Origin of the sequence: Cryobacterium sp. TMT2-17-1, from assembly GCF_004402765.1 — a bacterium.
Lineage (GTDB): Bacteria > Actinomycetota > Actinomycetes > Actinomycetales > Microbacteriaceae > Cryobacterium > Cryobacterium sandaracinum.
The window spans coordinates 170806-267020 of sequence record NZ_SOGC01000027.1 but is presented as its reverse complement, the minus strand read 5'-3'; the positions used below and the strand labels follow the sequence as shown (position 1 = coordinate 267020).

Annotated in this window: 98 protein-coding genes, 1 tRNA gene and 2 pseudogenes (1 of these 101 running past the window's edge); 37 read left to right on the top strand and 64 right to left on the bottom strand. The window is 66.6% G+C overall.

Features of this window, described 5'->3' with window-relative positions:
* Positions 1–167 precede the first annotated feature (167 nt).
* The 9 genes from E3O47_RS07465 to E3O47_RS07425 all read right to left on the bottom strand — a co-directional run bounded on the left by E3O47_RS07465 (position 168) and on the right by E3O47_RS07425 (position 10749).
* Entirely contained in the window at positions 168–581 is a 414-nt protein-coding gene (locus E3O47_RS07465; RefSeq protein WP_134419999.1) for a hypothetical protein, read from the bottom strand.
* Positions 578–2716 (bottom strand): hypothetical protein, encoded by a 2139-nt coding sequence (locus E3O47_RS07460; RefSeq protein WP_134419997.1) that lies wholly within the window; start codon positions 2714–2716, stop codon positions 578–580. The genes E3O47_RS07465 and E3O47_RS07460 overlap by 4 nt, the downstream gene beginning before the upstream one ends.
* Positions 2713–4566: a hypothetical protein gene (locus E3O47_RS07455; RefSeq protein WP_134419995.1), complete on the bottom strand. Its 1854-nt coding sequence runs from the start codon at positions 4564–4566 to the stop codon at positions 2713–2715. Before E3O47_RS07455 ends, E3O47_RS07460 begins: the two co-directional genes overlap by 4 nt.
* On the bottom strand, positions 4563–6068 hold the full coding sequence (locus E3O47_RS07450; RefSeq protein ID WP_134419993.1) for a hypothetical protein: 1506 nt from the start codon (positions 6066–6068) through the stop codon (positions 4563–4565). Before E3O47_RS07450 ends, E3O47_RS07455 begins: the two co-directional genes overlap by 4 nt.
* A gap of 33 nt (positions 6069–6101) precedes the next feature.
* On the bottom strand, positions 6102–6734 hold the full coding sequence (locus tag E3O47_RS07445; protein ID WP_134419991.1) for a DNA-processing protein DprA: 633 nt from the start codon (positions 6732–6734) through the stop codon (positions 6102–6104).
* Positions 6731–8266, bottom strand: a complete 1536-nt coding sequence (locus E3O47_RS07440) for a YifB family Mg chelatase-like AAA ATPase (RefSeq protein WP_134343034.1) — start codon at positions 8264–8266, stop codon at positions 6731–6733. Before E3O47_RS07440 ends, E3O47_RS07445 begins: the two co-directional genes overlap by 4 nt.
* Positions 8266–8622, bottom strand: coding sequence for a YraN family protein (locus tag E3O47_RS07435; protein ID WP_104103537.1), 357 nt, complete (start codon positions 8620–8622; stop codon positions 8266–8268). Before E3O47_RS07435 ends, E3O47_RS07440 begins: the two co-directional genes overlap by 1 nt.
* 242 nt (positions 8623–8864) lie before the next feature.
* Positions 8865–9575 carry an SGNH/GDSL hydrolase family protein gene (locus tag E3O47_RS07430; protein ID WP_104103143.1) on the bottom strand — a complete coding sequence of 237 codons (711 nt, stop codon included), beginning with the start codon at positions 9573–9575 and terminating at the stop codon, positions 8865–8867.
* Positions 9576–9633: 58 nt separating this feature from the next.
* A complete protein-coding gene (locus tag E3O47_RS07425) occupies positions 9634–10749 on the bottom strand; it encodes a dipeptidase (RefSeq protein ID WP_104103141.1) in 1116 nt (371 codons plus the stop codon).
* Between the two features lie 141 nt (positions 10750–10890).
* Between E3O47_RS07425 and E3O47_RS07420 the strand changes: the two genes are divergently transcribed.
* Together E3O47_RS07420 and E3O47_RS07415 are read left to right on the top strand one after the other, a co-directional pair.
* Positions 10891–11703: a metal-dependent hydrolase gene (locus E3O47_RS07420; protein WP_104103138.1), complete on the top strand. Its 813-nt coding sequence runs from the start codon at positions 10891–10893 to the stop codon at positions 11701–11703.
* A 60-nt stretch (positions 11704–11763) separates the two neighbouring features.
* A complete protein-coding gene (locus E3O47_RS07415; RefSeq protein WP_104103135.1) occupies positions 11764–12210 on the top strand; it encodes a nitroreductase family deazaflavin-dependent oxidoreductase in 447 nt (148 codons plus the stop codon).
* A 30-nt stretch (positions 12211–12240) separates the two neighbouring features.
* Here E3O47_RS07415 and E3O47_RS07410 read toward each other — a convergent pair whose 3' ends face one another.
* The 11 genes from E3O47_RS07410 to rpsP all read right to left on the bottom strand — a co-directional run bounded on the left by E3O47_RS07410 (position 12241) and on the right by rpsP (position 19838).
* A complete protein-coding gene (locus E3O47_RS07410; protein WP_134374264.1) occupies positions 12241–13710 on the bottom strand; it encodes a glyceraldehyde-3-phosphate dehydrogenase in 1470 nt (489 codons plus the stop codon).
* 73 nt (positions 13711–13783) lie between these two features.
* Positions 13784–14107 carry a DUF2469 family protein gene (locus tag E3O47_RS07405; protein WP_066596196.1) on the bottom strand — a complete coding sequence of 108 codons (324 nt, stop codon included), beginning with the start codon at positions 14105–14107 and terminating at the stop codon, positions 13784–13786.
* 12 nt (positions 14108–14119) lie between these two features.
* On the bottom strand, positions 14120–14761 hold the full coding sequence (locus tag E3O47_RS07400) for a ribonuclease HII (protein ID WP_134374266.1): 642 nt from the start codon (positions 14759–14761) through the stop codon (positions 14120–14122).
* 3 nt (positions 14762–14764) lie between these two features.
* A complete protein-coding gene (lepB, locus tag E3O47_RS07395; protein ID WP_104103128.1) occupies positions 14765–15511 on the bottom strand; it encodes a signal peptidase I in 747 nt (248 codons plus the stop codon).
* Between the two features lie 85 nt (positions 15512–15596).
* On the bottom strand, positions 15597–15941 hold the full coding sequence (gene rplS / locus E3O47_RS07390) for a 50S ribosomal protein L19 (RefSeq protein WP_104195167.1): 345 nt from the start codon (positions 15939–15941) through the stop codon (positions 15597–15599).
* 192 nt (positions 15942–16133) lie between these two features.
* Positions 16134–16712: an MFS transporter gene (locus E3O47_RS07385; protein ID WP_134419989.1), complete on the bottom strand. Its 579-nt coding sequence runs from the start codon at positions 16710–16712 to the stop codon at positions 16134–16136.
* A gap of 36 nt (positions 16713–16748) precedes the next feature.
* Complete coding sequence (trmD, locus tag E3O47_RS07380) at positions 16749–17498, bottom strand: tRNA (guanosine(37)-N1)-methyltransferase TrmD (RefSeq protein ID WP_104103117.1); 750 nt, start codon at positions 17496–17498, stop codon at positions 16749–16751.
* A 9-nt stretch (positions 17499–17507) separates the two neighbouring features.
* Complete coding sequence (locus tag E3O47_RS07375) at positions 17508–18389, bottom strand: formate/nitrite transporter family protein (RefSeq protein WP_134343031.1); 882 nt, start codon at positions 18387–18389, stop codon at positions 17508–17510.
* Between the two features lie 87 nt (positions 18390–18476).
* Complete coding sequence (rimM, locus tag E3O47_RS07370; protein WP_241973146.1) at positions 18477–19142, bottom strand: ribosome maturation factor RimM; 666 nt, start codon at positions 19140–19142, stop codon at positions 18477–18479.
* Positions 19143–19173: 31 nt separating this feature from the next.
* On the bottom strand, positions 19174–19410 hold the full coding sequence (locus E3O47_RS07365; protein WP_104103108.1) for an RNA-binding protein: 237 nt from the start codon (positions 19408–19410) through the stop codon (positions 19174–19176).
* Positions 19411–19412: 2 nt separating this feature from the next.
* A complete protein-coding gene (gene rpsP, locus E3O47_RS07360; protein ID WP_104103105.1) occupies positions 19413–19838 on the bottom strand; it encodes a 30S ribosomal protein S16 in 426 nt (141 codons plus the stop codon).
* A gap of 285 nt (positions 19839–20123) precedes the next feature.
* Between rpsP and E3O47_RS07355 the strand changes: the two genes are divergently transcribed.
* Positions 20124–21260: a glutamate--cysteine ligase gene (locus E3O47_RS07355; protein WP_134343029.1), complete on the top strand. Its 1137-nt coding sequence runs from the start codon at positions 20124–20126 to the stop codon at positions 21258–21260.
* Positions 21261–21608: 348 nt separating this feature from the next.
* Here E3O47_RS07355 and E3O47_RS07350 read toward each other — a convergent pair whose 3' ends face one another.
* Both E3O47_RS07350 and ffh read right to left on the bottom strand, forming a co-directional pair.
* Positions 21609–22436, bottom strand: a complete 828-nt coding sequence (locus tag E3O47_RS07350) for an LLM class F420-dependent oxidoreductase (RefSeq protein WP_134419987.1) — start codon at positions 22434–22436, stop codon at positions 21609–21611.
* A gap of 70 nt (positions 22437–22506) precedes the next feature.
* On the bottom strand, positions 22507–24081 hold the full coding sequence (ffh, locus tag E3O47_RS07345; protein ID WP_104103097.1) for a signal recognition particle protein: 1575 nt from the start codon (positions 24079–24081) through the stop codon (positions 22507–22509).
* 76 nt (positions 24082–24157) lie between these two features.
* Here ffh and E3O47_RS07340 point away from each other — a divergent pair, with 76 nt between their 5' ends.
* Positions 24158–24469: a putative quinol monooxygenase gene (locus E3O47_RS07340; RefSeq protein ID WP_134419985.1), complete on the top strand. Its 312-nt coding sequence runs from the start codon at positions 24158–24160 to the stop codon at positions 24467–24469.
* A gap of 30 nt (positions 24470–24499) precedes the next feature.
* Here E3O47_RS07340 and E3O47_RS07335 read toward each other — a convergent pair whose 3' ends face one another.
* Together E3O47_RS07335 and ftsY are read right to left on the bottom strand one after the other, a co-directional pair.
* Positions 24500–25003, bottom strand: coding sequence for a DUF2004 domain-containing protein (locus E3O47_RS07335; protein ID WP_134416567.1), 504 nt, complete (start codon positions 25001–25003; stop codon positions 24500–24502).
* A 7-nt stretch (positions 25004–25010) separates the two neighbouring features.
* Complete coding sequence (ftsY, locus tag E3O47_RS07330) at positions 25011–25886, bottom strand: signal recognition particle-docking protein FtsY (protein ID WP_104103088.1); 876 nt, start codon at positions 25884–25886, stop codon at positions 25011–25013.
* Between the two features lie 497 nt (positions 25887–26383).
* Here ftsY and E3O47_RS07325 point away from each other — a divergent pair, with 497 nt between their 5' ends.
* On the top strand, positions 26384–26764 hold the full coding sequence (locus E3O47_RS07325; protein WP_134342632.1) for a four-helix bundle copper-binding protein: 381 nt from the start codon (positions 26384–26386) through the stop codon (positions 26762–26764).
* Between the two features lie 47 nt (positions 26765–26811).
* Here the strand turns inward: E3O47_RS07325 and E3O47_RS07320 are convergent, their stop codons facing one another.
* Positions 26812–30573, bottom strand: a complete 3762-nt coding sequence (locus tag E3O47_RS07320) for an AAA family ATPase (protein ID WP_134419983.1) — start codon at positions 30571–30573, stop codon at positions 26812–26814.
* Positions 30574–30850: 277 nt separating this feature from the next.
* Between E3O47_RS07320 and E3O47_RS07315 the strand changes: the two genes are divergently transcribed.
* Both E3O47_RS07315 and E3O47_RS07310 read left to right on the top strand, forming a co-directional pair.
* Complete coding sequence (locus E3O47_RS07315) at positions 30851–31570, top strand: GNAT family N-acetyltransferase (RefSeq protein WP_134419981.1); 720 nt, start codon at positions 30851–30853, stop codon at positions 31568–31570.
* A gap of 15 nt (positions 31571–31585) precedes the next feature.
* Complete coding sequence (locus E3O47_RS07310) at positions 31586–31933, top strand: hypothetical protein (protein WP_134341759.1); 348 nt, start codon at positions 31586–31588, stop codon at positions 31931–31933.
* Here the strand turns inward: E3O47_RS07310 and E3O47_RS07305 are convergent.
* Complete coding sequence (locus E3O47_RS07305; protein WP_241976701.1) at positions 31869–32441, bottom strand: hypothetical protein; 573 nt, start codon at positions 32439–32441, stop codon at positions 31869–31871. The two genes, E3O47_RS07310 and E3O47_RS07305, sit on opposite strands and share 65 nt — an antisense overlap.
* A 28-nt stretch (positions 32442–32469) precedes the next feature.
* Between E3O47_RS07305 and E3O47_RS07300 the strand changes: the two genes are divergently transcribed.
* A complete protein-coding gene (locus E3O47_RS07300) occupies positions 32470–32838 on the top strand; it encodes a hypothetical protein (RefSeq protein ID WP_134419980.1) in 369 nt (122 codons plus the stop codon).
* 312 nt (positions 32839–33150) lie between these two features.
* Here E3O47_RS07300 and E3O47_RS07295 read toward each other — a convergent pair whose 3' ends face one another.
* From E3O47_RS07295 to E3O47_RS07255, 9 genes are all read right to left on the bottom strand, one after another.
* Entirely contained in the window at positions 33151–34092 is a 942-nt protein-coding gene (locus tag E3O47_RS07295) for an Fpg/Nei family DNA glycosylase (protein ID WP_134419978.1), read from the bottom strand.
* Between the two features lie 33 nt (positions 34093–34125).
* A complete protein-coding gene (gene rnc, locus E3O47_RS07290) occupies positions 34126–34785 on the bottom strand; it encodes a ribonuclease III (RefSeq protein ID WP_241976707.1) in 660 nt (219 codons plus the stop codon).
* A 162-nt stretch (positions 34786–34947) separates the two neighbouring features.
* A complete protein-coding gene (gene rpmF, locus E3O47_RS07285) occupies positions 34948–35151 on the bottom strand; it encodes a 50S ribosomal protein L32 (RefSeq protein WP_066596228.1) in 204 nt (67 codons plus the stop codon).
* Between the two features lie 2 nt (positions 35152–35153).
* Positions 35154–35726, bottom strand: coding sequence for a DUF177 domain-containing protein (locus E3O47_RS07280; RefSeq protein ID WP_104171681.1), 573 nt, complete (start codon positions 35724–35726; stop codon positions 35154–35156).
* 11 nt (positions 35727–35737) lie between these two features.
* Positions 35738–38179, bottom strand: coding sequence for a DUF3488 and transglutaminase-like domain-containing protein (locus E3O47_RS07275; protein ID WP_134419976.1), 2442 nt, complete (start codon positions 38177–38179; stop codon positions 35738–35740).
* Positions 38166–39677, bottom strand: a complete 1512-nt coding sequence (locus tag E3O47_RS07270) for a DUF58 domain-containing protein (protein WP_134419974.1) — start codon at positions 39675–39677, stop codon at positions 38166–38168. The genes E3O47_RS07275 and E3O47_RS07270 overlap by 14 nt, the downstream gene beginning before the upstream one ends.
* A gap of 58 nt (positions 39678–39735) precedes the next feature.
* Positions 39736–40707, bottom strand: coding sequence for a MoxR family ATPase (locus E3O47_RS07265; RefSeq protein ID WP_134420021.1), 972 nt, complete (start codon positions 40705–40707; stop codon positions 39736–39738).
* A gap of 86 nt (positions 40708–40793) precedes the next feature.
* Positions 40794–41282, bottom strand: coding sequence for a pantetheine-phosphate adenylyltransferase (gene coaD / locus E3O47_RS07260; RefSeq protein WP_104103054.1), 489 nt, complete (start codon positions 41280–41282; stop codon positions 40794–40796).
* Between the two features lie 57 nt (positions 41283–41339).
* Positions 41340–43535 (bottom strand): ATP-dependent DNA helicase RecG, encoded by a 2196-nt coding sequence (locus E3O47_RS07255; protein WP_104103051.1) that lies wholly within the window; start codon positions 43533–43535, stop codon positions 41340–41342.
* 95 nt (positions 43536–43630) lie between these two features.
* Here E3O47_RS07255 and rsmD point away from each other — a divergent pair, with 95 nt between their 5' ends.
* A complete protein-coding gene (rsmD, locus tag E3O47_RS07250) occupies positions 43631–44209 on the top strand; it encodes a 16S rRNA (guanine(966)-N(2))-methyltransferase RsmD (RefSeq protein WP_134341767.1) in 579 nt (192 codons plus the stop codon).
* A 7-nt stretch (positions 44210–44216) separates the two neighbouring features.
* On the opposite strand, the gene thiL is transcribed toward rsmD, so the two are convergent.
* Positions 44217–45224 (bottom strand): thiamine-phosphate kinase, encoded by a 1008-nt coding sequence (thiL, locus tag E3O47_RS07245; RefSeq protein WP_241986114.1) that lies wholly within the window; start codon positions 45222–45224, stop codon positions 44217–44219.
* A gap of 24 nt (positions 45225–45248) precedes the next feature.
* Here thiL and E3O47_RS07240 point away from each other — a divergent pair, with 24 nt between their 5' ends.
* The 3 genes from E3O47_RS07240 to E3O47_RS07230 all read left to right on the top strand — a co-directional run bounded on the left by E3O47_RS07240 (position 45249) and on the right by E3O47_RS07230 (position 47299).
* The gene (locus E3O47_RS07240) at positions 45249–45764 is read left to right on the top strand and encodes a DUF3515 family protein (RefSeq protein ID WP_104171675.1); all 516 of its coding nucleotides are present in this window, start codon (positions 45249–45251) and stop codon (positions 45762–45764) included.
* Between the two features lie 213 nt (positions 45765–45977).
* Complete coding sequence (locus tag E3O47_RS07235) at positions 45978–47036, top strand: YeeE/YedE family protein (RefSeq protein WP_104103039.1); 1059 nt, start codon at positions 45978–45980, stop codon at positions 47034–47036.
* Between the two features lie 35 nt (positions 47037–47071).
* The gene (locus E3O47_RS07230) at positions 47072–47299 is read left to right on the top strand and encodes a sulfurtransferase TusA family protein (protein ID WP_104171673.1); all 228 of its coding nucleotides are present in this window, start codon (positions 47072–47074) and stop codon (positions 47297–47299) included.
* 28 nt (positions 47300–47327) lie between these two features.
* Here the strand turns inward: E3O47_RS07230 and E3O47_RS07225 are convergent, their stop codons facing one another.
* From E3O47_RS07225 to E3O47_RS07180, 10 genes are all read right to left on the bottom strand, one after another.
* Positions 47328–48446, bottom strand: coding sequence for a D-alanine--D-alanine ligase family protein (locus tag E3O47_RS07225; RefSeq protein WP_134341768.1), 1119 nt, complete (start codon positions 48444–48446; stop codon positions 47328–47330).
* The gene (locus E3O47_RS07220) at positions 48349–49446 is read right to left on the bottom strand and encodes an NAD(P)H-dependent glycerol-3-phosphate dehydrogenase (RefSeq protein WP_104103030.1); all 1098 of its coding nucleotides are present in this window, start codon (positions 49444–49446) and stop codon (positions 48349–48351) included. Before E3O47_RS07220 ends, E3O47_RS07225 begins: the two co-directional genes overlap by 98 nt.
* 19 nt (positions 49447–49465) lie before the next feature.
* Positions 49466–50161: a lysophospholipid acyltransferase family protein gene (locus E3O47_RS07215; RefSeq protein ID WP_241973097.1), complete on the bottom strand. Its 696-nt coding sequence runs from the start codon at positions 50159–50161 to the stop codon at positions 49466–49468.
* A gap of 133 nt (positions 50162–50294) precedes the next feature.
* On the bottom strand, positions 50295–51617 hold the full coding sequence (gene murA / locus E3O47_RS07210) for a UDP-N-acetylglucosamine 1-carboxyvinyltransferase (protein ID WP_233191550.1): 1323 nt from the start codon (positions 51615–51617) through the stop codon (positions 50295–50297).
* A gap of 98 nt (positions 51618–51715) precedes the next feature.
* Positions 51716–52324 (bottom strand): 3-isopropylmalate dehydratase small subunit, encoded by a 609-nt coding sequence (leuD, locus tag E3O47_RS07205; protein WP_104103024.1) that lies wholly within the window; start codon positions 52322–52324, stop codon positions 51716–51718.
* Between the two features lie 3 nt (positions 52325–52327).
* Positions 52328–53773: a 3-isopropylmalate dehydratase large subunit gene (gene leuC / locus E3O47_RS07200; protein WP_104103021.1), complete on the bottom strand. Its 1446-nt coding sequence runs from the start codon at positions 53771–53773 to the stop codon at positions 52328–52330.
* A 199-nt stretch (positions 53774–53972) separates the two neighbouring features.
* On the bottom strand, positions 53973–54815 hold the full coding sequence (locus E3O47_RS07195; RefSeq protein WP_241986112.1) for a protein phosphatase 2C domain-containing protein: 843 nt from the start codon (positions 54813–54815) through the stop codon (positions 53973–53975).
* A gap of 44 nt (positions 54816–54859) precedes the next feature.
* A complete protein-coding gene (locus tag E3O47_RS07190) occupies positions 54860–55885 on the bottom strand; it encodes a TerC family protein (RefSeq protein WP_134341769.1) in 1026 nt (341 codons plus the stop codon).
* A gap of 238 nt (positions 55886–56123) precedes the next feature.
* Positions 56124–56196 (bottom strand) — tRNA-Glu (locus E3O47_RS07185).
* Positions 56197–56252: 56 nt separating this feature from the next.
* On the bottom strand, positions 56253–57152 hold the full coding sequence (locus E3O47_RS07180) for a diacylglycerol kinase family protein (protein ID WP_134419972.1): 900 nt from the start codon (positions 57150–57152) through the stop codon (positions 56253–56255).
* A gap of 55 nt (positions 57153–57207) precedes the next feature.
* On the opposite strand from E3O47_RS07180, the gene E3O47_RS07175 reads away from it, so the two are divergent.
* The 5 genes from E3O47_RS07175 to E3O47_RS07155 all read left to right on the top strand — a co-directional run bounded on the left by E3O47_RS07175 (position 57208) and on the right by E3O47_RS07155 (position 62685).
* Positions 57208–57846: an MBL fold metallo-hydrolase gene (locus E3O47_RS07175; RefSeq protein ID WP_134341771.1), complete on the top strand. Its 639-nt coding sequence runs from the start codon at positions 57208–57210 to the stop codon at positions 57844–57846.
* Between the two features lie 270 nt (positions 57847–58116).
* Positions 58117–59787 (top strand): hypothetical protein, encoded by a 1671-nt coding sequence (locus E3O47_RS07170; protein ID WP_134419970.1) that lies wholly within the window; start codon positions 58117–58119, stop codon positions 59785–59787.
* 195 nt (positions 59788–59982) lie between these two features.
* Complete coding sequence (locus E3O47_RS07165; protein ID WP_104103010.1) at positions 59983–60705, top strand: ABC transporter ATP-binding protein; 723 nt, start codon at positions 59983–59985, stop codon at positions 60703–60705.
* Positions 60702–62003, top strand: coding sequence for an ABC transporter permease (locus tag E3O47_RS07160; protein WP_134419968.1), 1302 nt, complete (start codon positions 60702–60704; stop codon positions 62001–62003). Before E3O47_RS07165 ends, E3O47_RS07160 begins: the two co-directional genes overlap by 4 nt.
* Entirely contained in the window at positions 61996–62685 is a 690-nt protein-coding gene (locus E3O47_RS07155) for a TetR/AcrR family transcriptional regulator (protein WP_104103004.1), read from the top strand. The genes E3O47_RS07160 and E3O47_RS07155 overlap by 8 nt, the downstream gene beginning before the upstream one ends.
* A 258-nt stretch (positions 62686–62943) precedes the next feature.
* Here the strand turns inward: E3O47_RS07155 and ald are convergent, their stop codons facing one another.
* Entirely contained in the window at positions 62944–64062 is a 1119-nt protein-coding gene (ald, locus tag E3O47_RS07150) for an alanine dehydrogenase (protein ID WP_134341774.1), read from the bottom strand.
* Between the two features lie 357 nt (positions 64063–64419).
* Between ald and E3O47_RS07145 the strand changes: the two genes are divergently transcribed.
* On the top strand, positions 64420–65646 hold the full coding sequence (locus tag E3O47_RS07145; RefSeq protein WP_134415893.1) for a PucR family transcriptional regulator: 1227 nt from the start codon (positions 64420–64422) through the stop codon (positions 65644–65646).
* Here the strand turns inward: E3O47_RS07145 and E3O47_RS07140 are convergent.
* From E3O47_RS07140 to E3O47_RS07120, 5 genes are all read right to left on the bottom strand, one after another.
* Positions 65643–67130, bottom strand: a complete 1488-nt coding sequence (locus E3O47_RS07140) for an amino acid permease (protein ID WP_134419966.1) — start codon at positions 67128–67130, stop codon at positions 65643–65645. The genes E3O47_RS07145 and E3O47_RS07140 overlap by 4 nt on opposite strands.
* Before the next feature lie 273 nt (positions 67131–67403).
* Positions 67404–68285: an ABC transporter permease subunit gene (locus tag E3O47_RS07135; protein ID WP_104102992.1), complete on the bottom strand. Its 882-nt coding sequence runs from the start codon at positions 68283–68285 to the stop codon at positions 67404–67406.
* Positions 68272–69255, bottom strand: coding sequence for an ATP-binding cassette domain-containing protein (locus E3O47_RS07130; RefSeq protein WP_233191527.1), 984 nt, complete (start codon positions 69253–69255; stop codon positions 68272–68274). Before E3O47_RS07130 ends, E3O47_RS07135 begins: the two co-directional genes overlap by 14 nt.
* A gap of 10 nt (positions 69256–69265) precedes the next feature.
* Positions 69266–70447 carry a DUF2092 domain-containing protein gene (locus E3O47_RS07125; RefSeq protein WP_134419964.1) on the bottom strand — a complete coding sequence of 394 codons (1182 nt, stop codon included), beginning with the start codon at positions 70445–70447 and terminating at the stop codon, positions 69266–69268.
* A gap of 132 nt (positions 70448–70579) precedes the next feature.
* Positions 70580–70903: a zf-TFIIB domain-containing protein gene (locus E3O47_RS07120; protein WP_104102983.1), complete on the bottom strand. Its 324-nt coding sequence runs from the start codon at positions 70901–70903 to the stop codon at positions 70580–70582.
* Between the two features lie 454 nt (positions 70904–71357).
* On the opposite strand from E3O47_RS07120, the gene E3O47_RS07115 reads away from it, so the two are divergent.
* Complete coding sequence (locus E3O47_RS07115; protein WP_134415885.1) at positions 71358–71558, top strand: hypothetical protein; 201 nt, start codon at positions 71358–71360, stop codon at positions 71556–71558.
* Between the two features lie 856 nt (positions 71559–72414).
* Here E3O47_RS07115 and E3O47_RS07105 read toward each other — a convergent pair.
* The 3 genes from E3O47_RS07105 to E3O47_RS07095 form a co-directional block, all read right to left on the bottom strand.
* Complete coding sequence (locus E3O47_RS07105) at positions 72415–72879, bottom strand: SRPBCC family protein (protein ID WP_174722138.1); 465 nt, start codon at positions 72877–72879, stop codon at positions 72415–72417.
* 8 nt (positions 72880–72887) lie between these two features.
* Positions 72888–74369, bottom strand: a complete 1482-nt coding sequence (locus tag E3O47_RS07100) for an NAD(P)/FAD-dependent oxidoreductase (RefSeq protein ID WP_134419962.1) — start codon at positions 74367–74369, stop codon at positions 72888–72890.
* A gap of 409 nt (positions 74370–74778) precedes the next feature.
* Positions 74779–75552, bottom strand: a complete 774-nt coding sequence (locus E3O47_RS07095; RefSeq protein WP_241986121.1) for an arsenic resistance protein — start codon at positions 75550–75552, stop codon at positions 74779–74781.
* Between the two features lie 122 nt (positions 75553–75674).
* Here E3O47_RS07095 and E3O47_RS07090 point away from each other — a divergent pair, with 122 nt between their 5' ends.
* The 4 genes and pseudogenes from E3O47_RS07090 (at position 75675) to E3O47_RS07075 (ending at position 79845) form a co-directional block, all read left to right on the top strand.
* A complete protein-coding gene (locus E3O47_RS07090; protein ID WP_134419958.1) occupies positions 75675–76061 on the top strand; it encodes a metalloregulator ArsR/SmtB family transcription factor in 387 nt (128 codons plus the stop codon).
* A complete protein-coding gene (locus tag E3O47_RS07085) occupies positions 76058–78010 on the top strand; it encodes a cation-translocating P-type ATPase (RefSeq protein ID WP_134419956.1) in 1953 nt (650 codons plus the stop codon). Before E3O47_RS07090 ends, E3O47_RS07085 begins: the two co-directional genes overlap by 4 nt.
* A 281-nt stretch (positions 78011–78291) precedes the next feature.
* Positions 78292–78608, top strand: a pseudogene (locus E3O47_RS07080) (metalloregulator ArsR/SmtB family transcription factor).
* Positions 78601–79845: an MFS transporter gene (locus E3O47_RS07075; protein WP_134419954.1), complete on the top strand. Its 1245-nt coding sequence runs from the start codon at positions 78601–78603 to the stop codon at positions 79843–79845. Before E3O47_RS07080 ends, E3O47_RS07075 begins: the two are co-directional and overlap by 8 nt.
* Positions 79846–79849: 4 nt before the next feature.
* Here E3O47_RS07075 and E3O47_RS16515 read toward each other — a convergent pair whose 3' ends face one another.
* The 3 genes from E3O47_RS16515 to E3O47_RS16505 all read right to left on the bottom strand — a co-directional run bounded on the left by E3O47_RS16515 (position 79850) and on the right by E3O47_RS16505 (position 80709).
* Complete coding sequence (locus E3O47_RS16515) at positions 79850–80131, bottom strand: hypothetical protein (protein ID WP_233191525.1); 282 nt, start codon at positions 80129–80131, stop codon at positions 79850–79852.
* A gap of 71 nt (positions 80132–80202) precedes the next feature.
* Complete coding sequence (locus tag E3O47_RS16510) at positions 80203–80391, bottom strand: hypothetical protein (protein ID WP_241986111.1); 189 nt, start codon at positions 80389–80391, stop codon at positions 80203–80205.
* A 6-nt stretch (positions 80392–80397) separates the two neighbouring features.
* A complete protein-coding gene (locus E3O47_RS16505; RefSeq protein ID WP_241986110.1) occupies positions 80398–80709 on the bottom strand; it encodes an FAD-dependent oxidoreductase in 312 nt (103 codons plus the stop codon).
* Between the two features lie 135 nt (positions 80710–80844).
* On the opposite strand from E3O47_RS16505, the pseudogene E3O47_RS16500 reads away from it, so the two are divergent.
* From E3O47_RS16500 to E3O47_RS16490, 3 genes and pseudogenes are all read left to right on the top strand, one after another.
* A pseudogene (locus E3O47_RS16500) lies at positions 80845–80937 on the top strand (MerR family DNA-binding transcriptional regulator); the annotation flags it as partial.
* 385 nt (positions 80938–81322) lie between these two features.
* A complete protein-coding gene (locus E3O47_RS16495; RefSeq protein WP_241986109.1) occupies positions 81323–81832 on the top strand; it encodes a hypothetical protein in 510 nt (169 codons plus the stop codon).
* A gap of 287 nt (positions 81833–82119) precedes the next feature.
* Positions 82120–82380, top strand: coding sequence for a hypothetical protein (locus tag E3O47_RS16490; protein WP_241986119.1), 261 nt, complete (start codon positions 82120–82122; stop codon positions 82378–82380).
* Here the strand turns inward: E3O47_RS16490 and E3O47_RS07055 are convergent.
* A complete protein-coding gene (locus tag E3O47_RS07055) occupies positions 82337–82663 on the bottom strand; it encodes a metal-sensitive transcriptional regulator (protein WP_166785345.1) in 327 nt (108 codons plus the stop codon). The two genes, E3O47_RS16490 and E3O47_RS07055, sit on opposite strands and share 44 nt — an antisense overlap.
* Before the next feature lie 343 nt (positions 82664–83006).
* Here E3O47_RS07055 and E3O47_RS07050 point away from each other — a divergent pair, with 343 nt between their 5' ends.
* The 4 genes from E3O47_RS07050 (at position 83007) to E3O47_RS07035 (ending at position 86778) form a co-directional block, all read left to right on the top strand.
* The gene (locus E3O47_RS07050; protein ID WP_134371658.1) at positions 83007–83228 is read left to right on the top strand and encodes a cation transporter; all 222 of its coding nucleotides are present in this window, start codon (positions 83007–83009) and stop codon (positions 83226–83228) included.
* The gene (locus tag E3O47_RS07045; RefSeq protein ID WP_134419952.1) at positions 83225–85516 is read left to right on the top strand and encodes a heavy metal translocating P-type ATPase; all 2292 of its coding nucleotides are present in this window, start codon (positions 83225–83227) and stop codon (positions 85514–85516) included. Before E3O47_RS07050 ends, E3O47_RS07045 begins: the two co-directional genes overlap by 4 nt.
* A 99-nt stretch (positions 85517–85615) precedes the next feature.
* Positions 85616–86077, top strand: coding sequence for a hypothetical protein (locus E3O47_RS07040; protein WP_134419950.1), 462 nt, complete (start codon positions 85616–85618; stop codon positions 86075–86077).
* Between the two features lie 80 nt (positions 86078–86157).
* Entirely contained in the window at positions 86158–86778 is a 621-nt protein-coding gene (locus tag E3O47_RS07035; protein ID WP_134419948.1) for a DUF305 domain-containing protein, read from the top strand.
* A gap of 420 nt (positions 86779–87198) precedes the next feature.
* Here the strand turns inward: E3O47_RS07035 and E3O47_RS07030 are convergent, their stop codons facing one another.
* On the bottom strand, positions 87199–87396 hold the full coding sequence (locus tag E3O47_RS07030) for a hypothetical protein (protein WP_134371662.1): 198 nt from the start codon (positions 87394–87396) through the stop codon (positions 87199–87201).
* 83 nt (positions 87397–87479) lie between these two features.
* Between E3O47_RS07030 and E3O47_RS07025 the strand changes: the two genes are divergently transcribed.
* The 6 genes from E3O47_RS07025 (at position 87480) to E3O47_RS07000 (ending at position 91181) form a co-directional block, all read left to right on the top strand.
* The gene (locus E3O47_RS07025) at positions 87480–87941 is read left to right on the top strand and encodes a hypothetical protein (protein WP_134419946.1); all 462 of its coding nucleotides are present in this window, start codon (positions 87480–87482) and stop codon (positions 87939–87941) included.
* Positions 87942–88084: 143 nt separating this feature from the next.
* Complete coding sequence (locus E3O47_RS07020; protein ID WP_134419944.1) at positions 88085–88759, top strand: redoxin domain-containing protein; 675 nt, start codon at positions 88085–88087, stop codon at positions 88757–88759.
* Positions 88759–89082, top strand: coding sequence for a thioredoxin family protein (locus E3O47_RS07015; RefSeq protein ID WP_134400726.1), 324 nt, complete (start codon positions 88759–88761; stop codon positions 89080–89082). The genes E3O47_RS07020 and E3O47_RS07015 overlap by 1 nt, the downstream gene beginning before the upstream one ends.
* Positions 89083–89096: 14 nt before the next feature.
* Positions 89097–89735, top strand: coding sequence for a DUF3105 domain-containing protein (locus E3O47_RS07010; protein WP_134419942.1), 639 nt, complete (start codon positions 89097–89099; stop codon positions 89733–89735).
* A gap of 100 nt (positions 89736–89835) precedes the next feature.
* Positions 89836–90216 carry a BlaI/MecI/CopY family transcriptional regulator gene (locus E3O47_RS07005; RefSeq protein ID WP_134419940.1) on the top strand — a complete coding sequence of 127 codons (381 nt, stop codon included), beginning with the start codon at positions 89836–89838 and terminating at the stop codon, positions 90214–90216.
* Positions 90213–91181 carry a M56 family metallopeptidase gene (locus E3O47_RS07000; protein ID WP_104102932.1) on the top strand — a complete coding sequence of 323 codons (969 nt, stop codon included), beginning with the start codon at positions 90213–90215 and terminating at the stop codon, positions 91179–91181. The genes E3O47_RS07005 and E3O47_RS07000 overlap by 4 nt, the downstream gene beginning before the upstream one ends.
* Positions 91182–91270: 89 nt before the next feature.
* On the opposite strand, the gene E3O47_RS06995 is transcribed toward E3O47_RS07000, so the two are convergent.
* The 4 genes from E3O47_RS06995 to E3O47_RS06980 all read right to left on the bottom strand — a co-directional run bounded on the left by E3O47_RS06995 (position 91271) and on the right by E3O47_RS06980 (position 93637).
* Positions 91271–91450, bottom strand: coding sequence for a hypothetical protein (locus E3O47_RS06995; protein ID WP_134341793.1), 180 nt, complete (start codon positions 91448–91450; stop codon positions 91271–91273).
* Entirely contained in the window at positions 91447–91776 is a 330-nt protein-coding gene (locus E3O47_RS06990) for a hypothetical protein (protein ID WP_104102926.1), read from the bottom strand. The genes E3O47_RS06995 and E3O47_RS06990 overlap by 4 nt, the downstream gene beginning before the upstream one ends.
* A 104-nt stretch (positions 91777–91880) precedes the next feature.
* Positions 91881–93389, bottom strand: a complete 1509-nt coding sequence (locus tag E3O47_RS06985; protein WP_134419938.1) for a multicopper oxidase family protein — start codon at positions 93387–93389, stop codon at positions 91881–91883.
* Entirely contained in the window at positions 93386–93637 is a 252-nt protein-coding gene (locus E3O47_RS06980; RefSeq protein WP_134341795.1) for an SHOCT domain-containing protein, read from the bottom strand. Before E3O47_RS06980 ends, E3O47_RS06985 begins: the two co-directional genes overlap by 4 nt.
* Positions 93638–94013: 376 nt before the next feature.
* Here E3O47_RS06980 and E3O47_RS06975 point away from each other — a divergent pair, with 376 nt between their 5' ends.
* Positions 94014–96215 carry the 5' portion of a heavy metal translocating P-type ATPase gene (locus E3O47_RS06975; RefSeq protein WP_134419936.1) on the top strand. It continues 186 nt past the right edge of the window, so only the first 2202 of its 2388 coding nucleotides appear in the window; its start codon is at positions 94014–94016; the stop codon falls past the right edge of the window.

The following is a 96215-nucleotide window of genomic DNA, read 5'->3' as shown; positions in this document are numbered from 1 at the left end:
TCTTGCGCCCACGTCTGGCCATCTTCACACTCCAAATCTTGGTGGAGTGTTGCGACGAGACCTAGAACTCGCCTGGCGTTTCTGGCCCTGTTTTCAGTTGGCGTTAACAAGGCATCTTCGACAGGCAAGTCGGCATTCACCGAAAGGTTCGGTGACTTTCTAAGGAGCTAACTTTCATCAAACTCAGACCACCTAGGAATACGCGGGATGTCCTGACGAATGGGTGTGGCCTTGCTTTGCTTCTCGGATTCGCTCAGTTCCGATGTCAGCTCTGAGATAACGACTGCGTATCGCTCCAGAATCGACTCCAAACGACGTACCTTGATTACCAGATTCCTCGAACGAACTCTTTCCGCTTCGAGCTTCGCGACGAGCGCTGCGGTCTCTGTCCTTGGAATCCGTTCAGCGCCAATTGCCTTTTGAAAATCGCGCATCAAATCGACGTGCTTGTGAGTCAGCTTCCATCGCTTCAGCCCGGCGACCTCAGCAAGACGGACTACCGTCAGCGGCCCGTCGATCTTGCCCTCGGTGAGCAAGGACGTCGCGTCTTTGATCGCGGCTCGCTCTTCGTCTTCGGTCACTGTTTGACCCCCTCATGGTCGGCGATGATGGCCCGGAGCCGCTGTGCCTGTGACCGTTCTCGTGAGGCACGGATCTCTGGGGCAAGAGGGTCGCTGGCGACTTCCTCCAGCCGGGCAGCGTCCGAGCGCAACTGTTCGATGTCGGAGTCGGTCCGAGCGATGTTCTGGCAGCGCGGCCGACAATCGTCGATGTCGGGCGTCATCGTCTCCGTTTTGCCCATCGGTGTGACCTGACACAGCGCCGTAGTGACGTCCATTACGCAGTGCATCCCCCGTCCAGAGAACACTTGAAGGGAGGGGTGCTGGAGTAACCTCTCCGCCTGCCTGACGGTCACGCTGACACGACCCGCGAACCGTCGGTCGCCATCGGCTATCCGCCTCTTGAATTCGGGTGCAGCCGGACCGCTGACGACTGTTCCATAGTCGAGCTGCGTCTGTTCATCAGCTATTGTTTCGATCTTCAACAGCCAGCTCTCAAAAGCAAGTTCGTCGGCGAATCCGCTGTCCGCGCTGCCGCCGTACCCCTGGGTGATGGACACATGAACGTGCCCATATTGAATGGCTGCCGCAACTAGACCTCGAGGCTGTCGCACAATGTGCCAAGCCAAGGTACGGCGAAAACGACGTCCGGTAACGGCACCGCGCGAGTCCGTTGGGATACTGTCCGGCCGGCTGTTCAACTCGCAATACTTGTTAACCCAGACGCTGAAAGCCTTGATGTCGGAGTTCAAGTTGGTGTCTACGCGGGCGCTCTGCGTTCGTCGAGGCTTGCCTTCGACCACCGCGAACTCGGCTCTGAACCTTGCAGGCATAAGGGACCGCGGGAAGAGAAACTCGCAGTCATGCAGTGCTTCCAGCGTGTGGATCGCTCGAACCACTGATTGATGAACAACCCACGGATCCCTGCGCATCTCGCCTTCGGGATTCGCCGAACCGTCTGGTAGCGTCACTGCCTTGAAATGCATGCCCCTGACTGTTGAGATCCCAGTCTTTTTGTTCGTGTAGGCGCACCCCCGTTTCAGGTTGAGCACCTCGCCGGGCCGCATGCCTGATAAGTATGAGATCACGATGAAGCATGCAGTGCTCAAATGGCGCGCAAGCGATGCGGCGTCTCTGTAGTCAAGCCCCGTCGGCAACCAGGATTGCCCGTCGAGCCGACCCGATACTTCACGTACCGCGAACGATCCGTCCTCCACGGGAAGGCCCGAGCTAAGCATCAGGTCACGGTATCGCCCCAATGATTCCGTTCGGCAACCAATTCGGATCGCCACATGCCCGAGGTCTATCACCGTCTCGCCTTCAACATTCTTGCCAGGAAGTGGCTCCTGCTTCTTTATTAGCGCGGACAGGTAGGTTTCGACCTTTGCGCGCAGGACGCCCGAATCTGTGCGATCCATTGGTCCGCGACGTAAATGTCGCCGGCTGTCGAAGTCAACCCACGCTCGCTGCCCAGCTGCAATGTCGCTCGCAAATCCATCGACGAACCGGAATGCCCAAACAAGCATCGGCTGCAGAGTCGCATCCGAGATTCGCGCTGTTAAGTTCTCGCTCGGCTTGGTGACCGATCCAATGAGGTCTTTCGTTCGTTGGCCGCCCCAGGGCCGGCCCGGCGGCATCTTCAGCGGGGCTTCGAGGACGTCACGATAGTGCCAGAGCCGTTGGAATTCTGAGACGAGGGATTGTTTCATTTTGTGCGTGCAGTTCATGTCGACGATGTGACGCAGGAAAAGTTCCTGTTGAACCGGACTGAATTTCGCAAGGTCGTCTATCCCAACAGCGTCCAACCACGCCACCAGCGTTTCGAGGCGCCCGCGCAAAAAAACGATGGACCGCAGACTGAGACGCTCCGAGTTGCTCGACGGCACACCGTTGAGTTCTTCCCCGTTAATCAGATGCCACAAGTACTTCTTGGCGGCCGGACGCCAGTGTTCTGGAAACGTGTGCCACGGGATCGACGAACCCTTGGCGTGCTCCTCGAATAGCCCGGGGGTAATATCCCACCTGTCGTCGTCGAAAGACGACTCCCAACATCGTGCGTCGGGCCGGACCCGCCGGTTAAGAAGGACCGGCGTGTTGCCGATCGGGAGGTCGGCCGTCAGCGGTGTGGGCTCTGATTCGGAACCATTAGTGATCAACTGATGTCCAGTTCTCGCCCTAGGAATCGCTCTACCAGGGCTTTGTCTCCTTCGGTCTCCTTGCCCCGTGCGGCTTCAACGGTGGCGGCGGGAAACTGTGCGAAAAGGTGAGTGAGGCGTGCATGGGGAAGGGCGAATCGAGTAGCCCATGCCAGCGACTGCATCTCTGCACGACGAGTTTCGATCACCGCGAAGACCAGTAGCTGAATAGGTAGGTGGCGCGGCTCTGCTCGGGCATTGGGACAGCCCAGGCACAGCATGAACGAAGCACCGCATGGCGACCCCGGAGGGCTGTAGGGGCTGTGCTCGTGGTCAATGCACGAGTTCATCACAGTATCGAGTTCGCCGGCCAGTGCCCGAGCGAGAGTCTCTGGGGTGGTGTTCGCAACAAGTGCAGCACTCAACGGATCGGTCTCCGCCAATAGCACGGTGGCGGACGACAGAATCTGAGTAACTGCACCTTCAGCGCGTGCGACCTCAGAGTCAAGAACATCGGACACGACGCGCTGGTACTCCGCGATGTCGCCACGGTTGCGCATCAAATATTGGTTGATGAACGTCGAAGGGCCCTGCGCAACCGGCTTCTGCTTGTGCTCGATGAACGTTAGGCGCAGTCGCCGCGTTTCCGGTTGTATTCGATTCCCTTTGCTGTCCAAGATGTCCGTTGAGGCGGCCCAAACTTGGAAGGCTCCAGGTTCGGCCTCCCTGAATCCATCTTGCGAACTGCGGCCCTCACTGGTTCGCCTCCATACGGAATGGAAAACTAACAGACGCTCCGAGTCGGCGAACTTCCGTGCATACGACCCGAGATCCATGGCTGCCATATAAACCCCGAATGGACTGTGCAGATCGATTCGGTCAGACTCGTCCGCGTGAGCTCGCGCCTCATTGGCGGAAACGATCCAAGTCGGGATGCCGGTGAGCGGGATAGTCATTTCCGATCTGGTCGGGCCCCGCCGAGGCTTGGATGCTCGTACCAGCGCCGTCGGAGTGGCTCCATCTGCCTGTTTGTCTGCACGATGATACGTGGCAGGGAGCGTTACGATCTGTGCCAGATTTTGACCGGTAAGTCCGACAAGGAGGGCAATCAGAGCCCCGACCTCTGCGTTAGTGAGATGCAGTGCCCGCATCAAGTCTGCTGGACGAGAACCGCCAGACAGTCCGCGATATGACACCTGGCCCCCCTTTGTTCTGGGGAAGCCACCTCTGTCCATCAGTGAAGACAGATATAGCGCGTCTTTCTGCCGCGCCAAATCGGGCAAGACTAGGCCGCGCCGATGATCGGCAATGATGCCCCGCGCGCGATAGATGCGTGCGTTAGCGAAACGGATCGTCTGGCGTGCGGCGTACATTACAAGCCGGAATTCCTCCCTACTGAAGCTGTATACCGGGTCGACCACGGGACGGTTTGGAACTGCTCTTAGGAGCCTTCTCATGAACTCATCTGGAGCCACGTCGATCTTTCGGAATAGGGCTCGAAGTGTTGTGACGATGATGCTTTGGCCGGAGCCTTTGCGCAGTTGCAAACTGTCGACGTGACTCGCCCGCAAGTCGGAAGGCTTGGTGGGCGCCGGGTTTATTTCCGCGAGCATGCGGGCAAATGCCCGAATATCGTAGAAAGCTGTCGATGCCGAGGGAATCGTTCGGCGGTTTCCGCCTGGACCAGTGATCGCGACGAAGCCCATGGCAAACATGGTTTGCAGCTCGACGGAAACTGGAAGGGTGCGAAAGTCAAATACGGACGTTGCAGCGCTTCCTTCGGCAATGACTTTAACCACCAAGGGGGTGTTTGGATCAACAGTTCGTGACGGTGCCGTGTAACCACTCATGGGTAAGGATGCTCTGCTCATGCGATTGTTCCTTCGGTTGAGATCACCGATGGGTTGTCCCGAAGTGCGGCATCAAGAAGCTGCCGAATGGTGACGTCATCAGCAGCGTGCTCGAACAGTAGGTTGATATCTAACGCCAAGAACGGCTCGAGATAGATTTGCTTGGTCGTCTCCGTATTACGGTGGCCCAACATAGTTTGGACCAAGTGCCAGGCCGAACCGAACTCTGCCCGAAAATCCTGCGATTCCTTCTCCGTCAGGTGAGCTACCCGCCGCTCTCTTATGAGCTTGCCCACTGTGTACCAGCGCAAAGCGAAGGAGTGGCGAAGCATGTGCTGGGTGCATCGGAGGTTGGCAAGTCCGGCGCGTTCGACGCGAGCGTTTATTCGGGAGAACGACTTGTACCAAGCTGATTTGGGGCGTGGCAGGCCGTTCTCATTCAACCAAAGCATCGCCGGTTCTAGGCCGGTGTCGGTTTCATAGAAAAGGTTCATGCGCTGAGCAGGGGTGAGATCGCCAAGAGCCCTCTCGGTGGTCAGTCCTGCAACGCGCAGAACCAGCTTCCGCCCACTGTATCGAGTGCCCACGATGATCGAGAGGTCTTTCCTTCGGCTGTAGGAGCCGTTGGCCTGGGCTTTCAGGACCGATGCCGCTCTGTCCCCGTCAACGTAATCTCGGACGAAGTTCAACGCGCCGCGGTCGATCCAGAACGGGTGACCGTATCCGCCCTTCGCACACATATTCGCCAACGTAAGCGTGTAGAACCATCGCTGTTCATCGGCAGCCGGCAACTCCGATATGAGCACCGAGGACCATTCCTGCATGCGAAGACCGGTGCGATAGAGACCCTCGACGTAAGCTAAGTCTCTTTGGTCGCATCTTGGTCTCCACGCTGCTTTCTCATCACCCTGAGCGGTCATCCCCAGGACACCAATGTCCCGCCATCGGGCATAGGCTCCGGGCGAGAGCCATTTGACGTCCGCCTGTCGGACGGAGTGCGACGAGACATTCGCCGACTCGATCTCTTTGCCCTCAAATACCGTGAAATGCGTCGCGATCGGGTTGCGCAATCCGTAACTGTGAGAGGCCCAGCGATAGAACACCAACAGGTGTGAGATGTCCCCCTGCCATGTGTTTCCTTGAACCAACTTGGGGTTCGAATGGTCGAATCGCCGCCACGCCATGAAAGCTTCGATGTCCAGCTCATCAGCCGCATCCCATTCGACCCTTCTCGCGATGAGGAAGTTCAACCATAAACAGATCGCGTAGGCAGCCCCCTTATCGGTTTCGCGAGAGAGCCTTCGACGCTGAGAAGTATTGAAGTATTCATTGACTCGATTGTCTGCCGTCCCGCCCGGTCCTATTAGAAACGGCTGACGGTCCTGCTTCCCTCGGGCCTTGGCCCAATCCTCAAAATCTGGCGCGATGGAATCGAGCAAATCGTCCCCTCGAAGAGGCTCCGGATCGGACAGGCGTCCCCAAAAAAACACCATCCATTGGTCGAGGTTCCATCTGCGAGACATGCTGTGCAGCATAAGGTCCGTCGCCGACAATTCTTACAACAACTTCAAACTGGGGAAGAGTCCGTAGCCCGCCCCGGAGACGATGAGGAAGCCGCGGTCGACGAGCCCGGCGGAGGCCTCCATCGTCACATGCTCGCCGTAGCCGGTGGCCGCGCGGGCACCCACCAGGGCGATCGAGTTGGACAGCGCCGTCAGAGCGGTCGGGATGCCCCGCCACCAGAGTGCGATCGGCGCGTGGACTGCCAGGTCGTCGACGCCTCTCGGCCAATGTGCATCAGTGGGCACCAGGAGCCCGGCGGACGCGCGCGCCGCCTGCTGCAGGGAACGGATCACCTCGGCCGAGGATAACCGCGGCCGCCAGCGTTGCAGGGCCTGCTCCAGTAGGGCCTGCAGGTCGTCGGTCAGTGGCAACCCCGTTGCGGCCAGCGCGCCCGCGAGCCGGGCCCCGGTCCACAGGTCGAGGACGGCACTGAGTGCCGGCCCGGCCCCCAGCCCCTGCACGAGCAGTCCGGCGGCGCCGTCGCCCGGCTCCGAGATGCCGGTCCACGCGGCGCGCGCGAACACATCGGCGGCGGCCGCGGCATCCGTCGGGCCAGACCCGGCGGATGCCCGCACGCCCCCGGTCAGCGCAACCACCGTGGATTCCTCCAGCCCAAACAGCATCATGACGTCATTCCCTTCCGCAGGTACAAGGCCTGCCCTACCTGTTCAATGCCGGGCCGGGACACGCCCTCGAGGTCGGCGATGGACCAGGCCACCCGCAGTACTCGGTCATATCCGCGCATGGTGATGCCTCCGCGTTCAAGCGCCCGGTCAAGGATGGCCGTGGCCGCTCTGCCCAGCCGGGCCTGGGGGCCGCGCAGCCAGGGGCCGGGCACATCGGAGTTCAGCGTCCACGGCGTGCCGGCGAGGCGCTGGGCCGCGGCGGCTCGGGCCTCGATCACCCGTCCGCGGGCGACGGCGCTCGCCAGTCGGGGCGTCTCGGTGGCCAGCCGCAGCTGGGCGGCAGTGATGCGCTGCACCCGCAGCTGAATGTCGATACGGTCCAGCAGCGGTCCCGAAATGCGCGCCAAGTACCGTCGCCGGGAGCTCGGCGGGCAGGTGCAGTCCAGGTCAGGGGCGCCGTACTGCCCGCAGGGGCACGGGTTGGCCGCCATCACCAGCTGGAAGCGGGCCGGGAAGTGAGCGACCGCGTTGGCGCGGTGAATGCTGATCACCCCGGATTCCAGCGGCTGCCGGAGCGCGTCGAGCACCGCCGAGGCGAATTCGGGAGCCTCATCGAGGAAGAGCACCCCGTGCGAGGCGCGCGCCGCCGCGCCAGGCCGGACCTGCCCGCTGCCTCCGCCGACCATGGCCGCCGCCGTCGCCGTGTGGTGCGGGGCCTCAAGCGGCGGGCGGGTGATCAGGGCGCGCCCGACGGCGCGGCCGCTGAGCGACCGCATGGAGCTGACCTCGAGGGAGGCCTCAGCGTCGAGGTCGGGCAGCAGTCCGGGCAGCCGGGCCGCCAGCATGGTCTTGCCGGCGCCGGGCGGCCCCACCATGAAGACGTGGTGACCGCCGGCCGCCGCGATCTGCAACGCCAGGATCGCATCGTCATTGCCGATGATGTCGACCAGGTCGGGTTCGGCCGTCTCCGCCGCGGCGTCGCCGGGAACGAGGATGGGGTCAACCGGGATCGGTTCGAGTTCGGCGCCATGCCAGATGGCGGCGTCCCGCAGGGAGGCGACACCGATCACCCGCACGCCCGGCACGAGGGACGCCTCATCGACGTTGCCGGCGGGCACCATCACCGTGCCGTGGCCAAGCCGGGAGGCCGCGATCACCGCCGGGAGCATGCCCGGCGTCGGCCGCAGCCGTCCGTCGAGGGCCAGCTCGCCGATGTGCACCACCCGGCCCACCGACGCGGCCGAGACCACCTGGTCGGCCCCGAGGCAGGCCAGCGCGATGGCCAGGTCGAAGCCCGACCCGTGCTTCGGCAACGACGCCGGGGAGAGGTTGATGGTGAGCTTGTTACGGGTGAGCGGACAGCCCGAGTTCTTCGCCGCAGCCCGCACCCGCTCGGTGGCCTCCGACAGGGCCGCATCGGGCAGCCCGATCAGGATGATACCCGGCAGCTGCCCGGAGATGTCGGCCTCCACCTCGACCAGTGCCCCGGTCATCCCGGCCAGGGCCACCGCGTGCGTGCGGGCGAGCCCCATCAGAACACGCCCGTCAGGTGCTCGATCACGGGCTCGGTGCCGGGACGGATGATCACGGCGATGGCGTCGACACGGATGCGGGCGGGCCGGGCATCCGCCTGTTCGCACCACGCCGCCGCGAGGCGACGCAGCCGGGCGAGCTTGGCGACAGTGATGGCCTCGAACGGATGCCCGAAGCGGGTTCCCGAACGCGTCTTCACCTCGACGAAGACGACCTCTCCCCCGAGCTCGGCGACCAGGTCGATCTCACCCTGCCCGCAGCGCCAGTTGCGCTCCACGACCCGGTAGCCGGCGGCGGCGAGGAAGAGGGCGGCGCACTCCTCGCCCTGCCTGCCCAGTTCGTCTTTGCGTGCCACGAGCACCTCCGCCCCCAGCGTGCCGGGTAGGCGCTCCCGGCACTCGCGGGGTCGAGAAGCTGTGCGGTCGGCGGCGCGGCCGCGTCTGGGGAGGACCACCCCCCGGCCCGGCCTTCAGCACCACCGTCCCGAACGAATTCGACGCCGGCACGGCGGTCCGTCTGTGCTGACCAGCGTCCACGCGGTGCAACCAGCTCTGCCGTTCCGGGAGCGACACAACCAATCGATCAGGACTCCCCCAGCTACAGCCCCAGCGCGGCAAGCGCCGCGTCCATCCGCTCGGCGAGGGCTGCGTAGCCGGCGTCATTGGGGTGCAGGCCGTCGTCGGCCATCCACTCGGGGTGCCCGTCGAGCCAGTAGGAGGCGCCGGAGATGTAGTCTGCGTCGGCGCCGAGCGCGGCCGCCTGAACCCAGCCGATGATCTGCTCCACGGAGTCCGGGCGCTCCTCGGTGTACCAGAACGGCTCCACGACGATGAGGCGCGCCTCTGGCAGGGCCGCCCGGATCGTCTCGAAGTCGCGGGTGATCGCCGCCTCGATCTCGTCGGCGCGGGACGGCATCGAGAAGTTGTCGTTGAGCCCCATGGTGCTGATCACGATGTCCGGCCTGGCAGCGATGACCTGGTCGATCAGATCATCCCCCCGCCGCTGGTTCACGAAGCCGAGGCCGTTGCGGCTCGGGTTGACCTCGGTCCAGTCGCGCTCTGCCGAGACGATGGTCGACCAACGTTTGTCCGCAGCCGAGCCGCCGGTGCCGCGCGTGTAGGAGTCGCCGTAGAAGGCGACCACGGTCTCGCCGGGGCCGCGGGCCGCGGGACCCGGGTCGGCCTCGCCCAGGCCGCGGCCCAGGACGCCGCTCTGGGCGAGCATTGCCAGGGCCACCGCCCCCGCGAGCAGCACGGCGGCGGCGATCCACACGGTGATCCAGAAGGCAGGGCGTCGTCGAGGGGTCATGACACTGATTCGGAGCCGGGCACCGGCAGGGTTGGCGGAACACGCCGGCCCGGCATGCTCAGCGCACCAACCGGGGCACCGAGGCGCCGGATGCCGCGTGTCCGGCGGCCGCGAACGCGGCATCCGTCTCGCGCAACACCCGCAGCACGTTGGCGCCGGCAAGAGCCGCGAGGTCGGCGGCCGACCAGTCGCGCCGGGCCAACTCGGACAGCAGCGCCGGGTAACCGTCGACGCCTTCGAGGCCGGCAGGGAACTCGTCGGTGCCGTCGAAGTCGCCTCCGAGGCCGATGTGGGCCATTCCGGCGACGCGGCGGGCGTGTTCGACGTGGTCGGCGACATCCGTCAGCGTCACGACCGGCGCCGGCCCGGCCCGGTCGCCCTCGAACCAGACCGAGTAGTCCTCGGACAGGAATTGGGGCACGAAGGTGAGCATGAGCACCCCGCCGTTGGCGGCCAGTCGGCACAGCACGTCGTCGGGCACATTGCGGGGGTGGTCACTGAGGGCCCGGCAGGAGCTGTGACTGAAGATGACGGGCGAGTCGGACGCGTCCAACGCCGCGTGCGCCGTGGCCGGGGAGACGTGCGAGAGGTCGACCAGCATGCCCAGCCGGTTGAGTTCGTGCACGTAGTCGACGCCGCGGGGTGTGAGGCCACCGTGCTCGGGTTCATCGGTGCCCGAGTCGGCCCAGGTCGTGTTGTGCACGTGGGTGAGGGTGAGGTAGCGCACGCCCAGCCGGGCGAACATGCGCAGCGCGGCTGGGGAGTCGTTGAGGCTGTGTCCGCCCTCGGCGCCGAGCAGGGAGGCGATGCGCCCGATCGCTCGGGCGGCCTCCACGTCGGCGGCACTGCGCGCGATGCCGAAGTCGTCGGGGTAGCGCGCGGCGAGGCGGTAGACCCAGTCGATCTGCTCAAGCGTGCCCTGCACGGCGTCGGCGCCTGTAAGGTCGTCGCTGACGTAGACCGACCAGAACTGCGCTCCGACCTGCCCTGCCCGCAGCCTGGCGATGTCGGTGTCGGTGGACAGACCGCCCCCGAGACCCTCCACGGAGTAGTCGCGGCTCTGCCGGCACTCCCACGCCCAGTCGTTGTGGCCGTCGATCAGCGGGGCCAGGGCCAGCGCCTGCTCCACGACGACGGATGCCGCGGCGGGCGCGGACGGAACCGGTGTGCTCATGCCCCCACGCTAGTGCCGGCCGGCACGGGCGGGGAGCGGAAGCCACCTACAGTTGAACGGGAACTGGTGAACCGGCTTAGTCGAGGCTCGGCATGCCCCCGACGGCCTGAATCAGACTTGGACCAGTTAGGACCCCCTCTCATGATGGGTGCACACCATGCCATGACCGGCGCCGCCGCCTGGATCGCCGTCACGGCGACCGCCGGGCACGGCCTCGGGCTCTTTCCTGTGACGCCCGTCGGCACGATCGCCGGCTCGCTGCTCTGCGCCGGGGCGGCCCTCCTCGCCGACGCCGACCACAACTCGGCCACCATCTCGCAATCCGTCCCCGTGCTCGGCCGGCTCGTCACCACGGGGATCTCCCGGGCCTCCGGCGGCCACCGGCACGGCCTGCACAGCCTGCTCGGCCTGTTCTCGGCGTGGCTGCTCGCCACCGTGATCGGTCTGGTGCTCTGGGAGCCCGTCTGGGCCACGGAACCGGTGCGCGTCGGCCCGGCCCTGATGAGCGCCGCGGCGATCGCGTTTGCGGCCAAGGTGCTCGGCCTCTCGAAGCAGTCGTGGGGGCTGGCCTGGGCAATCGGCTTCGCCGTGGCGGCTTTCATCGCCGTTTTCGCCCCGGAGCAGCACTCGTGGTTCGTGATCTGCTTCACACTGGGCTACGGCGTGCACCTTCTGGGCGACCTGCTCACCACCGGCGGGCTGCCCCTGTTCTGGCCGTGGATCCCGAAACCGCCCAGATGGTGGTGCCGGGTGCCGGTGCTCGAGAATCTGTGGTCATCGGGCGGCTACCTGTCCGTGCCGGTGCTGGGCAACGCCGGCTCCCTGCGGGAGTGGCTGCTGCTGATCCCGGTCACCGCCTATGCGGGCTACGGCGTGCTGTTCGCGCTGCTGGAGACCTGGGGCGTCAACCTGGAGGCCGCGCTGGTGGACATTGCCGGGGCGCTGCCCCTGTAGCGGGGCAGAAGACGCCGGGACATCCGTCGGTCGCCCCTGTTCACCTCGTAGGCTGGAGGCATGGGACTGCGTAATCGGCTGACGGATCTGCAGATGAAGACGATGAGCGTGCTGCACCGCGCGGTGCTGACGGCCTCCGGCGGGCGCCTGCTCGCCTCGTTCGGGTCGATGCCGGCGGTCGAGCTGCACACCATCGGCCGCTCCAGCGGCAAGCGTCGCACGACGATGCTCACCGCCCCCGTGCACGGGCACCAACGCTTCGTGCTGATCGCCTCGAAGGGCGGCGACGACCGCCACCCGCAGTGGTATCTCAACCTGGTCGCGAACCCCGACGTCGAGCTGACCGTGCGCGGCACCACCCTGAAGCTGCGGGCGCGAACCGCGTCCCCCGCGGAAAAAGCCGAGCTGTGGCCGCAGATCGTGGCGGCCTATCGGGGCTACGACGGCTACCAGCAGAAAACCGGCCGTGATATCCCGGTCGTGATCTGCGAGCCCCGGCCGCGCTGACCCGAACCCGGGCCAACGCCGCTCGGTGACTCAGACCAGGGCGACCGGCTCGATCAACACCTTCGGGAACACCGGCGGATGCACGCCCGCCATCTCCTCGAGCACCCGGATGACCTGGCAGCTGTACCCGTATTCGTTGTCGTACCAGACGTACAGCACGGCCTTCGTGTCGGTGCAGATGGTGGCCAGGCCGTCGACGATGCCGGCCCGGCGGGAGCCGAGGAAGTCGCTGGAGACCACCTCGGGCGAGTCGATGTAGTCGATCTGCTTGTGCAACTCGGAGTGCAGCGACATGGTGCGCAGGTAGGTGTTGAGCTCGTCCTTGGTGGTGCCCTGCGTGAGGGTGAGGTTGAGGATCGCCATCGACACGTCGGGCGTGGGCACCCGGATGGCGTTGCCGGTGAGCTTGCCGGCCAGCTCGGGCAGCGCCTTGGCGACGGCCTTCGCGGCCCCTGTCTCGGTGATCACCATGTTCAGGGCGGCGCTGCGCCCGCGGCGGTCGCCCGAATGGAAGTTGTCGATCAGGTTCTGGTCGTTGGTGAACGAGTGCACCGTCTCCACATGGCCTTCCCGGATACCGAAGCGGTCGTTCACGGCCTTGAGCACGGGCGTGATCGCGTTGGTGGTGCAGGATGCCGCCGTGATGATGGTGTCGTCCGCGGTGATGGCGTCGTGGTTGATGCCGTGCACGATGTTCTTCAGCGCGCCCTTGCCCGGAGCCGTGAGCAGCACCCGGGCGACACCCGGGCAGGCCAGGTGCTGGCGGAGTCCGTCGGCGTCGCGCCAGCGTCCCGTGTTGTCGACCACGACAGCGTTCTGGATGCCGTATCGGGTGTAGTCGACGGTGGCCGGGTCGCTCGAGTAGATGACCTGAATCAGCGTGCCGTTGGCGAGGATCGTGTTGCCCACCGGGTCGACGGTGATGGTGCCCTCGAATGGTCCGTGCACCGAGTCGCGGCGCAGCAGGCTCGCCCGCTTGACGATGTCGTTGTCCGACCCGCGGCGCACCACGATGGCCCGCAGGCGCAAACCCTGTCCCCCGCCGGCGTGGTCGATCAGGATGCGCGCGAGGAGACGTCCGATCCGGCCGAAGCCGTACAGCACGACATCCGTGCCCGCGGTGACGAAGTCACCCTGCCGGTCGACGACATCCGCCAGCTCGGCCCGGAGGAATTCCTCCCGGCCGCGCCCGGCACCCTCGAGTTTGTAGGTCATGGCCAGCCGGCCGAGGTCGATCGACGCGGTCCCGAGCCGGAGGGTGCTGAGGGTCTGCAGCAGCGGCAGGGTCTCCTCCAGGGGCAGTTCCACATCGTCGATGTGGCGCGCGAAGCGGTGCGCCTTGAGCAGTCCGATCACCGACTGGTTGACCAGTCCCCGGCCGTGCACGCTCGTGACGACGTGATTTTCCCGATACAGACGGCCGATCAAGGGGATCATCTCTTCAGCGAGTGCCTCCCGGTTGATCCACGAGGCCAGAGCGCGATCAGATTCCTGAAGCAAAAGACATACCCTTCGTTCTCGACCGCATCGTTGCGCCGAGTGTGCAGACCCCCAGGCCTGAGTCTTCGTTGTGCTACTCGTCGAGCGCGAGTTCCTTCGGCAGTTCGAACTCCTTGGACGCGAGTTCCTCGACGTTGACGTCTTTGAAGGTCAGCACCCGCACCGACTTCACGAACCGGTCGGAACGGTAGACGTCCCAGACCCAGACATCTTTCATGGTCAATTCGAAGTAGAAGTCGTGCTCCGTGTCACGGCGCACCAGCTCGACCTCGTTCGCGAGATAGAAGCGTCGTTCGGTCTCGACGACGTACTGAAACTGCCCCACAACGTCTCGGTACTCGCGGTACAGGGCCAGCTCGACCTCGCGGTCGTAGTCCTCGAATTCATCTTCTTCCATGGTTCCTCAATCCTACGCTGTGATCTTCAGCCAGGATTTGCGATGCAGCAGAGTGGGTCCGAGCAGGGCGATCGCCGCCATGTGGGCGGGGCTGCCGTAGCCCTTGTTGCCGGCCCACTCGTAGCCGGGCGTCACGGCATCCGCCTCGATCATCAGAGCGTCGCGGTGCACCTTCGCGATCACGGATGCCGCGGCCACCGACGCGCAGTCCTGGTCGGCCCGCACGCGCGTCACCACGTTGAGCGGAGTGCTCAGTGCCCTGTTCAGCCAGTCGTCGTTGCCGTCCAAAAGCACCACGGCGCCGGTGATGTCGACCCCGGCCGCGAACAGCTGCGCGAGGGCCCGCTTGCCGGCCAGGCCGAGCGCGGCGATGATGCCCAGTCGGTCGACCTCCAGCGGCGTCGCGAGGCCGACCGCTGAGTGCAGCGCCCAGGCGACAGCCAGCGGCGCAAGGAGCCCGCGCCGGGGTTCACTGAGCATCTTGGAGTCGCGCAAACCGGCCGGGAAGGCCGAAGCTGAGGCGTTGACGACGGCCACACCTACCCCCACCGGACCGGCAAGGGCGCCGCGGCCGACCTCGTCGACGCCGATCACGCAGGTCGCCCCGGCGGCCAGCAACGCCCGTTCGACGTCGAGGGTCGGATCCACGACCATTCCCTACCTCGTCTCCGTGGGGACGCCCTGGAAGACCTCCGGGTAGTCGTCGAGCCAGGACCAGCGCGCGGTCGGCCAGCTGATCACGAGGGCGCGCCCGACGACGTTGTCGATGGGCACGAACCCCTTGCCGGGGGTCTCGGTGTTGTAGCGGGAGTCCTTGGAGTTGTAGCGGTTGTCACCCATCACCCAGAGCGAGCCGTCTGGCACGACGATGTCGAAGTCGTCCTGCGAAACGCTCGTCTCCCCGGTCGGCAGAGACACATAGGGTTCGGACAGAGGCACGTCGTTGACGCTCATCTGGCCGAGCGGGTTGCAGCAGGTGACGTGGTCGCCCGGCAGCCCGATGACGCGTTTGATCAGGTGGTCGTTGCTGTCCGGCGCCGACAGCCCCACCGCGGCCATGACCCAGTCCACGGCGGCGATGACGGCGTTCTGCTCGAGGGGCGCCTGCGGCAGCAGCCAGCCGCCCGGATCCCGGAACACGACGACGTCGCCGCGTTCGACCGGGATCAGTTTCGGTTCGAGCTGGTTCACGATGATCCGGTCGTTGATCAGGAGGGTGGTCTCCATCGACCCGGAGGGAATGTAGAACGAGCGCACCAGGAACGTCTTGATCAGGAACGAGATGAGCAGCGCCACCACGAAGATGACCAGCAGGTCACGTATAAAGAGTGCAACGCCGCGCTTCTTGCGCTTTGTTTCTGTTCCCTGGCGATTGGATCGCGTGGGCAGAGAATTATCTGTCATTAAACCGCCTGAGCTCCTGACCCAGTGTACGGGTGAGGAGCTCAGGGGGAATTCAGCGCAAGCTGGAAGTCGACTGCGACGGGTGTTAGTCGCGCTTCTCCTTGATCTTGGCCTTCTTGCCGCGCAGGTTGCGCAGGTAGTACAGCTTCGCGCGACGCACGTCACCACGGGTGACGACCTCGATGCGGTCGATCACCGGGGAGTGCACCGGGAAGGTACGCTCGACGCCGACCTGGAAGCTGACCTTGCGTACGCAGAACGTTTCGCGCACGCCTTCGCCGGAGCGTCCGATGACGACTCCCTGGAAGACCTGCACACGAGAGCGAGCGCCCTCAACGATGTTGACGTGGACCTTGACGGTGTCGCCGGCGCGGAACGCCGGAATGTCCTTGCGGAGGGATGGGGCATCCACCTGGTCGAGAATATGCATACTGTTCGCTCTCTGTATCCGCCACAGGACGACTACGGCTTATGCGATCCGACACGCGAGGCGAGCGAATCAGCAAATGAATGAGTGTGTTTCGTGCCGATACCTTGCAGCTCCCCTGTGGCAGAGGCTTGCCACGGCACAAGCGATGATTATGTCACGAAACGCACCATGCCCGCAAAAGCTGGGTGAAGGTCAGGCCTCCGGCGCCTGACCGTGCTTCTTCCCGGATTCCTTCTTCTCGAACGACTCCCCGCGCGGGCGGAGTGAATGCTCGCGCACGATGATGACGGAGGGATCCGGCGTGGGGATGAAACCGTCGGTCGGCGGCAGCGTGGGCGGCACGGTCGGCAGGAACGCGGGGCCCCTCGCCGTCTCCTCGACCAGGAGCATCATGGCCCGCATGCTGCGGCGGGCGGCGGCGATCAGCTCCCAGATGGCGAACCAGAACGCGCCGATTCCGACCACGATCACCAGCGCGGCGAGGCCCGGCGCGACGTCGTAGGTAAAGCCCATGCCCACGATCAGGGCGTGCCAGAGCGTGAGGATGCCCACGTCGGCCCACGACACCATGCGGGTGCTGCGCACCTCGGTGCGGGCGAAGAAGATCAGGCTCACGGTGAGCAGGCCCACACCGACCACGAGGCCGCCGAAGAAGCTGCCGACCACGTCCCAGCCGCCGCTGCCGTAAACGGAGGCGCCGACCAGGAGCCACGCCGGAAGCACGAGGACGGCAATGAACTGCCAGTAGTAGAAGAACCTGCGTACGAACACGAAACCAGACTACCCGGGCGACCTGCTCCGGCGAGCTCAGTTCGCTGGCGGCAGAAGGTCCGGGCGCACCCGGGCCGTGCGCAAGAATTGCTGCTCCCGCCGCCACGCCGCGACGGCGCCGTGGTTGCCACTGAGCAACACCGACGGAACGTCGAGGCCGCGCCAGGCCGCGGGCTTCGTGTAGCTCGGATATTCGAGGAGGCCGTCCTCGTGGGATTCCTCGACAAGGCTTTCCGGGTTGCCGACGACCCCCGGGATCAGACGACCGACGGCCTCGATCATGGCCATCACGGCCACCTCTCCCCCGTTGAGCACGTAGTCGCCGAGACTGACCAAGCGCACCCGGCCGTCCTGCTCGAAGTGGTCGAAGACCCGCTGGTCGATGCCCTCGTAGCGTCCGCAGCCGAAGATGAGGTTCGATTCCTCGGCCAACTCCCGGGCCATGGCCTGCGTGAACAAATCCCCAGCCGGGGACGGGAAGATCAGGAGCGGACTGGCATCCGTCGCCGTCGTTTCGGGCATGACGGACGCATCCGGCGGCTCGGCACCCGGGTGCACGTCGGTGAGGATCGCGTCGATCGCGTCACCCCATGGCTCCGGCTTCATCACCATGCCGGCGCCGCCGCCGTAGGGCGTGTCGTCGACGGAGTGGTGCCGGTCGTGGGTGTGGTCGCGCAGGTTGTGCACCCGAAGGTCGATCAGCCCCGATTGCCGGGCCTTGCCAACCAGGGAGACGTCGAGGACGGAGAAGAACTCCGGAAAGATCGTGATGATGTCGATACGCACGGGAGAAGTCTACGAGCGAACGAGCGTGGGTTCGGCAGGCTCGGTCGCCTCGGCGGCCACCTCCGCGTCGACGTCGACTGCTTCACCGGATGCCGGGGCGCGGTTCACATGGGTACGGTGCGAGAAGTAGATTGGCAGCGCGGTGAAGAGGATGGCGCCCAGGACGTTGCCAAGGAGCACCGGGGCCTGGTTCCATACCCACCACTGCCCGACCGTGACGTCGGCGCCGAGCATGATGCCGGCCGGGATCGCGAACATGTTGACGATCGCGTGCTCGAGGCCGAGGCTGAAGAAGGTCGTCACCGGCAGCCACATCGCGAGGATCTTGCCCCCCGTGGACTTGGACGTATAGAACATGATGGTGCCGATGGCGACCATCCAGTTGCAGAGCATGGCCTTGATGATCACGACAAGGATGCCGCCGGCACCGACCGCCTCGTAGGGCAGCACCTTGTGCTCGGCGAGGTCGATGATGGCCTGGACCATCGGGTCGGACATGTCCGTGCCCAAGTAAGTGATCGACGTCGTGTAGAGGAAGGCGTACAGTCCGGCCCCGAAGAGGTGGGCGAGAATGACCACGAAGAAGTTCCTGAGTCCCCGGGTGACCGTCGTGCGCCTTTCCATGATCGCAAGCGGGACAAGGGCGAAGCTACCGGTGACCAGCTCGAGGCCCAATAGCAGGATCATCGCGAATCCGACCGGGAAGAGCACGGCCCCGACGATCGGCAGCCCGGTCTGGGCCGTGGCGGTTAAGGCGACGGTCGTGGCCGCTCCGAGAATCGCCCCGGCAAGCGCACCCCGCATCACCATTTGCCCCAGGGTCAGTTGCGTTTTAAGCATGCCGGAGTGAGTGATGTCATCGACGAGTTGGCTCGGTTTAACGTACGACATGCGACGGTGCTCCAATAAGAGGTCTGCCGCGTCGTGACGAGGTGGGGAGCCGGTCGGGCGCGGCGCGCCTCTCCCCGAGGAGGTGTTTCAGCTCCGGCCGGGGGCTCCGTCAACCTCGGCCTGGGGTTCTGATTCAGTTTCGGGGGCAGCCGTGGCTGCGGTGTTGTCACTATTGTCGACGTTGTCATCGTCGTCGTCCGGTTCCTCCGGGAGCTCTTCGAGCAAGCCGGGAGGCGGGGTGATGGTGACGATGCCGGTCGTGATGTCGACGGAGGGCACGATGGCCTTCACGAATGGGATCATGACCTCGGCGGCGGGGGTCTTCACGATCAACAGGTCCTGCGCGGGAAGGTGCTCCAGCCGCGCGATGGTTCCGATCTGGACGCCGTCGCGCACGACGGAGAGGCCGATCAACTGGTGGTCGTACCAGGCGTCTTCTTCGCCGGACTGTTCCGCGTCGTCTTGGTCGATCCAGAGGATCGCCTTGGCGAGGGCTTCGGCCGCTTCACGGTCGGGGACATCCTTGAAGAAGCCGACCGCGTGCTGGTTGTACCAGCGGAGCTCGACGAGCTCGATTTTCTTGCCGTGCCAGGGTGAACCCGTGGGCACCTGCAGGGTGAACACGGCGCCCGGGACGAAACGACGTCCCGGGTCATCCGTGAACAATTCCAGCTTGATCGCGCCCTTGAGACCGTGCGCCTTGGTCAGGCGCCCCACCCTCAACTGGCTGCGCGGAGTCGTACTGTCGTTCACCGAACTCATATCCAACTACTCATTTACCAGTTCAGAAATCGGTGTCGACGACGTCAACGCGCACGCGCCGGCCGTCGGCCAGCGCGGCCACGAGGGTGCGCAGTGCCTTGGCGGTGCGCCCGGAACGCCCGATCACGCGGCCGAGGTCTTCGGGGCTCACACGAACCTCGAGAACCTCGCCCCGTGGGGACGTCTGGGTCACAACATGCACATCGTCCGGGTGATCGACGATCCCCTTGACAAGATGCTCGAGCGCGGGAGCGAGCAAAATTACGCCTTGTCCTCTTCGGTTGCCTCCGCGGCAGCCTCGGTCTCCTTGGGTGCCTCTTCCTTGGCCACAGGCTTGACGGCCTTCGGCTTCAGAACCGGCTTCTTCTTCTCGTCGGCGACGAACGGAGCCTTCGGCTCCTTGAACTTCACGGTACTGACGGCGTTCTTGTCACCCTTGAAGATGCCCCAGTCGCCGGTCAGCTTGAGGAGAGCCTCAACCTGCTCTGTCGGCTGTGCTCCAACGCCCAGCCAGTACAGGGCACGCTCGGACTTGACCTCGATGACGGAGGGCTCCTGCGTGGGGTGGTAGATGCCGATCTCTTCGATGACACGACCATCGCGCTTGGTGCGCGCGTCGGCAACGACGATGCGGTAGTACGGTGCACGGATCTTGCCCATGCGCTTCAAACGAATTTTGACAGCCACAATTCTCCTGTGTATTTGATTTTTGGCGAACTGAGGGCCGTGAGCGTGGGGGCACACTCGGCACAAGCTCAATAAGGTTTTTTCCTGCGCCTGAGTAGAGGGTCGGACGCAAGAGAACTCGACTAACCATTCTGTCAGACATCGACGACTTTCTGATAATCGACCGGCTGGGCGGCGCGGTCATCACCGGACCCGCGTCCGGCTGGGGCGCCGCTTCGCCAATCGGTGTCAGGATTGTCACACAACCACGCCCGAAGGGGTGAACCAGGATCGGAAGGACCGCGCATGGGGATCGAATTTGCCCGGTCGAAACGGTCAACCATTGGCATCGAGTGGGAACTCGCCCTCGTCGACCGCGAGTCGGGTGACCTGGTCTGCCTGGCCGAAGAGGTGCTGACGGCTCTGGCCGCGCCCGACGGCACGCCGCATCCGCACATCACCGGGGAATTGCTCCTGAACACGGTCGAACTCGTGTCGGGGGTGCACCATACAGTTGCGGGCGCCGTCACGGATGTCGCCGTCCAGGTTGACGAGGTGCGCGCCATCACGGATCCGCGGGGCGTCGAACTCATCTCTAGCGGATCGCATCCGTTCAGCCAGTGGTTCGACCAGAAGGTTACAGACGAGGCCCGCTACCAGCGGTTGATCGACCGCACCCAGTGGTGGGGCCGCAACATGATGATCTGGGGCATCCACGTGCATGTGGGGATCGAGGACAAGGCCAAGGTCATCCCGATTTTGAACGGCCTGCTCGGCTTCCTGCCGCACCTGCAGGCCCTGTCGGCGTCGAGCCCGTTCTGGGCCGGCGTGAACACGGGCTACGCCTCCAACCGCGCCCTCATGTTCCAGCAGTTGCCCACCGCCGGCCTGCCGTGGATCCTGCAGGACTGGGAGGCCTGGGAGCGCTACGTGGCCGATATGACGGCCACCGGGGTGATCGAGGATGCGACCGAGGTGCGCTGGGACATCCGTCCTTCGCCGCGATGGGGAACCATCGAGGTGCGCGCCTGCGACGGCGTGTCCACGACGGAGGAACTCGGCGCCATCGCCGCGTTCATCCAGTGCCTGGTCGACTGGATGTCTGGGCGTCTCGACGCCGGCGAGACGGTCGGGCCGATGCAGCCGTGGTTCGTTCGTGAGAACAAATGGCGGGCCGCTCGCTACGGCCTGGACGCCGAGATCATCACGGATGCCGCGGGCGCCGAAAGCCTGGTGACCGACGATGTGCGCCGGCTGATCGGCATCCTCTCCCCCGTCGCCGAGCGTCTGGGCTGCCTGGACGAGCTGCAGAGCCTGAACCGGATCATCACCGCGGGTGCGAGCTACCAGCGGCAGCTGCGCGTCGCCGAGGCGCACGGCGGCAGCCTGCCGGCCGTCGTGAAGTCGCTGACCCGCGAACTCCGCACGGGCCTCCCCGCATAGCTGACTGAGCCCTCATGGCCGTGGACGATGCGGGATCGCGGCTTGGGGGTTCCGAGCCGGGTGTTCGTGATGTCGACGCAGGCAGGCAGTGGACCGTGACGCGGGATGTGAGTGCGTTCCGGCCACCGTGTCTCTCGGGTCCGCGGCCCTGCAGCAACTCCGTCCCCAACGAATTCGACGGCGATTTTGGCGGAATCGGCCCGTCACACACCGAAAAACCCGTTTCACACCAAAATCTCCGTCGAATTGGTTCACCACCGAAGCCGGCGTTCCGCCTGTGGTGATCAGCGTCCACATGGTGCGGGCAGGACTGACCTTCCGGGAGCGATACCACCACTCGATTAGGACTCACGCATCTCGGGTGCAGCCCGTCTCAAGCGCGTTTTTTGTATCACGCCAGGCGAGCCAGTCAGTGAGCGAGGCCAGGTCGTAGTGCGGGCCGGACAGCCCAAGGGTGAACAGGCGGGCGCCTAGGTCGTAGAGCTCGTCGGCCTCGGTCACGGTGCGGGCCCGCAGCTCGGTGGAGATCTCGATCTCGGAGAGGTCCCGGCCCACCGTGTCACACCACTTCGAGAGCACGCCGAGCTTGTGCTCGAGCACCGCGGGAGTGGAAAACGAATGCCAGATGTCCGCATGTCTCGCCACGATCCGGAGGGTCTTCTTCTCGCCCCCGCCGCCGATCAGCACCGGGATGTCGCGCAGGGGCGGCGGGTTCAGCTTCGCCCAGCGCGCCTCGATCCGCGGGAGGTCGGCTTCGAGGGCGTCCAGGCGGGTGCCCGCGGTGCCGAACTCGAAGCCATACTCGTCGTAGTCGCGCTCGAACCAGCCGGAGCCGGTGCCGAAGATGAACCGGCCGCCGCTGATGTGGTCGATGGTGCGCGCCATGTCGGCCTGCAGGTCGGGGTTGCGGTAGCCGTTGCAGTTGACCAGCGCGCCCAGCTCGATGGTGGAGGTCTGCTCCGCCCAGGCCGCGAGGAGCGTCCAAGACTCGAAGTGGAGGCCGTTCTTCTCGCCGGAGAGCGGAAAGAAATGGTCCCAGTCGAACGCGATGTCCGTGCCCAGGGCCTCGACCTCCGCCACGGTCACTCGGATCTTCGGATAGAGGGCGTGCTGCGGGGCGATTTGCACACCGATACGCACTCGGTCGGCCCTGGGGGAAGGCGTGGAGGAGGTCATGCGCTCATCCTAAACCGGCGGCCGGGGGCATCCGCAGCGCAGTCAGCGGCTCAGCGTTTGCGGCGCAGTGTCACCGACCGAGCATCTTCTGCAGGGCGGCCATCTCGTCTTCGGTGGGACCGCCCGCCTTCCTGGCGCCGCCGAGGCCGAAGCCCGTGCCGCCGCCCGCACCGGGGCCCGCGCCAGCGGGCTTCTCACCGGACGCGATCGCCAGGTTCTCCGCCGCGCGCTTGGCCGGGTTGCCTGACTTCGAGCCCTTCTTCTTGGGCTGCGGCTTGCCACGGCCGCCGCCGCCCATGCCGCCGGGGACCGGGCCCATGCCGGGGATGTTGGGCATGCCGCCCTTGGCGACCGTCTTCATCATCTTGGCGGCCTGCTCGAACCGGGACACGAGCTGGTTGACCTCGGTCACGGTCGATCCGGCGCCGCGGGCGATGCGCAGCCGACGGGATCCGTTCAACAGCTTCGGGGTGGTGCGCTCGGCCTTGGTCATCGACTGGATGATGGCCTCGGTGCGCACGATCTCGCGCTCGTCGAAGTTCTCGAGCTGCTGCTTCATGGCGCCGGCGCCGGGGAGCATGCTCATCATCTTCTTGATCGAACCCATGTTGCGCAGCTGCTGCATCTGCCCGAGGAAGTCGTCGAGGGTGAAACTGTCGGTGGAGAACTTCTCCGCCATCTTGCGTGCTTCGTCTTCGTCGAAGGCACCCTGCGCCTGCTCGATCAGGGTGAGGATGTCACCGAGGTCGAGGATGCGGCTGGCCATGCGGTCGGGGTGGAACGGCTCGAAGTCGTCGAGGCTCTCACCGGTCGACGCGAACATGATCGGACGGCCGGTGATCGAGGCCACGGACAGGGCCGCACCGCCGCGCGCGTCGCCGTCGAGCTTGGAGAGCACCACGCCGGTGAAGTCGACGCCGTCCTGGAACGCCTTGGCGGTGGCCACCGCGTCCTGGCCGATCATGGCGTCGATCACGAAGAGCACTTCGTCGGGGTCGATGGCCGTGCGGATGTCCGCGGCCTGCTTCATCATCTCCGCGTCGACGCCGAGGCGTCCGGCGGTGTCGACGATGACCACGTCGTGCATCTTCTGCTGCGCGTACTTGACGCCGTCGCGGGCGACCTTGACCGGGTTGCCGACGCCGTTGCCGGGCTCGGGCGCGTAGACGGGCACGCCCGCCTGGGCGCCGACGACCTCGAGCTGGGTGACCGCGTTCGGGCGCTGCAGGTCGGCCGCGACCAGGATCGGGGTGTGGCCGTCTTTCGCGAGCCACTTCGCGAGCTTGCCGGCGAGGGTGGTCTTACCGGCACCCTGGAGGCCGGCGAGCATGATGATGGTCGGCGGCTTCTTGGCGAATTCGAGTCGGCGCTGCTGACCGCCGAGGATCTCGACGAGCTCCTCGTTGACGATCTTGACGACCTGTTGGGCCGGGTTCAGCGCCTTGCTGACCTCGTCGCCGAGGGCACGCTCGCGCACCTTGCCGGTGAAGTCCTTGACCACCTCGAGGGCGACGTCGGCGTCGAGCAGTGCGCGCCGGATCTCGCGCACGGTGCCGTCGACATCCGCCGCGCTGAGCTTGCCCTTGGTGCGGAGATTCTTGAACGTCTCGGCCAGGCGATCTGAGAGGTTTCCAAAAGTAGCCATAATGCGTTTAGTTTAACCGGTCGCGGAGCCTACGTTTGTTCGGGTGCGCAAACCGCATCCGAAGCCAGGAGTCACCATGTCCGTTGTCGTCGTCGCCGTACTCACCCCGAAGCCCGGTCGCAGCCAGGAGCTCCTGGACGCGTTCGCCGTGGTCTCCCCCATGGTGCACGCCGAGACCGGCTGCGAACTGTATGCCGCGCACACCGACGGTGACCTGGTGGTCATGGTCGAGCGCTGGGCCAGCGTCGCCGACCTCGCGGTGCACGCGACCGGCGCGGGAATCACCGAACTTGGTGCGCTCACCGATGACGCACTGGCCGCCCCCACGGACGTCAAGGTGCTGCAGAACGTGCCGTTCGGCGACCCGGCCAAGGGCACCATCCAGTAGGGAGCACCGACGTCCGACCGGACTGCTGCGCTACTGCTCGACGGCGATCAGCACGGGGTCGCCGTGCACGTCGATCGTGACCACGAGCAGGGCGTCGGTGTCATCGGGGCTGATCGAGTACTCGAGCACCGCGAAGTGCTCCTCGCTACGGAAGTGGTGCGGGTGGAAACCGATCCGCTGCAGCTGGATGGAGCGCAGAAAATCGATTTGTTTGTCGCCCGAATCCCAGATCAGGGCGTCGTCGAGAACCTCGGGATCCATTTCGTCGAGTTCGGTCGTGATGTATGCGCCCGTCACCGAGCCCTCCTTGCTGAGGTCGGCCACGAGCGATTCGCGGGCCTGCGAATCGAGTCCCTCGATGTCGTTGACCATGGCCGCCGCAATGTCGAGCGCTTCGGCCGAGACGGACTCCTCGTCGGGGGAGCTGAGGTCGATCTGCACGTCCTGGTCGCCCAGTTCGGCCGAATCCGACCAGTAGACCTCGCCAGCATCGTCACTGCCGAGAATTCCGAAGAAATCGTGTTCGATGGTCATGACTGTCCTATCCGACGAGTTTTTGTGCGAAAACGTGCGGCGTGAAACCGGTGAGGTCGTTGATGCCCTCGCCCTGGCCCACGAGCTTGATCGGGATGCCGGTCTTCTCCTGCACGGCGAGCACGAAGCCGCCCTTGGCGGATCCGTCCAGTTTGGTGAGCACGAGCCCGGTCACGCCGGCATGCTGGATGAAGGCCTCGGCCTGGGCCAGTCCGTTCTGGCCGGTCGTCGCGTCGAGCACGAGGAGCACCTCGGCGATCGGGGTCTGCTTCTCGATCACCTTGCGGATCTTGGTGAGCTCGTCCATCAGGCCGCCCTTGGTCTGCAGCCGCCCGGCGGTGTCGATGATCACGATCTCCGTGCCGTCTTTCATGGCCCGCTCGACGGTCTGGAAGGCGACGGATGCCGGGTCCTGGCCGTGGGCCTGCGGCCGCACGATGTCGGCGCCCGCCCGTTCGGCCCAGGTTGCCAGCTGTTCCACGGCGGCCGCACGGAACGTGTCTGCCGCCCCGATCAGCACGCTGCGGTTGTAGGTGCGCAGGAACTTCGCGAATTTGCCGATCGTGGTGGTCTTACCGACGCCGTTGACGCCGACGACGAGCACGACGGCAGGCCGCGCGCTGAGGTTGAGGGTGGAGTCGAGCTTGGAGAGCCGTTCCTCGAGGCCTTCGCGCAGCATCCGTTGCAGGTCGGTCGGGTCGGTCGTGTTGTACCTGGCAACCTTGGCCCGCAGGTCGGCCACGACCGCCTCCGTGATGCTGGGACCGAAGTCGGCCTGGATGAGCGCGTCTTCGAGGTCTTCCCAGGTTTCGGCGTCGATGAGCTTCTTCGCGAACATGCCGCGCAGTGCGCCGGAGAGAGACCAGGGGGTGCGTTCTGCCATACCTACAGCCTATGGCTCGCGCGGTATCTGCGCCGCTGCGCCCCAGGTGTGCCTCGTGCGAAGCGGCGCAGCCGGCGCGTACCGAGCGGTGGACCTCCGAACCGATGGTGCGGACCGGGAGCGGCACCGCCCCGATAACGCTCGTTCGTGCGATTCGTGCCGTCACACGAGCGACCCGACCCGGCAGAATGACGGGGTGACGGGGTGACGGCCCAGACCTCATCCTCTTGTGTCGGCATCGTCCACATCACGGCACGTCCTTCCCGCACGGCCCGGCGGCGGTCGGCAGCCTGATGCGTACGCTGGCGGCCGCGCGGCCGGAGCCGATCGTTGCCCTCGGATTCGTCGATGTGCAGCGCCCGGACACGCCGGAGACCCTCAGCCCGGTGTGAGGGTGTTGTTCTGAGGGACTTTCGGTCCTGGAACGACCACCCGAAAACGAGCAGGAATGTGCAAGCCCCCCCGACAGCCGCCCGGACCCGGTCTAGGGTGTCGGCATGGCAGTCAGCACAGGGCCCGAGAGTGTGCGCACCGGGATCAACCGGTGCATCGCGGCGTGCGACGCTCTCGTGACGGTAAGCGAGGACTGCGCGCACGCCTGCCTCCGCATCAAGGGCAACGGCGACATCACCCGCTGCTTCTTCGCCGACCTGGACTGCATCGAGGTGTGTTCGTCGACGAGCCGGCTGCTGTCCTGGCATGCGCGCAAGGACGGGCTGATGACCATCGCGCTGCTGGAAACCTGCCGCGAGGCCGCCCGGGCATCGATCGCGGCCTGCGAGAACATGGCCCGGCTGCATCCGGGCTGGCACACCTGCAGCATGGCCTGCCGCCGGGTCGACGAGGCCTGCGCGCGACTCCTGGCCGTGCTGCGCTAGCGTTCTTCACTCGACAGCGGCGATCAGCGGCGATCAGCGGCGACGTGTCAGGATGCCTGCTCGTCATCCTTCGCGATGCGCTGCCCGACCACGGCCGAGACCCCATCGAGGCGCATCGAGACGCCGTAAAGGGCATCCGCGATCTCCATCGTGCGTTTCTGGTGGGTGATCACGATGAGCTGACTGGTGGCGCGCAGGTCCTCGAAGATAGTCAGCAGCCGGCCGAGGTTGGCGTCGTCGAGGGCAGCCTCGACCTCGTCCATGATGTAGAACGGACTCGGGCGGGCCTTGAAGATGGCAATCAGCAGGGCCACGGCGGCGAGCGAGCGCTCTCCGCCCGACAGCAGCGAGAGCCGCTCGATCTTCTTGCCGGCGGGCTTGACCGAGACCTCGATGCCGGTCGTGAGCAGGCTGTCGGGATCGGTGAGACGGATGCTGCCGCTCCCGCCCGGGAACAGCACCGGGAACACCTCGGCGAACGCCGCCTGGGTGTCGTCGAAGGCGCTGCCGAAGATGGCACCCATCTTCTCGTCGATCTCCTCGATGATGGTGAGCAGGTCGCGGCGCGTGTTGGTGAGGTCGGTGAGCTGCTCAGTGAGGAAGCGGTGCCGCTGCTCGAGCGCGGCAAACTCCTCGAGGGCCAGCGGGTTCACTCGGCCGAGCTGGGCATAGCGGCGCTCGGCGACGGTCAGGCGGCGCTGTTGGTCGTCCCGGTCGAAGCGGACGGTTTCGGAGGTCGGGTCTGGGCTGTTCTGGACGGCGCCCGGGATCGGCTGGTCGGGCCCGTACTCGGCCACGAGCACGTCTTCGGTCAGACCGAGGTCGCTGACGGCGCGCTCGAGCAGCCCGGACAGGTGCAGCTTCTTCTCGTAGATGGCCAGTTCCAGGCCGTGCACGGTCTCGGTGACGGCCTGCAACCGGGCGCGCAGGGCGCTGTCCTCCCGGCGCAGCGCTGCGATTTCCTCGTTCTGGCTGCTGCGCTCCGCCTCGGCGGTGGCCAGGCGCAGCCTGGCTTCGCTGGCGGAGGCGTCGACCGAGGCAAGCACCAGCGGGAGCGCCTCGGCCACCCGGCTGGCGGCATCCACCTGACGGCGACGGATGACCGCACGCCGGGCTGCCTCCTCGGCCGCCGCCCGCGCGGCAGTCTGCTGTTTCGCGAGCGCGTCGGCCCGCGCCTGCCCGGCGCGCACGCGTTCGCGGGCGGTCTCGGCCTGGAGCCGGGCCTCGACCTCGGCTTCGCGCGCGGCCTCGAGGGCGGCGACGAGCGCGTCGCGAGGTCCGGTATCCGGCACCGGGCGCGGCCGGGCGCGCTGTTCGTCGCGCGCGGTGCGGGCCATCTCGCTCGCGGCCTCGAGGGCGGCGACGGCCTCGGCCTGCAGCAGGAGGGCGGCGGAGAGCCGACTCAGTTCGGCGGTGGCCGCCTCGAGCTGCACGGTGGCCCGGTTGGTCTTCTCGGCCTGCACGGTCGTGCGGGACTCGAACGCCCGCACCCGGGCGGTGGCCGCCTGGGCCTGGGTCTTGCGGGCGGACAGCACGACGCGGGCCTCGGCGAGGTCGGCGACGACCTGCTCGAGCCGGGTGCGCACCGCAGCGAGCGAGTCGGCGGCCGCATCGCGGTCGGCGATGAGCTCGAGGCGGCTGCGCCGGGCCCCGGAACCACCGCACAGCACGGTGTCGCTGAATACGTCTCCGGCCCGGGTGATGACGGTGATCGACAGGGCTGCGCGCCCGGCGGTCGCCACGCCAACGGTCTCCACGCCAACGGTCTCCACTTCCTCGGATCGGGGTCCGAATCGGTCCACGGCGGCTCGGGCGGCGTCGAGGTCGTCGGCGATCACCGTACGCCGGAGCAGACCGAGCACCCCGGGTGGCGCGTCGATCACCGATTCGGCCCAGAGCAGCCCGGGCTGCATGGTGAGGTCTGGCCGGGTGTCGGGTGCGAGGACATCCGTCGTGCCGGTACCCGACGTGCCAATACCTGACATGCCGGTATCCGTCGTGCCGTCACCGGGCGCGTCGGCGTCGATCGTGCCGGCCGTCGCATCGCCGGTCGCGTCTGCGGGCGGGGCGTCGGCCCTGGCGTCTTCGTCGATCGTGCCGGCCACGATAAGTTCGACCCGGCCGAGATCGTCGGCGCGGGCGCGCACGATGGCGTCGACGGCCGCGCTCCAGGTGTCGGCGAGCACGGCGTCGGCGAGGGAGCCGAGGGCGGCGGCGATGGCGGCCTCGTAGCCGGGCCGCACGCGCACATGCTCGGCCACCAGACCACGGATGCCCGCCGGGGCCGCAGCGAGCAGGGCCGCCGAGCCGTCCTTATGGTCCAGGGCGAGGGACAGTGCCCCCGCGCGGGCGGCGAGGGCGTCCCGTTCGCGTTCGCCGAGGTGCAGTTCGTCGCGCAGGCGTTCGACCTCGACCTCCGCCTGGGCGACGGCAGACCGGGCCGCGGCGGCAGCCTCGGCCGGGTGGCTCTCGCCGGCGTCGACGGCGGCCGCGTCGAGCGCCGCGGCGTCCGCGGCGAGTCCGGCGAGGTGTGCCTCAGCCGTGTCGACCCGGCCACGGGCGGCATTGAGGGCGTTCTGCTGCCGCAGCACCTCGCCGCGCACGGAGGCCAGGCGGCCCGCGGCGGTCTCGGCCTGCCCCGTCAGCTGGGAGAGGTGGAGGTCGTGCCGGGAGACCAGCACGGCCTGGGCGGCGATCTGTTCGTCGAGCGCGTCGAGCCGGCCCCGGGCCTCCTCGGTGGCCGCGCGGGCGGCAGCCCAGGTGGAGTCGGCCACGTCGATGCGGCTACGCAGCGCGTCGATCTCGGCGGCGGCATCCGTCAGCATCGCCGTGGTCACGCTGGGGCCGGCGTCCACGGACTCGGCCTGCGAGCCGAGCAGGGCCAGCCGCTGGTTGGCGAGGGTGTAGAGGCCGCGCAGGCGCTCCTGCACGGATTCCAGGCCGAAGTTCGTGCGCCGGGCCCGGTCGACGGCGTCGCCGATCTGCTCTTGCTCGAGTCGGCGCAGGCGCCGCTGCCGGGTCTCGAGCTGTTCGGTCAGCACGAGTCGTTCGGCGTGCCGCTCGCTCTCGGTGCGGCCGTGCGCGTCGAGCGCGATACGCAGCGTGACCACGTCGTCGGCGAGGAGCCGGGCCCGGGCGTCGCGGGCGACGGCGGCGATGATCTGCGCCTCGCGGGCGATGTCGGCCTGGCGTCCGAGCGGTTTGAGCTGCCGACGGATCTCCCCGGCAAGGTCGCTGAGCCGGGTGAGGTTGGCCTGCATGCCGTCGAGCTTGCGGAGGGTCTTCTCCTTGCGCCGACGGTGCTTGAGAATGCCGGCGGCCTCCTCGATGAACCCGCGGCGCTCCTCGGGGCTGGCGCGCAGCACGGCGTCGAGCTGCCCCTGCCCCACGATCACGTGCATCTCCCGGCCGAGGCCGGAGTCGCTGAGCAACTCCTGCACGTCGAGCAGGCGGCAGGTGCGCCCGTTGATCGCATACTCACTCGCACCGTTGCGAAAGAGGGTGCGGGAGATGGTGACCTCGGTGTAGTCGATCGGTAGCGCGCCATCCGTGTTGTCGATGGTCAGCGTCACGGCCGCCCGGCCGAGCGGGCCCTTGGTGGACGTGCCGGCGAAAATGACGTCTTCCATCTTGCCGCCGCGAAGGGTCTTCGCGCCCTGCTCGCCCATCACCCAGGCGAGTGCGTCGACGACGTTGGACTTGCCCGAGCCGTTGGGCCCGACCACGCAGGTGACGCCGGGTTCGAAGGCGAACGTGGTGGGGTGGGCGAAGGATTTGAAGCCTTTGAGCGTGAGGCTTTTCAGATACACGGTTTCGCCCCCTTTCGCCGCTGACTCGGGTCGCGGCTGCCCGGCGCGCCGCCCCCAGTAACGGTACCGGACACAGCCGCCACCGCCCGGTAGGCGCGGTCCCTGGCGGTAGGCGCGGTCCCTGACGAATTCAACGGAGATTTTGCCGATTTGGAGCGGAAACGGATGTATCGGGCCGGGTTTGAGCAAAATCTCCGTCGAATTGGTTCGGAGTTGGGGCCGAACCCGGGCGGCAGGGGCGGCAGGGGCGGCAGGGGCGGCGCTACGCTGGCCGATCATGGGGACCTTCACCTTCGAGATCGACGAACTCGCCATCCCCCCCGCGCCGCAGGCTCCCGGCTGGGCCGATTTCGAGGCGGCAAACGGGGTGCGCAACACGGTCGAGGCGGAGGCGTATGGCACCACCGACCTGGAGCTGACCGCCGAAGAGCTCCTGCCGGACTGGCTCAAGCAGGCGTGGGAGCCCAAGCGCCTCCTCGTGGCCCGGTCCAAGGGACGCCTTGTCGGGCGCGGTCACTACGAGACCCTTCCGGAGGGTTCCGCCGAGCACGCGTGGTTGGCCGTGGAAGTGCTTCCCGAGTACCGACGGCGAGGCATCGGCTCAGCCCTCACTGCCCGGCTCGAGGCGATCGCGCACTCCGAGGACCGCAGCGTTCAGATCGTCTACGCACCATCACCGACAGCGCCGGGTGGGCGCCTTCACTCCCCCACCGGGTTCGGTTCGGTTCCGCTCGGCAACCCCGAGGTTCGGTTCCTTCAGGGCCGCGGCTACCTCCTCGAGCAGGTCGTGCGCGCCAGCCGGCATACCCTGCCGGTGGATCCCCCGCAGCTACGTCGACTGCGCGACGCCGCCGCCGCGCACGCGGGTCCGGACTATGCAGTGCTGCAGTGGGTCGATCGCACCCCGCCGGAATGGTTGCCCGATCTGGCGGTGCTCTACACGCGCATGAGCACGGATGCCCCGAGCGCCGGCCTTGCCGAACCGGAGCAGCTCTAGACGCCCGAGCGCGTCATGCAGGAGGAGCAGAAGGCTGCCGCCGGCAGGCGCACGGCGTTGACCTCGGCGGTGCTGCATGGCCCGAGCGGCCACCTCGTGGGATTCACCGAGCTGGAGGTGCCGGCGGAGTCCCGCCGCGCGGTCAGCCAGGAGGACACTCTGGTGCTGCGCGAGCACCGCGGCCGCCGGTTGGGGATGCTGCTGAAGACGGCGAACCTCGAGCTGCTCGCGGCGGAGCGCCCCGGGCATCCGTCGGTGATGACCTATAACGCTGAGGAGAGCCGGCACATGCTCACGGTCAACGAGGCCATCGGCTTCGTGCCGCTTGGTTACGAGGGAGCCTGGCGCCGCGACGCCCTCTAACCCGGCTCTCCGGCCCTCGAGCCTGCCGAGCCCTGAATTTCCGAACCCTGAGTCCCAGAGCCAAAGACCCAGATCCCGAGACCCGACAACCAAAAGCCCAAAGCCAAAGCCAAAGAACAAAAGACCGCAAAGCCAGCAAAGAGGGCAAAGCCGGCACACGTAGCTGAGGCGAAGGGCGGCGACCGCCGAACACCCGGCCCTGATCGGCCTCGCCGGCGATCGTCAGCAGCTGCACGAGGGCATCGGCGGCGATCTGGTCCGTGGTGCGGGGGTCGTCCTGCATGCGTGTGGCCCACGCGGCTTTCGCCTTGTCGACGAAGCGCACCCCGCCGCGGCGAGGGCTGGTGATCGAGTCGAAGACGGAGAGCACGAACTCGCCGTCTTCGGTCGCGAAGAGGCCATTCAGACGCACCTTGCCGTTGCCGAGCCGGTAGACCTTCAGGAACCGGTCGTCGTGGGCCTGCTTCTCCCAGGCGGCAATGCCGGCCTCGTCGAGGCGGTCGCGCATGCGCCGCGCCAGTCTGAAGACCTGGTCCGTGTTCAGCGTCGACGCCTCGACGAGAAGCAGGGGTCAGGGCTTCGGTGAGCTTGTCGGCGGTGACCGTCGCGGCGATCTGGCCGAGACCAAAACGGATCGACTCGGCCGCGTCGACGGAGAGAGCGCCCCTGGTGACCGCGCGGGCGATCGGCGCTTGCCAGGGCACCTTCGCAACGAACTCCGCGACCTCGGCGGCATCAGCGTCCGGCGACTCCACGGCCGCCTCGACGCGCGCCTGCGCCGCCTCGGCACCGGCCATCATCGTGCCGACCGAGACCAGTTTGAACGCGTCGGTCTTGGTCGAGCCCGTCACCTTTTGGATCAGCGCCTCGGGCGAGAGGAATCCCTGCTGCGGGGCCAGACCTGAATGGCCGAGTTCGGGCCGGGACCGCCGGGCGATGGTCGCCGCCATCCACGCGGATCGCGTGTCGAGGAGGCGGCGGGCGGCCGCGATCTGCTTCTGACCGGCCAGCACCTCGGCGTCGGCGAGGTGCTCCTAGTCGGCGCAGGAGGAGTCCAGGCGGGCGACGGCATCCGTTGCCGCTCTGAGGTCATCTGCGGCGGTTGTCATGGTCCGCGGTTAGCAAAGATGGTGATTAAAGTTGAGAGTTATTCACTTGATATTCAAAAGAGTTTCGTATTTTTGTTCAACAGTCAGGCTTCTCGCGGGCAGCGAGCCTCAGCGCAGCCGTTGGCATCGCGGGCAGAGGTGTGAACTGCGGTTCATGAACTGCTGCCGCACGAGCAGTGTGCCGCAGCGGGGGCACGGTAGACCCTGCCGGCCGTACGTGTTGAGGCGGTGCGAAAAATATCCGGACTGACCATTCACGTTCACGTATTGCGCATCGAAACTGGTGCCGCCCTCGGCCAGGGCCCGGTTCAGGATGCTGCGGACCGCGCCGAGCAGCGCCCGCCCCTTCGCGGGCGACAGGGAGTCTGCCGGCTGCTCGTAGTGCACCCGGGCCTCAAAAAGGGCCTCGTCGGCGTAGATGTTCCCGATGCCGCTGATCAGGGTCTGGTCGAGCAGGGCGCGCTTGATCCCGGTCTTCTTGCGGGCCAGGGCAGCCAGGAAGAGCGGCGCCGAGAAGCCCGGATCCAGCGGGTCGCGCGCGATGTGCGCCACCTGCGACGGGATCAGCCCCGACCAGCCCAGGCCCGAACTGGCTAGTCCGTCCGCCCCGGTCGCGCCGCCTGCGAGCCCGGAGTACCCGGCCGTCAGCCCGTCGCGGGTGGGCTGCATCGAGTCCACGGCCATACTGCCGAAGATGCGCTGGTCGACGAAGTTGACCCACAGCTCGCCATGTTCCGGGTGCTCGATCTGCAAACGGATGCGCAGGTGCCGGTCCGTGTCCGATCCGGGGCTGCGCAGCAGCACCTGACCACTCATTCCGAGGTGCACGACCAGGGCGCGCCCGGAATCCAGCGGCAGCCAGAGGAACTTACCCCGGCGGACGGCGGCGAGTACGCCCCGGCTCTGCAACAGGTCGGAAAAATGCCCGCTCGCGGCGTCATGGCGACGCAGGGATCGTGGCTCGAAGACCTCGACGCCGACGATCACGGCGCCGGTTACGGCCGGCGCCAGGCCGGCGCGAACGACCTCCACTTCAGGAAGTTCGGGCATGCGAGCCTTTCAGCGTCACGGCCTGACAGCAGCTCAGGGAGCGCTGAGGCGCGTCCAGGCGTCGAGTGCGGCGGCCATCTCGGCGTGCTTCTTGCTCGTGCCCTCGCCGACCGCACTGACGTCACCCACGGTGACGGTGGCGATGAAGATCTTGGAGTGATCGGGTCCGCTTTCCGCGATGGAATACACGGGAACCCCGGTGCCCAGGCGAGCCGCGGCTTCCTGCAGGCTCGTCTTGGGGTCCATGGATACTCCGAAGTGCCCTGGGTCACGGAGGAGCGGCTCGATCAGGCGCAGCACGAGCGCCGTCGCCGTCTCTCCGCCGGAGTCGAGGTAGACCGCTCCGATGAGCGCCTCGACGGTGTCGGCAAGGATCGACGACTTGTCACGCCCATTGGTGAGGATCTCGCCGCGGCCGAGGCGCACGTACGCACCCAAGCCGATGCCGCGCGCGATGCCCGCCAGGGCAACGCTCGACACCAGGCTGGCCCGGCGCTTGGCAAGGTCACCCTCGTCGAGCTGCGTGTACTCCCGATAGAGCATGACCGTCACGGCCTGCCCCAGAATCGAGTCGCCGAGAAATTCGAGGCGCTCATTATTGGGTATGCCGCCGTGCTCGTACGCGTACGAGCGGTGGGTGAGAGAGAGCTCAAGCAAGGCCGGGTCGATCTGCACGCCGAGAGTCGCCAGCAGGGACGAAACCTCGGGATCGACGTTCACGAGTGCCGGCTCAGCGAGTGCGCGCCGGGCAGATGCCGACCGAAAACACTGATGCCGCGACTCAACGGAACGGGACCCTGAATCGGGACTCCCGGCATCCGTCGGCGCGGCATCAGGCGTTCGAGCACGACGAGACTAAACGTCGGCGACCTTGCGGCCCTTGTATTCCATGAACAGCGCCGTGCCGGCTGCGTCGGTGACGACCTTGGCGCGGTGCGGCAGGCTGTAGACAACTTTGCCGTTTTCCATGGTCTTGACCAGGGTGGGCGCTTCGGCCTTCCAGCAGGAACGACGTGAACGGGTGTTGGAGCGTGATTGCTTGCGCTTCGGGACTGCCATGACTACTTCTCTTCTCTATCCGTTTCAGCCTGGATGTCTTCATCCGTGCCGCTGCTTTCGGAAGCTTGGAATTCCATGAGCGCGGCCCACCGGGGATCGCGCTTTTCTTCGGGTAGGAACTCAGGGGCCTCGGCAAGCCGTTCACCGGTCTCGGGGTCGAGACCTGGGCAATCCGGCCGGCAAACCGGCTGGAACGGCAGTGACAACACCACCGCATCCCTGATCAGAGGTTCAAGATCCACGTGGTCATCTTGAACTTCACTTTCATAAGCTTCGTCTAGAGAGTACGCGAAAAGCTCGTGAAACTCGACTTGGACCGGCAATTCGACGTCGATGAGGCATCTGCCGCACTCTCCGGCGGCGATTCCGGACACCTGGGCCGACACGAGGATGCCCTCGTGCAGGGTTTCGAGGCGCAGGTTCGCGATCACGGTAGAGCCGGCCTTCACGGCGACCAGGCTCTCGCCGAGGTCTCCCGGCACGACGATTTCGAGGTGTCGTTCGTGCATGGTGCCCGGGCGGTTGATCAGGTCGCGCACATCGACCTTGTACGGGGTCTTCTTGAATCTACTCACGAGGGAAGATTCTACGCGTTCACGGCTGGGCGTCCGATTCGTCGCTCGCCGGGGCGCCAGAGCGATGCCGGCAGCAGCGTCGCCCGCACCCGCAGGCGCCGGCCCGACACCGAATGGATGCCGCGGAGCACCACGTCGAGGTCGGCCACGCGTTCCGCCGCCCGCGCGGACTGCGCGTCGTCACCCGGTCGCCCGTAGTGGCTGCGCTCCGCTCCCACGAGGAGCCGGTCGAGGGCCTCGGCCGCGGCTCCCCCGCCCGGACCGGCGCCCTCCGTAACGCTCTCGGTACCGCCTACCGAGCCGATGAGAACCCGGAGCCGCGCGGCGAGCTCGCGCGGCGTCTCGGTCTCCCGCACGAAGACGCCATGGTCCACCGCCGTGTCGCTGACCTCACGCCACGCCTCCACGGCCCCGCTCTGCCCCGACAGGAGGCCCCGGCGCCGCAGCATCCGCCGGGTCACCCGGATGAGGGCCGGCAGAAGGAGCAGCGCGAACGTCCCGAGGACGAGCAGGCCGAGACGGATGATGCCGCCGCGCGAGTCCGCGGGCGAAGAAGCGTCGGCCTGGGCGTCAGCGGCGTTCTGGCCGCCGAGGTCCTCGGGGCGCGGCGCGTCCGACGGGCCGGCCTGGCCGGAATCAGTCAGCGGAACGGTGACGGCATTGTCCTGCGTGTACGCAGGCACGGCGCCGCGGCCGGGCGTGGGCTCGAAGGGCACCCAGCCGACGCCCTCGAAGTAGATCTCCGTCCACGCGTGAAGGTCGTGGGTGTCGACGCTGTACCGGCCGACCCCGGCGACGGAACCCGACGCGGACAGCGACCCGGGCTGGTAGCCGATCGCGATCCGGGACGGGATGCCGATCGAGCGGGCCATAGCCGCCATCGCCGAGGAGAAGTGCACGCAGTACCCGGTCTTCACCTCGAGGAAGGTGCTGACGACGTCAATGCCGCCACCGTCATAGCCGGCCTCGACGGGAGCCTCGGTGTCGTAAGCGAAGTCGCTGCCGCGCAGGTAGTCCTGCAGGGCCCGCGCGGCCTCGTACGCGCTCGTGGTGCCGGCGGTGACCTCACGCGCGGTGTCGCCGATCAGGGCCGGAGTCTCGGCTGGCAGCCTCAGGCTGCGCCGGATCTCCGCCGGATACGCACCCTCGGCTTCCCGCAACTGCTCCGCCGTCGGCTCCAACGTGAGCGCGGTGACGGTGTACTCCTGGCCGCGGGTCGTGTCGCCGGGGCTCGTGATGGACCCGGTCGCCTCGTTCCAGTACCAGGCGCCGAGCAGGCCGGTCACCGAGCGGGGCGGCGCAGGGGTAGGCAGCCACCGGGCGGCCAGGTTGTCGATGCCGATGGTCGTGATCGTCTCGCTCGTCTTGATATCGGGTGAGAACCCTGGCGGCAGGTCGATGTCGTCGACGGCGTTCGCGCGGCTCCTGGGCGCCTCCCCGGCGGTCCAGTTGCGGCCCGAGAATTCATCGAGTGTCAGCAGCCGAAGGTAGGGCGGCCGAGTCGCCGTGGTGCGGAAGTGCAGCACCGGTTCGGCGTCCGGCCGGCGCAGGTCCTGACCGAGGTTGATCATGGGGCTGACACCGTTGGCAAACAGCAGGCTGCTGCCCGGGCGCGCGCGCGTGAGGCTGCCCCCAGGCAAGACGGGCGTGGCGACGCTGACCACGATTGCCGCCACTATCGCGACGCTGCCCACGACGACCGCTCCCTTAGAAGAGCCGGGCACGTGGCGCCGCCCGGGCGCGACCGTGCCGGGCCCCGCTACGACCGGCGGGCCGGGCAGGCTGCCGGCTCGGCGCATCCGGATCTCGACATGGAGGAGCAGGAGGTAGGCGGCGGCCGTGAGCACGAGGGCCTCCAGGTTGGCCTCGTGGCCGAGGGCAAGCCCCGGCACGAGCAGCGGCACCAGCACGGGCAGTCCGGCGAGCGCGGGCACGCGCAGGATGACCGCGAGCGTGTCGATCAGGATCGCGATCACGCCGGCGCCGGCGCTGAGCAGGAACAGGATGCCGGCGGTCGCCTCGGCCGGCGTCGATTGCTGCTCGATGGAGACCACCCCGGAGAGCGCCAGATCGCGGAACCGGTCGATCGTCTCTCCGGTCGGGATCAGCCAGAGCCAGCCGCTTCCGGCGCCGAAGAGCAGCGTCAGGACCGCCACAAGAACCCCTAATCCAGCGAGCGGCCCGAGGAAGACGGGCAGGCCGGCGCGGCGGAACCCGGCGGAACCGAGCAGGACGCCGGCGGCCGTGAACGTCATCAGCCACCACCAGCCCGTGCCCTCGAGCAGCGGCCCGAGGCCGGCGTCGGCCACGACCAACAGCAAGAGGAGTGCGAACGCGAGGGGCCACTCCGCCCGCTTGAGTCGGGCCGCGCGGGCGGAGGGGTCGCGCCAACCGGTGCGAGTGCCCTGGTCGGGAGCGGCCTGGTCGGGAGCGACCCGGTCAGACGGCGTCATTCAGGGGCCTCCTCGCGCCGATAAAGTCCTCCCAGGCACGGGGGATGTCCGGGGTCTGGTGCACGGGGATGCAGCGCCAGCCGGCCTCGCGCAGCCGGCGCACGGCATCCGTTCGCACCGTGGGCAGCACGAACGCCACCGCGGGGCGGCTCTGGGACACGAGGTCGGCAAGCTCGGCCAGATCCCGGTCGTCGACGGCGACGAGCACCACGAAGGTCGGCAGCAGCCCGCCGGGCACCACGAGCGTGCTGAGTTTCGCGGCGGTCCCGGACTCGGGCGTACCTGGTTCGACGGATGCCGGGGGTCCGGGCTTCACTGCGGGGCCGCCGAACGTGTACGTCTGTTCTGCTTCGTCCTCGCCGGTCTCCGCCGGGTCGGGCGGGTCCGCCGGCTTGACCCCGGCCAGCCCTTCGAGCAGCAGCGCGACTCCGCCCGGCGGCAGGAAGACGGTGGGAGGGTCGCCGCGCAGGCCGCCTCGGCCGCCGGGTCGCCCCGGGGTGGCGTTCGCCTGGCCCGGGCTCGCCAGTCTGCCGGACGAGCCCGAGCTGGGACTGGACAGGCTCGGTGTGGACAGGCTCGGTCCCAGCGCAACGAGGTCGAGCCGGTAGCCGGCCGCCAGCAGGTGCACCCCCACGGATGCCGCGAGCTCGACGGCCACCTCGAACGCCTGCTCGAGGCGCGGCCCGCCGAGATCGGTGCCGCTGTCGGCACCGGCACCAGTGTCGGCACCGACGACGGTCGGGCGGCCGCGGCGTCCGCGCAGCGCGGTGTCAAGCACGAGTCGGGCTCCGGGGTTGCTCTGCTCTTCCTCCTGCCGCACCATGATCGCGCCCAGGCGGGCCGTGGCCGGCCAGTTCACGCGGCGCAGCGGGTCGCCCGGCCGGTACTCGCGCGCGATCAAGGGGTCTGCGTTGTGGTTCAGGTGCCGGAGCCGCTCCGGAACGTCGCCGTCGTTCAGGGTGCCGGTGAGGCCCCGGCCGGCCAGGGCGGTCACCCGGGGCGTCACCGCCAGGTCGTGCGGCTCCCCCACGGCCCACTCGCCCGAGGCAAGGCCGAACGGATCCGAACGCCCGATCAGCACCGGGCCCGTTGCGTAGAGACCCCGCCGGGGCAAGCTGAACCGGTACTCGAACCTCACGCTGTCTGCACCGGTGTCCGGGCCGCCCTCGTAGCGGTTGAGGGCCGGCAGCGGCGTTCCGGCCGGCACGGTCAGTCCGGCGTCGCCGGCATCCCGCCCCCGCACGGTGTCCCGCAGATGCAGGCCCGCCAGGGGCCGGGGGGAAAGGTTCCGCACCCCGAGCCCCACGACGACCTCGCCGCCGGCCGGCACGACCGGTGGGCGCAGCATCCGGGTGACGCGCAGGCGCACCGGATGGATCGAGACGTACCCGAGGGCGGCGACGGGGATGGCCAGGAGCACACCGGCGATGAACAGAAGGTCGCGCTGGTTCGTCAGCAGGGCGAGCAGCAGAAGGCCGGCTCCCGCGGCGAGGAACATCCCGCCTCGAAGGGTGACCCGGGGAAACCGGACGCGCCGCTGCTTCGCCGGCATGGCGTCAGGGATGCCCGGTGGCACCGACGGGAACGGGGGTGGCCGCCACGATCCGGCGAACGATGTCGTCGACCACCGGGCCGCTGTCCTGATGGTGGCCGAGCACCCGGCTGCTCGCCACGAGGCGGTGCCCGAGCACGGCGACGGCGAGAGAGTCGATGTCGTCGGGCAGCACATAGTCCCGGCCGTGCAGCGCCGCCTGGGCCTTGGACGCCCGGATCAGCTGCAGTGTGGCACGGGGGCTGGCGCCCAGGCGCAGGTCGCGGTCGTCGCGGGTGGCCCGCACCAGGCTGACCGTGTACTCCTTCACCGCGGGAGAGGCGAACACCCGCTGTACGGCCGTCATCATTCCGCGCAGCTGGGCGCCGGAGACGACCGCCTCGATGCCGGCCAGCGGGCTCGACGTGTCTCGGGCATCCAGCATCATCAGCTCGGACTCGGTGTCGGGGTACCCCATCGAGATGCGTGCCATGAACCGGTCCCGCTGGGCTTCGGGAAGCGCATAGGTGCCCTCCATCTCGATCGGGTTCTGGGTGGCCACGACCGTGAAGGGCAGCGGCAGCAGGTAGGTGGAGCCGTCGACGGTGACCTGGCGTTCCTCCATGCATTCCAGCAGCGCGGACTGGGTCTTCGGGCTCGCCCGGTTGATCTCGTCCCCGATCACGATGTTCGCGAAGATGGCGCCAGGCTTGAACTCGAATCGGCGGTCCACCTGGTTGAACACCGACACGCCCGTCACGTCGGAGGGCAGCAGGTCGGGGGTGAACTGGACGCGGCTGACCGTGCAGTGCACGGACTTGGCCAGCGCCTTGGCCAGCATGGTCTTGCCGACGCCGGGAACGTCCTCGATCAGAAGGTGCCCCTGGGCCAGCAGCACCGTGAGAGCCGTCGTGACGGCCGTGTGCTTGCCGTCGATGACGGTTTCCACATTGCGGATGATCGCACGCGCCGCAGCCTCGACGGCCGGAAGGTCCATCAGGGTCTCGTCGTCCGTGTCGGCGACAGGGCCGCCCACGTTCCCGGCGAGCGCCGGAACGGAAACCGAGCGCAGGGGCGACGTATTCACACGCGTGTCTTCTGCAGGAACGCCGCCACGGCCGGCGGCACATACGGGGTGATATCGCCGCCGAGCGCGGCGACCTGGCGCACCAGGGAACTGGACACGTGGGCGTTGGCCGGGTCCGGCAGCAGGAAGATCGTTTCCACGGCGGCGAGGTTGCGGTTCACGATCGCCATCGGGGTCTCGTAGGCCACGTCCACCTGTGAGCGGATGCCCTTGATCAGCACGCTTGCGCCGACCTCCGTGCAGTATTCGACGAGCAGCCCCATGCCCCAGGAGGCCACCACGATGTTGCCCGGCAGCCCGGCGTCCAGGATGGACCGCTGCAGCAGGGAAACCCGCTGGCTGATCGGCAGTAGAGCCGTCTTGCCGGGGTTGTGCACGACGAGCACGTGCAGTTCGTCGAAGAGACCGGACGCCCGTTCAATCACGTCGAGATGACCCCGCGTGACGGGGTCGAATGAACCGGGGACGACGGCGATCCTGCGCATAGCGATCACCCTAGCCCCAGTGCGTGAACGGTGCCTGAGCGCGCTCCGATCCTGCTGTCAGGACTTGGTGAGCGAGGCCCGCTCCGCGTCGTCGAGGCGCCGCCGCACCGCCTCCCGCAACGCCGGGACCGATTCGAGGTGCGGGTCGTGCTCGCTCAGGCGCTGCGCATGGCCTCTGGCCTCCCCGATCAGGTCGCCGTCGGTCGCCACCCTCAGCAGGCGCAGCGAAGAGCGGCCCCCGGACTGGTTGCTGCCGAGCACATCGCCCTCTCGGCGCAGCTCCAGGTCGACCTGGGCCAACTCGAACCCGTCGAGGGTGGCAGCGACAGCCTCGACCCGCTCGCGCGCGATGGTTTCGGCCTCCGCGCTCGTGACCAGGAGACAGAGCCCCGGCACGCCGCCGCGGCCCACCCGGCCGCGCAGCTGGTGCAGTTGCGAGACGCCGAACCGGTCGGCGTCCAGCACCACCATGGCGGAGGCGTTGGGCACGTCGACGCCGACCTCGATGACGGTCGTCGCCACGAGCACGTCGATCTCACCGGCCGCGAACGCGCGCATGGCCACGTCTTTCTCTTCGCTGGTCATGCGCCCGTGCAGCGGTTCGATGCGGGCAGAGGCCAGGGCCGGGTTACGACGCAGTTCGGCGAGCACCATTTCGACGGATGCCGGCGCTGCAGCCTCGGGATCGACCTCCGCGCCTTCCTCGAGCTGTTTCGGGGCGATGGCCGGGCACACCACGAAACCCTGGCGGCCCTGGGCGAGCTCCTCCGCCAGCCGGGTCCACACCCGGGTGACCCAGCCGGGCTTCTCGAACACAGGCACGACGAACGTCTCGATGCCCTGCCGCCCCTCCGGCAGCTCCGCGATCGTGCTCACGTCGAGGTCGCCGAACACGGTCATGGCCACGGTGCGCGGGATCGGGGTGGCGGTGAGCACCAGCACGTGCGGCGGCACGGCCCCCTTCAGCCGCAGCGCCTCGCGCTGGTCCACGCCGAACCGGTGCTGCTCGTCGACGACGACCAGTCCGAGGTCGAAGAACGTGACCTTGTCGCCGAGCAGCGCATGCGTGCCGATCACGATCTTTGCCTGTCCGGACACCACTCGGAGCAGCGCCTTGCGGCGCTCTGCCACCGGCAGCTGCCCGGTGAGCAGGGTGGGCATCAGCGTGCCCGCCAGCTCGGGGCCGAGCGACCGCACGATCGTGCGCAGGTGCTGGGCCGCCAGAACCTCGGTGGGAGCGAGGAAAGCCGATTGGCCGCCCGTGTCGGCGACGGTGAGCATGGCCCGCAGGGCCACGACGGTCTTGCCGGATCCGACCTCACCCTGCAGCAGCCGGTTCATCGGGTGGGTCTCGATAAGGTCGGCGGAGATCTCCGTGGCCACGCCCTGCTGGTCCGCGGTGAGGCTGAAGGGCAGGCCGGCGTCGAAGCGCTCGAGCAGGCCGCCGGACGACGCCACGCGCGGGGTGGAGTGCTGCTGCCGGGCGGTGAGCCGCTGCTGCACCAGGGCGCTCTGCAGCACGAAGGCCTCGGTGAACCGCAGGGTGTCCCTCGCGCGGCGCCAGTCCGCATCGGTTTCCGGGCGGTGGATCAGCTCGAAGGCCCGGCCCTGCGGCAGTAGCCCGCGCTCGGCGCGCAGCCCCGGCGGGATCGGGTCGGGCACCGGGCCCACGCTGTCCAGCAGGATCGCGATGGACTGCGCGACCTGCCAGCTGGCCACGGTGTTGGTGGCCGGGTAGATCGCGACGGGCTGCTCGATCCAGAGTTTGGCGGCCGCGGCATCCGTGGGCATCTCGGGTTCGTCGTCGGCGCCGGGGCCGAAGAGCTTGTAGGTCGGGTGCGTGAGCTGCAGGTGGCCCCGGTAGTCGGTGACCTTGCCCGCGAACATTCCGCGCATGCCGGGTTGGAGCTGCCTGGCCCGCCAGGACTGGTTGAACCAGGTGAGACTGAGGATGCCGCGGCCGTCGGAGATCTTCACCTCGACGATCGACCCCTTGCGGGCTTTCATCGGGCGTTCCTCGACCGAGCGGATCTCCGCCACAATGGTCACGTTCTCGTCGAGCGGCAGCAGGCTGATCGACGAGAGCTCGCCGCGACGGGCGTAGCGGCGCGGGTAGTGGCTGAGCAGATCGCCCACGGTGTGCGAGCCGAAGGCCTTGCCCAGGGCGACGGCCGTTTTGCCGCCGACCACGGTGGCCAGCTTGCTGTCGAGGGTCACCGGGGCGAGAGTCTCCCCAGCCTCCGAATCGGTCATGTCTCGATCGTAGGCGGCACGTGCGACATGCGGCACCGCGTCGGCGCGGGTGCACCGCGACCGCGGCCGCCGACGGGCGATAAACTCGACGGGTTATGACGCGAATCGTCGCCGGGTTTGCCGGTTCCCTGCCCCTGGCGGTGCCCAAGACCGGCACCCGCCCCACCAGCGACCGTGTTCGGGAGGCGATCTTCTCCGCCCTCGACGCGCGCGACATCATCCGTGGCGCTCGGGTTCTCGATCTGTACGCCGGGTCGGGCGGGCTCGGCCTGGAGGCGGCCAGCCGGGGAGCGCGCATCGTGACCCTGGTCGAGAACAACTTCGGCGCCGCGCAGATGTGCCGCAAGAACACCGAGGCCGTGCTGCGGGCGGCACCGGGGCGGGGCGCCCCGAAGATCAAGGTGAGCAGCCAGGCCGTGCAGTCGTTCCTCGCGGCCACCGGCGAGGGGTTCGACCTGGTCTTCATCGACCCGCCCTACGACCTGGCCGAGACCGAGCTCGGCCACAACCTTGCCGCCCTGGCGCCGCTGCTCGACCCGGGCGCACTCGTCATCGTGGAGCGCAGTTCGCGCTCCCCCGAACCGGTCTGGGGAGCGGGCCTCGCATCCGACCGGCGCAAGGACTACGGCGACACGACCGTCTGGTACGCCTCCCCCGTGCTGCCGGCGGCCTGAGGCGCTCTCAGGCGACGGCGCCGTCCCAGCCGCGGTAGGGGTCCCAACCGGCCTGGTCGTGGGGGCGGCCATCCACCAGGACCGAGCCTGCGGCATCCGTCACCACGCCGACGGCGCGGAAGCCGGCCGGCAGCACGGCGCCCGGCGGGAAAGTGGCCAGCAGGCCGTGGTCCTCGCCGCCGCCGAGGGAACGCTCGACATTCTCGCCGAGGGCCGACCGGTCGAAGTCGATGCCCACGCCGCTGGCCCGGGCGAGGCGCCCGGCGTCGATGGCGAGTCCGTCGGACACGTCCAGCATCGCGGTCGCGCCGGCGCCGGCGGCGGCCGGGCCTCGGTCGATGGGCGGCACCGGTGCGAGCTGCGCGGCGACCGCCTCAGGATGCTGCGCCCGCAGTGCGTCCGCCAGCGCAGCATCCGGAACACCGTTTTCGTCCACGGCGAGGCGGAAGAGCAGGTCCAGGCCTCGGGCGGCCTCACCGAGGCGCCCGGCCAGGACCACGACGTCGCCTGGCCGCGCCCCGGAGCGCAGCACGGGCTCGCGTCCCTCGAGGTCGCCGAAGGCTGTCACAGCGAGCGTGAGGGCGTCGGACGCGGACAGGTCGCCGCCGACGACGCCGCAGCCGGGGGCCAGCGCCTCGCAGCAGTCGCGCACCCCGTCGGCGATGCCCTCGATCACCGAGATCGGCGTCGACGGCGGGGCGGCGATCGCCACCACCAGTGCGGTGGGACGGGCCCCCATGGCGGCGACGTCGGACAGGTTCGTCGCGGCGGCCTTCCAGCCGAGGTCGTGCGGGGACGACCAGGCGAGCCGGAAATCCGGACCCTGGATCATCATGTCCGTGGTGACGACGTAGCGCCCGTCCGGGGCCCGCATCACGGCGGCGTCGTCGCCGGGGCCGAGGAGCTGGGCCGCGGAGCCCGGCAGTCGCGGGAAGATCCGGGCGAGAACCTCCCCTTCGCTCAGGTCGGCCAGCGTCGCACTCATGGGGATCATCGCGCCCGCAGAATTCGTCATGCTTCAAACGGTAGCCTGAATGCAATGACTCCCCGCATCCGTTTCCTCCACACCGGCCTCGCGCTCACGCTCGTCGCCGGTACCGTGCTCCTCACCGGCTGCACGGCGGTCGTGCCGCTGGAACCGGCCGCGGATGCCGTCAATCCCACCTGCGCCGACCTCATCGTTCGCCTTCCGACCTCGGTGGCCTCGCTTCCGGAACGTGAGACGAACGCCCAGGCCACGGGCGCGTGGGGCACCCCGAGCGCGGTCCTGTTGCACTGCGGCGTTGCCGTGCCCCCACCGACGACGCTCCCCTGCCTCACGGTCAACGGCATCGACTGGATCGAAGACGACTCGGATGCCCCGCTCTACCGCTACACCACCTACGGCCGCGACCCGGCCACCGAACTGGTCATCGACTCGGACAAGGTCAGCGGGTCCACGGTGCTCGTAGACCTGGCGCAGGCCGTGGGTAACATCCCCGCGACGGGCCAGTGCCTCGGCGCCGCGGACCTGCTGCTGCCGACCGACGGCGAGACGGTGGCGCCCGCTCCATAGCCCGCCACCCTGCCACCCCGCCGTCCTGCTGCCCCGAGTCGACAGCTTTCGGGGGTTGCGGCCGCACGGACGAGTGCGGGTACGGAGTTGTCAAGTGTTACGTCTCATTTCGTTATGCCGCGACGTCTGGGAGCAGCGCCGCCGGCCGGCCCGTAACGTCGCTGGGGAGTCGCCGTCACACGGCGTGCGGCCTCTGATGGACGGGGACACGACATGCTTCTCACCGGACTCGGCCTGGGCGTCGCCCTGGGCTTCACCATGCAGCGGGGCAGGTTCTGCGTCACCGGCGCTTTCCGGGACCTGTGGCTCACGGGCAGCACCCGCTGGCTGACGGCCTTTCTGATCGTCATCGCGGTGCAGAGTGTGGGAGTCTTCGCCCTCGACGCTGCCGGTGTGATCACCCTCGACCCCCAGCCCTTCGCCTGGCTGGCCACGATCATCGGTGCGTTCATCTTCGGGTTCGCCATCGTGCTGGCCGGCGGATGCGCCACGGGCACCTACTACCGCGCCGGCGAGGGTCTGGTGGGCAGCTGGTTCGCCCTGATCTTCTACGCCCTCTTCTCCGCCATCTCGAAGACGGGCGCGCTGTCCGCTCCGGTCGCGGCGCTGCGCGGTATCACCGTGGAGGCTTCCACCATCCACGGCGTCCTCGGCATCTCACCGTGGGTGCTGGTCGCGGTGCTCGTCACCGGCGTCGGCCTGCTCGCCCGGCACCACCTGCGGCTGCGGTCGTCCCTGCCGGTCGCGTCGCTCCCGGCCCGCACGAGCGGCATCCGGCATCTCCTGTTCGAGAAGAAATGGGGCGCGTTCACCACCGCCCTGATCATCGCGCCGCTCGCCATCCTCGCCTGGCCGCTCAGCTGGGCAACCGGGCGCGAGTCCGGGCTCGGTATCACCGGGCCGTCCTCGAACATCGTCAACTACCTCGTGCGCGGCGATCCCCAGTTGATCGACTGGGGAGTGTACCTGGTGATCGGCATCCTGCTCGGCTCGTTCATCGCAGCCAAGGGCAGCGGCGAGTTCCGGGTGCGGCTGCCCGATGTCACCACCACCATCCGCAGCATCCTCGGCGGGGTGCTGATGGGCGTCGGAGCCAGCCTGGCCGGCGGCTGCACCATCGGCAACGGCATGGTCGACACCGCCACCTTCGGCCTCCAGGGCTGGGTGGCGCTGGTGTTCATGATCATCGGCACCGGCGCCGCGACGCGCCTCTTCATCACCGGGTCCGCGCGGGTAGGGGTCTCCCCCGCTCGCGTTCCGGCCAACCAGTAGCAACCCCGCAGCCAACCAGGAGAAAGAAGCCCGACATGGCACAGTACGTACTTGAGACCGACGGTCAGGTCTGCCCGTTCCCGCTCGTGGAGGCCGGAGCCGCAATCGAAAAGCTCGACCTCGGCGACGAGCTCACCATCAACTTCGACTGCACGCAAGCGACGGACGCCCTGCCACGCTGGGCGGCGGAGAGCGGCTACCCGGTCACCCACTTCGATCGCGTCGGGGACGCCCACTGGACCATCACGGTGCAGAAGGCCTGATCGCCGCGCCGGGCGCGCGGCTGGGCGGCTAGACCGCCAGGTGCAGCGCGGCCGGCGCGGCGCGGTGGGCGATCGCCACCTCGATCAGCTCATCAATCAACTGCGGGTAGGTGAAGCCACTGGCCAGCCAGCAGCTCGGGAACATCGAGATGGGGGTGAACCCGGGCATGGTGTTGATCTCGTTGATCACCCAGCCGTCATCGGTGAGGAAGAAGTCCACCCGCGCCAGGCCGGCGCCGTCGATCGCGTCGAACGCGCGGATGGCCAGGGCCTGCATCTGGGCGAGTTCCTCGGAGGTGAGGTCGGCCGGGCAGACCAGGTCGATGCCGGACGCACCGAGGTACTTGGCGGCAAAGTCGTAGAAGTCCCGCCCGGTGACCCGCACCTCGCCGGCGACGGATGCCCGCGTCGGCTCCCCAGGACGCCCCTGCAGCACCGCGATCTCGAGTTCGCGTCCGCGCAGCCCGGCCTCGATCAGAACCTTGCTGTCCTCGAGCAGAGCAACCCGCATCGCCTCGGCGAGCTGGTCCAGGGTCGACACCCGACTCACGCCTACGCTCGACCCCGCCCGAGCCGGCTTCACGAACACGGGCAGCCCGAGCTCCTCGGCCGCCGCGAACGCCATCCCGGGAGCCTCGGCCCAATCGCCGGCGGTGATGGTACGCCACGGGGCGACCGGGAGGGCAGCCTGCTGGAAGACGGTCTTGGTGAAGTGCTTGTCCATTCCGAGCGCCGACGCGAGCACGCCTGAGCCCACGTAGGGCAGCCCGACGAGTTCGAGTAGCCCCTGCACGGTGCCGTCCTCGCCGAACGGGCCGTGCAGGATCGGGAAGACCAGGTCGACGTTACCGAGCGAACGATAGCCGGCGCCGTCACTGACGGTCAGCTGGCGGCTGAGGCTGCTCTCCGGCCAACGGATGCGGGTGCCGTTGTCGAAGACCTCCGGCAGTTCGTCCGCGTCCAATGTGAACCGGGCCGGGTCATCCGCTTCGAGCACGAAGGCTCCGTCACGGGTGATGCCGACCGGAATGACGTGGTAGCGATCGCGGTCAATCGCCGCCAGGACGCCGCCCGCTGTGGCGCAACTGATCGAATGTTCGCTTGACCGACCCCCAAAGAGCAGCGCCACCGTGAGCTTGTTCGTCATCAATCGTCCTTTCGCCCTGCGGCTCCGCTGAGTCCGTGGTCAGGTGCGGGGCGAGATCCCGCGGTTTCAGAGTACCGGCCAGCACCTGGCGGACCTGCTCAACGATGGGCATGTCCACCCCCTTGGCGCGGGCGAGATCGAGAATGGGGCCGACGGACGCAAGACCCTCGGTGGTCTGCTGCATCTGCTTGACGACGTCGTTGATGCCGTAGCCCTGGCCGAGGAGCCGGCCGGCGGTGTTGTTGCGCGACAGCGGCGACTGGCAGGTCGCGATCAGGTCGCCCAGGCCGGCCAGGCCAGCCAGCGTTTCCGGATGCGCGCCGTAGGCCACCGCGAAATCGGTCATCTCAACGAGACCGCGGGTGATGATCGACGCCTTCGTGTTCTCCCCGTAGCCGACGCCGTCGACGATGCCGATGGCCACGGCGATGAGGTTCTTCAGCACGCCGCCGAATTCGGTGCCGATGACATCCGTGTTGACGTAGGAGCGGAAGTAGCGGTTGCGGGCCAGCATGGCAACGGCCTGCGCGGTCTCGAGGCTGTTCGAGGAGACCACGGCCGCCGTCGGCTGTTCCTTGGCGATTTCCAGGGCCAGGTTGGGTCCGGAGATCGCCGCGATCAGGTCGGGGTTGATCGGCAGGATCTCGGCGATGATCTGACTCATGCGCAGGCCGGACCCGCGCTCGACGCCCTTCATCAACGACACCACGATGGCGCCGGGAGCCAGGAACGGCTCAGCCAGGATCAGGTTCTCGCGCAGCGACTGGCTCGGCACCGATACGAACACCTGCTCGGCGCCGGCGAGGGCCAGGTCGAGCCTCGCGGTGGCCCGCAGGCCCTCCGGCAGGTTGATGCCGGGCAGGTAGTCGCTGTTGCGCCGGGCCTCGGTGATCTCGCGGGCGAGCTCGGGACGGCGGGCCCACAGCACGACGTCGGCCCCGCCGTCGGCCAGGATCTTGGCGAACGTGGTGCCCCAGCTGCCGGCACCGAGAACGGCCACCCGTTTGCCTGGCTGAACCTTAGGCTTCAAAACGGCCGGTCTCTTTCTGATCGTGCTCGGTCGGGTTCCAGCGCTTGGACGGCGCCGTCTCACCCCGAAGATCTTCGAGCAACTGGGTGATGGCGGCCATGACGAGCGTGGTGGCCTCGTTGAGCGTCGCCGGGTCGAGGTTGCGGCCCCGGAACTGCGCCAGGTCGAGCGGGTCACCGATCTTGACCAGCACGGTCTTGCGCGGGAATAGGTTCAGCCGCTTCGAGTAGCGCGGCATGATCGCCTGCGCTCCCCAGTGGGCCACCGGCACGATCGGGATACCCTGCTCGAGAGCGATCCGCACAGCGCCGGTCTTGCCACGCATCGGCCACAGCGCGGGGTCCCGGGTCAGCGACCCCTCCGGGTAGACGACGACCATCTGGCCACGTTCGACCAGTCGCTCGGCCGCCTTCACGGGCTCGCTGCCGCGCACGCTGCCACCGCGCTGCACCGGGATCTGTCCCGACTTGTGCAGCAGCCACCCGATCACCGGGATTTTGAAGACGGATGCCTTCGCCATGAACCGGGGCGCGCGCCCCATATTCCAGCTCATTACCCCCATCAGAAGCGGGTCGATCTCGCTGAAGTGGTTGGGCGCCATCACGAACGCCCCCGAACGGGGGAACTTCGCGGCGTCGGTGACCTTGTACCGCACGGCGAGATTGATCACCGGAAGGATCATCATCGCCAGCACCCAGAACACGGATGGCCGCCGGGTCTCCGAACGCTCCCGCCCGGGGTTCACGACGTCACGGGAGATGTGGGTCTGGGGCGTTGGATCGGACACGGACGCTGGATCGGATGCTGGCACAGCCCCATTATCCTTCGAGATCGAAGTCAGCCCCCAACAGTTGAAGCTTGGTGATGAAGTTCTCGTAGCCGCGGCTGATGATTCCGACGTTGCTGACGGTGGAGGTTCCCTTCGCGGTCAGCGCCGCGATCAGGTGGCTGAAGCCGCCGCGCAAATCGGGAACCTCGATGTCGGCGCCGGTCAGTTTCGTCGGCCCGGTGATCACGGCCGAATGGTTGAAGTTGCGCTGGCCGAACCGGCAGGGGTGCCCGCCGAGGCATTCCCGGTGGATTTGGATGGTGGCGCCCATCTCGACGAGAGCGTCCACGAAGCCGAAGCGCTGCTCGTAGACGGTCTCGTGCACGATCGAGACGCCGTGCGCGTGGGTCAAGGCGATTACGAGCGGCTGCTGCCAATCCGTCATGAAGCCGGGGTGCACATCCGTCTCGATGATGACGGGCTTGAGGTCGCCGCCCGGGTGGTAAAAACGGATGCCGTCGTCTTCGATGTCAAACGCCCCGCCGACCTTGCGGAACACGTTCAGGAACGTCAACATCTCGGGCTGGCGTGCGCCACCGACGAAGATGTCGCCGTCGGTGGCCAGGGCCGCTGCCGCCCAGCTAGCCGCCTCGTTCCGGTCGAACAGGGCGCGGTGGTTGTAGCCCTCGAGGCGCTCGACGCCCTCGATCCGGATCACCCGGTCGGTGTCGACCGTGATGATGGCGCCCATCTTCTGCAGGATGTTGATGAGATCCATGATCTCGGGCTCGATCGCCGCGCCCTTGAGCTCGGTGATGCCCTCCGCGCGCACGGCGGTCAGGAGTACCTGCTCGGTCGCGCCGACGCTCGGGTAGGGCAGGGATACCTTGGTGCCCTTGAGCCCGTTGGGCGCGGACATCCGGATGCCGTTGGGCTGCTTCTCGACGACGGCGCCGAACTTGCGCAGCACGTCCAGGTGGTAGTCGATCGGGCGGTCGCCGATGCGGCAGCCGCCCAGATCGGGGATAAACGCCTCCCCGAGGCGGTGCAGCAGAGGGCCGCAGAACAGGATCGGGATGCGCGAGGAACCGGCGTACGCGTCGATCGCCGCGAAATGCGCGCTCTCGACGTCGACCGGGTCGAGCAGCAGTTCGCCGGGCTCGGCGCCGTCGGTGACCTTGACGCCGTGCACTTCGAGCAGCTGGCGCACGATGCGCACGTCGCTGATGTTCGGCACGTTTTTGAGCGTGCTGGGACTCTCACCGAGAAGGGCCGCGACCATGGCCTTGGTGACCAGGTTCTTCGCGCCTTTCAGTTCGATCCGGCCGACCAGGGGGATGCCGCCGCGGATGGTGATCCGGTCGCCCTGCAGCCCGACGGCCGCGCCCCAGTTCTGGGCGTTCTCGCGGTTCTGCGCGTCCGACCGGTTCTGGTCGTCTTCACGGTCCTGGGTGTTTTCGCTGATGGTGCTCACAAACGTACCTGCCTTGCGGGGAGAGTGCGGGGCCGCCATGGCTCCCGGTGGGATTCGAATTCTGCGATCCGCGCTTCATCGCGCAGGGTGAGTCCGATGTCGTCGAGGCCCTCGAGGAGGCGCCACCGGGTATAGTCATCGATCTCGAACGGAACGGTGAGGCCGCCCACGCGGGCGGTCCTCGACACGAGGTCGACCGTCAGTTCGACTCCGGGACAGGCCTCGATGATGTCCCACAGGCGCTGGGCGTCGGCCTCGGAGATCTGGCCGGCGAGCAGACCCTGCTTGCCGGAGTTGCCGCGGAAGATGTCGCCGAAGCGGGGGCTGAGGACCACGTCGAAGCCGTAGTCGCGTAGCGCCCAGACGGCGTGCTCCCGCGAGGAGCCGGTGCCGAAGTCGGCGCCGGCCACGAGCACGCGGGCACCCTCGTAGGCCGGATTGTTGAGTACGAAGTCGGGGTCGGCGCGCCAGCGGGCGAAGAGGGCGTCTTCGAAGCCGGTCTTGGTGACGCGCTTGAGGTAGACGGCGGGGATGATCTGGTCGGTGTCGACGTTGGAGCGGCGCAGTGGAAGCGCGATGCCCGTGACGGTTGTGAACTTTTCCATTACTTACTCGTCTCCATCCTGGACCAGGTCCCACGGGCTCGAAAGCGTACCGCGGATGGCGGTCGCCGCCGCGACCAGCGGGGAGACGAGGTGCGTGCGCCCGCCCTTGCCCTGACGGCCCTCGAAATTGCGGTTGCTCGTGGAAGCGCACCGCTCGCCGGGAGCGAGCTGGTCGGGGTTCATACCGAGGCACATCGAACAGCCGGCGAAGCGCCATTCGGCGCCGAAGTCGATGAAGATCTTATCGAGGCCCTCCGCCTCGGCCTCGATGCGCACCCGCGCAGAACCGGGCACCACCAGCATCCGCACGCCGGGGGCCAGGCTATGGCCCTGGATGATGTTGGCGGCGGCGCGCAGGTCCTCGACCCGGCTGTTGGTGCAGGAGCCGAGGAAGACGGTGTCTACCCGGATCTCCTTCATCGGGGTGCCAGCCGCCAGGTCCATGTACTCGAGGGCGCGTTCGGCGGCCGAGCGCTCGTTGGCGTCGATGATTCCGGACGGGTCCGGCACGGTATCGCTCAGGGACACGCCCTGCCCGGGGTTGGTGCCCCAGGTCACGAAGGGTTCGAGAGTGTCGGCGTCGAGCAGCACCTCGGCGTCGAACACAGCGCCGTCGTCGGTGGCGAGGGTGTCCCAGTAGCCGACCGCGTCGAGCCAATCCTGGCCTTCTGGGGCGTGTGCGCGACCCTGAAGGTAGTCGTAGGTGATCGCATCCGGGGCCACCATGCCCGCGCGGGCGCCGGCCTCGATCGACATGTTGCAGATGGTCATGCGACCCTCCATGGAGAGGGCGCGGATGGCGCTGCCGCGGTATTCGAGCACGTAGCCCTGGCCACCGCCGGTGCCGATCTTCGCGATCACGGCGAGGATGATGTCCTTGGCCGTCACGCCGGGGCGGAGAGTGCCGTCGACGGTGATCGCCATGGTCTTGAAAGGTGTCAGAGGCAGAGTCTGGGTGGCCATCACGTGCTCTACCTCGCTTGTGCCGATGCCGAGCGCCATGGCCCCGAAGGCGCCGTGGGTGGAGGTATGCGAGTCGCCGCAGACGACGGTGATGCCCGGCTGGGTCAGGCCCAGCTGCGGTCCGACGACGTGCACGATGCCCTGCTCGATGTCGCCGAGCGAGTGCAGGCGAATGCCGAATTCCTCGCAGTTGCGCCGCAACGTCTCGATCTGGGTGCGGCTGGTGAGGTCGGCGATGGGCCGGTCGATCGCCAGGGTCGGCGTGTTGTGGTCTTCCGTGGCGATGGTGAGATCGGGGCGGCGCAGAGGGCGTCCGGCCAAGCGCAATCCGTCGAAAGCCTGCGGGCTGGTGACCTCGTGCACGAGGTGCAGGTCGATGTAGATCAGGTCGGGCGTGCCGTCTTCGCCCTTGGCGACGAGGTGTTTGTCCCAAACCTTTTCGGCCAGAGTACGCGGACGTTCTTCCAGCAGTGGTGCGTCAGTCATATGTGTGCGTCTTCCTCAACGATGGGTATGCAGCCAACCAGAAACTCCACGACGAGAGAGGCCTCAGAACTGGGACTCGTCGCGGCAGGGAAGAGAGGGTCGACGCAGCAGCACCCTGACAGGCTAACACTGTGCGTGTGCGAGCTTTGTCTGACGCCCCTCATTCGAGGGTGCTTTCCGCTGTGTCCACGACGTCACTCTATCTGTGGCGCGCTGCTTCGCCCGTGTCGGCGGTGTCGTCCTGCTCGGGGTTGCCCAGTTCCGACTCCACATAGACGACCGTCACGTTGTCGTGTCCGCCGCGGGCCAGAGCCGCGTCGACGAGCACGTCTGCGCGGGACCGGCTGGGCAAGCTATCACCGTCATAGGATGCCAGGATCTTCGCGATCTCGGCCGCGCCGAGTTCCTTGGTCAGTCCGTCGGAGCAGATCAGGAACGCGTGCCGCCCGGACGCCGGTAGCAGCCACACGTCGGCGTCCACGGACTCGTCGGCGCCGATCGCGCGGGTGATCACGTTGCGTTCCGGATGCTGCTCCGCCTCGTCACTGGAAATGAGACCCGCGTCGACCATCTCCTGCACAGCGGAATGGTCGACGCTCAGCTGCGCCAACGTGTGCCCGTCCCAGGTGTAGACCCGCGAGTCGCCGACGTTGAAGGCCATCCAGTGGAAGCCGACGTCGTCGCCGGCGTCGACGAACGCGATGCCCGACAGCGTCGTACCGGACACCGCGGTGCCGTAGTCGTCGACGGCGCTGAGGTCGCGCACCGCATCGTTCGACGAGTGGATGGCGTCGAGCACGCGTTCCGGGGTCGAAGGTGCGTCGCAGGCGATGTGTTCCTCGAAGACCCGCACGACTGTGTGGCTGGCCACGTCGCCCTGGGCATGACCACCCATGCCGTCGGCGACCAGGAAGACCGGGGCCTGGGCCAGGAAGCTGTCCTCGTTGACCTTGCGCTCGCGCCCGACGTCGCTCCGGGCACTGAACACGAACCGCGCACGGGTTGCGGGGAGCACCAGTTCGCTCTCACTCTGCGAGGCCACGTCAGCTCCTGTGTTCGAGTGCGTGCGAGGCACGTCGGCGAATGTCACTCCTCGACGAAGTGGGGGATCTCCTCGGCGAGGGTGTGACCGCGCCGGCGAGCATCCCGCCGAGCCTTGATCAGGCTGGCGATGGTGGCCACGGCCATGGAAACCACGATCACCCCGAGAGAAGTCCAGGTGTCGATCTCCGGAGCCCAGCCCACGCCCTCGCCGCCGTTGATGAAGAAGACCTCATTGTTGTGCAGGGCATGGAAGACAAGCTTGACGCCGATGAAGAACAGGATGAATGCGATCCCGTAATTGAGGTATTCGAGGCGTTCGAGCAGCCCGCCCAGCAGGAAGTACAGCTGACGCAGCCCCATCAGGGCGAACACGTTCGCGGTGAACACGATGAAGGGGCTCTGCGTGATGCCGAAGATCGCCGGGATGGAGTCGAGGGCGAAGACCAGGTCGGTGGTGCCGATCGCGAGGAGCACGATCAGCATGGGGGTGAAGACCTTCTTGCCGTCGACCAGGGTGCGCAACTTCGAACCGTCGAAGGTCGACGAGATGTTCATGTGTCGGCGCAGGTAACGGATCAGCCCGTTGTCGGCCTCGTCCACGTCGGGCTCTTTTGCGACCGCCTGGTGCACGGCCGTGTAGAGAAGGAACGCGCCGAAAATGTAGAAGATCCAGCTGAAGTTCTCGATCAGCTGGGCTCCGAGCAGGATGAAGATGCCGCGCAGCACCAGCGCGATGATGATGCCCACGATCAGCACCTCCTGCTGGTACTTCCGGGGCACCGAGAACCTAGCCATGATGATGACGAAAACGAACAGGTTGTCGATGCTGAGGCTGTACTCCGTGAGCCAGCCGGCGAGGAACTGCCCCGCGTGCTCGGCGTCGCCCAGGACCAACATCAGCAGGGCGAAGATCAGGGCCAGTCCCACGTAGAAGGCGACCCACAGGCTGGCCTCGCGCATCGAGGGCACGTGCGGCCGCTTGAAGACGATGAGGAGGTCGGCAACCAGGATGAGCGTCAGGACGACGAGCGACCCAATCTCAAACCAGAGCGGGAGAGCAATTTCCATGCGCGTAGAGCCTTTCAATGAAGGGGATGCTGGAGGCAGCAGGAATCCTGAGAGTCGCTCCCGTATCGATGGATCGATACCGCCGTGTCGGGCCCCTGCGCCGCGGCCCGTGTTGACGTTCACGGCGAGGTGCCCGAAACGGGCACGGGGATACTCCCCTTCACTCCGTGGAGTCTACCGGGGTTTCGCTTAAATAAGACACCCGGTGCCCCTCGAAAAGAAGGAAACCGGGCTGGTGTGACCCCAGCGGGATTCGAACCCGCGTTACCGCCGTGAGAGGGCGATGTCCTAGGCCGCTAAACGATGGGGCCGTTTTGCAACTCACCTAATATGCCACACGCCGATAGCTAAAACCAAACTGAGCGGCTCAGGCGTGCACGAGCAGGGCTTTGGGTACCACGTCGACCTGCACCGGCATCGCCCCGACCCTCTCCCCGTCGGCGTAGGCGGCGACCCGGTCGGCGTCGATCCGGATGCTGCGACACCGGGTGATTTCCACCTGCGGCAGGGTTGTATGCGTGCCCGAGAATACCTTCGGGAAGACGCGGAGGAAACCCGCCCGCGACAGCGGGGCCACGATGAAGAGGTCCAGCAGGCCGTCGTCGATCACCGCACCCGGAACGACGCGCATGCCGCCGCCGATCGACACGTTGTTGGCTACGGAGATCAGCATGGCCCGCATCCGGCGTGGCCGGCCGTCGACGGTCAGCCGGTAGGAAATGGGCCGAAACGTCGTCAGCACCAGCAGGATGGCCAGGGTGTAGCGGCTCTTCCCGCGGGGCCGGCGCATCCGGTTGGCCCGTTCGTTGACCACGGCGTCGAACCCGGCCGAAAGCACGCCCGCGAACCAGATCGTCGTGTCGCCGCACCGCACCCGGGCGGCGTCTATGGCCCGCGGCGGGCGGATGAGGGCATCGAGCAGGTGACGGATGGCGGCATCCGTGTCGTCGACCGGGATCCCCAGCCCGCGCGCGAGGTCGTTGCCCGTGCCGCACGGCACAATGGCCAGGAATCGACTCGTACCGGCCAGGAGGTTGGTGCCAAGGCTGACCATCCCGTCGCCGCCGACGACCACGAGCGCGTCGACCCGCGACACCAGTGCGCCCTGGACGTCGCGGCGAAGCGCGTCGAAGCTGGGGGCGCTCAGACTGGTCACCTGGTGGCCGGCCACGACCAGGGCCTGGGCAACCCGAGGGCCGACGTCCCTGCGGCGACCGAAAGCGGCGGCGGCGTTGATGGCGACGACGAGGTGAAGACATGGAGGCACCGCTCCAGTATGGTCTCAGCTTGCAGCGCTCTGGGATTGGGTATTAGCTCAATCCATGAAACTGACGAAACTCGAGCACGCGGCTTTGATTCTTGACAAGGCCGGCCAGAAGTTATTCATCGATCCCGGCTCGTTCACGAGCCCGCTCACCGACACCGCCCGGGCCGTCGCCGTCGTGCTCACCCACGAGCACCCCGACCACTGGACCCCGGAACAGCTGGACCGCATCATCGCCCTGAACCCCGACGTGGCGATCTTTGCCCCGGCCGGGGTCGCGGCCGCCGCCGCCGGCTATCCCGTGACCGTCGTCAGCGCGGGCGACACCGTGGAGGCCGGGCCGTTTCGGCTGCGCTTCTTCGGCGGCACGCACGCCATCATCCACAAAACGATCCCGGTGATCGACAACCTCGGCGTGCTCGTCGACGAGGAGCTCTACTACGGCGGTGACTCGTTTGCGATTCCGGAAGGCGTGACAGTGCAGACCCTCGCCGTTCCGGCCGGCGCGCCCTGGCTCAAGATCAGCGAGGTGATGGACTACGTGCTGGCCCTCGAGCCGCGCCGCACCTTCCCCACCCACGAAATGGGACTCTCCCGGGGCGGCAAGGAACTGTCCAACGCCCGGATTCAGTGGGCCACCGAGCAGAACGGCGGCGACTTCTTCCCGCTCGAGCCGAACGAGTCCCTTGACCTGTGATGTTTGACGCTCCTCTCGGGGGGTAGCCCTGTAGGAATCCCACAAACGATATATAGTCAGCGCGGAATGCGTTAGCCCTGGCCCCGAACTTTTCCGGGCTTCGGTTCGTGGCTTCTCCCCACTGCTACGGTCGTGTCACTTCGGCGCGCCACCGTGCCGCACGGCCGTGAACCACCGGCCGTGACGTCGGAGTCTGACCGCGCACCGCACACCACACCACGCGAGTTCCGGCATGCCCGCATGCCTGCTCACGTCTTTCAAGGAGCCTCAATGACGAGATCTGACCGTGCACTATCCCGCCCAGGCACCATTGGCATTCGCTCCATTGTGGCCGGGCTCAGCCTCATGCTGGTCATGCTGCTGACGTTCTTCTTCCTGACCACCGGGCGGCTGGCCAGCGGCGCCGGAGAACTCTCCACCGGAGCCGTCACGGTGGAAACCGGCTCCCTGAAAGTCACCGGCGGCGCGGCACAACTCGCCGTGGGCGCCGAGACGCTGTCGGAGGGCGCGGCCGCCGCGGCCGCCGGTGCGACCGACCTCCAGGCCGGGGCGACCCGGGCCAACACGGGCGCCATCAGCCTGGCGACAGGTGCGGCGAACACTTCGGCCGGCGCCGGCACCCTCCTCGACGGAGCACTCACGAGCGTCAGCGGCAGCACCAGGCTGGTGCTCGGCGCCGAATCGGCCGCACGGGGCGCGGAGACGCTGTCCGTTGGCGCCGCCACCGCCGCCAGCGGAGCGAGCGCTCTCGCCGCCGGTGCCGGAGCTGCTGCGACCGGTGCGGCGACTCTCGCCGCCGGCGTCGCCACAACAGGGACCGGCGCCATAAAAGTCTCCGCCGGCGCAACGCAGGTTGCCGCGGGTGCGGCAACCGTGGCCACCGGCGCCGGCCAGGCTGCCCTCGGCGCCAGGACGGCTCGCGACGGCTCGGTCCTGCTCGCCGTTGGAACGGCATCCGCCGCCCAGGGCACGAACCAGGCCCGGCGCGGCGCCGAGGCCCTCGCGCTGGGGGCGACCGAGCTCAGCGACGGAGCCCGCAGCGTCGCTGCGGGAGCCACGGGGCTGGATGCCGCACTCGCCACCCTGGCCGACCAGGTCGAGGCGGACACGATCACCCCGGACGCCCTTCTGGCCACTCTCCAGGGGCTGAGCTCCGCCGCCTCCAGCCTGCACACGGGCACCACGGGGGTTGAGTCCGGGGCTGTTGCCCTTCGGGACGGTTCGGCCGTCCTCCGCGACGGATTGACGCCCCTGAGCGAGGGCACTGCGGTGCTCCAGACGAGATCCGCAGAACTGCGCGACGGGCTCACAACCCTCGCCGCCGGCGCGGCCCAGGTGTCCGGCGGAGCTGCCGCGGTGGCCGCGGGGACAGGTGCCGTCGCGACGGGGGCCTCGGAACTCCAGGTCGGTACGCAGGCCCTCACCGCCGGTTCCGAACGGGTTGCGGCCGGCACCAGCGTGGTTTCCACCGGTGCAAGCTCCCTCCAGGGCGGCACCAGCCGAGTAGCCACCGGCGCCTCGTCGTTGTTCACGGGAGCGACGACCCTGGCAACTGGCGCTGTGAGTCTCGCCGACGGCGCAACCCGCATCTCGGTCGGCGCCGGGTCATTGACCGACGGCACGCAGACCCTCGCGGCGGGGGCGTCCACGCTGGTCGCCGGCACCACTGCGCTCGAAACCGGGTCCACTGCCCTGGCCGAGGGCACCGAGAAGGTGTCGGACGGATCCGGGACGCTCCTCGACGGTGCGAACACGCTCGCCGCCGGCACCGCCGAGCTGAGCGCCGGCTATGCCAAGGTGGCCGCCGGTTCAGGCAAGCTGGCCGATGGCGCCGAGACGCTGAGCTTCCATCGCTCGGCTCCCGGGATCATGGTCCTGATCGGATTGGTCCTGGCAGGGGCAACCGTCTGGCTGATCCGCCGCCTGAGAATGGGGCGCTGACCGAGAACCGATAGGCATCGGGGCCTGGATCCACTGATCCGGGCCCCGCTTTGTCCGGCCCAAAACCAAAGAAGGGGATGCACCGCCCCTGCACAGGGCGCACCCAGCTGACGCGGCATCGGTGCAGCTACTGTAATTTTGATGGCTCTGCACACGTGCGACCCGATGACTTCTCCCCCGAAGGATGCTGCCCCTATGACTGTTCCCGTTCTCTCGGCCCAGAACATCGGCAAGTCCTATGGGAGCGGGGCGAACCGTTTCGACGCGCTCAAGGGAGTCTCCGTCGACATCCGCGCCGGTGAATCCGTCGCCATCGTCGGCAAGAGCGGGTCCGGCAAGTCCACGCTCATGCACCTGTTGGCGCTGCTGGACGACCCGGACAGCGGCGCGCTGCTGGTCGAGGGAACGGATGCGAAGAAGCTCAAGGGCAAGGAGGTGAACCGGCTTCGTAACCAGGACTTCGGGTTCGTCTTCCAGCAGTTCTTCCTCACCGCCAATGCGAGTGTGCTCGAGAATGTCGTGCTCCCCCTGAAGATAGCCGGGGTCAGCCCGAAGGCGCGCAGGGCGCGCGGAATGAAGGCCTTGGAGCAGTTGGAGCTGGCCGACAAGGCGAAGAACAAGGCCATGAACCTCTCCGGCGGGCAGAAGCAGCGCGCGGTCATCGCCCGGGCCCTGGTCAACAACCCGAAGGTGATCTTCGCGGACGAACCGACCGGCAACCTCGACACGGCCACCGGAGCCGTCGTCGAGGACATCCTCTTCTCCCTCAATAAGGACAAGGGCATCACGCTCATCATCGTCACCCACGACATCGATCTCGCTGCCCGCTGCGACCGCCAGATCTTCATCCGGGACGGGATCGAGGACGTCACCAGATCTCCTGAAGCCATCTCGAAGCCCGAGGGAGCGCGCGCATGAAATTCGTCGACATCATCACATCCGCGATCGCGAACAGTTTTCGCAGCAAGCTCCGCACCGGCCTGACCGTCATCGCCATCTTCATCGGCGCGTTCACGCTCACCATCACCAGCGGCATCGGCACCGGGGTGACGAGCTACATCAACAGCCAGGTCTCGGCGATCGGTGCGGCGGATGTGCTCACGGTCTCCAAGACCGACGACGCCGCGGCGACGGAGAGCGACGGACCGGCGGCGTATGACCCGGAGAAGGCCACCACGATCAGCCTGGGCAACGGCTCGCGCCCCGGTAGCACCATCCAGGCGCTCACCGACGCCGATCTCGACACGATCAAGGCCACCAGCGGCATCCTCGGCGTCGACCCGGCGGTGCAGGTGACGCCCGACTTCATCGAGTACGACGGCAGCGGAAAGTTCGAGCTGACCGTGAACGCGCCCGCCACTCTCACCACGGCCGACCTGGCGGCCGGGGCTCAACTGGACAACGAGAGCGCCACCGACCAGCTTCTGCTGCCGACCACCTACCTCGACGCGCTGGGCTTCAGTACCCCGGAGTCGGCCATCGGCCAGACCGTCTCCGTCGGCATCACTGATTTCGCGGGCACCCCGCAGCAGGTTCCGGCCACCATCGTCGGCGTGCAGAACGAGACCATCCTTGGCGCTGGGGCCGGCCTCAACCAGCCGCTGACGGACCGGCTGCACGACGTCGAACTCGCCGGCACCCCCGCCGGGGCACCACAGAGCTACGCCAGTGCGACCGCCCGGTTCGACCTGGACGCCTCCGACGAGGAGATCGTCGCGATCAAGGCCGACCTCGCCGACCAGGGCTACGCCTCGCAGACCGTCGCGGACCAGATCGGCTCGTTCGAAACCGTGATCAACGTCATCATCGGCGTGCTCAACGCCTTCGCCGTGATCGCGCTGATCGCCGCCGGCTTCGGCATCATCAACACGCTGCTGATGAGCGTGCAGGAACGCACCCGGGAGATCGGGCTGATGAAGGCTATGGGCATGAACGGCGGCCGTGTCTACGCTCTGTTCAGCACCGAGGCCGTCTTCATCGGCTTCCTGGGCAGCGCCCTGGGCGCGCTCGTTGCGGTGGGCGTCGGTTCGGTGATCAGCAACATCCTCGCTACGACCGTGTTCGAGAACCTGCCCGGACTTCAGGTCGTGCAGTTCGCGCCGAGTTCGATCGCCATCATCATCGGCGTCGTCATGTTGATCGCCTTCCTGGCCGGTACCCTGCCCGCCCGGGCCGCGGCGCGGCAGAACCCGATCGACGCCCTGCGGTATGAGTAGCACGGGTCCGAGCGGTGCGGGCCCGAACGGCCCCGGTCCGGCCGGCCCCGCCGCCGACCTGGGGCTGCGCGCCCGCAAGCGCGCGGCCACCCAGTCGGCGCTGGAGCGGGCCGCCATCTCGCTGGCGCTCGAGCACGGCTACGACCGGGTGACGGTCGACATGATCTGCGAGGCGGCCGTGGTCTCGCCGCGCACCTTCTTCAACTACTTCGGCACGAAGGACGGCGTGTTCCTCGGCGGCGCGCCGCCTCAGCCGACGGATGCCGAGCACCAGGCGTTCGTGCACGGCACCGGCCGGGACGTGCTGGGCGACCTCGTCGAAATGATCGCTGCCGCCGTGGCCGACCACTCCCCCGACACGGAACTTCTCCGTAGCCGCAGGATGCTGATCGAGCGCACCCCGGAACTCCTCACCGGGGAGACGTCCCGCATCGCGGAGCTGGAGGCGCATCTGGTGCAGCTGGTCCTCGACCGCTTCCACGCCCAGGGGCGCACCGAGACGGGCACCCCCGATCTGGCCGACGAGGCCAGAATGGTCGTCGCCCTCGCGGGCAGTGTCATGCGCTACTCGATGCAGAAGTGGTTCTCCGGCGGCTTCACCGGCAGCCCCGGCGAGTTACTGCACCACTCCCTCGCCCTGGTGCAGCGCCTGACGGGGACGGCTGTTCCGGCGCCCCGCTAAGCTAACGGGCGCCGCAGCGTCGCAGTGCCAGCAACGGGCATCCATCGTGACGTAATCTCGGAGATTTTCGGGAAACCCCGGTTTTCGCGCCCGGCTGAGCGGCGTCTTGCGAAAATCTCCGAAGTTAGCGCGGGGTGGCGCACCGGGTCTCGACGAGCTCGAGCGCCGAACGGGAGCCTCCGGACGTCGGGTCGCCGCCTCTCGACGAGCCCGACCACCGGTTGCTCGACCGGTGGCAGGCCAGGAACGCTCGCGGCGCTACGCGGTGACGAGCTCGCGCCAGTCGGCCAGCGGCAGGCCGTGGGCTTCGGACACGGAACGGTTCGTGACCGCTCCGGCGGCGACGTTCAGGCCGAGGGCCAAGGCGTCATCGCGCTCGAGCGCCGCCTTCACGCCAAGGTTGGCCAGTGAGAGGGCGTACCGCAGGGTGACGTTGGTCAGCGCGTAAGTCGACGTGTTCGGCACGGCGCCGGGCATGTTGGCAACGCAGTAAAAGATCGAGTTGTGAACGCGGTAGGTCGGGTTTTCGTGCGTGGTCGCGTGGGTGTCCTCGAAGCAGCCGCCCTGGTCCACGGCAATGTCGACCAGCACGGAGCCGGACTTCATGCGCGCCACGAGAGCGTTGGTGACCAGCTTCGGGGCCTTGGCGCCCGGGATCAGCACGGAGCCGATGACCAGGTCGGCATCCGTCACGGCATTCTCGATCTCGTAGGAGTTGGACGCGACGGTTTTCAGCCGGCCCTGGTACTGCGCGTCGAGCTGGCGCAGCCGGTCGATGTTGATGTCGAGGATCGTGACGTCGGCGCCGAGGCCCATTGCCATGGCGGCCGCGTTGGTGCCGGCGACGCCGGCGCCCAGCACGACGACCTTCGCGGGGCGCACCCCGGGCACGCCGCCGAGCAGCACGCCCTTGCCGCCGGCCGGGGCCATCAGGGACTGCGCGCCGACCTGCACGGCCAGTCGGCCGGCCACCTCGCTCATCGGGGCCAGCAGCGGCAGCGCGCGGTTGGCGGTCTGCACCGTCTCGTAGGCGATGGCGGTGACGCCGGCTTCGGCGAGGGCGCGGGTGAGGTCGGGCTCGGCGGCCAGGTGCAGGTAGGTGAAGAGGATCAGACCCTCGCGGAAGCGGTGGTACTCGGAAGCGACCGGTTCCTTAACCTTCATCACCATGTCGGCGCGGGCCCAGATCTCGTCGGCGGAGTCGACCAGCTCGGCGCCGGCCACGTGGTACTCGTCGTCGGTGATGTGCGATCCGAGGCCGGCACCCTTTTCGACCAACACGGTGTGACCGGCGGCCAGGAACTCGTGCACGCCCGAGGCTGTGATGGCTATGCGGAATTCGTTGTTCTTGATTTCCTTGGGTACACCGATGATCATGGCCGACTCCGTTGCTCAGTACTGCTCAATTGAACTTGTGACAGGGGGCTGCGGCGCCACTTTCGACAGTGAACCGCAGCGGGGTCAAGACTAAATCCACCAATTCGGCCCGAACCGCACGCCGCCGTCGGGCCTGAGGTCCAGCGGCGGAGACCGATGCCGACAACGGCTCCACCGCAGCATAAATAAGCCTCGCGTTCAGGGGTTTTCCTGGTGATCCCGGTCGGCTTCGCTCCGGACCGCACCGGTCACCGAGATGGGGAACCGCTTTGTCACTCGACAGTTGTCGCGCGTCAACCCGGCAAGCGTCGCCTGATGTCCGTTTCCGGCCTGCTCCGGCCCCCTAACATTGAGCCAATGAGAACCGCGGAAATCGAAGACCTGGTCGAACACCTCGCGGCCGGCCTGGACCGCGCCCTCTCGCTCGAGGATCTCGACGGAGGCCTGCTGGCGTACAGCCGGGACCAGCCGCTCGCCGACAGCGTGCGGGTCAATTTCCTGTTGAGCAAGAAGGTGCCCGCCGACGTCAGCGCCTGGCAGTTGCAGCACGGAATCAGCACAGCGGTCCGTCCCGTCGCCGTCCCCGCCAACGCCGCGCTGGGCATGCTCGGCCGCGTCTGTGTGCCGCTGATGGTGCGGGGGTTCCGGGTCGGCTACCTGTGGGCGATGCAGGGGTCGCACGACGAATCCCCGGAGGCGATCCTCCGTGAGCTACCCGCCGTGCGCGGCCAGCTGGACCGGCTGGCCGAGACTTTGCTCGACAGCAACACCGCCGAATCCGAGCACCGCCGGAAACGTGAGGCCCTATTCCTCGCGGCCTGCCAGGCGGAGACATCCGCCATCGAGGAGATCGCGGGCTGGCCGCAGATTCATGGGACCGGCCCGTGGCATCTCGCCACCCTGATGCCCCGCCCCGTCGAGCAGGCCGACGGCGGCGACGCCACGCCCGATTTCGCCGCCGGCGTTCTGCTCCAGCGGATCTCGGCGCTGCACGCTACGGTCGGCATCGACGCGGCCCGGTTCAGCGCCGGCACCGAGACCCACGCGGTTGTGCTGCTGCGCGATTCAGCGGGCAAGGTGGCACACACCGAGATGCTTCACCGCTATCGGTACGAACTCGCCCGGCGCGGCGGCACCCCCGAACGCCCCGACCTGATGGGCTTCAGCGAGGTGTTCACCGATCTCAGACGGTTCCCGGATGCCTACATCCAGTCCCGCAAAGCGGTGCAGGCCGCCGCCGTCGACGCCCGGTTGGGCACCATCGCCGATTTCCGCCAGATCGGCGTCTACCAGTTCCTCGCGGCCAGCAGCCGCAACCTTTCCCCCGTGGAATCGGTCTACTTCACCGAGCTGCGGGACTTCGACGACAACCACGAGTTGCTTCCGATGCTGGAACTGCTCTACGACACCGACGGGTCGGTTCAGGATGTCGCGGCGGCCCTGCACCTGCACCGCAGCAGCATCTACAACCGGCTGGCGAAGATCCGCACCCTGATCGGCGCTGACCCGCTGGGCGGCCAGGTGCGGCTGGAACTGCACCTCGCGATGAAGGCAGACCGCTGGTCGCGGCGGCCGCGGATCTAGCGCCGGACGAGCGTGGCCTTCTCTGCTTGAACGTCGGCCTTCCACTCCACGATCCGGGCCTGCTGCAGCGGCGCCTTGCGGTTGACGTACCACGCGGCGCCGAGGGCCAGAAACCAGACCGGGGCCACGACCAGCGCGAGGCGCGTGTCGTCAGCCTGGCCCAGGGCCCAGAGCATGAAGGCGAAGAACGCCAGCACGACCCAGGGCATGAACCGAGCGCCCGGCATCCTGTATTTCGAGGCGGCGTGCAGGTGGGGACGGCGGCGCAGGAAGGCGAGGTAGCTGACCATGATGATGGACCAGACGAACATCGTCAGCACAGATGCCACCGAGGTGACAAGCGTGAAAGCGCCCATGAAGGAATCACCCGTGTACAGCAGCACCAGCCCGGCCAGCAGGAATATGCAGGAGAACAGCAGGGCGTTCCTCGGCACCTTGCGGCTGCTCAGCGTGCCGAAGGTCTTCGGGGCATTGCCGTCCTGCGCGAGGCCGTAGACCATCCGGGAGGTCGAGTAGATGCCGGAGTTGGCACTCGAGGCGGCGGAGGTGAGCACGACCAGGTTGACGACGATGGCCGCGACCCCCAGCCCGGCGAGGGCGAACATGCCGATGAAAGGGCTGCTGCCTTGGTCGATGGTGCGCCACGGGTTGACCGACATGATGATCACCAGGGCACCCACGTAGAAGAGCAGCAGCCGCAGCGGAATGGTGTTGATGGCTCGGGGCAAGTTCTTCTCCGGGTCCCTCGTCTCCGCGGCCGCGGTGCCGACAAGCTCGATTCCGGCGAAGGCGAAGATGGCGATCTGGAAGCCGAGCACGAAGCCGGCGACGCCGTGCGGGAACATCCCGCCGTCGTTCCAGATGTTCTCGAAGCCGGCCACGGCACCCGACGGGGAGGTGAAGTGCGTAATGATCATTACCAGGCCGGTTCCGATCAGGGCCACGATGGCGGCGACCTTGATCAGCGCAAACCAGAACTCGGCTTCACCGAACGCCTTGACGCTCGGCAGGTTGAGCAGGATCAGCGCAACCGGAGTGAGTAGCGCGGGGATCCACAGCGGCGTGCCCGGTGCCAGCACGTCGACGTAGCCGGAGATGGCCACGATGTCGGCGACGCCGGTGACCACCCAGAACGCCCAATATGACCAGCCGGTGAAGAAGCTCGCCCACGGGCCGAGCAGGTCACCGGCAAAGTCGCTGAACGACTTGTAGTCCAGGTTGGACAGCAGGATCTCGCCCATGGCCCGCATCACGAAGAAAAGCATGAAGCCGATGATCATGTAGACGAAGATCACGGCCGGCCCGGCGAGGGAGATGGTCTTGCCGGCGCCCATGAATAGCCCGGTTCCGATCGTGCCGCCGATGGCGAGCATCTGGATGTGCCGCCGACTCAGCGAGCGAGCAAGGCTCGGATCCGCGTGCGAGTCTCGGGCTGCGGCCCCGGTACGTGAGGTTCCGGGTACCGCGGTGGTGCGTTCAGGCATGGGGCTTCTTCCTCAAAACGGCACAGACGCAGCCACCCAGAGGACGACCGTGTCAACCCGTTGGGGCCTCACGGTTGTGAAGCGGCCCGACTCGGGTTCTGAAGTAGCAACGCTACGTCCTCGGGCGGGCGTCCCCCGAACCCGGGTGGCAGCCGAGGCGCACCCCAGCCCGCACCCCGCGGCCGCGGGCCAGACCTGATCGACAGGTGTCGAGCATCCGCGGGCCAAACGTCGTCGGCTGTTCGGGCGTGGTGATCCCAACCGGACACAGGGTCAAGACAATATGTCTTTGGTGGAGAACCGGCCGTAGGCCAGGGTACCGAACACGGCGATGTAGCCCAGTTGCAGGAGCACGTTGTCGCCGAACGAGCCCAGGTCCATGGGCTGCCGCAACAGGTCGGCGAAGCCCAGCCAGTAGTGGCTGAAGAGCCACGGATCCAGCCACGACAGTTGCGGGAGCACGTCGAGGATCTGCACGACGACCGACACCACGACCGTGGCGGCCATCGCCCCCACGGGAACATCGGTGAGGGTGGAGATGAACAACCCGATCGCCGCGAAGCCGAGCAGCGAGACGGTCACGTAGAGCGAGATCAGCCCGGAGCGCAGCAGCGATTCCGGCACGCTGATCACATCGCCCGAGAGCAGTGTCACCGGCCCGACCGGGAACAGTGCGGCCCCGATCAGGGTCCCGGCCACCGCAAGGGTCAAAGTCGCGGCCAGGCAGAACACGGCGACGCCGGCGTACTTGACGAGTAGCAGGCGCAAACGCCCGGCCGGGGCCACGAGCAGGTAGCGCAGGGTGCCCTGCCCGGCCTCCCCCGCGATGGTGTCGCCGGCGACGACGCCGATGGTGAGCGGAAGGAACAACGGGATGGCCACGATCATGGCGGTGAACGCCACGAACAGGCCGTTCTGGGTGACCCGGTCCAGGAAGGGCGGGCCCTCTCCCGGTGCCAAGGTCTCCGACGAAAGCCGCACGGCGACGGCGAGCAGGATGGGGATGAGAGCGATGGCGACCAGCATCGCCCAGGTGCGGCGGCGGCGGAACAGCACCGTTAGCTCGGAGCCGAGCAGGGCCGGTCCGGCTGATCGGCGCCTGCTCGGAACGCCGTTGCCCGACACCTTCGAGCTCGCCACGCTATTGGAGGACATCGAAACCTTCTCCGGTCAGGGCCACGAAACGTTCTTCCAGGCTGGATTCCTCGATCAGAAAACCGCGCACGCGCACGCCACCGGCGACGAGAGCCGTGACGATGGACTCCGGCTGCCCGGTCAGGTCGACCGACATTTCTCGGGGCAGCGGAGCCGCGACCCAGGGGTCCTGCTCGGGCACGTCGCTGTGCACGGGTGCCAGACCGAGGCCGGTCAGCACGGCTGCGGCCGCGGCGGCATCCGGTGTGCGCACGCGGACCCGCGTCTGGCCCACGTGGCGCAGGTCGGCCAGCGTGCCCTGGGCCACGAGGTTGCCGCCGCTCATCACCGCGGCGTGAGTGCACATCTGCTCCACCTCGGCGAGCAGGTGGCTCGAGACGAAGACCGTGGTGCCCTCGGCCGCGAGCGACCGCACCAGGCTGCGCACCTCGCGGGTGCCCTGCGGGTCGAGCCCGTTCGTGGGTTCGTCGAGCACGAGCAGCTCGCGCGGCTGCAGAAGCGCGTTGGCGATGCCGAGCCGCTGCTTCATGCCCAGCGAGTAGGCAGCTACCTTCTTGCCGGCGGCGTGGGTCAGGCCCACGCGCGCCAGCGCCTGCTCGACCCGGGCGCCTCGCGTGCTAGACGGCGCGTTGCGGTCGGCGGTGTCGAGCCGGCGCAGGTTGGCGGCTCCGGAGAGGAATGGGTAGAACGCCGGTCCCTCCACGAGCGCGCCCACGCGCGGCAGCACCGCGTGCAGACTGTCGGGCATGCTCTGCCCCAGCACGCTGATCTGCCCACTGCTGGCCTGGGTTAGGCCGAGCAGCATGCGGATGCTGGTGGTCTTACCGGAGCCGTTCGGCCCGAGGAATCCGAAGACCGCTCCGCGCGGGACGGCCAGGTCGATCTCGTTCACGGCGATCTGCTCGCCGAAGCGCTTGGTGAGACCCCGGCTCTCGATCGCGAGATCGGGAGCCGGGGTTGCGGCTGTCACTGTGTCGTGATCACTGGGCGGCGGCGGCCTGGAGCATCTCCACCGGAACGGATCCGGCGAAGACACGGCCGTCATCGGCGAGAAACACGTTGACCAGGGCTGTTGAGAATAGTCGCCCACCGTCGACCGCGGTCGCCAGTTCCGACATGAGCGGGTTGGCGTTGAGTTCGGACGGAACGGATGCCGCGGGCACTTCGACGATGGCGTCCCAGCCGCTTCCCGTCACGAGGGGAAGCTTCTCAGCCGGAATCTCAGGCTTGGCCTGGTCGGCGGGCATCTCGGTCACCTCGGGCATGACCGGAAGGGCGACCTCTTCGACGGTGGTGCCGGCTGGCGGGCTGAAGTCGAACAAATCGGCGGACGGGGTGCTGAAGTCGACGGCGGTGAAGCCGACCTGAAGAGCGGGGTCTTCCTGGCCGTCGGCGCGCACGGTGACTTGCAGCGGCACCCCCGTCTCAGAGTCGACCGAGATCGACACCGATTCGACCAGGGTCCGTGTGGTCTTGGGGGTGAGCACCAGCTCATAGGCCGTGCGACCGGCCACGGTGCCGTCGGTGCCGACCGAGACGGTGGTGCTCGGGTCGATCTCACTCAAAAAGCGCTCGGCAACCTGCGAGGGCGTCGACAGGCCGGCCGGGGCAGAGTCAACTATTTCGGCGAACTTCGCCTCGGCGATGGCCCGGGCGTCGGCGGGGATGGTCAGGTGGCTGGCGGTGTTGGTCTTGGAGTCGTAGGTCCATACATCCGTGCCGTTACTCACCACGTTGCGTTCGGCCATGCGGTCCTGGATCTGCACGCGGGCTTTCGCGGGGCCGTCGGAGTCACTGCCGTCCACATGAATGCGGGCCGTGTGCGAGCCGCTGAAGAGTTCCATCACGGAGGCGAGCGCTCCGGTGGCCGCCGCCCCCGGTTCGGTCGTACCTTCCGGTGCGGATTCGGCCATCGAGTCGCTCATGGACTCGGACATGCCGGCGCTCAGGTCGATGTCGGGTAGTCCCAGCTCGGCTGTTTTCTCGACGGTGCCGGAGAACGCACTGATGGTGCTGTCACTGACCATGAGTAGCACTTGCTCGGGCGTTTTGTCGGGCAGATCGACGGCTGCACCGGCCTGCAGAGGTACAGCAATCACACCGGCGGCGATGACAACCGGAACGACGATGGCGGGAAGCCACTTGGTTGAATTGCGTGACACGATCAACGACCTGTTCCGAAACGATTCATATCCTGATGCTACGCCGAGGCTCTGACAGTCGGCTCGGAATCCCGCTGGGAGGTTGCTCACAAATAGAGACGCCGAGCCGTGAGCGGGTGAGCCCGCGAACGTCTAACCGAAGAGTTCGCCGAGCCAGTTCTCCTTTTTCTTGGGACGGTACCCGTCACGGTTGTCGTAGCCACGGTCTCGGTCGTCATAACTCCGGTCGCGCTCGCCGTACTGCGCGCGGTTGCGGGTGTCCGGATACGGCTGAACCGGTGCCCCGGCGACCGGTGGGACCGGCGCTGCCTGGGCGGCTTCCTTTTCCACGCGGTCGAGGATCTTGTCGAGTTCGCCGCGGTCCAGCCACACGCCGCGGCATTCGGGGCAGTAGTCGATTTCCACACCACTGCGTTCGCTCATCACGAGGGTGGTTGAGTCATTTGGGCACTTCATAAGATTCCTCCAGGACGTCGTGGACTTTCGATCCTAGACGCCCGACCGGACTGATCCTGAGAGTCGTCGGATGACAGAAATCGTCCCAATGGATGTTCACGGGCGCTCGCGGTGGTGTGAGGGGAGTGCGCACCAATCGCTTTCGGCGGTGACGGTTTCACGGATGGACGACTCCGTCCTGAACGAATTCGACGGAGACTTTGCCAAAATTTGCCGAAAATCCGCCCGAAATGCAGTTTCACACGAGAATCTCCGTCGAATTGGTTCGAGACTGAACTCGGCGCTCCGCGGATGATGAACAGCCTCTCCACCGCCGTCGCGCTCGTGTTCAGTCGGACTGGCCGACGCGAAGACCGGATATTACGCCCGGCAGGACCCCGTCTGGCTGGCCACCTTCCTCAAGGCCGCGCCCGGACGATCCATCAACGACGAAGTCGTCTTCGACCACCTTGACGTGTTCGGATGGAGCGATGGCGAACGGCGAGAGATCGACGACCACCACACCCTTCAGCTGGTCGACGTCGCCACTGCGACCGGGGCGTGGAACACGATGAGGGATGTCGACGCGCCCGCGGCACCAGAAGATCTCAGCAACGCCCTCGACTGCAACCCGATCGCACGTCACTCCCTCGACGCCTTCTCCCCCTCGGCCTGACAGTCGACGTGCCATCCGCGACGAACCAAAAGCAGCGAATAGACGGACCACCATTGCAATGCGGTCGACTCAATCGAACCATTTCCCGGAGGACTTCGGGCGTTGCTCTCCGAACCAGGCCTGTCCGTCGACGATGACCGCGTCCGTGTGATCTGCCAGTGCTCAGCGGCACGGGCTCAGGGCAGACAACTATTCGCTGTTTCGAACTTTCCTAGTCTTCTGCGGCCCGTGATGTCGCCCAATCCAATGAGTGCCGAACCTGGGTGGCGGTGAGTCGTGTGGTGCCACCGCAGTTGGTGCACTCGTTGGCGTACGACCTGGCAAGGGGAAACAATGGCACTAAGAACAGCGTAAACTTCGTCGACTTTTTCACCACCCGCTGCTGGGCCAGAGTCCCACAATATCCGCACACGAACGAGACAACATTTATCACGGCACGATGCGCACGCGTGCCGGAGAGAAGGAACACGATCTACTTCCCCGATTGCGCGGCGGGATCGGGCACGGAGTCGGACTTCTTATGTCGAGGCCGGTCGAACTCATCGGCGTCTAAACGATTCGGGATGGTCACTTTTTCGGGTTCCCTGCGCTCATACGGGACTGCGCCGGCAGATGATTGATGACGTTTGACATTGTGGTCTTTCCAGGTGCATATGGAACGGCACGACTCTCTTCACCGCGGCCGCGGCAGTGCCGTCAATAATATGTTGGCCCGTCCCATCCGAGGGACATGCCGCAGACACCTCACTGGGTAATCTGCTGGCCGAGGTCACCCGTGACCCGGCTGTTCCTGTCCGCTCCAGCGTGCTGGGACTGGGACTGGGTCATCTCAATCATGGCCGCGGTACCGGGGTGGTCACGCGTCGGTGAGCGCTCTCGGGCCCCTCTCGGCACCGCCCTCGGCCGGGAAAGCGAGCCGGCGCAAAGTCTCCACGTTTCGCATACTGATGGCCGGGCCGCGCAGGAAGGAGGGCACGAACCGGCCGGGGCCGGCGGTGGCGTCCTCGGTGATGCGCACGACGCATCCGCCACCTCGTGCCTTCACATCGAGGGCCACGTGGAACTTCCCGATCGGATAGCCACGGGCCGTGAACAGCGCGTGCCCGGGTGATTCCCACTCCAGAGCAGAGGTGGAGTCGTCGATCAGAGCCGGCCAGACGCCCACCGAGTGATGGATGGAGCTTCCGGCTGTCGGCCAGGCCGCGTCGACAGCCCGCATGCGGGAGGCTGCGACGACCCAGCTCGGGTACAGCCAGACGTCAGCGAGGACGGCGAAAACGTTCTCGGGCGGACAGCTCATGGTGCGGTAGGTCACGGCCACTGTGTCACCTATTTCTGGTTAGTCGGGGAAAGATCGGGGGCTGTGCGCACCCCGAGGTCGTGTCGAAGAGCGCTCAGGGCCGCGTACCAGCCGGCCAGGCCGTGCACGCCGGGGCCCGGCGGTGTGGATGACGAGCACAGGTACACGCCGCTCAGGGGGGTGCGCCAAGGGTCAGTGGACAGTACCGGGCGACGCACGAGTTGGGTCAGACTCACCTCGCCGGCCGAGATGTCACCGCCGACGTAGTTGGGATTGAGCTGTTCCATCTCCGTCGCGGTGCGACCGGCGCTGGCCAAGATCGTGTCACGGAAACCCGGGGCATAGCGCTCGATCTGGCGCACGATCGCTTCGGTCTGGTCGATGGTTGAGCCGCGCGGAACATGGGTGTACGCCCAAAGAGTGTGCTGACCGGCCGGCGCGCGACTGGGGTCGGTGCCGCTGGGCTGGGACACGAGAACATACGGCTCCTCGGCGTGTCCGCCGCGCGCAACGGTGTTCTCGGCTCGCCGGATCTGAGCCCGAGTGCCGCCCACGTGCACGGTGCCAGCCGCCCGCACCCCGGCAGCCTGCCAGGGCACCGGACCCGAAAGCGCGAAGTCGACCTTGGCGACGCCGTTTCCGTACCGGAAGGCGCGCAACCGTCGCGCGTAGGCGCCGGGAAGCTCGCCCTCGGCGAGTCGCAGGAGCGCACGCGGCGTCAGGTCAAGCATCACCACGCGGGCCGGCGGCAGTTCGCTCAGCCGCCGCACCTCGGTCGACGTGACGATCTCACCGCCATGAGCGAGCAGATCGTCGACCAGCGCGGTCACGATCGCGCCGCTGCCGCCGACCGGTATCGGCCAGCCGCCCGCGTGCGCATACGTGGCGAGGGTGAGGCCCGCACCGGCTGTGACGATGCTCGGCATCGACCTGATCGTATGGGCGCTGACGCCGGAGAGCAGGGCAGGCGCGGCTTCGCCCGAGAAGCGCAGGCCCCAGAGCGGGCTGCCCTGTTCGAGGGAGCGTAAGCCGAAGCGCAGCGCGGTGACCGGATGCTTCGGCAGTCGCAGGAGCTGCGCACCGGTGAACTGAGCGACCTGCTCGGCATGCGCCACGAGGGGCGCAAACAACCGATTCCAGGCCGCGCCGTCCCTGCCCAGTTCGGCGACGGTGCGCGTCAAGCTGCGGTAGGCGAGGCCGGCGGTGCCGCCCGGCAGCGGGTGGCCGTAGGAAACCTCGGGAATTGCCAGTTCGATCCGATCCGCGAGCCCGAATCGTTGAAAGAACTCCGAAGCCAGCGCGAGTGGGTGCACGGCGGAGCAGACATCGTGGTGGAAGCCCGGCAAGGTCAGTTCTGCGGTCGCGGCGCCGCCACCGACGCCGGCGGACTTCTCGTAGACGCGCACAGAGAATCCGGCCCGGGCGAGGGTGACCGCGGCGGCGAGGCCGTTGGGCCCGGAGCCGACCACGATCGCATCAACTTCCGGCACTCCTCGGCGCGCAGTCACCATGTCACTCTCCACTCGTCATGGGAAGAGTCTTCCCTAGTGCCCTGACGTCGTTCACAGACACCATACCGACGACAGCGATTGAGTGTCCCCGGTGCGAACAGTGTGACTGGAAATACGCAAATCTCAGGTTTTCATAAAAACTCACGGTAGTGCTGAGGTGCCTGGACTCGAACCCAAACAACTGACAGTAGTCTCGGCCGTGCGGCCCACCCGCTACAGGGGCAAAATGCCGCGGATTTCCGCGGTTTTGATGTGGCAAGTGCACGCGCTGGCACGGACGAATACGGGCCAACTCTGGTCACGCCAAGGGGTCTTCGGCGCGTTTCTGGTCACATCCTCGCGCGTGCCGTACACAGAGTGAAAGGCCTCTCATAGACCGAAGGCGGCACTGGATGCGCCGCCACATCCGTCATCGATGTGCGATTTTGTCGGCGGCTCGACGCTGGCCGGTGAGCCGAGGTACGAGACGCACGAGGATCACCATGACGACCAGCTCCACGAGGGTCTGGGTCACCACGGCCAGTGCGGCCACGGACAGGGACTCCGCTAGCGCAAGCGCCAGAGGGAGCACCACCAGGGAATTGCGGGTGGACCCGCTGAAGACGAGCGCGCGGGTCGCCGGCACGTCCAGGCGTGCGAGTCGACTCGCTGACAACCCGACGACGACCATGATGACCGGGAACGCGATGTACAGCGGCACCACCAGCAGAAGCGAGGCGATCCGCATGCTTACCACCGCGATCTGGGATCCGATCACCACCGCCAGGGTGGCCATCATCAGCGGCACCGTAATAACCTGCAGGACGGCTTCGATTGCCCGGCCGAACCGGTGCCGACGGCCAACCCATTGAACTGTGACCGCTGCCAGCAGGGGAATCTCGATCATCGAGACGGTGTTCGGGCCGGCGAACAGCAGCAGGTAGATGGGAAGTAGAACAATCTGTAGAAGCATCAGCAGAGGTGTGGCCGCCAGGAGTCGTTCACGTGCCCCGCCGGCCAGACCGGTGAACACGATCACATAGTCGACACACGGAGTCAGCAGCACGAGCGGGGCACCGAGGAGCAGTGCCCGGTCGCCGGCAACGAATCGTGACGGGCCGAACGCGACCATCGGAACGACGATGAAATCGACGGCAATCGCGGTGCCCAGAAAACGGATGTCCACAATCCGCCGGCGCTCCATCCACCGCACGGGTCCCGCCATCGTGTATACGCACAACGCCCTTACCCTCGCGTCGGATGGGCCGATGTCCGACTCCCGGCGGTGAGCGAAGAAGGATCCACCTTGAGCGCTATCATCGTTTAATGACGATCAAATCTTCGGTTCTGTCCGATGGGTGCGAGCAACGCAATCCTGCGGCGGCGCTGTTCCACTCCCTCAGTGACCCAGCCCGGTTGAGCATTGTGAAACGAATGGCCGGCGGCGAGGTACGGGTCAGTGACCTTACCGACGAGCTGGGCCTCGCCCAGTCCACGGTTTCGGCGCACGTTGCGTGCCTGCGTGAGTGCGGCCTGGTGGAAGGCCGTATGCAGGGCCGCAGCGTGTACTACTCGCTGTCTCGTCCGGAGCTGATTGACATGCTCGCCCAGGCCGAGGTTCTACTCGCCGCAACCGGCAACGCGGTCAGCCTGTGCCCGATCTACGGCACCGGCAGTACCGGCGTCCCCCTGACAAAGAAGCGCACACCATGAGTGCTGCCTGCGGTTGCAGCGACGAGAAAAACGGGACCAAGGCATCCGAAGTGGAGGAGACCGCCAGTTTCTGGCAGGTGAGCGAGATCCGGGCGGCGGCAGCCTCCGGTGCACTTCTCCTTGCCGCGTGGATCGTCTCGCTGACCGGCGGCCCCCAGGGGCTGCTGCTACCGCTGGAAATCATGGCGCTTCTGATTGCCGCCTGGACATTTGTTCCGTCCACCCTCCGACGACTGCTCAAAGGCAAAATCGGGGTCGGTACACTGATGACGATCGCCGCCGCCGGCGCGGTCGCGCTCGGGCAGTTCGAGGAAGCAGCCATGCTGGCATTCCTCTACGCGATCTCGGAAGGGCTTGAGGAATACTCCCTGGCGAAAACCCGCCGCGGTCTGCGCGCACTGCTGGACCTGGTCCCGGTTGAGGCGATCGTCCTGCGCGACGGCGCCGAGGTCACCGTCGCCCTGTCAGCACTCGCCCCCGGCGACCGCATGGTCGTCCGGCCCGGGGAACGTCTAGCCACCGACGGGAGGATCATCATCGGCCGCACGTCCTTGGACACCTCTGCGCTCACCGGAGAGTCCGTCCCCGTCGAGGCGGGACCGGGAACCGAGGTCTATGCCGGGTCCATCAACGGCACAGGCCCGCTCGAAGTTGAGGTCACCAGCACCGCTGAGAACAACTCGGTGGCCAGGGTCGTTCAGATCGTGGAGGCCGAGCAGTCCCGCAAGGGGCCCGGTCAGCGGCTGGCCGACTCGATCGCCAGCAAGCTGGTTCCGGGCATCCTGATCGTTGCAGTCCTGATCATCATCTTCGGCTTCATCGTCGGCGAACCACTGCTGTGGTTCGAACGTGCGCTCGTCGTTCTGGTCGCCGCCTCGCCCTGCGCCTTGGCCATCTCTGTCCCGGTCACCGTGGTCGCCTCCGTCGGCGCCGCCAGCCGCATGGGCGTTCTCATCAAGGGCGGGGGTGCCCTGGAAACCCTCGGCCGGATCCGCACCATCGCATTGGACAAGACCGGAACCCTCACCCGCAACAAACCCGCCGTGACCGATGTCGCCACCACCGGATCCGCTTCCAAAGACGATGTCCTCTTCCTCGCGGCCGGTCTGGAATCCCGCAGCGAACACCCCCTCGCCCACGCCATTCTCGCCGCGGCTCCGGACCGGGCGTTTGTCACCGACGTGGATACCGTCCCCGGCGCCGGCCTGGAGGGCCGGGTGGACGGGCGACGTGTACGTCTCGGCCGGCCGGGGTGGATCGATGCCGGCCCCCTGGCCGCCGACGTCCAGCGGATGCAACAGGCCGGCGCCACCGCTGTCCTCATCGAGGACAATGGGCAGGTCATCGGCGCCATCGCAGTCCGTGACGAGCTGCGTCCCGAAACCCGGCAGGTCATAGACCGGCTGAGCGCATCCGGATACACCACGGTCATGCTCACCGGCGACAACCTGGTCACCGCCACCGCCTTGGGGAAGGCTGCGGGCATCACCAAAGTCCACGCCGACCTCCGCCCCGAGGACAAAGCGGAAATCATCCGCACCCTCAAAGCCCGCCAGCCCACAGCCATGGTCGGCGACGGCGTCAACGACGCGCCGGCCCTCGCAACCGCCGACACCGGCATCGCCATGGGCGCCATGGGCTCCGACGTCGCCATCGAAACAGCCGACATCGCCCTGATGGGCGAAGATCTGAATCACCTACCACAGGTGCTCGACCACGCGCGGAGAACCCGGAGCATCATGCTCCAGAACGTGGGCCTGTCCCTGCTGCTGATCGCCGTGCTCATTCCCCTGGCACTATTCGGCACGCTCGGCCTGGCCGCCGTGGTCCTGATCCACGAACTGGCCGAAATCGTCGTGATCGCCAACGGCGTCCGGGCGGGCCGGCTGAGCCGCACAACCGCGCTGGGAGCCGCGCAGTCCGCCCCAGCACTGGAAGCGGCAGGGTGAACGCCGAAGCCACGCTCTCGCGCGGGGTGGCCCCCGAACTGGGGTTGATCAGCATCCGTCTTCTCTACAACCCCCGCGCGTCCGCCGGGACGGCACGAGGATTCAGCGGAGACGCCAGAAACTTCATCGACCGGCTCGACAGGTGGACACTCGTAGCCTGGCCGTATCAGCCACCGCAACGTGCTCGCCCGTGTGTAACACACTGCGCATGAATGCATGAGGATGGTTGCACACTCGGCCCAGAAAGTGAGTGAGTCGAGTTGGCCGTGGAGGTCTTCGCGATGCTCGCCGACGCCACGCGCATCCGGGTCATACTCGCGTTGCGGGACTCGCACTGTCGGTGAACCAACTGGCGAAAATCGTCAACAAGTCCCAGGCCGCCGTATCGCAGCATTTGGCGAAGCTGCGCCTCGCCCGCATCGTGACTACCCGGCGCGAAGGAACCCGGGTGTTCTATCGCCTCGCAAACGAGCACGCCCGCCAGCTTGTCCCCGACGCCATCTTTCAGGCCGAACACGCCCTCGATGGCGTTCCGGCCCACCACCGGCACCCGCACGACACCGCCAGCACAGACCTTGAAGTGGACGCGCATGCGTAACGTGTTGCGGAACACCGCCTACCGAAAACTGTTCAGCGCCCAGGTTGTGGCGCTGATTGGCACCGGCCTGCTCACCGTCGCACTGGGGCTGCTCGCCTTCGATCTGACCGGCGGGGATGCCGGCATCGTCCTGGGCAGCGCCTTGACGATCAAGCTGCTCGCCTATGTGGGCGTCGCCCCGGTCGTGTCCGCGCTCACCAGCCACGTCCCCCGCAAGGTGCTGCTGGTGTCCTCAGATGTTCTCCGGGCCGGGGTTGCGATCTCGCTCCCGTTCGTCACCGAGGCCTGGCAGATCTACCTTCTCATTTTTGTGCTGCAGGCCGCTTCCGCGACCTTCACGCCCGCGTTCCAGGCGCTGATCCCGGATGTTCTTCCTAAGGAAAGCGAATACACGCGGGCGTTGTCGCTGTCCCGTCTGGCCTACGACCTGGAATCCCTGCTCAGTCCCATCCTGGCGGCCGCGCTCCTGACCGTGATCAGCTACCATTCCCTGTTCGTGGGAACAGCGCTCGGCTTCGTCGGCTCGGCCACACTCGTGCTCTCCACCACCCTCCCGGCGATGAGATCCACCGCAGCCGCACCGTTCGTCGACCGGCTCACTCGACGCGTGCGCGTGTTCTGGCGCACCCCGCCGCTCCGTGCACTGCTCGCGATGAACCTCGTCGTCGCCGCGTCTACCGCGATGGTGATCGTCAACACCGTCATCCTCATGCAGAACAGCCTCGAACGAACCCAGGTCGATTTCGCGATCACCCTCGCTTGCTACGGACTCGGCTCCATGCTCGTCGCCCTCAACCTGCCGCGGGTGCTGGATCGCTATCCGGATCGACGCGTGATGCTGACCAGATGCGCCATCCTCCCGAGCGGGCCCGTCGCCGTCGCGCTGCTGGTCCTGGCTCAGGACTCCGCGCCGGCCTGGCCCGGCGTGCTCACGGTCTGGTTCGTTCTCGGCGCCGCGACCGCACTGATCCTCACGCCGTCGGCCCGGCTCCTCCGCCGCTACTCCGACGACACCAACCGGCGAGGGGTCTTCGCCATCCAGTTTTCGCTCTCCCACGCCTGCTTCATCATCACCTACCCGCTGGCCGGGATCCTCGGGGCAACGCTCGGACTTGCCCCGACTGCCCTCGTCCTGGCCGCTATCGCCGTACTCGCCGGACTCGCCGGACTCGCCGGGCTCGCGGCGGTCCGGTCGTGGACATCGGCGTCAACACAGCTTCAGAAGGCCAATAGGTGAAGGACTACGGCTTCGTGTGAGTCAACATGCCTGAGACTTCGATCTGCCCTCGTGTCCCGACTGTGACGCCGACCTTGTCGAGGTGCAGGTCCGCGGTGGCGGGTCTACGTACGGTGGCCACGAGGAGCTTGCTGGTCCGGATTGTCTCCTTGCCGGTGGCGCTTGTCACCTCGGCGATCACGTCGCGGGTGCCCTCGGATTCTTCCTGCGACACCAGCCGGGAGCGCACCCGGACGGTCATCTCGCAGCCGAGCGGGGAGAACAGTTGTGCTTGTTCGAGGGCCACGTAGCCCCCCCCCCCCCGGACCAGCGATGACTCGGGCGCTTCGTCTAGCTCCATGCGTTCGCCGAGGTCAGCTAGCCCACCTCGGACAACCCCGCAATGGGTGGTGCCCACGGGGCGGAGCCGGTGGCCACGAGGTACTGGTCCGAACGCATGGTTTCCTTGCTGCCGTCGTCCGAGGTGATCTCCAGTAGCGGCTCCTCCGTAGTTCCCGTGAACGTTGCGTCGCCGTGACGGAAGGCCCAATCGTATTCGGCGATCAAGTCCCCCTAATTGCTGGCCCGCATCGTGTTGACCAGAGCGCGCTTACCCTCGATTAGCTTCTTCATATCCACCGGCTCCGCAGAGGCTGCGATGCCGGGGATTCGCCTCGCATCCAAGGCAACATGGCGAGCTTCGGCGGCCGCCAACAAGGCCTTAGACGGCATACATCCCGTATTGACGCAGGTGCCTCCGATAGTTGCACGCTCGACCACTACCACTTGCTTGTCAAGCCTGGTCGCCAGGATCGCGGCCGCGAATGCTGCACCACCGGAACCGATGATCGCCAAGTCAAAGTCGGTCGGCGTGTTTTTACACATGAATCCTCCAAGTGCTTTCAATCGGCAATCGCGCTGCCGCCGCGCAGTGCGGTGTGCACGGACCTCAAGTCTCGACCTTCCTCACGGCTGGAAGGTCAAGCCGGACCACGAGTCCGGTCATGGCAGGAGCACAGGGTGCGCATAGGAGGAACGGCTGATGTGGCCGGGATGACGGCGAAAACGCTGCGCTATGTCGAGGATCGAGGCTTGCTTCCTCCGCCGGACAGGATGCGATCCTGACGAGATCTGCAGCTACCTGAAGACCTCGCGTCGAACACATTGAACCGTGCCATGGGCTGCGGGACCAGCGGCATCGGAGAGCATGTGCTCTGACCGCCGGTCGCCGCGACCGCATCAGCAGCCGATGCGCAGGCGCGTTTTTGCTCAGGCCTGTATAGAAAGCAGTATTATCGTAAATAATACAATTCGACAAATCATGGTCTCGCTGAGGGTCCGTCCGAAGAGACAACGGCATGAGTGACGGGAATGCAATGAACGGAAGACGTGCAGTGGCCATGGGCGCGATCCCCCTGGTCATCGTGGCGGCCGCGACGGCAATTCTGATGACCACAACCGATGACCCGGAGGCCCGGGTAGCCATGCATGAGGTCTCGTGACTGGAACGGTCTGGGTCGCCAACGAAGATGGCGCCAGCCTGACAGCCATCGACGCGGCCTCGAACAAGGTCGCAACCACCCTGACCGGTCTTAAGAGCCCACACAATGTGCAGGCGACAGCCGATGGGGAGTCCGTGTGGGCCGTCAGTGGATCCACGTCTATGGCGATCAAGCTCGACGCATCTACGTTGGCTGTGACGGGAATGGTCGCCACCGGCGCCATGCCTGCTCACGTTGTCATCACTCCGGATCTCACGACGAGTTACACAACCAATAACGCTGACGACACCGTGACGGCAGTCAATGCCTCGACGATGCAGTCGGTGGCCACCATCCCCGTCGGGACAGGCCCACACGGGCTCCGGCCAAGCCCCGATGGAAAATGGATTTACGTCGCCAACATCGGCGGAACGATTCTGGGCGTCGTCGATACCGCAACTAACTCACAGGTCGCAGAGATTGAGGTCGGCGCGGCGCCCGCCCAAGTGGCATTCTCGCCGGACTGACGCTTCGGGTACGCCTCGCTCAGTGGGGAAAATGCCGTTGCCAAGGTAGACGTGGCCACCCGCAAGCTGATCGGAAAGACCGCGGTCGGCTCAAGACCGATCCAGACGTTCGTGAGCCCGGACAACAAGTACCTATTGTTATCAACCAGGGCACCGACGACGAACCATGCACAACAGTCTCGATCCTGAGTGTCGATACATTCAAGGTTGTGAAGAGCGTGAAGACGGGCGACGGCGCCCACGGCGTCGTCATTGACCCCTCCAGCCGACACGCGTACGTCACCAACATGGCTGCAGACACGGTCGCCGTCCTCGATCTGAAGTCGCTCACCGTTGTGGCACGTATCCCGGTCGGATCCACACCAAATGGAATCAGCTTCTCAACGCAAACCGTCGAACCGTCCCCGGAAACAAAGTTGGAGCTTCCGGTGGTTTCTGGCGACTCCTCGACGATGAAGCACCAGGCACTTTCAGGCGCTGACGGCGCAGTGCGCATGGGGGAGGTTAGGAGCGAACCAATCGTGCGATTGCGATTGAAGCTTCCTTGATCTTGGCGTCGCCTTCTTCACCGCCGGCAGCGACAGCGGCAACAACACAGTGGCTCATGTGGTCCTCGAGTAAGCCCAAGGCCACGGACTGCAGAGCGCTGGTCATAGCTGATATCTGCGTCAGAATGTCGATGCAGTACAGCTCATCTGCAACCATTCCCTGCAATCCCCTGGCCTGTCCTTCGATTCGTCGGAGGCGCTTCACATACGCGTCTTTGCTTGATATGTAGCCGTGCGGGCCAGCGTGGGTTGTCATCGCGCTCTTGTCGCTGAAATCACTCATTGGTGTGTGTATCCGATCTGGTCTGCCCCGCGCGATCCTGGTGGCCTGCCGGCGAGTGGTGGCACTTTGAATTTTCCGAGTATACCCCCGGGTGGTATACCTCACACGCGGCGGGGTGACCAACTGTGCGCACCGATCTCATGTTGACCGGGTACCCCCCTGGGGTATACCGTGGATGTATCCCCTGGAAGTACGTCCCGACGGTTGCTTCGATCGCCGGGGAACGAAAGGAATCGCGAATACTATGTCGACGTCGAATAAAAACGACCTTGGTCTTACTGACTCTTCGTGCACGTGCGGGTCGCACGATCACAAATCCGAGCGCACCGCGGAACCTACCGGCATGACCACCACTTTCCAGGTATCGGGAATGACCTGCTCTCACTGTGTGAAGAGCGTGACGGCCGAAGTGGGCAAGGTCGCCGGAGCCGAAGCCGTGGACGTTGACCTTGTTCCGGGCGGCGTCTCCGTGGTCACCGTCTCCAGCTCCAGACCCCTCGATCCCGCCGCTGTGGCCGCCGCCATCGATGAAGCAGGCTACGAACTGGTCACGGCGACACGATGAGTGGAGAGCAGGTCGACCTTCTCGTCGGCGGCATGACCTGCGCCTCCTGCGCGGCGCGAATTGAAAAAAAACTCAACCGGATGCCCGGGGTCGAGGCATCGGTGAACTACGCCACCGAGAAGGCCAGTGTCCTCATCCCTGACGGCACGACGGTTGAGGATGCCATCGCGGTGATTGAGGAGACCGGATACACGGCCGCACGTCCGAAACCGCCTGAGGCTCCGACACTCGATGTGCCCACGGACCAAGACCGCGAAGTGGCCAGCCTGCGCCAGCGGCTGATCCTGTCCGCCGTGCTCGCCACCCCCGTGCTCCTGCTCTCAATGATCCCCCCGCTGCAATTCACCAATTGGCAATGGCTGGCTCTCACCCTTGCCGCCCCGGTCGCCGTCTGGGGAGCATGGCCGTTCCATCGCGCTGCCTGGGTGAATTTGCGCCACGGTGCTGCGACTATGGACACCCTGATCAGTATCGGAGTGCTCGCCGCACTCGGCTGGTCGCTGTACGCCCTCTTCCTGGGAATGGCTGGAGTCCCGGGCATGACCATGGCCTTCAGCTTTACCGCCACCCCGGGAAGCGGTGCCGATGAAATCTACCTGGAGGTCGCATCCGCCGTCACGGTGTTCATCCTGGCCGGCCGTTACTTCGAGGCCCGTGCGAAGAAACAGTCTGGTGCCGCGCTGAAGGCGCTGCTCGAACTCGGGGCGAAAGAGACGACCCTTCTGCGGGATGGTGTCGAGACCACCGTCCCCACCGCGTCGCTGGTCGTCGGCGACCAGTTCGTCGTCCGTCCCGGCGAGAAGATCGCCACGGATGGAACCGTTGTAGAAGGTAACTCGGCGATCGACGTCAGCATGCTCACCGGCGAGTCCGTTCCGGTCGAGGTCGGGCCCGGCGCAGCCGTGGTCGGCGCCACCTTGAACTCGGGTGGTCGCCTGGTCGTGCGGGCCACCCGCGTTGGCGCGGACACGCAGCTCGCCCAGCTAGGCCGCTTGGTCGAACAGGCGCAGACCGGTAAGGCCGAGGTACAGCGCCTCGCCGACCGGGTCTCAGCGATCTTCGTCCCGATCGTGATCGGGTTGTCGCTGGCCACCCTTGTGGTCTGGCTGCTGCTCGGAGCAGGGACCGTCGTAGCATTCACCGCGGCCGTGGCAACGCTCATCATCGCGTGCCCGTGCGCGCTCGGCTTGGCGACCCCGACCGCTCTGCTCGTGGGCACCGGGCGTGGTGCGCAGTTGGGCATCCTGATCAAGGGACCCCAGATTCTCGAATCAACCCACCGGGTAGACACCATCGTGCTCGACAAGACCGGCACGGTCACGACCGGCCGGATGACGCTCGTGGCCGCCGTTCCCGTCGCTGGTGGAGACGAGCAGCTCCTGCTTCACCTCGCCGGAGCCGCGGAAACGGGTTCCGAACATCCCATCGCCCAGGCGATTGTGTCTGGTGCCCGGGAACGCGCCGGCGAACTACCGTCACCTGAGTCCTTCGCGTCGACGGACGGTCTCGGCGTTCAAGCCCTGGTCGGCGGTCGGGTCGTTCTCGTGGGACGTCCGCGCTGGCTGACGGAACAGTGGACTATCCCGCTTCCGTCAGAGCTCGAGACGGTGCTGGCCGCCTTCGAGGCACAGGGTCGAACCGCGGTCGCCGTCGCCTGGGACGGCCAGGCCAGGGGTATCCTCGCCGTCTCTGACGTCGTCAAAGACACCAGCGCTGCCGCGATCGCGGAGTTCCGTCGCCTGGGTCTGCAGCCGGTGCTTCTCACCGGCGACAACGAGGCCGTCGCGGCCTTCGTTGCGGCTGAGGTCGGTATCAGCGACGTTCGTGCCGGTGTGCTGCCGGCCGAGAAAGCGCAGATCATCCGGGAGCTGCAGAGCGAGGGTCGCGTTGTTGCCATGGTCGGCGACGGCGTGAACGACGCTGTGGCACTGGCCACCGCGGACCTGGGCATTGCGATGGGGACGGGAACGGATGTCGCCATCGAGGCCAGCGATCTGACCCTGGTCAGAAGCGACCTCATCGCGGCAGCTGATGCGATCCGACTCTCCCGGCGCACCCTGTCGACCATCAAGGCCAACTTGTTCTGGGCCTTCGCCTACAACGTGGCGGCGATCCCGCTGGCCATGCTGGGCTTGCTCAACCCGTTGATCGCCGGCGCGGCCATGGCACTGTCATCTGTTTTCGTGGTGAGCAACAGCCTCCGGCTGCGCGGCTTTCGCGGACTCAACGTGGCGGGTGCCCCGATACCTACCGGAACGCTCACCGCACATCCTGCCACCATCGGGTGACCTGCGAGATCGCATTCACAGGTCGAGCAGTGTGAAAGTCGATACTGTCGAGGGGTATGCGCGGGAACCAACCGCGACAGGAACGGGACCGGAGGCGACATGACGCTGGATAGCACAGCACACGTGGTTCCCCGCACGAGGCCTGTCCTCCTGTCTGGTTTGGTGGCGTTGGTCGCCATGGCCGGACTCCTGTTCGGTGTGCTGGCCATGAACTCCACGCATGCCAGTCACGAGACGGGTGGGACCGCGGTTGCATCTGACCCCACCGCGCAGGTCGGTGTCTCCCCCGTTGTCACGGCGGGCGCTGTCTCGGCGGTTTCCGTCATCGCACACACCGGTCTTGGAGTCGTGGATTGTTCCGATTGCATGTTGGACTGTGCGATCCTAGCGATGACCTGCACCATCCTGCTGGTGCTCGCTTCGCTGATCCTGCTGGCTCGGTTACCGTCAACGTACCGCAGGCTGTTCGACGCGGGCGGGCACATCGCTCGGCTCTCTCACCGCCTCGTCCTGGATATTCACAGGCCGAATCTGACCATTCTTTCCATCAGTCGCATTTAGACCGAACCGCCGCCGACGCGCCCTCATGGACGCGTGGCCTCCTCGAGCGCGCCGGCGCCTCGGTTTCTCAAGTCTGACTAATGAATGGAAAAACAATGCTCAAATCACGTAAGTACCTTCTGACGGGGGCGGCCCTTGCCGCCGTGCTCACGCTCAGCGCCTGCACCAACGGGACAACCCCCGACAGTTCGTCCGGGTCGTCCAGCACCCCCACTGCGTCCGCTTCTTTCGGGTCGGCTGATGTGACTTTCGCACAGATGATGATCCCCCACCACGAGCAAGCTGTCGAGATGAGCGAGGACATCCTCGCCAAGGACGAGGTCGACGTGCGCATCACCGACCTCGCCACGCAGATCAAAGCCGCCCAAGAACCGGAAATAGAGCAACTCAGAGACTGGCTCGCCGAGTGGGGCACCGATGAGACCAGCACCGGCGGCATGGATGGGATGTCGGGGATGGGTGACGGTTCCGACGGAATGATGTCCGACGACGACATGATGGCCCTCGAAAATGCGTCGGGCCCGCAGGCCGGCGAGCTATACCTGGAACAGATGATCGTCCACCATCAGGGCGCGATCATGATGGCGGAGCTGGAACTGGATGAAGGTCGAAACGAGGACGCCAAGGCCATGGCGTCGAACATCGTCACGAGCCAGACCGATGAGATCGATGTCATGAAGGACATCCTCTCCACCCCGTAGGACCCCTCACCTTTCCCGGCGGTAAAGCCTATCGAGACCCGTCGCCGTCTGCGGGCGGCAGAAAAACACCAGCGTCATCGGCAGCCCCGCAGGCTGGCACGCAAATCGCGCCGACAACAGTCCGACCGACCGGCTCCGCCACCAGTGCGGCGGCGATTGTTCGGCGTCGTGGCGATGGCCTTCGTCGCGCTTTTCGCCGTCAGTGTCTCGCTCCCCGCTCTCGCTCGCAAAACCCGGCCCGGCCGCGGCGAATCCACAGAGCCAACTGGCCGCTGACGCGCCCCAGGTCGTGCCCATCAACGAAGCAGACACCGTCAGCGTCCTGCGCGACGTTTTCACCGTGGGACGAGTGCAGAAGCCGTAGCCAGGCGCCTATAACCAAAGGTCGGGCAGCTATGTCAAGGACGTGACTTCGCCAGTTCAGCGGCCGTTCACAGTCGGGGTCTTCATCACGACGGACTGCGGTCCGCGCGTGCCGTCCTGCGACCGCTGCTCGAGCTTCAACAAGGGCCTGGACATGAATCCCGGCGTGAACACTCCCAGCCAGGCAGTCGCGGACGGCATCGTGAAGGACGTCTCGGCAACCGACGCCAGCGGACTCGGCGTGTGCGCCATCATCGAGCACATGATCGACGGCCGCCTGGTCTCGCGATGGTGGCAGTGGGCGTTGCCACCCTGGGGGCTGGAAAATGATGCTACCGATGCCCTCCGGGCGCGGCGGCGGAACGAGCATCGGCTCGGTGTACGGACTCGGAGTGTTCTCCGGTGCCGCCAGCGCGTGCTGCGCCCCAGTCCTCGCCGATGTGGCGGCGCTCTCCGGTGCCGCTTCGTCTTTCCCGGCCGCCGCCGCAGTGGGCGTCGCCTACGTATTCGGGATGGTCGCGCCCCTGTGCGCCTTGGCGTTGGCGTGGGACAGAAAAAACTGGGGAGCAAGTCGCCTGCTCGCGGCCACGACCATTCCGATCGGGCCCGGGGCCCGGTGGCGGTTGCCCGTGGGAACAGTGCTCTCAAGCGGGTTGATGATCGCCATTGGCGTGCTCACCGTCGTCCTCGCGGTGCAGGGACCGGGCATGGCACCGGACGGGTGGCAGGTTGAACTTGCCGCAGCACTGGGGCACTGGGCCGCCGTCATCCAGCAGTTTCTGGCCTTCATTCCAGGGTGAATCTCGACGCTCGCCGTCTTCGCCGCTCTCGGCGCTTTGGTCTGGACGGCGCTCCGCAGCCGAAAGCACGCAGCCACGCCGACCGCCTCCGGCAACCGACCCGACCAGGCGCATACGCGCGCCCAGACAGAGGAGTCACAGTAATGGCATCACGGAAGAAAGGCCGTCCGGGCATACGCCCGCAGTCACGCGCCAGGAGCACCGGGTTGCGCCGGGCAACGATGGTCGTGGGCATCTTGGCGGTTGCGGCAGCCATCCTGGTAGTCATGGAAAGCACTTGGAACGGGACCCCCACGGCTGTGGAAAACACCGCCTCCATCAATTACGCCGTGGGTGCTCCCGGCCCGGGCGCGGAAGCCCCCGACTTTTCTCTCGCTTCCACGGCCGGGGGGACGGTCAATCTCAGCGACTACCGTGGCGAGTCCGTTCTGCTCTTTTTCCATGAGGGGATCGGGTGTCAGCCGTGCTGCGACCAAATCCGCGGTCTGGACGCCGCCCAGACCGAGCTGCAGTCTGGCGGCGTCGATCAGCTCCTCACCATCACCAGCGGGCCGGTGGACCTGATCGCCCAGAAAATGGCCGACGACAAACTGACGGCGGACGCTTTGGCCGACACCCGTCTGGATGTCTCCCTGACTAACCAGACCAACAAGGACGGAATGATGGGTGAATCCCGCAACGGACACAGCTTCATCCTGGTTGGGCCGACGGGGGAAATTGAGTGGCGCGCCGACTACGGCGGCCCGCCGAACTACACCATGTACGTGCCGGTAGACGAGATCCTCACCCAGATGCAGGCTCTCCGGACCGACGCCTGATGCGAATCACCGTACTGACGCAAGCCTCGTGCCACGCCTGCGATCAAGCCAAGCTGGTAGTGTCCCGACTCTCCGCGGACTACTCCTTTCAGGTCGAGGCGATCGGCCTGGACACCGATGAAGGCCGGGCTCTGGCCGCTCGGAACGGCATCATCTTTGCCCCCGGCATCCTGATCGACGACGTCATGTTCAGCTACGGGAGGCTATCGGAGAAGAAGCTGCGGCTCCAGCTGTCCCGCCCCGACGTAGCCGCCCAGGGGCAGCCGGGCTCGAACGGCAGCTCACAGAACGTTGCCGTACACCACAATGCACATCAGCAATAGAGAGGACCGTCCAAATGGAACACCCGAACACAGAGGACAGAGCACATCGGCAGGCGATCGTTGCGGCCGCACGAGCACAGCTGAAGCGGGGCGAGCGGCGTCGGAGCTTCTGGATCTACGGCTTGGGCACCGTCGTCGCAATCACCCTCGTGGCGACCGTTGTCTCCATCTTCGTCGTCAACCAGAAAGACCAGGACGCGGCGAGATCGGCAGCAGACAAGCCAATCAGTGGCGTGGAGAGTTCTGATGGATTGAGCCGCGACCACGTGGTCAACGAGGTTGCGTTTCCGACGCTTCCCCCCGTCGGCGGAGATCATTCGGCCGAGCTGACAAACTGCGGCGTGTACACGAAGCCGGTAGACACCTGGCGGGCCGTGCACTCGCTCGAGCATGGCGCGGTGTGGGTCACCTACCGATCCGATCTGCCGCAAGAGCAGATCGACACTCTGACGGCTGATGCGGCGTCGAACCCATACGAACTCTTGAGCCCGTATCCTGACCTCCCCGCCCCGATTGTCGCCAGCGCCTGGGGAAAACAACTGCAACTGGACAACGTGGATGACCCCCGCCTGCAGTTGTTCCTGCAGACCTACCTACAGGGCCCACAGACACCCGAACCCGGCGCACCCTGCTCTGGTGGCGTCCAGGGCTGATCGGCACGGGATCCCGCGGGCGCAGCAGGGACCGTACGTTACGATGGAAGGTAGTTGATTAGGGTTTTCGTTTCCATTAGAGCGTAGAAGGGAACAACCCATGGTGCGCCCACTCGGCACGCTGGAACAGCACGTCATGGATCGCATCTGGTCCTGGGGGCGCCCGGTCGCCGTTCGCGAGGTGCTGGAGGATCTCCAACGCGAGCGCACACTCGCCTACACAACGGTAATGACAGTTATGGACAACCTGCGCCGCAAAGGCTTTCTGACTCGGGAGAAGGACGGCCGTGCGTATCTTTACCGACCTGCGCAGACTCGTGAGCAGCACACTGCCGCGTTCATGGGGGAAGTCCTTGCCGGAGGAGCTGACACTTCGGTGACATTTTTGCACTTCCTCGACCATATTCCGCCAGAGGAAGTCGCCAGCCTCCGTCTTGCCCTTGACGAGCACCTTCAGGGTCGCACAAGCACCACGCCATGATTGCTCCAGCCGTTTTGGCGGTCCTCGCCGTGATTCTGGCCGTCCTGGGGCCGACCCTATTGCGCCGGATGTCGTGGCTCGAGCGGTCTCCCCGGATCGGGATCACTGCGTGGCAAACGCTGAGCGTCTCAATTGTTTTGGCGGTGCTGCTTGCCGGTTCGAGCCTGGCCATCCCCGCGATTCCCTGGACCATCAACCTCGCCGACTGGATCCGTACCTGCGCGATGGCCCTCCTCGCGCAATACTCCACGCCAGGCGGTGCCGTGGTCAGCGCCACCGGCGCTGCCGCCGCAAGTGCCATCCTCGTCCGGGTCGCCTATTGCCTGGCCGCGGACCGGGCAATCGCAGCCCGTAACAGGAAAGTACAACTGGACGCCCTGGCCCTCATTGCGCGACCCCACCTCCGATACGACGCTCTCGTCGTCGACCATCCGGCCGCCGCCGCGTACTGCCTACCAGGCAGGGTCCGTCAGGTCGTCTTGACCAGTGCCGCCCTGTCGGCGTTGGATCACAATCAGCTCCTCGCCGTTCTGGCCCACGAACGGGCCCACCTGCGGGGACGTCACGACCTCATCCTCGCGGCGGCCGACGCGCTACAGCATGCATTCCCCCGTGTCCCAGCATTTCGAACCGCACGCAGAGAACTGGGCCGGCTCGTCGAGATGCTCGCCGATGACAGTGCGGCCCGTCATAGTGACCGGACCACGGTCGCCACCGCCTTGGTGCGCCTGGCTGAACACGGGCTGACCCCCGCGGCGGCCCTCGGTGCTGGCGGAGAATCAGCTCCCAGCCGAGTCAGGAGACTTATTTCACCGACTCGGCCCCTCGGCGCCGGGAAGACAACCGTCGCTGCTTTGGCTATGGGATTGTTGATCGCCTTGCCCTTGTTCCTCGCCATCGCCCCCGCATCCGCAGCGGGAACAATGGACCCGTGCCCGGAGGACGAGCAGTCCTTGACGATGTGATCGACGCTGCGCATTCCCCCGGAAGCCCGGATCTCACACTGCAACCGCACTGACGGCCATCGAACAGGTGTTGAGGCTGAATAAGAACCTCAATTCGGCAGATGCAGCGTGTCCACCTCCGGGCGCAGTGTGGTCAACTCCATTTCATCGGCCGCCGACAGCGACTTCGGCGCATCAGCTGTCGTCTTCCCTCGCATCATGAACCACATCATCAAGCCCATAGCCGCTGGGCAGGCCAGGAGGGCCAGACCATAGAGCGCCGTACTCACCGTGACGCCTCCAGGCTTTTATTGCCAGCCTCCGACGAAGCGTCGCCAGCCGGGTGATGGGCCATCATCTGCTCGTGCATTTTCGCCATGCCGGGTGCACCGGCCGTCATATCAGCCGTGTCGGACATCCCGGCCATCATCTGTTCGTGCATTTTCACCAGGCCAGGTGCTCTGTGCATCGCGGCCATGTGTCCGCGGGCGCTATCCTCGGCCTGACCCGCCGGGGCCGGAGGGCTGCTGCCCTCGGCCGCGTAGGCCGGAGCGACGGTGCCTGCTGCAAGCAACGCTCCAGCGGCCAGGGAGATGATCCAGATTCGTGAGCGCATGAGCGCCTCCTTCTTTGTCTACTATCTTTCATAGTAGTAGCCGAAGTTGGCTCCCGTCGCAGTGAACCGCGGTCACACAGGAAAGCCCCTGTCAGGAGTCGTTGTTACTTTGCTTCAATGACGCCCATCATCCCGTTGTCCTCGTGATCGAGGATGTGGCAGTGATAGACAGTCCGTCCGGCGAAGTCGTCGAAGGCGATGCGGACCTTCACTCGTCCCCCTGCCGGAACATTGACAACGTCTTGCCGAACCACCAACTCGACCGCCCTGCCATTTTCCTCAACGAGCTGCATTGGCCAAACGTGCAGGTGCAGGGGGTGGTCCATCTGGCTGGTGTTTGTCAGGGTCCATTCTTCGATGCTGTCGGCCTGAACCGTGGTGTCTGTTCTGTCCGCATCGAACACCTCTTTATTAATGGTGAAACTCATCATCGAGCCGCCCCTCATCCCGCCCATTCCCATCCCGAACGTGAGCTCGCGACGCGCCGTCACGGGCCGCGAACGAAGATCTGGGGGCACGGCCTGCTCGGGGACTGCGGACAGGGCGGTCATCGCATCACCGGACACCGTTAGTGTCGCCACTGAAAAGCCGCGAGGGTTGCTCTGAGCGTCCTGCCCGCTTGGTCCAGCGCCGCCGCCCATCATCCCGCCCATCATTCCGTTCGGGCCGCCGCGGTCGTAGGGCAGGGTCTGGAAGATGGATGTCCCTGAGACAGCGGTAACCAGGAGGTCCGCTCGGTTGCCGGGTAACAGCACTACCTCATCGACGTCGCCGGGGGTCTGGAACCGTCCCGAGTCGATGCCGAGGAGTTGTAGTTCCTGCCCGTCGAGACGCAGCCGCAGGTACCGGGACACACAGGCGTTGACGATGCGCCAACGTTCGCGTTCCCCCGGACGGGCGGTCATCACCGGATTCACCTGCCCGTTGACCAGAACGAGTTGTCCTTCCCGTCCCGCCATCTGTTCCGACGGCGTGACGGGAGGGATGCGGCCCAGGCTGTCCAGTGTGATGTCTGAGATGACGAGCACGCGCTCTCGCGTTGCCCTGATGGGAGTGGGGTCCTCGACAATGATGGCCCCGTAAAGGCCGCCGAAGACCTGATCGGCGACGAACCCGTGGTGGTGCGGGTGATACCAGTACACTCCCGGCGGGTGATCAGGCGGCAGCTGATATTCGTAGTCGAATGACTCTCCGGCCTTCACGGTCACGAACATGTTGTCGCCGTTGTCCGACGGAGAAACATGCAATCCGTGCACGTGCAGGTTGCTCGGATCGTTGAGGCCGTTGTGCAGGCTCACATTGAGCGTGTCGCCCGCCTGAACGCGTAGGGTAGGCCCCGGCACGCCCCCGTTATAGCTCAGCACGGTGGCACCGCGACCGGAAATCTTCACGTCCCCCGGTGCAGCATCCAGGCGTACCTTGAGGCGGCCATCGGCGCTACGCAGCTCGGGCGGCTGAACCAGTGGATCCCCGGAGGGCGCCCCAAAGCCTGAGCTGGTGGCCGAAGGCGATGCTGTCTGCTGGTTCCAGAGAAGTCCCGCTCCCCCGGCAACCGTGCTCGCCAGCCCGAGGCCACCGAGCGTGAGAGCGCTTCGACGGCTGAGAGGCTTCACCGCTTATCCTCGCCCAAGACTGCGCGCTGTTCGCGGTACTGCTCTGCGGTCAGCTCACCCCTGGCGAAACGTTCATCCAGTATCTGGCGCGCGCGGCCTAGCCCAACCTCTCCCCCCTGTTTCCGCCCGACACTACGATCGCCAGAAAACAGCCGAACCATGAGCACGACCAGCAACGAGATACCGACAATTGTCAGCAGCCCGAAGAGCCAGTACAGCCCCATACTTCCTCCATAGCCCCACATCATGATCCGACTCCTTCGACTCATATTTCGAGAATAGACACTGCCGCAAGCATACCCCTTGGGGTATTTTGGACAATCAAACGGCGTGCACCACTCCCCCTTTTCAGGCGGTGCATCCTCCCGGAAGGGGTAGTCGTTCAGTGCGCCTCAAGCCGTCACGGCGAGCAGCGAACGACAAGTGAGCCGTGAGCCGGTAGAAGCATTCCGGAATACTATCTATCCTAGTAGCGTTGCCTGATTAACGACCCAGAGGCCCTACGACAGCCTGCCACCGACGAGGTGGATCGCCCCGATCGTATACCCCCCATGGGTATAGGCTGAGAGTGTTCGACACGGAGATTGTCGCTGTGAGGCCGATTCTTCAGAATGGAAGATTCACATGACTCAGGAAGCCGAAACTACTGTCCTCGAAGTGCAGGGCGTTCAATGGGCATCCTCGCGAGCGATCGTCGAGTCGGTGCTCGCCCGCCGCCCCGGCGTGTTGAGCGTTGATGCGAATCCGGTAGCGCAAACCGCGAGCGTGACCTTCGATCCCAGGCAGACCTCCGTCACTGATCTGGCGGCATGGGTCCGGGAATGCGGTTACCACTGCGCTGGACGCTCCGTGCCCGATCACATCTGCGATCCGGTGGCGTCATCCGTCACCGACCACACCGAACATGAAATGAAGACCGGACAACCGCCTCGAACCATGCAGGAGACCATGGGGCATGGTGGCGCGCACGGCGACATGTCCATGGCCGGCATGATCCGGGACATGCGCAACCGGTTCATGGTGGCGGTGATCCTGTCGGTTCCGATCACCCTGTGGTCGCCGATCGGCCGCGACGTTTTCGGTTTCGCGGTTCCTGCCCCGTTCGGGCTGCGGGATGACGTTTTCGCGTTGATCCTGTCTCTGTCGGTCATTTTCTATTCGGCTTGGATCTTTTTCGATGGGGCCTTCCGGGCGCTGCGGGCTCGAACCCTGGACATGATGGTTCTGGTAGCCGTCGGTGTCGGAGCGGGCTGGCTCTATAGCCTGTCTGTCACCCTTACCGGTGGTGGGGAAGTTTTCTACGAGGCTGCGACCGTTCTGACCAGCTTCGTCCTCCTGGGCCACTGGTTTGAAATGCGTGCCAGGGGCGGCGCAAACGACGCCATCCGCACGCTGCTCGAGTTGGCACCGTCGATGGCATTCGTCATCCGAGACGGGGAACCGGTTGAGGTCGCGACCGCGGAGGTTGTCCCGGGCGACCTCCTCCTGGTTCGGCCCGGAGCAAAAGTTCCAACTGACGCCGTCGTAGAAGACGGTGAGTCCGACATCGACGAATCCATGGTCACCGGGGAGAGCCTTCCCGTCGCCAAGAGCATCGGATCCAACGTGATCGGCGCCACAGTGAACACCACCGGAACCCTTCGCGTGCGGGCGACCAAAGTCGGCGCCGATACCGCACTCGCGCAGATCGTGGCCCTGGTTCAGGAAGCACAGAACTCCAAGGCCCCCGGACAACGGCTAGCCGACCGCGCGGCCTTCTGGCTTGTGCTCGTAGCCCTCATTGGCGGCAGCGCCACCCTGGGTGCGTGGCTCTTGGCCGGCGCGAGCCTTCCTACCGCGATCCTCTTTGCGATCACCGTCGTCGTCATCACCTGCCCGGATGCGTTGGGCCTGGCGACACCGACCGCCATCATGGTCGGCACCGGCCTGGGCGCCAAACGCGGTGTCCTCTTTAAAACTGCGACCGCGTTGGAGACTTCGGCTCGAATCGACACGGTCGTCCTGGACAAGACGGGAACTCTGACCCGGGGCGAACCAGAGGTGACGGACTTCATTGCTGTTGGGATGGATGAGGTCGAGTTGTTGGCCCTTGTCGCTGCAGTGGAACGGGAGTCCGAGCATCCGCTCGCCGCAGCCGTCGTCAGTTACGCCGTCGGGCGCGGCGCGACTGCGTTGGAAGCATCTGCGTTCCGCAATGTTCCGGGACATGGTGCCGGCGCAACAGTCGCAGGACGCCAGGTGTTCGTCGGCAACCGCAAACTCATGGTCGCCCAGGGCATCGATATTGATCCGGTGTCCGCCCAGCGTCAGACGTTGGCCGCCACCGGACGGACGGCGGTCCTCGTCGCCGTCGACGGGAAGGCCGCTGGGGTCATCGCCTTGGCTGACGCCGTTCGAGAGACCGCGGCGGCCGCCGTTGTCGCTCTTCACGAAGCGGGAATCGAGGTCGTCATGCTCACCGGCGACAATGAGGCGACCGCGCAGCGGATCGCATCCATGCTCCAGATCGATGTTGTGATCGCCGAGGTGCTCCCGGAAGACAAGGCCGCGAAAATCAAGGAGCTGCAGGCGTCCGGCAAGCGAGTCGCGATGGTCGGCGACGGAGTCAACGACGCTCCGGCCTTGGCACAGGCGGACCTCGGCATCGCCATCGGGGCGGGGACGGACGTCGCCATCGACACGGCGGACGTAGTCCTGATGCGGTCAGACCCCCTCGACGTCCCCATCGCCCTGCGCATCGGGAAAGGCACCGTGCGCAAAATGCGCCAAAACCTCGGCTGGGCGGTCGGCTACAACGCGATCGCGCTCCCCATTGCCGCCGGCGTT

Excerpts from the sequence above, each read along its gene's own strand:
- E3O47_RS07450 (WP_134419993.1), bottom strand. The coding sequence starts at position 6,068 with ATGTCTCGCAGATGGAACCTCGACCAATGGATGGTGTTTTTTTGGGGA.
- E3O47_RS07025 (WP_134419946.1), top strand. The coding sequence starts at position 87,480 with ATGCCCTCCGGGCGCGGCGGCGGAACGAGCATCGGCTCGGTGTACGGA.
- E3O47_RS06980 (WP_134341795.1), bottom strand. The coding sequence starts at position 93,637 with ATGATGTGGGGCTATGGAGGAAGTATGGGGCTGTACTGGCTCTTCGGG.
- E3O47_RS07090 (WP_134419958.1), top strand. The coding sequence starts at position 75,675 with ATGACGATCAAATCTTCGGTTCTGTCCGATGGGTGCGAGCAACGCAAT.
- E3O47_RS07160 (WP_134419968.1), top strand. The coding sequence starts at position 60,702 with ATGAAATTCGTCGACATCATCACATCCGCGATCGCGAACAGTTTTCGC.
- E3O47_RS07005 (WP_134419940.1), top strand. The coding sequence starts at position 89,836 with ATGGTGCGCCCACTCGGCACGCTGGAACAGCACGTCATGGATCGCATC.
- E3O47_RS07050 (WP_134371658.1), top strand. The coding sequence starts at position 83,007 with ATGACCACCACTTTCCAGGTATCGGGAATGACCTGCTCTCACTGTGTG.
- leuC (WP_104103021.1), bottom strand. The coding sequence starts at position 53,773 with ATGACTGACGCACCACTGCTGGAAGAACGTCCGCGTACTCTGGCCGAA.
- E3O47_RS07255 (WP_104103051.1), bottom strand. The coding sequence starts at position 43,535 with ATGACCGATTCGGAGGCTGGGGAGACTCTCGCCCCGGTGACCCTCGAC.
- E3O47_RS07445 (WP_134419991.1), bottom strand. The coding sequence starts at position 6,734 with ATGATGCTGTTTGGGCTGGAGGAATCCACGGTGGTTGCGCTGACCGGG.
- ffh (WP_104103097.1), bottom strand. The coding sequence starts at position 24,081 with ATGGCTACTTTTGGAAACCTCTCAGATCGCCTGGCCGAGACGTTCAAG.
- E3O47_RS07265 (WP_134420021.1), bottom strand. The coding sequence starts at position 40,707 with ATGGACCTTCCGGCCGTCGAGGCTGCGGCGCGTGCGATCATCCGCAAT.
- E3O47_RS07155 (WP_104103004.1), top strand. The coding sequence starts at position 61,996 with ATGAGTAGCACGGGTCCGAGCGGTGCGGGCCCGAACGGCCCCGGTCCG.
- E3O47_RS07420 (WP_104103138.1), top strand. The coding sequence starts at position 10,891 with ATGATGGGTGCACACCATGCCATGACCGGCGCCGCCGCCTGGATCGCC.
- E3O47_RS07035 (WP_134419948.1), top strand. The coding sequence starts at position 86,158 with ATGAATGGAAAAACAATGCTCAAATCACGTAAGTACCTTCTGACGGGG.
- E3O47_RS07045 (WP_134419952.1), top strand. The coding sequence starts at position 83,225 with ATGAGTGGAGAGCAGGTCGACCTTCTCGTCGGCGGCATGACCTGCGCC.
- E3O47_RS07355 (WP_134343029.1), top strand. The coding sequence starts at position 20,124 with ATGGGGATCGAATTTGCCCGGTCGAAACGGTCAACCATTGGCATCGAG.
- E3O47_RS07075 (WP_134419954.1), top strand. The coding sequence starts at position 78,601 with ATGCGTAACGTGTTGCGGAACACCGCCTACCGAAAACTGTTCAGCGCC.
- E3O47_RS07400 (WP_134374266.1), bottom strand. The coding sequence starts at position 14,761 with ATGGTCGTGGATCCGACCCTCGACGTCGAACGGGCGTTGCTGGCCGCC.
- coaD (WP_104103054.1), bottom strand. The coding sequence starts at position 41,282 with ATGCGCAGGATCGCCGTCGTCCCCGGTTCATTCGACCCCGTCACGCGG.
- E3O47_RS07415 (WP_104103135.1), top strand. The coding sequence starts at position 11,764 with ATGGGACTGCGTAATCGGCTGACGGATCTGCAGATGAAGACGATGAGC.
- E3O47_RS07230 (WP_104171673.1), top strand. The coding sequence starts at position 47,072 with ATGGCACAGTACGTACTTGAGACCGACGGTCAGGTCTGCCCGTTCCCG.
- E3O47_RS07170 (WP_134419970.1), top strand. The coding sequence starts at position 58,117 with ATGACGAGATCTGACCGTGCACTATCCCGCCCAGGCACCATTGGCATT.
- E3O47_RS07225 (WP_134341768.1), bottom strand. The coding sequence starts at position 48,446 with ATGACGAACAAGCTCACGGTGGCGCTGCTCTTTGGGGGTCGGTCAAGC.
- E3O47_RS07350 (WP_134419987.1), bottom strand. The coding sequence starts at position 22,436 with ATGACCTCCTCCACGCCTTCCCCCAGGGCCGACCGAGTGCGTATCGGT.
- E3O47_RS06990 (WP_104102926.1), bottom strand. The coding sequence starts at position 91,776 with ATGCGCTCACGAATCTGGATCATCTCCCTGGCCGCTGGAGCGTTGCTT.
- E3O47_RS07405 (WP_066596196.1), bottom strand. The coding sequence starts at position 14,107 with ATGGAAGAAGATGAATTCGAGGACTACGACCGCGAGGTCGAGCTGGCC.
- E3O47_RS07375 (WP_134343031.1), bottom strand. The coding sequence starts at position 18,389 with ATGTCGTACGTTAAACCGAGCCAACTCGTCGATGACATCACTCACTCC.
- E3O47_RS07085 (WP_134419956.1), top strand. The coding sequence starts at position 76,058 with ATGAGTGCTGCCTGCGGTTGCAGCGACGAGAAAAACGGGACCAAGGCA.
- E3O47_RS07020 (WP_134419944.1), top strand. The coding sequence starts at position 88,085 with ATGGCATCACGGAAGAAAGGCCGTCCGGGCATACGCCCGCAGTCACGC.
- E3O47_RS07340 (WP_134419985.1), top strand. The coding sequence starts at position 24,158 with ATGTCCGTTGTCGTCGTCGCCGTACTCACCCCGAAGCCCGGTCGCAGC.
- rsmD (WP_134341767.1), top strand. The coding sequence starts at position 43,631 with ATGACGCGAATCGTCGCCGGGTTTGCCGGTTCCCTGCCCCTGGCGGTG.
- E3O47_RS07030 (WP_134371662.1), bottom strand. The coding sequence starts at position 87,396 with ATGATGGCGCACACGCCGAGTCCGCTGGCGTCGGTTGCCGAGACGTCC.
- ftsY (WP_104103088.1), bottom strand. The coding sequence starts at position 25,886 with ATGGCAGAACGCACCCCCTGGTCTCTCTCCGGCGCACTGCGCGGCATG.
- E3O47_RS07040 (WP_134419950.1), top strand. The coding sequence starts at position 85,616 with ATGACGCTGGATAGCACAGCACACGTGGTTCCCCGCACGAGGCCTGTC.
- E3O47_RS07310 (WP_134341759.1), top strand. The coding sequence starts at position 31,586 with ATGCAGGAGGAGCAGAAGGCTGCCGCCGGCAGGCGCACGGCGTTGACC.
- leuD (WP_104103024.1), bottom strand. The coding sequence starts at position 52,324 with ATGGAAAAGTTCACAACCGTCACGGGCATCGCGCTTCCACTGCGCCGC.
- E3O47_RS16505 (WP_241986110.1), bottom strand. The coding sequence starts at position 80,709 with ATGTGTAAAAACACGCCGACCGACTTTGACTTGGCGATCATCGGTTCC.
- E3O47_RS07000 (WP_104102932.1), top strand. The coding sequence starts at position 90,213 with ATGATTGCTCCAGCCGTTTTGGCGGTCCTCGCCGTGATTCTGGCCGTC.
- E3O47_RS07095 (WP_241986121.1), bottom strand. The coding sequence starts at position 75,552 with ATGGAGCGCCGGCGGATTGTGGACATCCGTTTTCTGGGCACCGCGATT.
- E3O47_RS07430 (WP_104103143.1), bottom strand. The coding sequence starts at position 9,575 with ATGACCCCTCGACGACGCCCTGCCTTCTGGATCACCGTGTGGATCGCC.
- E3O47_RS07010 (WP_134419942.1), top strand. The coding sequence starts at position 89,097 with ATGGAACACCCGAACACAGAGGACAGAGCACATCGGCAGGCGATCGTT.
- E3O47_RS07295 (WP_134419978.1), bottom strand. The coding sequence starts at position 34,092 with ATGCCCGAACTTCCTGAAGTGGAGGTCGTTCGCGCCGGCCTGGCGCCG.
- E3O47_RS07120 (WP_104102983.1), bottom strand. The coding sequence starts at position 70,903 with ATGAAGTGCCCAAATGACTCAACCACCCTCGTGATGAGCGAACGCAGT.
- E3O47_RS07145 (WP_134415893.1), top strand. The coding sequence starts at position 64,420 with ATGAGAACCGCGGAAATCGAAGACCTGGTCGAACACCTCGCGGCCGGC.
- E3O47_RS07015 (WP_134400726.1), top strand. The coding sequence starts at position 88,759 with ATGCGAATCACCGTACTGACGCAAGCCTCGTGCCACGCCTGCGATCAA.
- E3O47_RS07325 (WP_134342632.1), top strand. The coding sequence starts at position 26,384 with ATGGCAGTCAGCACAGGGCCCGAGAGTGTGCGCACCGGGATCAACCGG.
- E3O47_RS07275 (WP_134419976.1), bottom strand. The coding sequence starts at position 38,179 with ATGACGCCGTCTGACCGGGTCGCTCCCGACCAGGCCGCTCCCGACCAG.
- E3O47_RS07190 (WP_134341769.1), bottom strand. The coding sequence starts at position 55,885 with ATGGAAATTGCTCTCCCGCTCTGGTTTGAGATTGGGTCGCTCGTCGTC.
- lepB (WP_104103128.1), bottom strand. The coding sequence starts at position 15,511 with ATGACAGATAATTCTCTGCCCACGCGATCCAATCGCCAGGGAACAGAA.
- E3O47_RS07175 (WP_134341771.1), top strand. The coding sequence starts at position 57,208 with ATGAAACTGACGAAACTCGAGCACGCGGCTTTGATTCTTGACAAGGCC.
- E3O47_RS07140 (WP_134419966.1), bottom strand. The coding sequence starts at position 67,130 with ATGCCTGAACGCACCACCGCGGTACCCGGAACCTCACGTACCGGGGCC.
- E3O47_RS07270 (WP_134419974.1), bottom strand. The coding sequence starts at position 39,677 with ATGTTCCTCGCCGCGGGAGCCGGCCTTCTGCTGCTCGCCCTGCTGACG.
- rplS (WP_104195167.1), bottom strand. The coding sequence starts at position 15,941 with ATGCATATTCTCGACCAGGTGGATGCCCCATCCCTCCGCAAGGACATT.
- E3O47_RS07235 (WP_104103039.1), top strand. The coding sequence starts at position 45,978 with ATGCTTCTCACCGGACTCGGCCTGGGCGTCGCCCTGGGCTTCACCATG.
- E3O47_RS07215 (WP_241973097.1), bottom strand. The coding sequence starts at position 50,161 with ATGATGATCCTTCCGGTGATCAATCTCGCCGTGCGGTACAAGGTCACC.
- E3O47_RS07100 (WP_134419962.1), bottom strand. The coding sequence starts at position 74,369 with ATGGTGACTGCGCGCCGAGGAGTGCCGGAAGTTGATGCGATCGTGGTC.
- E3O47_RS07440 (WP_134343034.1), bottom strand. The coding sequence starts at position 8,266 with ATGGGGCTCGCCCGCACGCACGCGGTGGCCCTGGCCGGGATGACCGGG.
- E3O47_RS07425 (WP_104103141.1), bottom strand. The coding sequence starts at position 10,749 with ATGAGCACACCGGTTCCGTCCGCGCCCGCCGCGGCATCCGTCGTCGTG.
- E3O47_RS07315 (WP_134419981.1), top strand. The coding sequence starts at position 30,851 with ATGGGGACCTTCACCTTCGAGATCGACGAACTCGCCATCCCCCCCGCG.
- rpmF (WP_066596228.1), bottom strand. The coding sequence starts at position 35,151 with ATGGCAGTCCCGAAGCGCAAGCAATCACGCTCCAACACCCGTTCACGT.
- E3O47_RS07135 (WP_104102992.1), bottom strand. The coding sequence starts at position 68,285 with ATGTCCTCCAATAGCGTGGCGAGCTCGAAGGTGTCGGGCAACGGCGTT.
- E3O47_RS16490 (WP_241986119.1), top strand. The coding sequence starts at position 82,120 with ATGGCTGCAGACACGGTCGCCGTCCTCGATCTGAAGTCGCTCACCGTT.
- E3O47_RS07305 (WP_241976701.1), bottom strand. The coding sequence starts at position 32,441 with ATGCGCGACCGCCTCGACGAGGCCGGCATTGCCGCCTGGGAGAAGCAG.
- E3O47_RS07055 (WP_166785345.1), bottom strand. The coding sequence starts at position 82,663 with ATGAGTGATTTCAGCGACAAGAGCGCGATGACAACCCACGCTGGCCCG.
- E3O47_RS07165 (WP_104103010.1), top strand. The coding sequence starts at position 59,983 with ATGACTGTTCCCGTTCTCTCGGCCCAGAACATCGGCAAGTCCTATGGG.
- E3O47_RS07335 (WP_134416567.1), bottom strand. The coding sequence starts at position 25,003 with ATGACCATCGAACACGATTTCTTCGGAATTCTCGGCAGTGACGATGCT.
- E3O47_RS07455 (WP_134419995.1), bottom strand. The coding sequence starts at position 4,566 with ATGAGCAGAGCATCCTTACCCATGAGTGGTTACACGGCACCGTCACGA.
- thiL (WP_241986114.1), bottom strand. The coding sequence starts at position 45,224 with ATGACGAATTCTGCGGGCGCGATGATCCCCATGAGTGCGACGCTGGCC.
- ald (WP_134341774.1), bottom strand. The coding sequence starts at position 64,062 with ATGATCATCGGTGTACCCAAGGAAATCAAGAACAACGAATTCCGCATA.
- E3O47_RS07240 (WP_104171675.1), top strand. The coding sequence starts at position 45,249 with ATGACTCCCCGCATCCGTTTCCTCCACACCGGCCTCGCGCTCACGCTC.